This window comes from Helicobacter macacae MIT 99-5501, from assembly GCF_000507845.1.
Lineage (GTDB): Bacteria > Campylobacterota > Campylobacteria > Campylobacterales > Helicobacteraceae > Helicobacter_B > Helicobacter_B macacae.
In genome coordinates, this window is sequence record NZ_KI669454.1 from 1 (window position 1) to 115,343 (window position 115,343).

The following is a 115,343-nucleotide window of genomic DNA, read 5'->3' on the forward strand; positions in this document are numbered from 1 at the left end:
AGATAAAATATCAAATGTCATAAAGTAAGTGTGAAAAAGTGTGAAAGATTTGTGGGGGGAGGTTGGAAAAATTTCGGTGGAAATGTAAATTTTTTATGTCTCTACAAAGTTTATGACTTAATCTTTAACTTGGATTATTTATATTAGTTATTTAGAAAACATAAAAATATTCACGCTAAGTTTGGCTATGAAAACAAAAATAATCTCAACACAAAAAGTGCAAAATCTCATATAAATAATGTCATAAATTCTACCCACTTAATCCTATTGCAAATGCTACTACACCTTTGCAACAAAATTTTTGCAATAAATTTACGAAGATTTTTGGCTAGAAGTTTGTAGGCGTTGATGGCTTTATTTGTGGCTATGTGGATTTTGGTGCAAAATCTGCTATAATACCCGCAACATTCACACAAATGCGCAAATCAAATGTGTAGCGCAAAATAAATCGGGGCAAAGTCGGGGGAATCAAAATCACGGAAAATTTGCAAAAAATGGGGAAAAATGATGATTTTTGGCAATATGATAAAAATGACTAAAACTTGGGTAAATTTGGCAAAAATGTGGATTACAAAGCCTAAAGTAGTTTTTGGTGTAGGGGTTTTTGGCACGACTGATTTTATAAAAAATATTGATTTTACAAAAAAATTAGATTCTAAGATAGATTCCACGCAATCAATACAATCAAAAAAACCAAGCACAAAGCCTCACATACACTTATCTATGCTATCTTGCACTATTTTCTTGCTTGCTTTTTGGGGCTGTGCCAAGTATGAGGTGGATTCTACTCAAACTTCTCCAAGCGATTCACAAAGCAAAGACACGCAAACCACACTTGTAGCCAAAGCAACCCACAGCCAAAGCAAAAAAACCTCACAAAATCCCGCTTCATCTGCAAAAACCTCGCCTAGTAAAGAGCCTAGTAAAGACTTCACAAAAGTAGAATCTACAAAAAAGACAAAATCCCCCCCCCAAGAATCCAAAAAGTCCCCCCAAGAGCCCCAAAAGCTAGATTCTAGCAAAAATGTGCAAAAAAATTCCAAAGAGCAAATGTCTACTCAAGCAAAAAACCAAGAATCTAGCCAAGCACCCAAAGCCACCACCCAATCAAGCACAAATCCGCCAAAATCGATTCCAAGCCCCAAAACTCCCTCTACGCTTCCTCCACCACTGCCATTGCAGCTATCCTACAATGAGCTAGCAAAATCCTCTCCTAGAAGCGATGGCAATGCTATTTTGCACCTAAAAAAAGAAAATGAAAAAAGGCATCAGCTTATCCATATTTATGATGAAAATGGTGCGATTTTGGCTAGCCTAAGCTTCAAAAATAGGCAACTTGATGGCATAAGTAGGATTTATAAAAATGGCGAGGTTGTCAAAGAAGTGCCTTATAGGGAGGGGGTTTTGGAAGGAGAAGTGGTTAGTATTTTGCGTAGCACGCGCACAACACAGACTTATAAAAATTCTAAAAAAGAGGGGGCAAGTACCACTTACAGAAATGGCTCGATTATCGCTAAAAAGCACTATAAAAACGACATTTTAAATGGCGAGAATCTATTTTTTGATGCGCAAAATATCGCTATTAAGACAACCTATGTGAATGGCAGAAAAAACGGCAGCTCTAGTGGATATGCGCGTGATAATCTCGTGTTTTTACAAAACTATGTAAATGATTTTCTAAGCGGGGAGGCAAAGACTTATGGGCAAAATGCGATTTTGAAAATTTCTAGATTTTACAAAGACGGCGTGCTAGATGGCGAAGAAATCGTTTATGATTATCCTAGCCAAAAGCCCCTGCACAAGTCTTTGCACAAAAATGGCGTGCTTAGCTCTCCTTATCAAAACTACGACAAAGAGCAAGTGTATGAGTCCATAAAGCCACTAGATTTTGCAAACGCGCTTAGCAAAGACGCACCTCAAGGAGCTAGGGAAACTTGGCGGTATCCTAGCGGGCAAATCGCATTTGTCAAAAACGCAAACAAAATCAGCACCTACCACCCAAATGGCACTCTTGCAAGTGAGTTTGAGATAAGCGCAAGTGGTGCAAGTGGTAGCACTTATAATCAAAATGGCGTGCTAGAATCAAAAGTAGCTTATAGCAGGGATTCTCATATCCAATGGCTATACAACGCCGATGGCAAGACACTAAGAACGAAAAACGAAAAACAACGAGGGAAAAATATCCTACAAACCTACAAAAACGGCTCTTTGCACAAAGAGATTATCACTATTGAGGGAGAGGATTTGACGATTTATCGGGTATTTTTTGGCGGAGGTGGTTCGCCTAAAATCCAATCCGAGCTATACGAAAAAGACAAAAAAGTCGTAGGCGGCAAGCGATATGAACCAAATGGTAAGGTAGCATTTAGTTATACTTTTAGGAGTGAGGACATACTTTTTGATGAGATTTTTATCTATGGTGCACAAGAGAGGCGAGCCAAAATCCTGCGTTAGATGAGAGACTACTGTAGGTTAGCTAAAATATTTGATTTAGCGTGATTAGTGGCGTTTTTGGACAAAATTCTAAAAACTGCTTTTTGTCCTTGACTTTTGGCTAATTTGCAGGGTGCTGCCAAGACAACACTGACAACACTTTGCAAGACACTACCTCGTAAGATGGGCGCAAAGATAAATGCAAGACAAATTAGGCAACCTTATTTTATTTGTTTTTTATTTTAGATTATAATGTGCCGTTTTGTTTTTTCTTATGTATTTGGCTAATGTTTTGCAAGCAAATCAAGTAAAATCAAAACAAAATCAACAAAAAGGACTTCAAATGAATCTTTCTAAACTCACATTTTGCGCTTTTTGCGCACTCATTATGAGCTTTTTTCCTCTCTTACAAGCGCACGATTCGCAAGCGCACGAACACTCTCACGCCACACAAGAATCCGCACAAGCTAGCGCGGATTCTAGCCCAAGCACTCCATCACAAAAAATCATATCGGCTATGCACAGCCCAATGCACGCGAATAAACACTCACAAACAAAAAGCGTAGAGATTGACTTCCTTAGCGATATGATACCTCATCATCAAGGTGCGATTGATTCTGCTAAGCTACTTTTGGAGAGTGCCAAAACCCCTGAAGTTATCGCTTTGGCTGAAAACATCATCAAAGCCCAAGAAGCTGAAATAGCGCAATTTAAGGAGCTAATCGACAAAAAAGGCGTAAAAACTACCAAGATTTCATCAAAGGACTACAAGGCGTTTGGCGAGAAAAATGCTAAAGCTATGGAATCTATGATGGAAGCTATGAAAATCCAAGAAAGCAGCAATGCCGAGCGGGATTTCCTCTCATCTATGATAGGACACCACAAAGGTGCGATTGAGACTTCAAAAATCGCACTTGAATACTCAAAAGACGAAGTGTTACGCAAAATCGCTCAAAAAATTATCGCAGACCAAGAAGCTGAAATCACAACTATGGGCAACCTCATAGAAGCCATAGACACCGCTGCAAAAGCTCAAGCAGAGCAATCAAGCAAAAACACAAAAAAGAAAAAGTAGTTTTAGATTTTGGGGGCTTTTGTAGCAACCGCTAGCAATCGCCCCAAAATCTGCCAAAACTTTGGAATGAAGTAAGCGCGAAATAGCGATTTTAGGCACAAAAAGGTAAAACCACTTGGATTCTTACCAATACAGCGAACTGCTAAAAACTCTTACAAGCAAATACGCCACCATTGGCGAAATCATCAAGCCCGATGACTTGCACGCACAGCTTGCCACACTCCAAGCTATTGAGAGCTCCCCAAACTTCTGGGAAGACGCCAAAAAGGCTAGCGAGGTGGGCAAGCAAAAAGCAAAAATCACCAAAACCCTGCAATCCTACACCGCGCTAGGCAAAAACCTTAGCGATAGCGCAGAGCTCTTTGAAATCGCTAGCACACAGGGCGATAGCGACACGCTAGAGTTGCTTTTTGCCGAGTCTGGTGCGCTAGAGTCCTCCCTGCTCCAAGCCGAGCTAGAGATTTTGCTAAACTCCCCAAATGACGCGCTTAATGCGATTATCACTATTCAGCCGGGAGCTGGCGGGACGGAGAGCCAAGATTGGGCGAGTATGCTCTATCGTATGTATCTGCGCTGGGCGGAGCGCAGGGGGTATAAAGTCGAGATTCTGGATTATCAAGACGGCGAGGAAGCGGGCATAAAAGGCGCGGCGTTTTTACTAAAGGGTGAAAATGCCTTTGGCTACGCAAAGGCAGAATCAGGCGTGCATAGGCTGGTGAGAATCTCACCTTTTGATTCCAATGCTAAGCGACACACGAGCTTTGCAAGCGTGCAAGTAAGCCCCGAAATCGATGATGACATAGTAATCGAGCTAGAGGAAAAGGACTACCGCATAGACACCTACCGCGCGAGTGGTGCGGGCGGACAGCATATCAACAAGACAGATTCTGCGATTCGTATCACGCACTTTCCAAGCGGGATAGTCGTGCAGTGCCAAAACGACAGAAGTCAGCACAAAAACAAAGCCACCGCGCTAAAAATGCTAAAATCCAAACTCTATGAAATCGAGCAAGCAAAGCAACGCGAAAGCGCGAGTGCTGGGGAAAAAAGCGAAATCGGCTGGGGACATCAAATCCGCTCCTATGTCCTCGCTCCCTATCAGCAGGTCAAAGACTTGCGCTCAAACTACGCTACGAGCGATACAAACGGCGTGCTAGATGGCGACATAGACGCGCTTATACAATCCGTGCTTGTGATGAAGTGATGAAGTGAGGGGGGTGAGATTTTAGAGTATTTGGATTTTGGTGTTTTTGGCTTTTTTTGATTTGTGTGGCTTTACTCAAGCAAAAATTCATATTCATAAATCTTGGGGGTGATTTTGTCAGCTAGATTTTGCAGAGCGATTCGTAGCTGGGCTATTAAGTCGTTATAGTGTGTGTGTCCTCGCTCCGTGCGTTCATCTTGCCTTTTTTGCCGTTGATAGTTTCGCCTCGCCCTTGAAAATACTCTTTTATATCATACAAACTTGCGTCATTTAGGTATTTATCACTACTTTTGGCTTGCGCGTGGTAGTATTGCCAAAGTGTTAGTCCTGCGCTAAATACTTCTTGTGCCTCTTTACTAAATTCTAGTGGCTTTGTGGGGATAAAGTTTTGCGTATTTGCTTGGATTTCTTTTTTATCAAAGGGTAGAGTTTCGTCATTGCGAGATTTTGCTGGAGCAAAATCGTGGCAATCTATATTGTTTTTATGGATTGCCACGCTTGCTTTGCTCGCTTGCAATGAGGAGGCGGGGGAGTCTTTGCCTAACTTGCCGTTGATAAATCGCACCATAAAGTCGCTTTTGAATGCCTCTTTTGCACCTGCTTGGGATTCGCTAAAGGGGATAAAGTGGTTTATATACTCGCTATACCCACCCCCTTTATCCCCCTCCGCAGAGGATGGGGAAATACTTGTGCTTATGCGATTTTGTCCGTGAAATAGCGTAAATGCTAGGCAATCGCTGTGAAACTCGCTATCATCGTGCCATTTTTTGTTTGGATATAAAAATTGGTCTCTATCATTATCCACGATGCTTTAATCGCGTGGCGCACTGCTAGATAAATGCAAGAAACGATTAGATTCTTTTTTGTGATTATATTAGTGTGGTTAAAATTATTGTCGCTTGTTATTCTAATGTAGTTTTTATTTTGGAAATCGTTGCCCCTTGTATTCATAACGCCAATTTCACTGCCTGAATTATCATAAAATGAACTATACCAAGCGTTTATTAACTTAGTTTGTTTGAAATTGACATAAAAATTCTTTTTAGCAATTCGTTTATTGTTTTCATTAAACACATTTACTTTGCATTTTTTAATATCCCTTTTATCGCCCAAATTCCACACTAAAAAGCCGATAGGAAAATCGCCTCTTACATTATCAAAAGTCCAAGCAGGGATAATGAATCCCTTTAAAAACTTTGCTAAAAAAGTTTGGCAGAATTTTATAAAATTTGCTGAATTTATATATTTCAATGTAGAAAAACTACCCAAAATAGAACTTGGAATCTCTTTATAGATTCGCATAAAAAACTGCGCAAAAAGTTCGTTATTTGCTTTACCTAAAGGCTCTTTATATTTTTCACAAACCATATTTTCTCGTGCAACCAAAGCCTTATTTGCGCCCGTGTTTGTTACTTGCCTAGCACTTGCTGCTTCCGCATACGGCGGATTGATAAAAATCACTAATCTTTGTGGCTCGTTTTTGATGATATTTTGCAAAGATTCGGGTAGCTTTGACTTTGTCAAAATCTTGCCACTTTTTTCATCGACTTTGTCAAAAAAACAATCATTTAAAAAATCAAATTGAAAGATATGGCTTTCTAGCAAATTTAGCCCATTTTTCGGCGGTGGAATCGCGCAAATCAGCATTAGAAACACCACGCGAATCATTTTTATTTAGCTCTTTCATTATCAGCACATCACTTAAGTCAATCGTGGAGGCATAGATATTTCGCGCATTTTTTAGCCCCACTAGCAGGTTGCCCGTGCCTGCGGCACAGTCCCAAATGTAGTATTCCTCTTGCCAATTCTCGCCCAAAGACTCGGCTAGATATTCTTGCGCTTTTTGCACCCACATTTTTGGAGTGAAAAACGCCCCTTTGCGCTCCCTAATGTCATCTGGCACGAGCAAATCACGGCGAGAAATGATAAAATCCCAAAATTCCTCTTTTGGCGGTCGCTCATAGATTTGCCAAAACGCATCATAAGCCTTGCGCTCATCTCTAAATTCTGCCCTCTGTGAGGTAAAAAGCCCTAGCTCATTTTTGCCCCGCAAAAGCTCATAATGCCTATCTTGCAAGATGACAAAAAGTTTGTCAATAAGGGTTTTGTGGCTTTGGCTAAGCAAGTCAGCAAGGTAAAAATCCCCGTCCAAAATGCCCTGCCTTTTGGCACTTTCCCAATCAAGCGCGATACTTGGCATAACGGCGGCGCGCCATTTTTTGTAAATGTTTATAAAGTTGTTTTTGGTAATTTGGATTTTATCAATATTTGCGTGTGCGTGCGTGAAATTTGCTTTGATAAAGTCTTTTAGCTCGGCATTGTCATCTTTGAAGTGAAAAAGTAGTTTTTGGCTGGCTAGAATATCGCCGATGAGGGAATGTAGCTGGTTAAACTCTTTTGAATCGTGATTGCTTGGCGTAACACCCCAATTAAAATCATTTTGGCTAAAAATGTGGGCTACCTTGCCAAACTCCAAAAAGGCGATTTTTTCACAATCAAACGCACCTAAAAAGAGCGGTGGGATTTCACACTCTTGCAAGCGTGCCTTGCCGATAGTGAGGATAAGCTGGATAAAAGATTTGATAATGTCGGATTTGTTGCCCTTTTTTGCTTCTGCCCACAAAAAATAAATCTTTTCTTTTGTGCTTTGCTTTTTGGGAGCGATGACAAAGTCGATATTTTTAAATCGCTGTGTGGTGTCAAATTTGGCGAAAAAGTCTTGTGCGACTTTGTTTTTAACCTCTTCTTCATCTATGTCTAGTGGATACATTTATTTCCTTGTCAAATATTTCATTTATCTTTTAGTCTCTCAAATACTGCGTAGTTTTGGGGGGTTTTCAAGTCCTCTAGCATTTCCTTGCGCAATGCCTCAAAACTAGAATCTATATCTTTATCGCTTTTTTGACTATCTTGCTGGATAATTCTAGCATTGGCGTTTTTTGCCACTTCTATAAACGCGCTTAAAAACTCTTCTTTGACATTTTCCACAATTAAAGTCATCTCGCACTCCTTATTAGACTTTTAAATTTTAAAAGTCTAGCATATTTGTCGCATTTTCATAAGCAAAATCTACTCAAACTCCCTAAATACCGCGCCTATGTCAAGTCCGTTTATGACTTCATCGCCCCTTTTATCAAGTATGCCTTGTGCGCCCTCGATTAAGTCCTTGCTAGAGATTCCGTGTGCGATAGAGATTTTTGCCTCTAGATACGCGCTTAGGTGGTCGCACACTTTTAGGAATTCCCCACAGATAGGCTCATACTCATCGCTATTAAACTGCGCGAAAAGCTCCTCATAAGATTTGGCATAGTGAGGGAAGCACTCGATTTTGTAGCGGTTGGCAAACTCATTTTGCGTGAAATACACAATGTCTTCTTTTATGTTGTCTGGGACTTTTGAGAGGATTTTCTCCTCGACTGCTTCGCTCTCTATTTGCTTGATAAACTCATCTAGCCCTAGCACATTGTGCTTGATAGGCGAGATAATATCGCGGGTAAGGACTTCGGGCAAATCGTGGAATAGCCCACAAAGGAAATGGTTTATGCGCATCTGCTTGCACGCGCCCAAATCAAGGCTTAGCAAATACGCGCTTATGGCGACAACGAGTGTGTGTCCTAGCACGGAGGTTTCGGGGATTCTAGGGGTCTGACTCCACCGCTTCTGGAATCGTAGCTGCCCTAGCATAGTGATAAGCTCGCGCACATCTTCATATAGCGCGATTTGCTGCATTCCTGCGAGATGATAGTGGTCTTCTACCTGCTTGTCGATGATTTTTTTTATGTTTTGCACATCATACATTTTGGTGTTGAAATGATAGATAATGTCAAACTCCCACTTAGAAGCGTAGTAGTGCGCGGCTTTTAGTATCTCGCACTCTAGGCTAGGGCTGTGTGAGGCGAGGTGCTCGCTAGAAGTGAGATACTCGCCCATTTGCGAGAAAAACTCATACTCGCCCAAGTCGCCTTGCAAATTTGCAAGGGTGAATTTCACTAGCTCTTTGTTGTGCCTAGTGGTTAGCTTGTGGAAAACGGGGGGCTTTATGTCTGTGAGGATTACGCGCTCAAAAAACTCATAGCAAAACTGCAAGATAAGCCGCTCCCAATCGATACTCGCGCCATTTATATGCTCCTCATAGCGTGCAAGCAAATAAGCGATAACCATTTTGTGTGCTTGCTTGTCAAGCTCGACAAACTCCACAGGGCAGGCTTGGTCATTCCACCGCCTTATGGACGCGGCGGTAAAGATTTTGCGCAGGAGAGAGGGCTTTAGTCGCGGGGATTTTGTGGGTTTCATTGTTTTGCTCACTATCTAGCTTTGCGCTAAAATCTTATGCTTTTTCACAAATATATTTATCGTGCGGGGATTGCGTGATATGTGCTTAGTCTTTTTTGAGTGCTTCATTTACGCGCTCTATGCTTTCATCTAGTGCTTTATCAAGTGCGTTTTTTATCGCCAAAATCTGCTCATCGCTACTTTTTGTAGAATTTTGGGCTACTTCTACTTTGGTGTGGATATTGGAATTTAGCTCGCCTTTTTTGCGCTCTTTGGATTTTGTCTGCGTGCTTGAGGGGGCGTTTGAAGCCGTGCTTGCTTGGGCTTGAGATAGTCGCAGGCTCATATTGACACTTGCGGAGAGATTTTCTTTGTCTTGTTCTTTTTCTTGATTTTGGGCTATCCCAAAGCTAAACACCCTCACTTGCAAAAGCGGAATTTTGCTATCGATATTGGTGCTACTTAGGGCAATACATTGGGATTGTGCTTTTGCCTCAAGCGAAGTTTTGATAAGGTTTGATGGCAAGTCTAGCCATTGGGCATCTTTGAGTGGCTCTATGCGTCCGTTTTTGCCCTCGATAAAAATATTTGTCGTGTTAAATTCGCTAGCGACTTCGACTTCTAAGCGCATAGGCAAAAACGATGGGCAATCTTTGGGTGCTACCACACTTGGCAGTGAATAATACCCCACACTTGGGGTTTGGGTTTTGATTTTTATATCAAAGCAACCTTGCAGGTTTGGCCCCGCAAAAATCGCGCAAAGTGGGACAAAAACGCGCTTAAGCACTTTTGTGAGGTTTCTTAAAAGTGCTTTTGCTTCTTTTGTAAGCACGCTTGCAAAATCTAGCAAAAAAGATTTTGTGGTATTTGTGTAGTGCGCATCAATGCTTACTCTATTTGTATTGTTTGCGTTGCTCATTTGGTTGTTCTCCCATTTGTGTTTTTCTTTTGCTCGCCAAATAGTGTGGAGTATGGATTTGCGTTGAATTTATCAATCAAGTTGCTTGCTTTTTGAATCGTAGAATCTAGATTTTGCAATGTCTTTTGGCTTTGGCGAAGCGTGGGGCTTAAAATGTCTTTTATGTCGTATTGCCCGTTTTGGACGCGCTCATTTAGATTTTTGCTTAGCTCGGCGATTTGCGCGCTAGCTTTGTTTAGCGAAAAAAGCGTGCGGTTAATGTTATAAATGTTTTCCTCATTTAGCAGAGAATCCACGCTTTTTAGCATACTTGCCACCTCCTTTAGCGTCTCATCTGCCTTATCACTTAGCTTGCCAAAAAACCCTTGCTCAAGCTCAAGTCTTGGCTCATCATTTGGGGTGATGATTTCCCCTGCTGGATTTTGCTTTAGGGCGAGGTAGTTTAGCCCTGCTAGCCCTTGAGAGTCGATAACTAGGCTTGAGCCTTTGGCTATGGGGATAGATTTTTCTATGAGTAGATTTAGTCGCACCACACCTACCTTGCTAGAATCAAAAGCGATAGATTCTACTATGCCGATAGAGATGCCTTTGTATTTTATCGGTGTCTTGGCACTTATGCCTGAAATGTCATAAGTGGTTTGGATAAAGTATTTTCCAAATCTCTCATCGCTACTCATTCCTAGCCGTCCAAACCACATTATAAACGCTATTAGTGCCACAATCACGGCGAAAAATATGCCACCGATAAGCAAGTAATTTATGCGTCTTTCCATAGTCGCTCTCCTCTGTTGCTGAAAAATAGATTATCGCTTGAAAGGGTGCTTATGCTTTCTTTTAGCTCGTGCAAAGTTCCCAAAAACTCTATTTTACCATTTTTTAGCATTAAAAATCGATTTGCTGTATCACGCACAGAATCCAAATCGTGCGAAACCATAACAATCGTCATTTGCAATTCATCTTGGAGCTTGCAGATAAGCTCATCTAGCTTTTGTGCGCTTGCAGGGTCTAGCCCGCTTGTAGGCTCATCTAGGAACAAAATCTGCGGGTTTAGTGCTAGGGCGCGAGCTAGTCCCACGCGCTTTTTCATTCCCCCGCTTAGCTCATAGGGGTAGAGGTGATAGGCGTTTGGCTCTAAGCCGACTTTGGCGATTAGGGATTTTGCGATTTCTTTTATGGTGGATTTGGGGTAGTCGCTGTATTCTTCAAGGAGGATTCCTACATTTTCTATCACTGTTAGTGAGCTATATAGCGCACCAAACTGAAACAGCACACCGCAGTGGTTTAGAAAATGCGTGGGGTTTTTTAGCTTCCAAATGTCTTTGTCAAAGATTTTTATCTCGCCGCTTTGTGGTGGCTGAAGCAAAACCATAGTTTTTAGCAAGGTGGATTTTCCGCTTCCGCTTCCGCCCAAAATCCCAAAAATCTCGTTTTGGTAAATGCTAAAGCTGATATTGTCGTGGATTAGGCGATTTCCATAGGAAGTGTAGAGGTTTTTTACCTCAATTATTGGCTTGCCTTTGGGTGCATTTGTAGATTTAGTAAAGTCTCTTGGGGTAGATTCTAGGGTAGATTTTTTTGCAAAATCTTGTGTGGTTTTTTTGCTCATATCTCAAGCCTTGCGGTGATAAATGAAAAAATAGCATCAATAGTGATACACCAAAACAGCGCGTTTACCACGCTAATAGTCGTAGCCTGTCCTAGCTCTTGAGTGTTTTCTCGTATGCAAAATCCCCTAAAGCACCCCACTAGCGCGATAGCCGCGCCAAAAAATGGTGCTTTTATCACTCCTATCCAAAAATGCACCCAATCCACCGTCTCATAAAATCGCTCAACCCACGCATTAAACCCAATCCCCACTTGTGCAAACACGGCTAGCATACCGCCAAGTAGGGACATCGCATCGGCTAAAAAGACTAAAAAGGGCATAATAATCACCAATGCCAAAAATCGCGGAATCACTAGAAAAACCACAGGATTAAAGCCCATAGTTTTCATCGCATCAATTTCCTCTGTAAGCCTCATAACGCCGATTTCTGCAGTGAAACTAGAAGCACTGCGCCCCGCGATAACAAGCGCAAGGATAAAAGGCCCCATCTCACGCAAAGATAGCTTTGCCACAGTCTCTACACTCATAAGCGGTGCACCTAAGTTTTCTAGCTGGACAGCTCCTTGCAGTCCGATAGCAAAGCCTGCGATAAATGCTGTAAGCAAGCTCACAGGAAGTGCTTTGAACCCTGACTCGTTTATGTGATAAAAAAGTGGAGCGATACGAATCTCACGCGTAAAAATAGAGCGACCAAGAAAGTAAAAAGTCATACCCACGAAATTTACAAAATCAACAAAACTCTGTGTAAACTCGCAAATATAACGACCTAAATTGCTAAATGCTTTGCGCCAAAATCGCTTCGCTCCGCGCACATACACGCGAAACATACTAGCAAAAGTGCGTGGCTTTTTTATGCGCATATTTTCGCAGGTTTGGAGGATTTGGCGTATATGGTTTGGGGCGATGATTTTGGGGGGTTTGGGTGGATTTGGCGTATGTGAGGTGGAGTCTAAAGGGTTTTGGGTGCTAAAATCTGCTGTGCAGGCATAAATTTGCTGCAAAAAATATGTCCCAAAAACAAAATCGATTTGGCAGCTCTCATCAAATTCAATAGATTCTATGTGTGTTTGCAGGGCTTTTTTTAGGGATTTTAGAGTTTGCTTAGATGTGCGAAAATCCCAAACCCCCTCCAAAATAATGCTTTTTTGATTTTGTGATTGATTGCTTAGGAAGTGCATTTTTGGTGTCATTTATAAACCTTATTTGGTTAGAATTTTGCTTTTGCATAGAATCTCATAGAATCTTTGTGATAACGAATCTTTATAGGGCTTAAAGCAAATATTATACACTTTTAAAGGGTAGAACTTGACAAATCAAAACAAAATACCTTGTATAAATGCCACAAAAAATGATAGCAAAAATGCGGTAAGTATCACGGGTAGATTGGCTTTTATTTTGGCTTTGCTTTTTTTTGTCTTTTTTGTCCCTCCTCTAAGTGCCAAAAAACCTCCCAAAAAATCCACACAGACTACCCAAACTACACAAGATAGCCAAACTCCAAAAATTACCCAAGAATCCGCAGAAAATGATGCGAAATCCGCCACACAAGATGCAGAATCTAGCGAGCAAAAAAGTAGCGAAAAAAAGGCAGATGAGAAGTCTATACAATCCCAGCCTTGCAACGAGCTTTGCGAGTATATCAGGCAAAAAACCTCCACCACCAAGCACAAAAACGGCTACTTCATCGGTGTAAATGGTGGTGCAAATGTCCTATATATGTATAACAAACTTGTTTGGCTTCCTACCTTTGGGCTATCATTTGGGGTAAATAGCTTTTTTACTCCCTATATCGGCGTGCGCGGATATGTGAGTGCTGATGTGGGGTTTGGGGATTATGAAGGGGTGCTAGGTATGCTCTCACTTGGAATCGAAGCCCTAGCAGAGTTTAGCCTAAATAAACGCAAAAGTGTGTTTTTGGGAGGGTTTTTGGGGTTTGGTGTCGATGGATATGTGTATTATGATAAGCGGGATTTTTCTAGCTTTAGCACTATGCAAAAAAATGGCGGATTTTATATGCAGGGAGGGATTTCTTTTGCGTTTTTGCGACACAATCGCCTAAATATCGCTACTAGATTTATCCCTGCTAGAAGTGTGCAAAATTTTAGCTCCGCAGTGCTTGCCTATGGGCAGTATAGCTATACTTTTTAGTTTTGTGCTCTTTGTGTTTGCGTGAGGTTGTAGCGTTGTGGCTTTTTGTGGTGTTTTTTTTATTTTCGATAATCTAGCATAGGTTCTAGCAAGCCCAAACCTACTAAACTTCTTAAAATCCCAAAATTTAGTGTAAAATACCACCTTGCAAATCCTTAAAGGGCAAAATATTTTCAAGGGGTATGAAATGCAAACAGAGAGCCAAGCAAATCAAACACCAATCCAAACACCAAATCAGCTAAATACCACCCACACTACCAAATCAACCTCTACTAATCAAACCGCCCAAGCAACAAAAACTATCAAAAGCCCTAGCAAGCACAAAAAATCATCACTAAAAACCAAGCTCCTGCTATCTGTGATGAGTGTGCTAACACTCATCATCTGCGCTATGCTAGCCTTTGGCTACTTCCACACACAGCGCACAAGTGCTAGCATAGAGGCAAAAATAGGGCAGGCAAATCTGCATAGTGCATATCTCTCTTTGCGTGCGCTTCAAGAAATGATAGAAGCGGATTTGTCCTCTATGGCGAAAAGTATCTCTATGCTTGATAAAAACGATGTGCTAGCACAAAGACAAGTCCTCTCCCAAACCATAACACTTCACAACCAAAAATCAATGAAACTGCCCTACCTAAGTGCTTTTGTAACCTACGAAGAAGATGGCAACACCCTTATCCAATCGCAAAATTCGCTAGCCAATCAATCCTCGCCTAGCTGGGATAGTGCGCAAGGATTTCGCACGCGCTCGTGGTATGTGCAAACAAAGCAAAGCTTTGCTATGAATATATCCTCTAGGGAATATAGCCTTGAAAATGCAGAATATCAAAATAGCGAACTAAATCAAGGGGATAAAAAAGCCACAAAGTCTATCGCTACTTTGCCACTTATCATCAATGGCAAGTTTAGCGGTGTCATCGGTGTGGATTTCGCACTTAGTGATTTAAGTAGTGTCATCGATGAGCTAGATAGTGTAGTGGGGAGGGGAGAGGTGTTGCTACTTGATTCCGCGCTTGAAATCATCGCTACAAAATCTAGTGCAGACACTCGCGTGCCAAAAAATCTGCAAAAAGAGCTAGAAAAACTACAAAAAGACAATTTACAAAAAGGCACTTTTAGCTACAAAGAGGGTAGCAAAAAACGAAGTGCTAGCGTGGCGGTGCTACCTTTTGGGTGGTATTTGCTTATCATAGATGATGACAAATCCTCATTTGGCGTGGTTAAAAGTGATTTTGGTGCTTCATCTATGAGTGGGGATTCTAGCGCGGATTTGGCTAGCGGCAAATCTATGGGCGATTTTGTGCCTGTGCTAATTGTGGCTGGGGGATTGCTTTTGCTTGGGTTTGTGGTGGTAAGTGTGTGTATAAACTCGGTTATGAAGCCTATGGAAGATGTAAAACAAGGGCTTGATGACTTTTTTGCATTTCTCCAAGAGGAACTAAAGGGGGATAAAGATGACAACAAAGATAGTGCAAATAGTGATTTTGCTCCGCTAAGGACGGGGGGCATTGATGAGTTTGGTAGCATATCTCAAGCCATAGCACAGCATATTTTCCTTATGAGAAAGCGACTAGATAATGACGCTAAAGCTGTCGAAGAAATAGAGATTTTGGCACAGAGGGTAGAAAGTGGCGAGCTAAATGCCAGAATCACAAAATCCTATCCAAACCCACACCTAAGCAAAATCACAAACACGATAAATGCAATGCTAGAAAATATACAATCAAAAGTCGGCACAGACCTAAACGAAATCAATCGTGTATTTGATAGCTATACAAAGCTAGATTTTACTACTGAAGTAGCAAATCCAAAAGGACGCGTAGAAGTCGTTACAAATACACTAGGTGCAGAAGTAAGAAAAATGCTAAAGACTTCACTAAACTTTGCAAACTCTCTTAATGAACAAAGTGATAAACTTGAAGAGGCAGTAGCTTCTCTTACTCAAAGCTCAAACTCTCAAGCCTCAAGCCTAGAGCAAACAGCAACAGCAGTAGAGGAAATCACTTCATCTATGCAAAATGTATCCTCAAGGAGTAATGAAGTGATTAACCAAACAGAAGACATTAGAAATGTCATAGGAATCATAAGAGATATAGCAGACCAAACAAACTTACTTGCACTAAATGCAGCTATCGAAGCAGCTAGGGCTGGTGAGCACGGCAGAGGTTTTGCCGTTGTCGCTGATGAAGTGAGAAAGCTAGCAGAGCGCACAGGTAAATCACTAGGAGAGATTGAAGCAAATACAAACTTACTTGTGCAATCAATCAATGATATGGCAGAATCTATAAAAGAGCAAACTGCTGGAATCGCTCAAATCAATGAAACCATAACCAACCTAGAATCTGTAACCCAAGAAAATGTAAGCATAGCAAATGCTAGCTCACAAATCTCTACAAGTGTATCTAATATCGCTAAAGCAATATTAGATGATGCTAATAAGAAAAAGTGCTAGGGAGAGAGTATAAAAAGAGAATGTGAGGGATTGAATTTTAGTGTGGTAGTATAGGGATTGGTGTTTTTGTTTGGATATTTTGTTGTGCGAGAGAGAATGTAGAGTGAGGGTTAGAAAGTGAGTGAGGGAGTGAGAGTGAGGGTGTGTAATATAGTGGGAGTGGGATTTGTGCTAGAGAGTGAGTGAATGTGAGGGGGTTAAATAGTTGGGTAGTGAGAGGATTGGAGTTAAATGGAGGATTAGAGGATTAGTGTGGGTGAGGCAATTAGAGTTGGAGGGATTAGAGTGTGTTGATGTTGTTGTGTGAGAATGAGAGGGTGTTAGGAGTTTTAGGGAACTTGAGGGAGATTTTGAATATTTCGGTTTCTTATAGAAACCTCAATATGACAATGTAAATGCAGCTCAATATGATAAAGCAGGTGGGCATAATGACAACACAATCGTCATTGCGAGAATCTGTGTTAGCAGATTCGTGGCAATCCACAACACCGACATTATAAGACGAAGTTTCGCCATTGTGAGACTTGAGGAAATCAAGTCGTGGCAATCCATAATTGAATTTAAAGAGGGTAAAACCATAAATCCTCCCTCCCTTAGCACGAGTGGGCATAATGTTAGTTCCCCCTCCCTTGCGGAGGGGGCTAGGGGGTGGGTAGATTCCACTTCCGCTTCTTAAGCAAAGTCAGCGACTGCTAGCGACAAAAACGCAACTGCTAACGAATACGCCACTTCGTCATTGCGAGCGAGCGAAGCGAGCGTGGCAATCCATAAAAGTAAAGGCAAAGACATAGATTGCCACGCAAAATGCTAGCGCATTTGCTCGCAATGACGAATCTTTCCACGCTTTTGCTAACGCAAAAGATACCCACCACCAAACCCCCTCCGCAGAGGGAGGGGGCTTTAGGAAGTTTCCCCACAAGTCAAAGCATTTGTCATACTACAATCCATTGCCATACTTAAGCGAAGCGAATTATCCAAAAATGCAAAAAATCCACCAAAATCATAAGCCAACATTTTTCACGCGCTTTGGTGGATTTTGTGTTATCATTTCGCCTATGAGTAAAAAAGACGCTACAAAATCATCTATCAATGTCTTACTTGCGCTTATGGTGGTGTTTTTGAGCGCATTGCTTGGCGTTATTGGCTGGGTATTTGTGCGCTATGAGGAGCTATCGCTATTTAAGCTTATAGGCGCAATAAGTGGTGGGTGCTTTTTGCTAGGGATTTTTTGCGCCTTTGCTTTTTCTATATATAGACAGCTCAAAAAATTGGAGAAAATGAAATGATAGGCGGAATCTTAGCACTTACTTTGCTTTTTTGCACAGGCGTAGCTGTTTTATTTTTTGCTTACCTTATCACTGCAAAATCTTAAAAATATCAAATCGTTCATCATTGCGAGAATCTCTGCATTGCGTGGATTTACCCACCCCCAAACCCCCTCCGCAGAGGGAGGGGGCTTAAAGAAGCCAAACACCATCACTTTGAAAAAAATGGATTCAAGGGAGGTGGCTTTTGTCCTCCCCACGCACGAAGTGGCAAAAAGCACGGTTACTCTAAGGGAGAGGACTTTTAAATCCCAAACTTACCCAAATAATCATAAATACACCCAAATCCACCCCAAAAACACAAACCCAAAAATACTCAAAAACCTTACAAAAGAATCAAAAAAAATAGATTGCCACGAATCGCTACGCGATTCTCACAATGACGCAAATACCCACACGAAATCAAAAATACCAAATTCCGCAAAATCAAATCCACCATTACGCAAATTCCTTACATTTGGTTGCTAGTAATGGGCTAGAAAGTGTGGGGTTAGTAGGCTTTAGTGTGGTGTTGTGGAGTATAGAGAAAATATAATAATGTTTTTGTGCAAAAATGGTGTGGTTTTTGCTTAAGTGATATATGATTCTAGTTTGGTGTTAGCTCTCTCCTGGCGCGAAACTAGAAATCACCTTTTTTACAAGATAGAACTTCATTTACTTTTGATGATTTTGTATTCGCTCTACACGAAATCCACAACTAAAACCCATAAAAATCACAAAATAAACCACAAAGCCACACACAAAAACCACATAAAATCTCTTTGTGTGAAAAGCATAAAAAGCTGATTTTACTATTTCGCATTATTTGTAAGTAGAAGTTTTTGGCAAAAAAGATTTTGCGTAAGAATCAAAGTGTAAAACCAAAGTGTGCAAGAATAAAAAAAATGTGTAAAAAAAATGTATAAGAATCAAAGCAGATAGGAAAGAGCTCCTAGAATCCACAAAAACGCTAAAATCGTTGCAGATTCTAGGAGGTAAAGACTTAGAAAAACTTGGCTTAGTCTTTTCTGCCGACAAACTCATCGACTTGCTTGATAGCTTCCTCTTTGAGCCGTTTGGCGTAGTCTTCGCGCGCTTCGCTTACCAAGTCCAAAGCCACTTCTTGAAGTATCTCATCAGAAACCCTTGAGTAGATATTATCTAGCACAAATCGCCTAACAACCTCTGTCCTATAAGGCTTTAGCTGCTCCATAACGACTTGCACGATTTCATCGACATACTCATCATCGAAGTGTCCATCGACTTTTCGGCGGATTTTGAAAAGTGCTTTAGCATACATATCCTCTATGTATTTGTCACCAAGTTTTTTGGCTAGCTCGCGCTTTTTCTTTTGGTCTAGTTCTCTGTTGAAATCCTCCATAATCTCATCTTCCATACTCACAAACGCTTTGGAGTTATCTAGCTTGACTATGGTGTCATAGAGCTGGTCTTCTAGCTGCTCAAAGACTTCTTCTATGATTTCTTGCTGAATCTGTGAGAACTGCTTGGGCTCTTCTTGTGAAGCGTCTTGCTCGGTATTAAGTGCGCTCATAGGTGTTTCACTTCTTGTGTTGGTAAATTTGTCTAGAACATACACACCACTTATGACAATCCCCACAAACAGCACAAGACTTGCGATAATACCAAAAAACGCCGTTTTCGTTTTCATCTCAAACCTCCTTATTCTTTCTTGCCCTTCTTGGCTTAGATTACACCCCAAAATCAAGCGAGATTCTAGGGTGTGGATTGCTGCCATAATGCTAGATTTATATCACTTAAGTAGGATACAAAGATTTGGCAACAACCAAAAATGCTGCTCTTTTTGCTTAAGCAGTTTTTAGTCGTGCTTAGGACTTTTGTGCTTTTTCAAGCAATCTAGCTAGCAAGCTAGTAAAGCCTAGCCAAAACCTTAAGACAAACCCCTAAAACTAATCCCCAAAAAACCGACTCCATTCATCTTTGCAAGTGTTTGAAAGACTTGTCAAAAGAGCCTCCTTTTTGTTTTGGGGGGTTAGTTTGTGTCCTGCCTTAGCTTAGATTTGGCTTGGCTACTTTTTGGCTAGCTTGTTTACATTTTTGCTTGTTTTGTCATTGCTAGCACTTGTAGTAAAAGGACAGGAGCAACTACTTTGATGTCCTTTCTCATCTAGTGCTGCGTGCAATGACTCGCCCTTGCGTAGGTTGTAAAGATACAATTTGTTTTTGTAGCATACAAGCGTCTCGCCTGAAGTGTTAGAGTCTTTAAACGATGCGCTTGTCTGGCAAAACAACTTGTCAGAGGAGATTTCGCCTGCGATTTCAAACACAGGAAATGCACCTGCGACACTTACGCCCGCGAAACTTACGCCTACCAACCATACAGCAATCGCTGTTACACTTGACTTCCTTAGCCTCATAGCTCTCTCCTTAGAGACATTCCGTCTATCTCTTGTATCTGTGAGACAAACACAAGACAAAGCTCCTCAAATGAACGCGGCTTATTGCAACAAAATCTGCGAGGGGCGATAAATTGCTACTCTGGCTAATCTCTATACTTACCCAAAGCACAATCACCTTGTGGCTCTTTATGCAGTTTAGCCTCTTGCTTAGGAGGAGAGGTTATTTTGCTTGAGCTAGCTTAGTGGATTCTAGGCTTTTTGCTTGCTTTTGTGCAGCTTTTTGTGCGGTGCGTGTGTCTTTGTGCGTGTTGTGTGTGCTTTTGCTAGCTAGCTTTTGTGGCTTTTTGGCTATTTTTTGCTTTTTGGCTTTTGGCTTAGAGTTTGTCTTGCCAAAAAGGCTTATAGCTTTGACTTTGGCTAGCATATTTCCGCCATTGCACCCACAAGAAATACTCCCAATCTCTGGAATCACAGGGACTAGCTCTTGGCTTTTGCGGGTGTTGTAGGTGTAGAGATTGCCTTTGTAGCAAGCCACTCTATTGGCGTTGCTTCCTCGCGGTGGATTTCCCTTTTTGCCAACGGCAAATGAGCAAAAATCTGGTCGCTTGCTTCGCTCTTTTTTTATGTTTAGATTTTGGGATACTTCTAGCAAATCTAATGCGCTAGATTGACTAACGATAAATGACAAAATGATGAATAAAAATAGAGGGAATTTTTGTAGTTTCATAGCTCTCTCCTTAGAGGCAAGTTTTTTATTCTCATTATGTATGCTATAATGAGATATTGCTCTTTTGGCTAGGCTCTCAAAGTAGTCGTCAAAAGAAGTAAATCATCGCTTCACAGGGCTTTTGCTAGCCTTGCTAAGAGATAATCAAGCGGATTATTCTTAAGCAGTTTAGCCTCTTACTTAAGGAGGTAATTTCTTTATTAGTATTATACGACAAAAAAAAAAAAAAGAATCTTAAAGGGGTAAAAAATGTTAAAAAATTTTTGCCATTTTTTGCAAAATTTTATGCAAATTCCCACCTCATCGACATTGCAGAAAATGACAAAATTTATATAGAAAATTCACATATTTTTGATTAGATTTTGGCTTGTTTTTGTGGTGGTAAAAACTATAAAATATCACAAAAAATTGCCCTAAAAAATGAAAATTTCTACAAAGATATTTTTGTGAAATCAAAGATTTTCTAAATATTTTTTACAAAAAATCGTATATGTAAATTTTTTAGGCACTTTTTTGATTGTCTGAGTGATTTGCTGAAGTGCAGTTTGGGTGTGGTTTGACTTGCTATCGCAAGTGTTTTCTTAAAAAATCGTGCGGAAATCTTGGGGATTTTATAGAAAAAATTTGCGGGGAAAATCTCGGGGACAAAATCTTAATTGAAAAATCAACAAATCTCACTTGCAAGGACAATCACTTGCGTGGGCAAAATCGGCAAAAAGCGTGGATTTTGCACAAATCTTGATTGTGTGGCAGGAGTGCGCCTGCTTGGTGGATTGTAGCGCAATGGTGTGGTGTAGCAGTGGTGTAGCAGTGGTGTAGCAAAGTGCGCCCTCTGCGTGGCACAATAGCGCGGTATGCTTTGGGGTGGCATTGTGGCAAAGACGTGTTAGATTGCGTGCTTTTGGATAAATTTCTAGCTTATAACTTTCTTGTGCTACAATCACTGCTATGAGAACGATAGGCACGCTACTTTTTTTGTTGTTTGGCTTAAGCACGAAGCTAGGGGCGATTCCCTACTGCTATACTCAAGCAGAAGAGCGCAAGCAGTGGGGCGGGACGATAATGCAGGTGCTAGCACTTCACGCACTTGTGGGAGGCGACTTTGAGGCACAAAATCCACCAAACAAAGCTAGCCCAAATGACACGACAAGCACCGCGAAAGACTCCACGAAAGAATCTAGGCTAAATTGGGGGGTTGGCACTTCGCTAGGGCTAAACTATATGAATCCAGACAATGAGAGGGAGTTTGACTATGGGTGGCGTATCCGCTATGCCTATATGCGCACGCCTAGCTTGGAGAGGGACTCTCACCTTATCGGTGCTTTTGTCTATCTCCACCCCGCGCCAAACCCATATCATCGCTTGCTAGGTGCAGTGCAAACACACAAAGATTGTCAGGGACTGCCCGATGGCTATCCTACGCCATTTTCTTTTTTGCTAGGCACGGGGGCGATACTTAGCTCCAATGCTTATGGGGATACGCAAGGTGGATATATCGAAGTGGGAGTGGCGTTTATGAAGTGGCTTGCTATAAATGCTGAAGTAGTCTATCGTGTGAGCTTTTATCCACCAAGTGCTAGGGATAGGTATTTTGAGCAAATCACTCATAGTCTAAATCTTGTGTTTAATATTTTTTAGAGATTTTGGGGGGTTTGGAAAGTTTTTTGTGGATTTTGAGGGAATTTGTGGGGGTGGATTTTGTAGTGGCTTTTGGGGGTTGTGAGGTTTAGCAAAATGATTTTTGGGATTGTTTTGGAGTAAAATTTGGTAGAGGTTTATGAGGTTTGTTTGGGTAGTTTTTAGATTTTGTAAATGTCGCTTGAAGTGGTTTTTGGGATTGCGTTGGGGCTAGATTTGAGGTTACTTGAATCAAGCAATGTCAAAGATTCTATAAATCCTGCGATAAAAACGCGCAAAATAGGCTTGATAAATTTTGCTAAATCTGCTTATTGTGTCTTTATTTTGTCATAGGAAGTCTTAGCAGCAGCGATTTACGCCACCATTATACCTTGCTTCTAGTGCTTCTTTGAAAAACTCGGCTTGGCTTTTGATTTCGCGCTCGGGGTGCTTTGTGCGCATGTGCTCGACATATTTGTCATAGCTTGGCATTCCTACTAGCAGGTGGAAAAACCTATCGCTTTTTTTATACCACGCTCGAAGTGTTTCTAGGATTTTGGAGGCTTTGGTTTGGTATTTGTGTAGTGGGACAGGTGGGTAGAATTTATCTTGCATTTTGTGTCCTTAGTGAAAGTTTGTGATTTTTGCTAGCTAGAATCCGCTTAGAGCAGATTCTAGCTTTTAAGCGCAAAGGGGCTTTTACTCCCTTTTGTGTCGCTTCACAGATTAGTTGGGTGTCGCGTCATATCGCTTCGCGTCAAAAAACGGCTCTTCGCGCAATGGGAATTTTTCTCCCTTGCCTGTGGCTGTGAGGTAGCAGATTTTAATCGCTTGAAATATCACCACAAAGGTTACGCAGATAAATAGTGCGCAAAGCACGGCATCGAGTGTGTGATTTCGCGCTATGGTAGTGGCTTTCTCAAGCACTGCTTGCCATTGCTCCAAAGTCTTGCCATCGACTTGTGCTAGTGCGTCTGCGCCCATTTGCTGAAGATTTGCAATCGCCTCTTTTGCTTTGTCTTGGATAGCGAACTGCTTTTGTGCAGTGGCGATATGGCTAACCGCATCGTGCACCCTCTCTCCATTGCTTGGCAGTAGCTTTTGAAATGCGGCATAAAGTGTGGTTAGAAGCACCCAAAATGCAGGGATAATCGTAACCCAGCTGTATTTTGCCTTGCCCATTTTAAATAGCACCACCGTGCCAAGAAGTAGCGCGATTCCTGCTAGCATTTGGTTGCTTGCACCAAATAGTGGCCAAAGTGTGTGAATCCCACCCATAGGGTCTATCGCGCCTTGATAGAGTAGGTAGCCCCAGCCTGCCACGCAGATAAGTGAAGCAAGCGTGCCATAGAAAATCGACTTGGTGTCTTGCATAGGTTTGTAGATATTGCCCAAAATATCTTGGATAAGGAATCTACCTGTGCGAGTGCCCGCATCCACAGCAGTAAGGATAAACAACGCTTCAAACAAAATCGCAAAGTGATACCAAAACTCCAAATGTCCTCCGCTAAGTTTTTGCATAATGAGTGTAAGCCCTAGCGCGAAAGTAGGCGCACCACCTGTGCGAGATACCAAAGTCTCCTCGCCTATGCTCCTAGCTGTATCTGCGATAAACGCACCTGCAGCACCGCTATCTAGGAGTGAGGGCGTGAGAGTGAAGCCGCCATTTTGCAAGATAGTCTTTAGGCTAGATTCTATGGTAGCGATGTCTGCGCCTAGTGCGGATTTTGCCATAGGGTCTAGGATAGCTAGGGGAGAGTTTACTGCGAAGTATAGCTCGGGCTCTAGGATACACGCTGCGATTAGTGCCATTATCCCTACTAGAGATTCCATAAGCATAGAGCCATAGCCGATAGGGCGAGAATGTGTCTCTTTCTCTAGCATCTTAGGAGTAGTCCCGCTAGAAATGAGCGCGTGAAATCCACTAATCGCACCGCAAGCAATGGTAATGAAAAGGAATGGAAAAATCGGTCCTGCAAACACAGGTCCTGTCCCATCGATAAATGTGCTAACTTTTGGGATATGTAGCATAGGATTTACTAGCAAAATCCCCGCTGCCATAGCCACGATAACACCGATTTTTAGGAATGTGCTTAGATAGTCGCGCGGAGCAAGCAACAGCCACACAGGAAGCACACTAGCGATAAATCCATATCCAATGGTAAGGAGTGCTAAAGTCGTCTTGCTAAGTTTGAAAAGCTCGTGCCAAGGGTGAGTAGGCACAGAGACAGCCTGTCCATAATATAGTGCCAAAAGCAATAGCACAAAGCCTATGATACTCACTTCGCCTACGCGCCCAGGGCGGATATAGCGCATATAGATTCCCATAAAAATCGCGATAGGAATCGTCATAGCAATCGTAAATAGCCCCCAAGGAGAATCAGCAAGGGCATTTACCACCACCATAGCCAAAATCGCTACGATGATTAGCATAATGAAAAATATCCCAATCATCGCGATAGAACCTGTAACTTTGCCCATCTCTTCTTTGATGATTTCCCCTAGTGAGCGTCCGTTTCTACGCATAGAGATAAACAGCACTGTAAAATCGTGCACCGCTCCACCTAGCACCACGCCCACAAGTAGCCATATCATAGAGGGGAGATAGCCCATTTGTGCAGCAAGGATAGGTCCTACAAGCGGTCCAGCCCCTGCGATAGCAGCAAAATGATGCCCAAAAAGCACGACTTTGTTTGTAGGCACAAAGTCTTTGCCGTCATTGTTTATCACCGCAGGTGTGGCGCGAGAATCATTTAGCCCAAACACCTTTTGTGCAATAAACTTGCTATAAAAGCGATAGCCTATCGCGTAAATACAAATAGAGGCGACTACGATTTTTGTCGCGCTCACTTCCTCGCCAGCATTGAGTGCTAGCACGCCAAAATACCAGCCACCCACAAGGGCTGCAAGTAGCCATACAGCGTATTCTGCCAACTTTGTAGCTTTCATACTGCTCCTTTTTGTTAAGATTTAAGTGCATTTTAAGTGTAAGATTTTTTGGTAATAATCGTAGAATTTTCTTGTGGATTTGTCGCGCTAAAATGGGCAAATGAAACGATTTGAAACATTTTATAAGTATTTTTATGTAAATTATAGATTTTTGTGCTTGTTTGATGAAGTTTTGGTGGATTTTGGGGTTGCTGTGATTTTGAAATATTTTGGGGTATTTTTGGGGTTTTTAGAATAGATTTGGAGGGGGAGATTGTTTTGATGGCGTGCCTATCTTTAAGCTGTGTGTGAAATATCTAAAAATCTGCCAAATAGAGATATTTCACTACAAGTGTGGCAAGTGGGGGCGAACAAATAATAAAAATGCTTGGTTTTAAGTCTTGGCTTTTGTCGCAAAAAATCTTGCTAGATTTGCTAAAACTTCATTATCTGTTCTTTTTTTTGCTTTACGCCTCGCTGTTTTTTGTTGGGGAGCTCTTCTCGGTATTTGCGCAGGATTATGGTGATTTCATATTTTGGTTTATCGCCACATTTGCCTTTGAGTGCTGCGCTTACTTCGTTTGCGGCGTTTATGGTTTTGTTTTTATACATTGTGCCACCTACTTTGTCTCGTATGCTATTGCGCGTGCAGATGAATCCTACATATTTGGCAAACTCCTCTATCGCCTCGCTTGTATGCTGTGTGTAGATGACTTGCAGTATCTTTGTCCTAGTGGGTGTGTGCTTTAGGATATGAAACACTCGAATGCTTTTCATTTGATTCTCCTTGTTTAGATTTAATTTTAGTTTGATTTAGTGATTTGTTCTTAATTTTTTAGATTTTGGCAAAGTGCGACAAAACGGCACGATAAAACGCTACTATAAACCGAAATATCTGCTAGATTTTGCTGTGAGATTGTAGCATTTTTTTGTAGTATTTTGTGATATTTTTGGTTTGTGTTAGTTTATCTATGAAAATCTGCTTACTAGGTTTTGTGCCAAATATTTTGCTTGGGCTTTGGATTTGTTTGCTTTGTGGCTAGTTTGACTTGCGCACAAAAAAACTTTTTTGCTTGGCATAGACTACATTTGCGCCCTCGCCTACTTTGACAAATCGCCGCCTAGTGTAGTCTATGAAAAAATCCCTCTCGCCTTTGGCACACATTCCTACTAGGATTTCGCCTGCTTTTTGCAAGATAGTCTCTGGCAATGCTTGCTTGCCACAGTGGATAAACAAATGTGAAGAGGGAACATCTCTTATGTGTAGCCACATATCATCAGCGCGGGCGTTTTCTAGCAGGGTTTTGTTTTCGCTTTTGTTGCGTCCTATGGAGAGCTTGAAGCCCTCGATAAAAAGCGTGCGCCCTACTTGAGCGTCTTTTGTCTTGGTTTTTTTTGGTTTTAGGATTTTTAGCGTGTCTAGGTTTTGGGTGGATTTGACAAAGTCGATTTCTTGGGATACAAAGGCGATTTTGGATTCTAGGTTGCTAGATTCTAGGTGGATATTTTTTGCGCGTTTGGCTAGCTTTTTGGATTCTCTAAACATTTGGTTTATCGCCTCTTGTGGGGTGGGTGCTTTTGGCAGGGATATGGTGCGCTCATCTGCTGTGTCTAGTGCTAGGGAGGGCAAAATCACTTCTTTTGTGTATGGTTTTATGCGTGCTATATGCGCTAGGGCGAGGGTGGCATCGGCATTTAGATTTTTCGCGCTCTCTTCTAGCTCATCTGGGCTTTGCAAGCTATCTAGCTTAGCTTGCAGGGTGTGCTTTTGTTTTGTTAGCTTAGCTAGTAGGGCGGATTTGGCTAGTTGCAGGGATTTTTGAGACTTCTTAGCGTAGTTTGACAAAAGCATTTCTTTGATAGTTTGGGCAACTTGGGTAGCTTGCGCGCTAAAGTCATCGCCAAAATCTTGGCAATTTGGTTTGGGAGGGTTTGGGTTGTGCGGCATCGGTGGAAGTGGGGAGTGGATTTTGATAGGGCGAGTGGATTTTAGCGGGGAAATATGGCGCAGTGCCTCAAGCACCACAAAGCGCGAATCCAAAATAATCGCGTTTGTGTGCTTGCCGCAAAACTCTAGCTGCAAATACGCCTCCTCACGCTTATAAGCAGAGCGAATGTCTAAATGCAGGCGCAAAATCCTATCCTCTCCCACCACCTCGCAGGATAAAATCTCCGCGCCATTTAGCCTTGAGAGGACTATATCAAAGGGGGCGGAGTATTTTTTGGCAGCGATGAGTGGGGAGGGAGCGATATACGCGCTAGATTCTCCACGAGATAAGTCAATATAGAACACTTCTTTGTAAAAAGGATTTTTGGATTTTGGCAGAGATTCTAGGGGGTTTAGTGGCTCTTGGGATTCTTGGGTGGATTTTGCTAGCGAGAGTTGGTGGGAATATTGGGCTTGTGGGGCTTGTGTGAGGTTTTTGGTTGCAAGATTTTGTGATACTCCCAAGTCCCCTACGCACTCTAGCTTTATAGTGCTATCTTGGATACGCTTTGCGTGATATAGCCTAGAAAAGCTAGACATATACGCGCTCAAAGCCTTTAGCTGGGCTAGATTCATACTTGCTCCGTTTGGGTTTTTGGGATTTTATGATTTTGGGCTAGGCTAGAAGTCTTGGTTTTGGCTAGATTGTGTAAGGGTTTAACTAGGTAGATTTTCCCCGCCTTTGACATACTCGCTTAAGCGGGTTTTGGCAAACTCGATTGCCTCATTTGTGATATTTGCCCCGCTTACCATTCTAGCTAGCTCACGCACGCGCCCCTCGTAGTTGAGAAGTGTTATGCTGGATTTTTCTTTGCCTTTCTCTACTAGGAAGTGCGCATCGGCAAGGCTTGGCATATTTGTCTGATGAGAAATGGCAAAGACTTGGTAGGATTTGGAAAGCTCTTTTAGCACCTTTGCTACGCCCTCGCTCTCCTCCCCGCTCAAATTTGCATCAATCTCATCTAGGATAAGCACGCCTTGTGCTTTGTTTAGCCTAGCGCGTAGGCACATTATGGCTAATCGCAGTCGGTTAAACTCACCTGCTGAAAGTGTATCTATACTGCTATTTGCTAGTCGTATCTCCACTCCCAAATCGCCACTAGAATCTAGCTCTTTTGGGCTTAGGCTCACACTTGAGCTTGGTAGCTTTAGCTCGGAGCAGAGCTGCTCTAGGTGGGATTGCAGGGTGGGGAGGGATTTGGCTCGATTTTGGTTTAGGCTCTCGCAGAGGGATTGTAGCGAGGATTGCAAAGTGGCGATTTGGCTGTGGAGCTGCTTTTTGTGGGATTCAAAGTTTTGGAGGGTTTCTAGCTCGGCTTTTTTGGATTCTAGTGCGCTAAGGGCATTGCTTATGCTACCATAGCGGTGGATAAGCTCACTCAAAGCAGAGATGCGATGAAGCATAGCCTCGCTGTCAATCTCATCTAGCTCATCTAGCCTGCTTTGCTCGCGCTCTAGGAGGCTCTGGGCGTCATTTAGGGATTGACTTAGATGAGTGCGCACCTCATCTATCTCATTTGCTTCATCTGCCGTCATATCTGCTTTTTTTGCCTCATCTTGCAAATCTTGCTTGATATTTAGGGTATTTAGGGCGGAGAGAATCTCATTTGTGTGGCTAAAGGCTTCTTGGGCTTTTGCTATGGCTTCTTTGATTTTTTCTTTGTGGGAGAGGGTTTTTTTTAGTGCTAGTAGATTTTCGTATTCGCCCTCTTTTGGGCTTAGGGTGGAGATTTTGTTGATTTCAAATTCTGCGATTTCTTTTAGCTGGGCGGTGTGGGCTTCTTTTGATTCTAAATCTTTTAGGGCGGATTTTGCTTCCTTTAGTGTGTCAAACTCTGTGCTCAATCGTTGTAGCGTCTCTCTATGAGTGGGGTGGGACTTCTCACAATAGCTATCGAGCAGGGACACAAGGCTGCATAAGTCTAGCTCATCGCCACCGCGTGAGTGGATATGCTTGATATGCTGCCCTAGCAAATCGCTAAGCGTTTTTTTTGCTATGGGGGCGAAATTTACAAAATATCGTGTTTTGTCTTTTTTTACGATTTTTATGTTTAGTAGCTCGCCCTCTAGCCCAAGCTGCTCCAAAAACGCAGGTGATAGAAGCAAGTCTGTTTCGATATTTGGTGCGTTTGGCTCGCGCAAGCCAAAGCAAGAGAGTAGCGACTCCATAAGCACGGATTTGCCACTGCCACTAGCCCCGCTAAATACGCAAAATCCCTCTCTAAATCTCAACTCAAGATTGCCAAAAATGGGGGAGGACTCTATGCTAAGTTTGGTAATCATCACTTGCCTTTTGGGGTAAAAATTGGTAGTTTATGTTTTGTGATTTTGTGTGTTTGGTGCGTTTATCGCAAAAATTTCGGCAAAAATCTTAGGTTATAAATTTTGTAGATTAAAGTGCATATTATATCCAAACTCTAGGACTAATGCGAGTTTTTGTGGGGTTTTGTATTTTTATTTTAAAAAACACTGCAAAAGTTATCCAACTAACACATTTGCGTTGTTGTTTGTGTTGTAGATTTTTAGCAAAATTGCTTACTAAAAATTCTTGCAATGGTTAAGATGATTTCTTGGGATAAAAAACTGCTTTGTGCGCCATCTTTGCTCGCACTTACCCAATTACTTGAGTGTCCATTGCAAGATTTAGATTCTGCTTCCTAAGCCAAATTTTTCGCGCAGTATCGCAAAATAGCTACGGTTTGGGTGCTGGATAAGATTTACTTGAGTGCTTGCTCTCACTTCTAGCACCTCGCCTTTTTTGAAGCTAGCGCATTGTTGCCCATCTATCATTATCATTCCCTCTATGTCTTCTATGTCTTGATTTTGCAGGGTTTTTATGCCTGTTTTTATGAGCTTTGCGCTGTCTTTGCTAGGGCTTATATGCGTGCTGTGTATGCGAAATGCTAGCTCCCACTCATCGCTTATCACCATAGGGCGTTGGGTAAGTGAGTGGGCACACACAGGGGTGAGCAAAAGCACTTGGCATCGCGGATGCACCACAGAGCCACCTGCAGAGATATTATACGCACTAGAGCCTGTGGGAGTAGCGATGATAAGCCCATCTGCGCGGTAGCTATTGCAAAACTCGCCCTCTATCATCGCATCGATATGAATCATACCTGATATGTCTTTTTTTGTGATTAGGATTTCATTTAGCGCGTAAAATGGTTGGGAGATTTCGCCATTTGGGCGCACTATCCTGCCCTCTAGGAGCTTGTGGGAGTCAAGCACATAGTTGCCCTGTGCCAAATCTTTGGCGAAAGATTCTAGTTCGCTTGGATTTATCGCGGTTAGAAATCCTAAATGCCCCATATTTATCCCAAAGATAGGCAAGCGACTTCCTACGCTTTTGTGCACCGCAGATATGAGCGTGCCATCGCCACCTATGCTGATGAGGGCATCGACTTTTGGCAAAAATGTGCTTAAAGAGCTATGGGAAGGAAAATCAGCGCAAAAATCGGATTTTGGCTTTTTTGCGGGCTTGTGGGGGGATTTCTCGGTGGATTCTCTAGAGGATTTTTGGGTAGATTTTTGGGCTTGTTGTGAGGGCTTTGCAAAGTCTTGCACGCCCAAAATCTCGCTTATACTTGCTAGCTCATACTTGCTAGATAGTCCCAAAACCTCGCCGTTTTCTCTCTCTATGAGTGCTTGTATGCCACTAGCGGATAGGGTATCTAGTATGTCCTCTACTTTTTGCTTTAGCTGTGGGGAGCGGGGGCGCACAAGCAGAGCTACGCGCTTTATGGGGGGGTTTGCTTTTTGGGAGGAGTTTTTCATTGTTGCAGATTTGTGGGGGTGTAGGGTTTGTGCGATTTTATGCTGTTGTCTTGTCTGCGTGAGGGGCGTGAGATGCTTTTATGGTGTTGTAGGCATCTAGTATGCGCTTAAATCGCTCTTCAAACACCTCAACCGTGTTTTTGTCTTTGCCTTGAGCATTATCGGGGTGAAATTTTTTGGCTAGCTTTAGATACTGCTTTTTTACTTTGGCAAAGTCATCTCTAAAATCCACATTTAGCTCGCTATAACATTTCCGCAAAAGGTATTCCTCGCGTGTCAAAAAAGTCTCAAAGCCCTCGCCACTCTCGCCAAACCCTGCATAATGGCTAGAATCGCTTTTTTTGCTATTAAACTCAAAATCTAGCGCGATATTGTGGATAATGCGTGAGCTGATAAGCTCCATAACTCCCTCCCACATAGACTCGGTATAGCCCACCGCGCTTATGCAAAACTCATTATCCACTTCATAGAGTATGTTGCTTCCAAAAAGAGCGTGGATATATCGGCGAGCTACGCGGTTGTTTTCGGGGAGGCGCACTAGGATTTGCCCGAGATTTGAGAGGTGGATTTGCACTTTTATGCGCTTTAGGAGAGTGTTGGGATTGGTGATTTTTATGCGTATGGGCAGGTGGCTGTATGATAAAATCTGTGCTAGCTCTGTATCATCGGTGTGACGAGGATTTGTGGAGTTTGTAGAATTATGTGGGATAGAATCTGCTGGGGACTTTTCTGCTGCGCTTATTTGTGTCGTTTGTGCTTTTTGGGCTACTTCTACCTCTTGTGTGGATTTTTTTGCTTTTTTGCTAGATTTTGCTTTTGTGTCTTTTGCTTGCTTGGTTTTGGTGCTTTTTTTGCCGTTTTGGGGGGTTTCAGTGATTTCGTTAGATTTGGGTGTAGAGATTTCTTGTGAGGTTTTTGTCGTTTGAGTGGTGTCGTGTGTCAAAGCCACGCTTTGCATAGTGGCGTGATAAGTCCAATTTATCAAATAGTCTTTTTTGAATCGCTCGCCATCATCAAGGATAAGTAGTGAGCTAGAAAGCTGATAACGCTTAGAGAAGTGCTTGTTGGCGTATTCTAGGACTTTTTGGAGTAGTCTAGAGCCTTGTGCTAACTCGATTTGGACAAATTTATCACAATAAGTAATATACATTTTAAGTCCTTGTCAAATCTTTGAGAGAGTTTTGGTGCTTGCTTTGTGGTGCTTATAACCCTGATGTCCGAATCTTTGATAAAATCTTTTGGTAGATTGCCATTTGTCGCGCTACTATATGACACCAAAAGATTTTTGTTAAGTTTTTTTGGCATAAACTTAAAGTGGCTTTTTGGGATAGATTCTAGCACAAGTTATTTAAAACTTTTAAAACCCGCGTTAAGTCTAGTTAAGTCTAAAGGCTAGATTCGGCTTTTTTGTGAGATTTTGTAATCCTACCCAACCAAAAGCCCACCCAAAAAGCTCTCCAAAATCTCCTAAAACCTAGCATCAAAAGTCCCTAAAGTGCAAAATCTCTAAGCATATCTAGGCTAAATCAGCCAAATCTATCCTCCAAATCTAGCATATATGCACAAGCCATTATTGTGCCTTATTTGTGATTTTGGCTTGATGATTTTGCTCCATTTTGATAAAGCATTTTATTTTGCGCGCAAAATGCCGATATTTAAGGCAAATCCTTGCATAAAAGCGAAATCCTAAAATAAACCTTAAGCACAAATGCAGGGGCAAGGAGTTAGCTATGACAAAAATCCAAAAAATCGTGCTTGGTTGCTTGGCTGCTTTGGCTGTTATCGGGCTAGTGTTTTTGACTGTGGAGTATCAAGATGAGGGGGGTAGGAGAGATAGAAAAATGAGTCAAAACATTGATAATTTGCGCAAAATACGAAAACACAGGGAAAAAAATCCTGATAGGGATTATTTCCAACGAAAAGAGGAGCTAATGTGGGGTGGCGGAAAAAGCGGTGGTAGGGAGCGTGATGTGCCTAAAACTCCATTTGATGACTTAATCAACCATCCGGGCTACTAGTCTAAAATTTATATTTAAGGATACAAAATGCTTGTTTTGATTACGGGTGCTTCGGTGGGGTTTGGCCGTGCGTGTGCGATAGAGTTTGCCACTAGGGGAGATAGTGTCATCGCATTGGCGCGTAGAGAATCCCACCTCATCTCTTTGCAGCAAGAAATCGCCACGGTTACAAATACTGCGATAGGGCAGAGGTGTGAAATCATCGCGTGTGATGTATGCGACATAGACACGATAAAATCTAGGCTAGATGAGATTTTATCTAGGCGCAAAGATGATAGTGAATTTTCGGGAGGAATCTCTGTGCTTGTGAATAACGCTGGGCTAGCACTTGGGCTTAGCCCTGCAGATGAGAGTGATATAAAGGATTGGGAGAGAATGATAGAGGTGAATATCCTATCCCTTGTGCGACTAACAAGGCTTATCCTGCCTCAAATGGTGGCAAAGAGGGCTGGACATATCATAAACATAGGCTCTATCGCTGGGAGCTATGCCTATCCGGGAAGCACGGTGTATGGCGCAAGCAAGGCGTTTGTGAAGCAATTTAGCTTAAATCTACGCGCTGATTTGTCAAGCAAAAATATTCGCATAACGGATATAGAGCCCGGTCTTGCGGGGGGAAGTGAGTTTTCGCTTGTGAGATTTAAGGGTGATGAAAAAAGAGCAAATAGCGTGTATGAGGGGACAGAGCCACTAAATCCAAAAGATATAGCAGAAGCTGTGTGCTGGGTAGCCCACTTGCCTAGTCGCGTAAATATCAATCGGCTAGAGATGATGCCTACCTGCCAAGCCCCCGCCGCACTTGCGGTGCATAAATGCAAGTGAGCGGATTTTTGCAATTTGGCAAAAAATAAAAAGCGTGGCGAGTAAGAATCAAAAATTTTTTTGGCACTTTTTGCACATAATGGGCATCGTAAAATCCTAGAGCGTCTTAAATGCGTGTGTTAGGGCTATGGCTATGGCATCGGTAATGTCAAGGGGCTTTATCTCACTTTTGATTCCCAAAATCTGGCGCACCATAAAAGACACTTGGATTTTATCTGCCTTTGCTTTGCCTGTGATTGTTTTTTTGATTTGTAAGGGGGTGTATTGGGTAAAGCTACCCATTTCTTGGAGGATTTTTAGTGCGATTGCGCCACGCATTTGGGCGAGCTTTAGGACGGATTGGGGGTTGTGAGCGTAGAAAATATCTTCTATGGCGACAGATTCTATGGGTGTGGTGGCTTTGTGGGACTCAAATATAGAATCTAGCGCGTTTATGCACTCTAGGATTTGGGATTGGAAGTCGTCTTTGGCGATTTTTATAAATCCTGCTTCAATTAGCTTGGTTGATTTGCCGCTCTTAGTGGTGGTGTGCTCAATGATTGCATAGCCGCAGTTTCTGCTCCCGGGGTCGATACCTAAAATTTTCATTTTTTGCCTTAAATTTTGTTTTTGTGGGGGTTTTTATGCTGGGGAGTTGTTTTTCAAAATTATAGAACGATTTTTGCTTTTGGGTGCTTATAATTTGGGTGGGGACACTACTTTAGATGACTATGAAGCGAAAGCATAAAAAGTGTGAATATTGTAGTGTGAAAATGTGAAAAGAAGTGAAAAAGTCTTGTGAAAATGTGAAAAACTTTTTGATAAGGCTTGTTTTTGTCTGTGTTTAGAGGGGTTTAAGGATTTTGCAAAATGTGGCTAAAGCTGCAAGATATTTGGCTAGAGAATTTATGACTTAAGTGTGATAAATGATTTTAGGTAATACAAAGGAAAAAAAATGATTTGGGAAAAGGTGCTAAGCACGCTAAAAGAGGAAGTCTCGCCATTTGATTTTGAGACATACATTTCGCTTATCAAATACGATGAGAATGCTTCAAAAAGCAATGTTGCCGTGCTTGTCGTGCCAAATCCATACATAGAGAGCTGGATAAAATCCAACTACGCGCTAAAAATCGCGCATATTTTTGAGATGCAAACCAAAATAAAGCCTGAAATCCGCTTTAGCCTATCAAAAGAAAAACCAAGAAAAACACACACAAAAGCAAAATCTGGGAATATGCAGGTTTCTTATCAGTCCCAATACACATTTGAAAACTTCGTAGTGGGCGATTCTAATCGACACGCCTATACCGTAGCGCAAATGGTGGCAAACACCCAAGCCAAAGCGTATAACCCCGTGCTTTTTTATGGAAATACAGGGCTTGGAAAGACGCATTTGCTTTGCTCAATAGGGAATTTTGCGCGAGGAAGCGGAAAAACCGTGATTTATCTCACAACCGAAGAATTTATGAATGATTTTCAGCGACACCTAAACACCGTGGGAATGGATGCGTTTAGAGATATTTATAGGAATTGCGATTATTTGCTGATTGATGATATTCAGTTTTTGGGGGGCAAGGTAAGTTTGCAAGAAGAGTTTTTCAACACTTTTGAAGCTCTGTATAAGACAAATAAGCAGATTGTGATGACAAGCGATAAACTTCCTAAACAGATTCAAGGACTAGAGGAGCGGCTACGGTCGCGATTTGAAAGTGGCATAAAGATAGACATACAGCCCCCGGGAGTGGAGACAAGAATCCAAATCATCGCTCAAAAATGCGTGGATAACAAAATCTCAATGGAAAAAGAAGTCATAAACTATCTCGCAGAAAATATCAGCGAAAATGTGCGACAAATCGAGGGAGTCATAGCAAAAATGCGATTTCACAATGCTATGACAAATCAGCCTATAAGTGTAGAAATGGCAAAAAGCGTGCTAGATGAAATCCTGCTAGAAAATCAAGAAGAAATCACGGTAGAAAAAATCGTGCGCGTAATCGCAAGGGAACTAAATGTCAAAATCAGTGAAATCACAAGCGGCTCACGCGTGCCAAAAATCGTGCAAGCAAGGCACATCGTGCTATATCTCATAAAAGATTCTGCTAGCAATATGGAATCTATGAGCAGTGTAGCTAGCCGACTAGGGCTAAAAAACCACGCCACAGTAAGCAAGGCTCTCACAAAAATAACCAAACAAATCCAAGAAGATGAGAATTTGAAGCATTTGATTGTGAATTTGAAAAATAAAATACAAAATGAGAAAAATCTCTAATGAGAATCTAACAAAAATTTTGGTAGAATTGCAGATATTGTTATAAAGCAGTGGTGTGTAATTGATAATGTGAATATTGTGGATACTAAGTGGATAAGCAGTGCAAAACCATAAATCCACAAAAATCCAAAAGCTAGAGCAAAATCAAGGGTAGAAATAAAGCAAAGCTCTTAAAAAAATCCCAAAAGAGAGTGTAGAGCAAAGTCTAAAATCTAATAAAATCTTAGAAAAAGTAGATTTTAGGACTTTTTAGGATTGCGCTTAAGATGGGGATTTTGGATAGATTTTCACATATTCACACTACCTACTAATACTGCTAAACATTTAACTTAAAAAAGGAGCAAAGCGATGAAAATCACGCTAAACAAATCTAACTTTGAGATAGTTCTCAATAACTTCCAATCGTTTCTAGATAAGAGGGATTCTTCACAAATCACTTCTCATATTTACCTTGAAACTACTGATGATAAACTATTGCTAAAAGCAACTGACTATGAGATTTCTATCCAATCAAAAATAGACATTCTCCAAAAGCACGAAGACGGCATAGCAACGATTGAGGGCAAAAAGATTGTAACGATTATCAAGCAACTAAAAGACGGAGAGGTAACGCTAGAATCTAAAGACGCACAAATCTTTGTAAAGCAAGGAAAGACGACATACAAACTTGCGACTTTTAATGCAAGCGAATATCACAACGCGACAAAATTCCCAGAGATTGATTCTAATGATAAGCAAATCAATCTTGATTCTGCAAACTTTATCGACTCGCTACGAAAAGTCGCTGTGGCAGCGGAGGGTGCAAACAAAGACAATCATAGAGTAGAGCTCACAGGGACACTTCTAGATGTCAAAGACTATCAATGCAACTTTGTCGCCACAGATACGCGCAGGCTAGCTATCATACGCCACTCCACACAATCAATCAGCGACACGCTATCGCTTATTATCCCAAAACGCGCAATAATGGAAATCACAAAGCTATTTTATGATGAGTTTGAGATATTTTTCTCTGAAACTATGCTCTTTATCCGCTCGGAAAATTATGTATTTTCTACCAAGCTCATTAACGGCAAATATCCAGACTATGAGAAAATTATCCCAAAAGATTTTGCCGTGCAGCTAAAGCTACCAAAAAATGAAATCATTGAAGCGATAAAGCTCATAAATTCTCTTGCTACAAAGATAAAAATTACCATAGATTCTAATGGACTTTTCTTTGAATCTATGAGCACAGAGGATTTGGAATCGGCTAACACGCAACTTGAGATTAGCCTAGATGTCAAAGAGGAACTTACCATAGGTATGGATTCTAGGTATGTGCTTGATTTCCTTACTTACATTCAAGGAAATGAGTTTGAGATTTTGCTAAATGATGCAAATATGCCATTCCTACTAAAAGATGAAAACTACTCCACAATCGTAATGCCTGTGATTATCTAACCAAAATCTCACAACTATCTAGCTTAAAAGAGAATCTCTAAAAAGATTCTCTAGCTTAGTTTTTCTATTTTTAGACTTCATATCTGCAAACACCACAATACAAAGGACTTAAAGACAATGAAAAATGTATCTTACACAGGCGAAAATATCAAGGTTTTGAAAGGACTAGAAGCGGTTCGCAAGCGTCCGGGAATGTATATAGGAAGCACTAATATCAACGGACTTCATCATATGGTGTATGAAGTAGTGGATAATTCTGTCGATGAGTCAATGGCTGGGCATTGTGATAGAATCAAAATCACACTTACGCTAGAGGGAAGTGCGATTATCGAGGATAATGGACGCGGGATTCCTGTGGATATTCACCCCACAGAGAAAATCCCAACTGCAACGGTGGTGCTAACTGTGCTTCACGCGGGAGGGAAATTTGATAGTGAAGTGTATAAGGCTTCTGGTGGGCTTCACGGGGTGGGCGTATCTGTGGTAAATGCGCTATCTTCAAAGCTCATAATGACAATCAAAAAAAATGGAAATATTTATAGACAAGAATTTGCAGAGGGCAAGCCTACAAGCGAGCTAGAAATCATCGGACAAACAAAAGAAAACGGCACGACTATTGAGTTTTTCCCCGATGGCAAAATAATGGAGGTGCTAGAATTTGACAAAGATGTGCTTTTGAAGAGATTTAAAGAAATGGCATATCTAAATAAAAATCTAACCATTGATTTTAAAGATGAGAGAGATGGCACGGAGGTAAGCTATCATTTTGAAAATGGCTTGATAGAATTTATCGATGATGTCAATAAGCGCAATGCAATCATTGGCTCGACTATTTACTTCAAAGGTGTAGAGCAAGAGACAGAAGTCGAAATCGCCCTAACCTACAATGAAGGTTTTGATGAGAATGTGCTAAGTTTTGTCAATAATATCCGCACACCTGATGGCGGGACACACGAGGCTGGTTTTCGCGCTGCTTTGTCTAGGGTAATCACAAACTACATAGAAGCAAATGCTAACGCGCGCGAAAAAGATGTCAAAGTAACGGGCGAAGATGTGCGTGAGGGACTTGTAGCGATAATCTCTACTCGCGTGATAGACCCGCAGTTTGAGGGACAAGTCAAGGGCAAACTTGGGAGTTCATTTGTAAAACCAATCGTGCAAAAGCTCACTTTTGATAAGCTAAGCAAGTTTTTTGAAGAAAATCCAAATGATGCCAAAAACATAATGCAAAAAGCACTTTTAGCTGCACGAGGTAGAGAAGCAGCAAAAAAAGCACGCGAAACTATGCGCAAAAAAGAGAGCTTCTCGGTAGGCACACTTCCGGGCAAGCTCGCAGACTGCCAGAGCAAAGACCCACAAGAGTCCGAAATCTATCTTGTAGAGGGGGATTCTGCGGGTGGTAGTGCAAAGCAAGGGCGAGATAGACGCTATCAAGCGATTTTGCCTCTGCGTGGAAAGATTTTGAATGTAGAAAAATCTAGGCTTGATAAAATCCTAAAAAGCGAAGAAATCAAAAATATGATAATCGCCTTTGGCTGTGGCATAGGCGATGAGTTTAGCTTGGAGAGATTGCGATACCACAAAATCATCATTATGACTGATGCTGATGTCGATGGTAGCCATATACAAACGCTTTTGATGACATTTTTTTATCGCTATCTTAAGCCACTTATCGAAAATGGACATATTTATATCGCACAGCCACCTTTGTATCGCTTCAAAAAGGGCAAAAAAGAGATTTACCTAAAAGATGATAGGGCACTAAGCGAATATTTGAGCGAAAATGGAATAGAAAACTTTAGCTTCAAGGGAATCGGCAATAAAGAGCTTTTGGAGATTTTGCGATATATCGCGCACTATCGCTCCACGCTAAAAAGCCTAGAGAAGCGATATGCGATGATAGAGGTGGTGCGCTATCTTATCGAAAATGTAAGTGAGAGTGCAAGCAAGGATTTTGCTAAGCTGTATGAAAAAATAGAGAAATTTTTATCTAGCATAGAGTGTAATATCCTATCTAAAGACTTGAGAGAGGATTCTATCACGCTATATGTCCAAACAAGTTTGGGGCTACTTGATATTACTATTGATGAAAATCTATTTAGCGACCCGCTTTTTAGCGAAGCAAGGCATACTTATCATAAAATCAATGAGCGGGATTTGGCGTTTTTGAAAGATGAAAATGGTGTGAAAAAAGATGTCATCACTTTGCTTGAGGAAGTGGAAAACTCTGCTAAGAAAGGCGCAGATATACAGCGATACAAAGGGCTAGGCGAGATGAATCCAGACCAGCTATGGGAAACTACGATGACACCTACGGATAGGACGCTACTTCGCGTGCAACTACCAAGTGAGGAAGAAGCTGATAGAATCTTTACGCTCTTTATGGGCGATGAGGTAGAGCCAAGAAGAGAATATATCCAACTTCACGCAAAAGATGTCAAGCATTTAGATGTGTGATGTTTGCTTAAAAATGGTTGCCTAAAAGGAGCGAGCCTTGTTTTTGGAATATTTTTATAAAAATTCTACCGAAATCATCGATGGCGTGGAAATCGTAGGCGTGCCTACTTTTGATATATTGCTATTTGTGGCGTATATATTGGCGATTATTTGTAGTTTGGGCTTGTATTTTTTACCAAGTGTGATTGCGTTTGTGCGCTCTCATAAGGATAAATGGCTAATTTTTATCATAAATTTCTTTTTTGGATTGACAGGGATATTGTGGTTTGTGGCATTTATTTGGGCGATTTTTAGCAAAAAAGAGTAAGCAAATTTTAGTTTTTTGTATTTTTTGGCTTTTTGTGGTGTTTAATATATTTGGGATATATCCAAGTGTGGTGTAAGTGTTTTTTGTAGATTTTTGAGGGGTTTTTGTGAGATTTTGGATATGTTTTGTTTTTGGATTTTGTGAGGAAATCCTCTTGCCCTAAAAATATTAAAAATAATCTAAGGCAAGGGGGTGAGTTTTAGCTTTTGTGATTTAGTAAAAATCTTAGCTTAAGTGAAAAATCACACTTGTTTATACTAAAGTGGATTTATCTGCCGCGCACTACGACTTTGTCGCTTGCATAAATCCAAAAGCTAAATCGCTTAATATCCGCGCTTTGAACTTGAGTGATATTGCCTTTGGCGATAGCGTCATTAAGCGTGCATTTTCCAAAGCGGAAAATACCAAAGAAACTTCGGCAGGTAGCTACGCCTATCTTTGCTTGCTCTGGTGGGACTTCAGCCGCTGTAATGTTTAGAGGGGTGTTTAGAGCGCAGCCTGTCATCATAACCGCTCCAAGCCCTGCAGCAAATGCTAGTGCAAGAATCTTACTCATTCTCTACTCCTTGTGAGGGTGATATTTGCTTTGCTTCGTGGCAAGAATCTTAAGATAAATATTTTTATCACAAATTTTCTCGCAAAAAACAAAAGCAGTTTATTTTATCCCCCCCCCCATTAAAAATAGCTTAATTTTTGAAAAATTTTTAAAAGTCGTGTGGGAAGTGAGGGAAAACTCAAAAATATGTGAAAGTATGCGTGGAAAAAGCGCGTGATAATCGTGCGGAGGAGTGAAAAAAATCGTAGAAAAATAGTGAAAATAAATTAGATTTTGCAAAATCTAAATCAGCAGTAGCAATGTGTGCTTAAAATCTGCGCTAGCTAGAAACTAGATAGAGAATCTCTATATCGGTGTTTATTTGGCTTTTTGGTATTTAGAGATATTACAAAAGCCAAACAAAAGTTGCATTACTTAGCTAGATTCTCATCTCTTTTTGGCAAAAGCTAGAGCTTGGGCGATTTTGGCTACATTATCATTTTTTATCCCACGCCATACCAAAAATAAATCTATAAACCACCATATACCCAAAGTAAGCCAGCAAGTCAAAAGCTTAACCACACCTAGCCCTATGTCGCCTTTATAAAATCTATCCACGCCAAGCGCACCAAACAAAAACCCAAGCACAAAGCCGATTATTGGACTTTTTAGATTAAGAGAAACAAGCGAATATAACGAAGCCTCATCAACTTCTTCAAGTTGCTTTTGTAACATAAATGCTTCTGCACTTGGGATTTTGTCTTGCCATTGGTTCATTAGCATTAGAGTATTATTCATTCTAGTCCTTATTTGTCATTGTGCTTAGAAAAAAAGAGGTATTCCTGCAGTCGCAAGAGATTATCGCTTTGTATGCCACGATATACAAAATAGCTATCCACATACACAGCTATCGTATAAATCACAACTAGCACACAAAAAACAATCAGTATTACTTCATCTTCGCTAAAAAGACCGTAACCAAGCATAGCACAAACCATACAAGCCCCGATGATAAAAGCTATGCCAAGTGCTATATCTACCCCTTTACCCTTATAAAATCTACCCACACCAAAAACACCCAAAAAAATTTGAAGTAGTAATCCTATAAGGGGGTTTTTAAAAGCAATGCTTGATATACCCAAGAGAGTTTTTTCATCTGCCTCTTCGCATTGCTTTAGGGCATAGATTCTACCTTGCTCGTTTAGTTTATTTTCTAGCGTCATAGATAGCAGTGCTATTTGTTGCGGATTTGCACTCATAGTTTACCCTATTACTTGGAATATTTTATTTAGATTGTTGTTTCGTAGTTTTTTACCTGTGAGGAACAAGTCTACTATCCACCAAATAGCAACAACAAGATTTAGCACAAGCGATATAATATAAAGTGTGCTTACCTCTCCATAAGGTGCTTTACCAACCATATCAACAGTTCCCACAGAAATTAAAACATACATAATAATAGTCAATACCAAACGAATCCCTCCTAGTAACATATCTCCTATCATAAACCTTCCCACACCAAAACTACCAAACAAAAAACTACCCACCCAAAAAACGAGCGCAGGGCTTTTTAGTTTTAGAAATGGTAGTTTTTGTACTAGCTCATTTCTTTGAGAATCGCTTAGCTTATCAAGTCTATCTTGCAGCATCTGCCTTGATTGTATATCTTTGGGTAGTTTGTCTTGCACCGCTAGTAGTATTGAATTTGTATCCATTTTTCACCTCTTTGAAATTATTTTAGAATCCATAAAGATTCTCTAATGTATTTGCAATGAATTGCCTAAACTTAAGCTTATTTGTCCTGTTATTTTTTATCTTGCTATATATAGAATTTTGTGTAGCTTTTATTCATAGCCTAAAACCTCCACATACACCTGACCATCTTGTGTAGCTTGTGCTGTGTATTTTATGAAGTATTCTTCTGCAACAAAAAGGCTTGTTGCTTTGCCTAAGTCACCATTTGTAGCTCTTGCTCCCATAAATCCAGCAAAAACCGCCACACGAAAAAGCTCTTCATTAAGAATGGGTAATAAGGTTTGAATGTGTGGTTGTTTTGTGGATACTTGCGCTTTGCAACTAATCTTTTTAGTTTCTTTGTCTGCAGAATTTATCATAAAAGCACTATAATCATATTTTCGCGCCTCACAATATGCTCTGCGATTTTCATAGCCAAGCTTGTGAAGTTCTTCGTTGTATGATGATTCTTTGCTATCAAATAAATCGTGATTTCCTTCTGCTGTTCCGCATAGAAACGGAAATTGTAGCCAATGCTTTTGTATAAGCTGTGTAACCAAATCAAGCACCTCTTTATCATCACATTTAGGCATACTGTTGCCACACCCACTAAATGCGATACTTGCTACTAAAGCAAATCCTATCAACCACTTATTACATTTTGTTGTTTTGTTTTTCATTTTATTCTCCTTAAAGTTACGATACATTTGCCAATAGCAAATGCAAACATTAGTGTTTATCACACGCCTTATTGCCTAAGTTTGTTTTTCTTAAGTTGTCTGTTGATTGAGTATTTGCAAGGCTTTGTCAATCCCAGATATGTCAATGACAGGATTATTTTTAATACACTGCAAAAGACAAAGTGCCAAATCATTTGGCAGTATAAACCAGCAGGGTGTAGAATGTGCGTTTGGATAGCCTAGCGGTGGTATCCTACCTTGTTGATTATCTTTCCTGCTTACTACCCAACGAATGCCGATAGAAAGGACTTTTGGAGCATTTTCGTTTTGTGGGTCTTCTTTGTCATAGCCTGAAGCTATTTGAAACGCTTTATCTGCGCTTTCATAGAGGATTGTTTCGGGAAAATTATTGAATGGAAAAGTTGCCATTATCGCCACTCCTTTGTTTTTAAAATTCGGGGGAATTATATTACCCCCCTTAAATTCTCCTTAAAAAACTCTCTTAGATACCGTAACGACTCTAAAGAATCTAAAAATATTCACTAAAAAATAAAGGAAGAGGCAAAGGAGGATTTGGCTAAAAGGTTAAGTTAAGAGGGCAGAGGCTTGAGGGTGTAAAAATGTCGCAAAAATAGCGCAAAAAAGCGTTATAGGGCTTAAAACCCTATCTCTAATCCCACAGGGCAGTGGTCGCTCCCTAAAATCTGTGGGTAGATTTTGGCGTCTTTGAGGTTTGGCACTAGGGCTTTGGAGCAAAGGAAGTAGTCGATTCTCCAGCCGATGTTTTTTTCTCGTGCTGTGCCAAAGTAGCTCCACCAGCTGTATGCTTCCTCTTTGTCGGGGTAGAAATGTCGAAATGTATCGACAAATCCAGAATCTAGAAGCACGCTAAACTTCTCTCTCTCCCAATCGCTAAAGCCTGCATTGCCAAGAAATGTAACTTCCCCGCTAGAATCTTTGCGCGTGCAGTTTGTCTTTGGGTTTTTCAAATCAATTTCTTTGTGCGCGACATTTAAGTCCCCGCAGACTATCACGGGCTTTTTTTGCTCCAAGTTTTTGAGAAACGCGCGGAAGTCATCTTCCCACTGCATACGATACTCCAGCCGCTCTAGCTCGCGCTTGGAGTTTGGCGTATAGACATTTACGAGGTAGAAGCCATCAAACTCTGCGGTGATGATTCTGCCCTCTTTGTCGTGGTGGGCTATCCCCATATCGTATTGCACACTTAGGGGCTGTGTCTTGCTAAGGGTAACCACGCCAGAGTAGCCCTTTTTTTGCGCGCTATTCCAAAAGTCATTGTAGCCTAGAGTGCTAAAGTCAAAGTCAGCTTGCTCGCGCTGCATTTTGGACTCTTGGATACAGAAAATATCGGCATCTACGGAGCGGAAAAACTCCATAAAGCCTTTATTCATACACGCACGCAGTCCATTGACATTCCAAGAGATGAGGTTTAGTGGTTTTTTTTGCATTTTCAAATATTTATTTATCTAAATCAATCACTGTTTTGAAGCCTATCAGTGCAATGCAAAGAATTGATACAAAAGCTATACTAAAAGCAAATATTTCCATAAAAAGCCTTTTATTTGAGTTTGCCTATTTTTTTGCATTTTTTAGACATTGTCCTGCTGATAAAAATAGCAAGAACAACAAAAATACAAGATAAGATTACACCACCTATCAGCATAAGTTTGGTAATATTTGAGTAGTTGGTAATACACCAACCAACGATAGCCAACAAAACGGCTATGTCAATACCCAACCAAAAACGCAGGATTTTTAAATGTTCTTTGAGTTCATCTATTTTTGCCATAGCGAGATTATAACAAATTTTTAGAAAAACTACTTTTTTATATTTGTATTTTATTTGTGTTATTTTTTATAAAAGATGATGATTATAGCAAAATCTAGGGATAGTTTTTGGCACTATAAGACATTATGTATTCATTTAAGATGAAATTTACACAATTTTGGATACAATACCCGCTTACTTTGATTTATAATATTTGGGTTTGAATCTTTGGCTTAAGTCTTTTTATGTGGCTCGATAGCTCAGTCGGTAGAGCAGGAGACTGAAAATCTCCGTGTCGGTGGTTCGATTCCGCCTCGAGCCACCATTTTACTTCCTTAATATTCTTTTATTTTGACACTTTCTTTTTTGCTCTATTTATTACTTTTTGATTTTGCAAAAGTCTAAAACACAAGCATTTCGCGCTTTAGTTTGTTTAGCAAATCTATTTGGGCTTTTAGTTTGTCTACTTCCTCGTTTAGGTGCTCCCACACTGACATTTGCATACCCTCTGGCATATCCATAGAGCCACGCTTTATCATAATATAATCCACAAAGCTAATCTTTGCCATTCCTAGCAAAATAGTGATTTCATCGCGGATTTCCTCGATATTGGCAATGATTTCGTTGATTTTTTCAAACATTTTTACTCCTTTTGTTTGATTTAGTATTTTTGATTTTAGGCTAGTTAATTTTAGTCTATTGTTATGCCCGCATCTAGTAGTGTGTGGATATGTAGCACGCCTTTTAGAGAGTTGTTTTTGTCTGTGATGATTAGTAGCTGGATTTTGCTTTTTTCGATGATTTCTAGGGCTTGGCTTGCTAGTAGATTTTCATCATTGCAGGTTTTTGGGGTTTTGCTAGCATATCGTAGTGCAGGGGAATCAAGGCAAAAATCCTTATTCATCATCGCACGGCGCAAATCCCCATCGCTTAGAATCGCTATGGGTTTTAGCTCTTTTAGATTTTCTACGATGATAGCATTGCCTAGCCGTTTTTGACTCATTTCTATTATGGCTTCTTTTAGCGAAGTTTCTTGTGTGATTATGGGGAGGTTGTCTTTTTGCATTATGTCAGCGATTTTTACAAATAGTTTGCGCCCTAGCGCACCACCGGGGTGGAGAGAGCCAAAATCTTGTTTGCCAAATCCTCGTGCGTGCATTAGACACGCAGCTAGAGCATCTCCCATAGCAAGAGTAAGCGTGGTGCTACTCATCGGTGCGCTATTTATCGGGCAGGCTTCCCTCTCTACAAAGATAGGCAAAAAATGCTCGCTATACTCACTAAGCGCGGAATCTTTTGCTTTACTCATCGTTATGATAGCTTTTGCTTTCATTTTTAGATGGGGGATAATAGCTAACACCTCGCTAGAAGTTCCGCTATAACTGATAGCCAAAACAATGTCATTTTGGCTTACCATTCCCAAATCCCCGTGCAAAGCTTCTGTGGGGTGGAGGAAAAAGCTAGGCGTGCCTGTGGATGCAAGTGTAGCTGCGATTTTGCTACCGATATGCCCGCTTTTGCCCACACCTGTGATGATTAGCTTGCCACCTTGTGAGGTGGAATCTAGTATGAGTGATATGATGTTTTTTAGTGCGGTGTTTGGGAGGATTTGAGGGAGAGAAGTGGCACTATCAAGTAGCGATTTTGCTTCGTCTTTTAGGACATTTGTAGCGATTTGGGTGAAATCTAGCGAAGTATCAAAACTTTTCAAGGCTTTATCCTTTTTGCGCTTTTATTAGCTTTTTGCTTAAAGTAGAGATTACAAAGACTGCAATCCCTGCTTTAGAACTTAGCAAAACGCTAGCAAGATTTATGCCGTAAAGATATGCATCATAATCGCAGGATATTTTTTGAGCTTTTTAAATAGCAGTTTGCGGATAATGTTTCGTAGCTCTGCTTCTAGATGTCCTTTGGAATTCATCGTTTCTTTTTTTATCGTGCGGATTGCCATTTCTATCGTGCCTTGCACTTCTTTTTCTAGCTCTTTTTGCTCGTTTTGGTTTGCTACGCCCACCATTTGGATTTCAAGCGAGCGGAGCTTTTGCTCTTGCTTAGCGATAAATGCCACCACGCTTACTATCCCGCTATCTGCCAAATCTTTTCTGTCTTGTAGTGTGGGTGCGTCTATTTCTTTGCAAGCTTGATTGTCGATGAAAACTTTGCCTGATTTTACATTGCCGACTTTTTTGATATATGTGGGGTTTACTTCGATTTGGTCGCCATCTTCCATTAGCAGTATGTTTTTCTCTGGCACGCCACATTTTATGGCGGTGTCTTTGTGCTTGGAGACGTGGTTATACTCGCCGTGCACGGGTAAGAAAAATTTGGGCTTTATAAGGCGAAGCATAAGTTTTTGCTCTTCTTGGGCGGCGTGTCCGCTTACGTGGATTTCGCTAAAGTCTTGGTAAGCCACGCTAGCACCCGCTTTCATAAGGAAATTTAGCACAGCAGATACGCTACCCTCATTGCCCGGGATAGCTTTTGCTGATAGGATTATCAAGTCGCTAGATTTGATTTTGATATGTCGGTGCTCATCGGTAGCCATACGATATAGCGCACTCATCGTTTCGCCTTGAGAGCCTGTGGTAACGATTAGAATCTCGCTATCGGGATATTTTTCTACCTCGTGGGCTTCGATGAAAATGTTGTTTGGCAAGTCTATGTAGCCTAGTTCGCGTGCGATTTCTATGTTTTTTTCCATAGAGCGACCGATGACACAGACTTTGCGCCCGTATTTTAGCCCATAAGTGATTGCTTGATAGACGCGGTGGATATTGGAGCTAAATGTGCTCATTATCACGCGTCCATCGGCGTTTTTAAACAATGCGTCAAATGTAGGTCCAACAGTGGCTTCGCTTTGTGTGCAGCCACTTTTGTGGGAGTTAGTAGAGTCGCTAAGCAAAAGCATAACCCCCTCTTCGCCATAATGTGCTAGGCGGTGCAAATCTGTGGGGAGATTATCTATGGGCGTGTGGTCAATTTTGAAATCTCCTGTATGGAGGATAATTCCCGCTGCGGTGCGAATCCCTAGAGCACTAGAATCAATGATAGAGTGAGTGATATGAATCCACTCGATTTCAAAATCCCCGATTTGCACGGGCTGGCGTTTTTGGACGACTTTTAGCATTGGGCGGTATTGCTTTAGCCCGTGTTCATCAAATTTCGCACCTATCATTCCTAGTGCTAGAGGTGTGCCATAAAGCGGGAATTGCAATTCTTTGAATAGATATGGGACTGCGCCTATGTGGTCTTCGTGGGCGTGGGTTATGACTATGCCTGCAATTTTGCTTTTGATAGAATGTAGGTAGCTAAAATCTGGGATAAGAATATCCACGCCGTGCATATTTTCCTCTGGGAAGCTCATACCCACATCGATGATAATCGCGCTATTTTCGCTCTCCATTACCATCATATTTCCACCGATTTCCCCTAGCCCACCAAGAGGCGTGATTTTGATTTTTTCTTTGGTAGAGAGGTCTAGCTTGTTGTGTGGGTTTAGGCTGTTTTTTTGTATTCTAGTGTTTGTCTCTACGCCTTTTTTTAGGTCTTTGTGAAATTCTAGATTGCCTTTTTCTTTTGCTCCTTGCACTTCTCTAGCTCCCCTACTAGCAGAATCTTGTAGTGCTTGCATTCGCTGGTTTGGGAATTGTCGTTTTTGAGGAGCGGCAGAATTTGGCTGATTTTGGTGTTTGGCGTTGTTTTGGGAGTTTTGTCCGTTTTGTGAGCTATCCCTTTGCGAGCTATTCGCCTCATTTGTTGTGCTATTTTGTCCGCCGTTTTGCCTATGCTTGTTTTTGTGGTTGCGGTGGTCTTTGTTATGAGAGTTGTGATTGTTTTGCGGAGATTGTCCGTCTTTTTTGCCAAATCGAGAGAAAAACCCTCGTTTTTGTTGTTCGTTGTTGTCATTCATCGTGTGTCCTTTCAAGTTTTGTGAAAATGTGGTGATATTTTTGTGTGCTTACTTGGTGTGCTCTGCTGTGAGAAGGCATATCAAGTGTAGCAAAAATCTCCTCTAGTTGCTTTTTGTCATAATGTCTTGCTAGATTTGATAATAGCTTTTTTCTAGGCGATACAAATGCGTGTTTTAGCATTTTTTCAAAGCTAAGCCACCTTTGGCTAGATTTTGTAAAATCACCTAAGAAACTTTCTTGCCCTTTGCGCAGGCTAAAAACTGATGAAGTTACCTTTGGCATAGGCTCAAACGCTTCTTTTGGCACGCTAAAAAGTAGTCGTATATCTCCTACACTTTGCGCTAGCACAGATAGAGCGCAAAACTCACTATCTCCACTGCTAGCACAGAATTTATCTGCTACCTCCTTTTGTGTCATCACCACAAATCCCTTGCAAAGCGGGTCTTTTAGCGCGATAAGGATAATGCGCGTGGCGATATAGTAGGGGAGATTTGAGATGAGGATATATGGAGAGGTGGCAAGCCAAGAGCTTTTTGGGCTTATTTGGCTAGCACTCTTTTCATCTAACTGCTCGCGTATTTTTTCGCTTGTATCCTCATATTTTGCCGTGCTAGTAATGTCGGTTTTTGTCGTATCATCTGCTTTGCCCTCTTTGCTTTTTTCTTTGCTCTCGCATTTTTGGAGTGCTAGGGCAAAGGGCAGAGATAGCACATCTGCGTGTATCAAATCAAAATGATTCGCAAGGCTTTGCTTTGCGAATCGCTGCAATACAAAAGAACATAGAGCTTCGTCAATCTCATAAGAAAGGAGAGGAGCGATGCCCAAAAGCCTAATGGATAAATCACCCAAGCCAACACCGATTTCCACAAGCTTTAGACTTTGAAGCTGGAGGTTTTGTGAAGTGTGGAGGCTACTAGATTTTGACATTTCTAGCGGATACTCATCACTATGTTTCGCACCATTTTGCGTCATCTCTCGCGCTTTGCTAGAATCTGGCGAGGATTTTGGTGCATTCTCTAGCTTGGCTAAACAGCTTTGGTATAGCTCGGAGCTTGCTTGGAGGATTTTGTCTAAAATGATAGAATCTTTTAGAAAATTCTGTCCAAAATGTTTTTTTGGTATTATGCTTCTCTGCAGGAAAATCCTTTTTATAAATCTATTTTATGAGAATCTATTTATAAAAAGCATTTGTTTGCAAAGAATGGTTTGATTTGCTTGGGTGCTATTGTAGCGAATCTTTTGTTGATTGTGGTAAAAATTTGTAAAAATATGCGCAAAAATCACACCAAATCTCGCACAATGTAGGCGAAATATGCGCGGTAGTTTCTATGATTGCTTTGCAATGTGGATAAAAAATAAGAAAAAGAAAAGGAAAAAATGTTATGATTGCGCACAAAATTGGTAATGCGATTTGGGAATATATGGTTTGATTGGACAATTAAATAAAAGGAATCTAAATGCTAGCAAAACGGATTATCCCCTGCCTTGACATAAAGGATGGGCAGGTGGTAAAGGGGGTGAATTTCGTGGGACTGCAAAATGTGGGCGACCCTGTGGAGCTAGCAAAAATCTACAATGACGCGGGGGCTGATGAGCTGGTGCTACTAGATATAACCGCGTCTTTTGAGCATCGCAAAACGATAGTGTCTCTGTGTGAAAAGATTGCCAAAGAAGTCTATATCCCGCTTACTATCGGTGGGGGAATCTCTAGCCTAGAAGATATGTATGCGCTACTAAATGCTGGGGCAGACAAAATAAGCCTAAATAGTGCAGCGATAAAAAATCCTAGTTTGGTAGCCCAAGCAGCAAAAAGATTTGGCTCACAATGTGTGGTGGTGGCTATTGATACTCGCTCGGTAGAAAATAATCCACAAAGAAAAGAAGTCTATATCAAGGGTGGTAGAGAGAGAGTAGAGCTGGAGCTGTGCGAATGGGCGAAAATCTGCGAGGATAATGGAGCGGGGGAAATCCTGCATACAAGTATGGATACTGATGGGACAAAGGGGGGATATGATTTGGAGGGGCTAGGGGCATTGCGAGAAGCAGTGGGATTGCCCATCATCGCTTCTGGTGGAGCGGGCAAGATGAGCGATATAGCGGAAGTTTTTGAGCGAGGAGTGGCTGATGCGGCATTGGCTGCTAGCATATTTCACAACGATGAAATCTCTATTTCCGAGCTAAAAAACTATCTGCACAATCGTGGTATAGCGGTGCGGATATGAGATTTTGTGGTTTGTGTGGCTTAGTCGTGTTTTTGGAGGATTGTGTGAGGGGTGTGCAAGGTGGTGTAGATGCTAGTGTGTGCTGGGCGAAATGAAACCCTGTGCTGTGCTGTGCCGATAGGCATAGGGCTAGTAGAGGCGAGCTTGGGACTGACTAGGCTGCTACTAGGCGGAGCAAGGGAGATAGAAAATATCATATTTGTGGGGAGTGCTGGGGCGTATAGTAAAGAGATTTTGATAGGGGATATGTTTTTTTCGGTAGAGGCGACACAGATAGAATCTAGCTTTTTGAGTGGTGGGAGCTATACACCGATAGACAATGTAGTAAAAATGGAATCGGTGGATTTGAGTGGATTTGGGGATTTTGCTAGATTTTTTGTGAGCGATGAGAATTTGGGAGATAAAGAATCTGGGCAAAAAAATGTTTCATATGAAACATCGGAGCAAACTCTAAAATCAATCCAAAATCAAAAAACAGAAAAACAACAAAAACCTATGCAAAATAGTGTCGTAGCAAAGCAGATAGGGCAAACAAAACAAGTGATTGTAAATTCATCAAACTACATTACCACAGATGAGAATAGTGCAAATCAAATGGCTAGGGCTGGCATACTACTAGAAAATATGGAATTTTATGCTGTGATGAAAGTTGCTCAAAGTTTTGGTGTGCCTGCTATGGGCGTGTTTTGTGTAACGAACTATTGCGATGAAAATGCTCATAAAGATTTTCTAGCAAACCATAGTGAAGCAAAGCGCAAGCTAGAGGACTTCATAATGCAAAGTCAAAAGCGATGATATAAACGCTTGGCTAGAATAAAGAGTGGATAAATGGAATCTAACAAAATCAATATTTATGGAATGCGTTTGAGTGAGCTAGAGCAGATTTTTACCTCTGGTGTTATCTCTTCTGGTGGCAATGCACACAAGGGCTTGGAAAGCAAAAAAGATAATGATTTTGCAAGGGATATGTGCGAAAAACTTAAAAAGTTTCCACCATATCGAGCTAAGCAGATTTATAATTGGCTATATGTTCACTATGAAGATGAGTTTGGTAAAATGCTAAATCTACCAAAAGATTTGCGATTTTGCCTTGATGAATATTTCAGCACGCAAAATCTAAAACTTCTCGCTAAAGAGATAAGCAAAGATGGCACACAAAAATATCTTTTTGAAGCGAGAGATGGACACTGCTTTGAATCAGTTTGCATCAAAATGCGTGATAAAAAAAGAGATGAGAACGGCAGGATTGTGGCAAGCGAGAAGTGGACTTTTTGTCTCTCTAGTCAAATCGGCTGCAAAGTCGGCTGCTCTTTTTGCTCTACGGCTAGGGGAGGATTTGTGCGCAATCTCACTGCAGGAGAGATAGTCCAACAAGTGGTGTTTCTCAAACGAGACAATGCCCTAGAATCTCATAAACGGGTGAATATCGTGTATATGGGTATGGGTGAGCCACTGCACAATATTGATGAGGTGGTGCAAGCGATAGGGATACTTAGCGAGCTAGATGGGCTAGCGATTTCTCCAAAGCGACAGACGATTTCTACAAGTGGAATCGCTCCACAAATAGAAAATCTAGGCAAGCTAGACTTAGGCGTGCAACTAGCGATTTCTCTACACGCGGTAGATGATGAGCTGCGAAGCAAACTTATGCCGATAAATAAGACTTACAATATCCAAGCTGTGATTGATGCTGTGAGGAGATTTCCTATCGACACTCGAAAGAGGGTAATGTTTGAATACCTTGTGATACGAGATATAAACGATGATTTGGCGAGTGCAAAAAAACTACTAAAACTACTTAATGGAATCAAAGCAAAGGTAAATTTGATATTGTTTAATCCACACAGTGAATCAAAATATCAACGCCCTGAAATGAAAAAAGTAGAGGAGTTTGCCGATTTTCTTGTGTCAAAAGGGCTGCTAGCCACGATACGAGAATCTAAGGGCGTAGATATTTCAGCGGCTTGTGGGCAACTGCGAGAGAAAAAGATTCACATAAAAATGAGCAATACAGGGGAATATAGAGAAAAACTATGAAAAATGTTTCATATGAAACATTTGATGATTGATTTTGGGTAGTGCTAAATACAAATGAAGCACAAATAAAAATAGATTTTGCCAAACCTCATCAAGCACACAAACTAAAATCTACATAAGAAGGAGAATCCAAAATGGATAGTTTAGAAGTATTTTTGCTGGTATTTTTGCTACTTGTATTGGTGGGTGGCATAGGTGGGTATCTTTATTTTATGAGGGAAAGGGATTGAACCAAAAGGAGTTTTTGGCTAATGGTTTTTGGCAAAAAGATACACACAACAATGCAAATGAAAAAGGCGAGTGTTAGCAAAACGCTATAAGCACTACAAAATCAAAACAATAAAAAAGGACAAAAATGTTGGTGCATATTTGTTGCTCTGTGGATAGTCATTATTTTTTGAGCGAATTGCAAAAAGCGTATCCTAGCGAGAATCTTATCGGGTTTTTTTACAATCCAAACATTCACCCCAAGTCCGAGCACGATTTGCGCCTACAAGATGTGCGCAGAAGCTGTGAAATGCTCGGGGTAAGGCTCATAGAGGGGAGATATGACACAGATGAGTGGCTAAATGGGGTGCGTGGGCTGGAGGAAGCACCTGAAAAGGGCGAGCGATGTGTGAAGTGCTTTGACATTCGCCTTGAGAGAAGCGCAGAGGTGGCAAGCGAGATTGGGGAAGTGAGGTTTACTAGCACACTGCTTGCAAGCCCTATGAAAGAGCAAGAAGTCCTTTATGAGCAGGGCGACATCATCGCCAAAGCACATAAACTAGATTTTGTCAAAATCAATGTCCGTGCAAATGGTGGCGTGAATAAGCAAAATGCTCTAGCAAAAAAAGACAATCTCTATCGGCAGAACTATTGCGGCTGCAAATACGCGCTAGAAAAGCAACGAGATAAGCAAGGACGATATAGCCTAGAGATGATGAGTGATATAGGTAGTCGTGCCTTGCCTGCGAGCATAGAGGAGAGAAGTGAGGTATTTGCCAAACGAGACGCACTAGAAAAGGCGGGCAAAAAATATATCCTCACACAGCGAAAAAAGCGAATCTATCGCGTGCTAAGCCATATACTATCGCTAAATGAAATGGCGATGCCCAACTATGTGCTAGCCCACTCTGAATCCAAGCGAATAAAAATGGAGCTACCAACTTGGGTAGAAATATCTGTAAATGCTTGTAGTTCCCCTTTTTTGCGAGAATCTTTGGGGGTGGATTCTAAAGCGGATTTTACCCATAGCAAAGATAACCCTAGCTTATATTCTGCCAAAATCACCATTGGGATTAGTCAAAGAGATGATACTGTTTTTTTGCCACTAAAGAGCCTCAATGAGATTCTTTGCGACAAACAAACGAGCAAAAACAATCACAGCAATGAGTATAAAGCAAGCTACAAATGTGGCGTGAGGTATGATAGCGTAAGGGAGCTTATTTACGCGCCTATTTGCTATGAGGAGGAGCTTTATTTACGCACACTGCTTTGCGGGTATGAGTCGATAAATCCTATCATCATAATTGATGATGAGGTGGCTAAGGATTTGGCAGAATCACAAAATCTAAGCAATAACACCAAGTCAATCTCAAATCCCCTAGCAGTAAACATAGAGTCTTTTTTTCAAGATGAAAGGGTGTTTGAAGTGATAGAAATTGTGTAGCTTTGTGTAGGCTTATAAAGATATTTTTGCAAAAATTACGCATAGCAAAAAAACTGATAGGAAAAGATGAAGCTAAGTTTTGTGCGAAAAATATAAAAAACTCTAAAAAATGAGCAAAGAATCGCAAAATACAAACCCTAAACACAGCAAAAAACCAAAGATGAAAATGTAAAAAATGTCATAAAAACTTTCAAAATTTAATCAAGCACAAAAAACAAATTGATACAAGGAAAATCCGTAATTTTTGCCTTTATTTTCAATTTTTGCAAATAAATAATAAAAATTTATGTAAAAAATGTAAAAAATGTTTTAAATCGCTTAAAAATTCGTGCAAAACATTATCAAAAGTTTTGTATAATTTTGCGTTTTAGCCTAAGTGTCAAAGCCGGCCAAATGCAAATAAAAGCAAGCAAAGTTTTTTGCTTTTGTGCTGTGAAAAAACTAAAGATTTCTTGCAAAAATCTGCATAAAGTCCTGCTACTTACGCGCGATTCTCACAAGCGATGAAGCAATACTTTTTAGGACTTTTTTGTAGAGGTTGTGCTAGTTTTGCGTGGTTTTGGGCTTTTGTTGTGAATTTTCTAACAAGGTGTAAAATGAGCATAATGGATATAAACGCAATTAAGAGAATCTTGCCACATAGATACCCACTTTTGCTTGTCGATAGGATTACTAGACTTGAAAAAAATAGTCTTATCGAGGGGTATAAAAATATTACTGCAAATGAGCAGGTGTTTTTGGGGCATTTTCCTAGCAAGCCTATTTATCCGGGAGTGATGATTATTGAGGGAATGGCACAGGCTGGAGGAGTGCTGGCGTTTGTGAGTATGTGGGGCAATGATGTGAGTGCGGCGGAAAACAAAATCGTGTATTTTATGACGATTGACGGTGTGAAATTCCGCTCTCCTGTTGTCCCCGGGGACAAGCTAGAGTATCGCCTTAGTGTCCTAAAGCACAAAGGTGCTGTATGGTCGCTTGAGGGCAAGGCGTTTGTAGAGGATAAGCTCGTGTGCGAAGCGCAACTAAAAGCTATGGTAGCTGATAATGACGCTGCAAGTGGCGCAAGTGCGACATAAGCACTAGCACGGTAGGAGTAAGCTACTATGAAAGCACAAATCGCACGAACTGCCATTATCGCAAAGGGCGCACAGATAGCCGATGGTGTTGACATTGGCGATTTTTGCGTGATTGGCGAGGGGGTTAGAATCGGCGAGGGGTGCAAGCTGTATAATGGCGTAACGATTTTGGGCGATACCACTTTGGGTAAAAATAATGTGGTGTTTCCTTATGCTGTGCTTGGCACGATTCCGCAGGATTTGAAATACTCGGGCGAAAAAGTCGAGCTAATCATTGGGGATAATAATATTATCCGTGAGCATTGTATGTTTAATCCGGGCACAGAGGGCGGGATTGGCAAGACAATCATTGGCAATGAAAATTTGTTTATGGCATTTGTCCACATTGCGCACGATTGTGTGGTGGGCAATCACTGCATTTTGGCAAATAATGCCACGCTAGGTGGGCATATTGAGATTGGGGATTATGTCAATATCGGTGGAATGACGCCTGTGCATCAGTTTGTCAAAATCGGCGATGGAGCAATGATAGCGGGGGCAAGTGCGCTAAGTCAAGACGTCCCTCCATTTTGTATGGCGGAGGGCAATCGCGCCGTGATTCGCGGGCTGAACAAACACAGAATGCGAAAGCTATTTGACAGCAAAGAGATTGATGAGATTAGCCATTTTTATAAGGAGCTTTTTTCTGCGACTTCTATGCGTGGCTTTGCACAAGATATGCTTGATAAATATGAGTCAAAAAGCGAGGATTACGCTCCCAAAAGAGAATCTATCAAAAAAATCTGTGAGTTTGTCCTAGCCTCACAAAGAGGTATCCCCCTGCGCAAAAGCGAGGCAGAAAAATGAAACAGACACAAGCAAAAATAGTGGCTAAAGCGGTAAATACGCTTATGGCAAGTGGTTTAATCACAAACTGCACAATACTTAAAAGTGAGGCATTTTAGTATGAATCAACCTATTTGTAATTTTTGTGGGAATTCTATTACGCCACATAGGCAGGGATTGCGAGCGAAATATCCCAATCCAAACGACCCAAATAGCTCATTTGCGTTTATTTGCCTGCCTTGTATCAGCTCGGTTTATAAGGAGTTTTTAGACCCTATTTATGGGGTAAAAAAATCCACCCTTAGCACGCAAAAACAATCGCTAAATCTTGATTTGCCAAGCTCGCGCGTGCCAAGCCCCAAGGAGCTAAAGGCAAAACTTGATGAGTATGTCATAGGGCAAGAAGAAGCAAAAAAGGTTTTTTGCGTAGCGATTTATAATCACTATAAGCGTATCGCAAACAATCTTGCTCAAGCAAAACAAGATAGCGAGCAAAATCAAGCTAGCTCTTTTGATTCTAGCGATAAAGGTAGCAGTAGCGATGATGTCGAAATAGCAAAATCCAATATCTTGCTTATCGGTCCCACAGGTAGTGGTAAGACGCTTATGGCACAGACTTTGGCTAGGTTTTTAGATGTGCCTATCGCCATTAGCGATGCGACTAGCTTGACAGAGGCGGGCTATGTGGGCGAAGATGTAGAAAATATCCTAACAAGGCTTTATCAAGCCGCTGATGGCGACATAGAAAAAACACAAAGAGGTATAGTTTTTATCGATGAGATTGACAAAATCTCGCGACTTAGTGAGAATCGCTCCATAACGCGTGATGTAAGTGGCGAGGGCGTGCAGCAAGCATTGCTAAAAATCATAGAAGGAAGCGTGGTAAATATCTCCGAAAAAGGTGGCAGGAAGCACCCAAATGAGCGATTTGTCCAAATCGATACAACAAATATTTTATTTATTTGCGGTGGGGCTTTTGATGGTTTGAGTGAGATTATCCAGCGCAGGATGGGCGATAATGTGCTTGGGTTTGGGCAAGTGCAAAAAACAAAGTCCCAACAAAAAGATGTGCTAAATCTTGTCGAGCCAGATGATTTGGTAAGCTATGGGCTTATCCCCGAGCTTATCGGACGACTTCATATTACTGCGACTTTGCAGCCTATCACAAAAGAAGCGATGATAGATATTCTTACCAAGCCCAAAAACGCCCTCATCAAGCAGTATCAAAAACTTTTTGAAGTCGATGATAATGTCAAGCTAAGTTTTGAAAAAGAAGCGATAGAATCCATAGCCGAGCTTGCCATAGCTCGCAAGACAGGTGCTCGCGGGCTTAGAGCGATTATTGAGGAGTTTATGACAGACATTATGTTTGACTTACCCTCAATGAGAGAACACGAAGTGGTAATCACAAAAGATTGTGTCGAGCAAAAATCTAAGCCATTGCTCATAAAACACAAAAAAATCTCTAATAAAGTCAAAGGAGCGTAGAAGTGTTGTTCAACAAGATTGTAGGAATGTTTTCGCACGATGTTGCGATAGATTTAGGCACGGCAAACACACTTGTGCTAGTCAAAGGACAAGGAATCGTTGTTAATGAGCCAAGCATTGTGGCGGTGCGCGTGGATAGGTTTGATAGAGACGGCGAGATAGTCGCTGTGGGATATGAGGCAAAAGAAATGGTGGGGAAAACCCCCAATGGAATCGAAGTAATCCGTCCGATGAAAGACGGAGTTATCGCGGATTTTGATGTAACTGAAAAAATGATTCGCCACTTTATCCAAAAAGCGCATAATCGCAAGGCATTGGTGCGCCCACGCATAATGGTGTGCGTGCCTTATGGACTTACAGGCGTGGAGCGCAAAGCTGTGAAAGAATCAGCAATGAGTGCGGGTGCTAGAGAGGTGTTTCTCATCGAAGAGCCTATGGCAGCAGCGATTGGCGCGGGACTACCTATCAAAGAGCCTCAAGGAAGTTTGATAGTGGATATTGGTGGGGGGACGACTGAAATCGGCGTCATCTCTCTAGGTGGGCTTGTCATATCCAAGTCTGTGCGTATAGCGGGGGATAAAATCGATTTGGCTATTGTAAATTATGTCCGCAAACATCATAATCTGCTTATAGGCGAGAGACTAGGCGAGGAGATAAAAATCGAAATCGGCGCAGCAGCCCCGCTAGATAATATGCTATCTATGGAAGTCAAAGGGCGCGACCAAGTAAGCGGACTGCTAGATACTATAACGCTCACAAGTGAAGATATACGAGAAGCGATGAAAGACCAGCTACGAGAAATCAGCTCCGCAGTAAAAAGCGTGATAGAATCCGTCCCTGCGGATTTGGCGGGGGATTTGGTAGAAAATGGCTTGACACTCACAGGTGGTGGCGCACTTATCCGCGGTCTAGATAGGTATCTAAGCGACACGATTAAGCTCCCTGTGTTTATCGGTGATGAGCCACTTCTAGCAGTGGCAAAAGGCACAGGCAAAGCACTAGAAGAGATAGATGCTGTGTATAATACTGCAAACTATCAATAAGCTAGAAAATCAAAACTTCCCAAAATCAAAACCTGCAAAACAATTAAGAGATAGCAATGAGGTATCAATCCCTAAGCGTTCTTGTCATCATCATAGCAGTGCTTTTTATCGCCATAGATTCTAGTAGATTTTTGCAAAACGGCATTATGGCGATAAGCGATGGGATAAAAACTTTTGTGCTTGATACCAAGGATAGCATATCACTTTCTTACCAAAAATACCTAAATCAAGCCGCAAGTATCGAGGAATACAAACAAAAACTAAAAGATTATGAAAAACTAAAACTTCAGCTTTTGCATACCCAATCAGAGCTTGATGGACTCTCTGTGTTTGACACGCAGCAGGCTTTTTACAATGATGCGAGATTTTTGCCTGCTAGGGTGTATTCGTATGTGGGTATGGGCGACTACAATCGTGTGTGGATAAACTTTGACGCAAAAGGCTACCCAAAGGATAGAATCTTTGGTGTTGTGCGTGATAGCAAGGTGCTTGGGATTGCGCTTATCGATGGGCAAAAGGTTATGGGGTTTTTTAATGGCGATAAAAAAAGTGCGTATAGCGTGCATATAGGTGATGGCAAAATCCCCGCTGTCGTGCATAATTCCGCGATTAGTGCCAATCGTATCACGGCGGATTTTATCCCGCTGTGGCACGATGTAAATGTCGGCGACCAAGTGCGCACAAGCGGGCTAGATGGGATTTTTGTCGAGGGGATTTTGGTGGGGGAAGTCGCTAGCGTGAATAAGGATTTTGGCTATATCAGCGCGGAGATAAAGCCCTATGCGCAAAGTTCATCATTAGGCTATGTTTGGCTAGTAGATACGCAAGTTGAGCAACAGATAGCAGAGGAAAAAAGCCCTTTTTAGTTTTTGTATGATTTTGCGTTGCTTTTGTCCTCAAGGCAGGTTTGCTAGATTTTAAGCCTTTATGCTTGTGCGTTGGCTTGATAAAGGTAGCCACAAAGGGTGGTAATGATAGATTCTCATCAAATACCTAAAACACTTATAGATGAGGCATTTTTATCTAGCGTGCTAGAGCGTGTAAGCCCTGATAAGCGCGTGGATACAAACGAGCTAAAAGCGATTTTACTCGCGCTTATAAGCGTGATTGGCAAAGATAGCACCTCTAAAAACTTGAAAAACACTTCTAACACCACTAAAGCGAACTCCAAAAAATCATCGCACAAAGATTTTGAGAGGATATTTGCTCTTTTTGGTGAGATTTTTTGCGCGTTTAGAGAGAGAATCTATGCGATTTATGAGCGCGGGGATATACTTGATTACACATTTTTGTATTTAGCGTTTATCACACCAGATTTTCTTATGTCTCGTTTTTCTGTGGCAGATTTTGATAGTGGCTTTGAGAAAGATTTTGTGAAACATATTTATGAGTATTTCCCTGATGATGAGCGATTTTTGCATTTCATAGAGATTGCAGATGAAATGCTAGCCACAAAGTCAGATGCTATAAATACCACAAACACTTTGAGTGCTACAAATATCAGCCAAGAAGAGTGGTTTATGCTTGTTGAGCTTGGGAGTATTAGTAGAGTTTTGGCTTATCCTAGTGCGCAATATAGGTGTATAAATCACAAAAACCACTCAAAAACTTCAAAAATAGATGATGTGGCTACCCAAGTATCACTTAGGAATGGATTGGTGTTTTTTAGTGCGTTTATATCGCTCGGAGATATGCAGTGTGCCAAAGCGCAGAAAATCCAGCCATTTATTTATGAGGCTTATTCGCTTTTTAGGCTTGATTTTACGCTACTTTGTGAAGCTATGAAGCTAGCGTTTGGGCGTGCGCATAGTGCGCTAGAGCGACGCAATGTGTGCAATTGGCAGCTACATATTTTTTGGAATGTGGAGCATTGGTTTAATTCAAGGGAATGGCTTAGGCTATATCCGCTGTGGAAAAAGGTGTTTTATGGGCGGATTTCACAAGCCCAAAAGATTATGGCAGAAGCTATGGTGGAGGCTATGACAGAATCTATGACAAGTGCTGTGGCACAAAATCCACACGAAGTAAATCTACACCAAAATCCAAAAACCACACAAAACCCTACAAATTCTCAAAATCTGCAAAATTTGCAACCGCTTTACCAAGCCATAGATGAGGTGCTGTATTTGCAGCTTTTTTTATACCATTTTTGTGGTAATAGCTTTATCTCTCAAGAGCAGTGGAGAGAGTTCAATATCGAAGTTTTAGAAAAATCTAGTGCGCTTTATAGGGAGTTTGGGGCAAAATTTTTGACAAAAAGTAGCAAAATAGAAAAACGAAATACAGCCAAAGATTCTAAGCACCAAAATCTACAATCTATGAAATCTCCCCAAACTCCTCAAAACTCACAAGAATCCAAATCCCCACAGCCAACCCAACAAGCAAAAAAAATTATCGGTTTTTTGCGTGATAGATTTGTGGAAAATTCGCCATTCAAAGTCGAATACAGCCTTATCAAAAATCTTATAAATTCCTCGTCTTTTAGCCAAAAATATAGCATAAAAATCTATTGTATGAGCCTCATAGAAAAAAGCGAAAATGACCCGCGAATAATGCAGCTTTTTGCTAGTCTTGGTGTGGAGATAATCGACATTGGGCTAGCTTTTAACAAAGCAAATTTTTATAACTCACATTTGCAAAAAGCCCTTGCTTTGCGTGAGATAATCCAAAACGATGAGGTGGAGATTTTGATTAGCCCAAATAATGGCTATGGGATTAGTGATTTTTTGCTTAGCGTGCGTGTCGCGCCTACGCAGGTGTTTTGGACGCACGGCAACTATGTCTATGACATTGAGGGAATCGATGCTAGGCTTACGCACATTTGCAATGATTTAAGAGAAATCACTCACGAGGGCGTGGTATTTGGCGGAATCCCCGTAAAAATGGATACCGCATTTTATAATCCCCCTGTGTCAGAGCAAGAAATCAAGGAGGCTAGAGAAAATATCGCGTATTTGCTAGCACAAAACAAAAACCTTGAAGCAAAAGATTTTAGTAATTTTGCTGATGAATGGCTGCGAGATAGAGTGATTTTGGGCGTTATGGGGAGGCTTGCCAAAATCGATTCTATGGATTATTTGGAAGTGATTTGTGAGATATTACAGAGGCGAGAAGAGTGTGTGTTTGTCGCGTGTGGTGCAGGAAATGAGGAAGTCATCAAGTCCAAAATCTCACAAATAAATCCTAGTGTCTTGTCGCGGTTTTGCTTCACGGGGCAGATAGATAGTGCGGTGTATGGGCATATCATTGATGTGTGGCTAGATAGTTTTCCTATGGAGCAGGGGGAGAGCAGAATCGAGTATATCGCCAAAGGTAAGGGGCTTGCGCTAAGGTATTATGCGTGCGATGAGGAGGAGTTTTTGAGCGAGGTGGGGGGGCAGGTAGATGGTGTGGAGTGGGTGGTGAGGGAGGTTTTGAGTGATTTGTCTTTTGGTGGTTGGGGCAATTTATCTTTGGGGAGCGGGGGCAATTTGCCTGCGGGTATCCATTTGAGTGGTTGCAATTTGCCTTCGGGTGATTCATTTGAGAAATCTCACTGTCCCGCTTCGCTCGATGAACGCGAAATGTTCTATCTACGCTCGCAGGGCAATGAGATTTCCCAAAGCAATACCGCAAATACTTCGATTGTGGTGGGGAATGGTGGGCAGAATTTGCAAAAAAACACAATCTCTTGTCATACTGAGGCTTTAGCCGAAGTATCTCAAAAAAGCAAGCCTAGTGAAGCCTCTTTGGAAAGCGAAGATTCTTTAGAAAGCAAACACGACACGGATTCTTTGGAATCCAAGAACAAGGGATATTTCGCTAACACTCAATATGACGAAACTACTTGCAATGGTCAAAACAAAGAGAGCGAAACTACTAATGGAAATAAAGGGGACGGAAGCAACACATATTCCCCCTCCATTGCGGAGGGGGTTAGGGGGTGGGTAGGCTCTTACGCCAAAGATTTTACAAGCTATAAATCCCTTGTTTTGGGTTTTAGCCAAACAAGAGCTTTTAGCAAAGAGCAATACCTCCAAAAAGCCCTAAATATCATAGATTCTACAAAAACAAAGAATAAAAACTTCCAAAATATGCTGCGCACACAAAGCCTTATTTTTGCTATGGGGGATTGCATAAAAGAGCGATTGGGCGTGAAATACTTTATGGACTTTGTAGATTATGTTTAATTTTGTGCTAAAAACGATAGATATTTTGGTGTGAAAATCCTAAATAATATTGAGGATTTTTAATGTTGATATGAATTTAAGGCATTTAAGAGTTAATAGCAGCATATACATAAATATTTTTTGGTTACAATACAAGAATTTTATTTAAGGTTGCCAAAATGCCAAAAGTTTCAGCACTAATGCCCGTGTATAACACAAATTTAGCTTATCTTAAAGAGACGATAGAAAGCGTTTTAAACCAAACTTTCGCAGATTTTGAATTTTTAATTCTTAATGATTCGCCACAAAATTTAGAACTTGAAAATTTTATTTTAGAGTGTGCTAAGCAAGATAAGCGCATAAAGTATTTTAAAAATCCACGAAATTTAGGCATTAGCCCATCTCGCAATAAACTCATTGACTTGGCACAAGGCGAGTTTTTAGCCGTCATCGACCACGATGATATAAGCGTGAAAGAACGATTTGAAAAAGAAGTAGCGTTTTTAGAGGCAAATGAGGAGGTGGGCGTTGTGAGTGGCAATGCCTATAAACTCAAAAATTCTAAAGAGTGGTCTCCATTTAGGACAAGATTAGACATTAAAATCTGTTTAATGGTGCAAATGTGCTTGATTCACCCTGCATCTATGATTCGCAAAAGTGTTTTGGGCAATATTCGTTATAATGCACTTTATAGTCCGTGTGAGGACTATAAGCTATGGTGCGATTTGATTGACAAAACTGAATTTGCTAATTTAGATGAAGTGATGATTCAATATAGGGACTATGAAAATACAAGTGCGCAAAATTCAATTCTAATGGATAGAATATCTGGCATTATAGTTAGTGAAAATCAAAAAAGCCACCCTGAACTTTTTAATATAGCCTCGCATTTATCTAGCGAAATCACACGCATTCGTTTTTTGGGAGTGCCATTTTTAAAAATTGTAAAAACTTATAATGAAAAACAATATTTTCTTTTTCATAAAATTTCTATATTAAAAATAAGAACGCAGACTTATTTTAAGCGATTTTAAAAAGGACACAAATGAAAGGCATAATCTTGGCAGGTGGCTCTGGGACAAGGCTTTACCCCATCACAAAGGGTATCAGCAAGCAGCTTTTGCCCCTTTATGACAAGCCGATGATTTACTATCCGCTTTCCGTGCTTATGCTGGCAGGTATCCGTGAGATTCTCATCATCACTACGCCACAAGATAGTGCGAATTTTAAGGCACTTTTGGGGAGTGGGGCAGATTTTGGCGTGGAGTTTAGCTATGTTACGCAGCCAAGCCCTGATGGACTAGCACAGGCTTTTATTTTGGGCGAGGAGTTTTTGGGTGATTCGCCATCTTGCCTCGTGCTGGGGGATAATATCTTTTATGGTAGTGGGCTTACACCGCTACTTGAAAATGGCGTGAAAAGCGCGGAGCAAGGCTTTGCTACGATTTTTGGCTACAAGGTGCGCGACCCACAGAGGTATGGCATAGCCGAGTTTAACGATAAATGCGAAGTCATCGGCTTGGAGGAAAAGCCAAGCGTGCCAAAGAGTGATTATGCGGTTACGGGGCTTTATTTTTATCCAAGCGGTGTGAGTGCCCTAGCTAAGCAAATCCGCCCAAGTGCGCGTGGCGAGCTAGAAATCACCACGCTTAATCAAATGTATTTGGAGCAAAAAAAGCTCAAATGCGAGCTTATGGGGCGGGGATTTGCGTGGCTTGACACAGGCACGCACGATTCGCTACTTGAGGCAAGTAGCTTTATCCAAACACTGCAAAAAAGGCAAAATCTCAAAATCGCGTGTTTGGAGGAAATTGCCTTTTTACACGGGTGGATAGATGAAAAGAAACTGCGAGAGTTAGGCGAAAAAATGAATAAAAATGACTATGGAAAATACTTGTTGAATTTGGCTACAAATGAAGCAAATTCAAATTTGACAAGATAAAAGGATTGAATCGTGAAATTTATAAAGACAGAATTAGAGGGTGTTATCATCTGCGAACCACAAATTTTCGCCGATGAGCGCGGGTATTTTTGCGAAACTTTTCGGCTTGATTTGTTGGAGGATTTTTGTCGGCAAAAGTTTGATTTCGTGCAAGATAATGAGAGCCTCTCAAATGCTGGGGTTTTGCGAGGGCTACACTTTCAGCTACCGCCTCACGCGCAAACAAAGCTCGTGCGCGTGGTGCGTGGACGTGTGCTTGATGTGGCGGTAGATATTCGCAAAAATTCAGCGACTTTTGGGAAATTTGTAGCAGTAGAACTAAGCGGGGAAAACAAACGCCAAATGCTTTTACCTAAGGGATTTGCGCACGGTTTTTTGGTGCTTGAAAATGACACCATTTTTAGCTATAAAGTCGATAGCTATTACAATAAAGAATGCGATAGAGGGATTTTGTGGAATGACGCGCAAATTGGCATAAATTGGGGTGATTTTTATGATTTAGATAAACTCATTTTGAGCCAAAAAGATTTGATTGCGCCAAAATTAAGCGAAATAAAAGAGCTATTTTAGGTTTTGCGAACAATTAAAAAGAGGTAAAATTGAAAGTTTTAGTAACAGGTGCGGGTGGGCAGTTAGGTAGTGAGATTCGCTTTATTAGTGGCGAATTTAAGGATTTAGAGTTTAGCTTTGTGGATAAAAATGCGGTGGATATTTGTGATTTTGAGGCGGTGCAAAAAGCGTTGCAAGGCTATGACGCACTTATAAATTGCGCTGCTTATACGGCTGTGGATAAGGCGCAAAGCGAGGAGGACAAAGCCTTTGAGATAAATGAAAAAGGTGCGCTCAACCTTGCCAAAGCTTGTGAAAAATTTGGCGTAAAGCTAGTGCATATCTCTACGGATTATGTTTTTGATGGCAGGGCATATCAGCCTATGCTAGAAAATACGCCCACTGCGCCACTTGGCGTGTATGGGCAAAGCAAACTCGCGGGTGAGAAGGCGATTTTAAGCCAAAATTTGGCACATTCTTGCATTATCCGCACGAGTTGGCTTTGGAGTGAATTTGGCGCGAATTTCGTCAAAACCATAGCGCGTTTGACAAAAGAGCGCAACGAAATTTCTGTGGTGAGCGACCAAATCGGCTCACCCACAAACGCAAGGGATTTGGCGCGGACGATTTGCACGATTTTGTCAAAACTTAGCGATATAAAAGGAGTGGAAATTTTTCACTATGCCAATGTGGGTGTGGCGAGTTGGTATGACTTTGCTTATGAAATCGTGCGACTTTTGGAGCACACTTATCCCACTATCTCTTGCAAAGTCCGCGCGATAAAAAGTAGCGAATATAAAACCGCTGCTATGCGCCCATTTTACTCCGTGCTTGATACAGATAAAATCAAAGCGTATTTTGGCATAGAAATTCCGCATTGGAGGGACAGCCTAGCAAAGGCGAATCTAAAAAATTTAATAGATTTTGATAAAATAAACGCATAAAAATTTTGGCATAAAAGGAGCGCGTAAAAATGAAAAAAAGCATTCTCATTACGGGTGGAGCGGGATTTATTGGTAGCAATTTTGTAGAGCATTTTTTAGGGCAAAATGAGGATTGTTTTGTCGTGAATCTAGACTTGCTGACTTATGCGGGGAATTTGGCGAATCTAAAAGGCATAGAAAAGTATAAAAACTATCATTTTATACAAGGCGATATTTGCGACTCTGCGCTGGTGGCTGAGATTTTTGCAAAGTATAATATTGATTGTGTCATTCACTTTGCCGCCGAATCGCATGTGGATAACTCCATATCTAGCCCCGAAATCTTTATCAAAACCAATGTCTATGGCACTTGGAATCTACTAAATTGTGCGTATAAACATTGGCTAGATTCGCCATTTTGCTACAAAAAAGGCTTTGAGGGCGCACTTTTTCATCATATATCCACAGATGAAGTCTATGGCACTTTGGGTGCGGTAGGCAAATTTAGCGAATCCACGCCTTATGCGCCAAACTCGCCCTACTCTGCTTCAAAGGCGTCTAGCGATATGATTGTGCGAAGCTACGCGCATACTTATGGGCTACACGCGGTTATCACAAACTGCTCAAATAACTATGGTCCCAACCAGCACGATGAGAAGCTAATCCCCACTATTATCCGCAATGCTTTGGCTGGGAAGGAAATAGGAATCTATGGCGATGGCAAAAATGTGCGTGATTGGCTCTTTGTAAAAGACCATTGCGATGCGATTTGCGCGGTGTTTGAGTATGCGAGAGGCAAGATTGCAAGTGGCGATTCGATAGGGGGGGGGGAATTTCTAAATGAAGATGCGCACCCGCAAAATCCGCAAGTTTTCAATGAAAACAAAGTCTTTTTTGAGTGCTTTAATATCGGTGGTAACGAGGAAAAAGAAAATATTGATATTGCAAAGAAAATCTGCGCCTACTTAGATGAGCGAATGCCCAAAGAAAAATCTTACGCAGAGCAGATTCGCTTCATCAAAGATAGGGCGGGACACGATAGGCGATATGCCATAGATTCAAGCAAACTTCAAAGCACACTAGGCTGGAAGCCAAAGCATAGCTTTGAGAGCGGCATAGAGAAGACGATTGAGTGGTATTTGGGGAAATATCAGTAGGAGATGGATAAATGAAAAATAACAAGCAAAGGCAGATGATGAAAAACATAGCAAAGTGGATTTTTTCCATAGGCAATGACAATAGGAACTTCCAAAAAAATAAATTTATCATAATTTTTGGATTTAAAATTTATCTCACACTTCGGGTGGTGCAATCAAAACTATTTAGAAAACACTATTTAAACTACCTTGAAAATCATATCAATCAAGATAAGAGTGGCTTTGTAGATTTTGTTAATGGGGGGGGGGGGGAATCAAGATAGCGATATAAAGATTATCGCCTTTTATCTCCCACAATTTCACGCCATAGAGCTAAATGACAAAAATTTCGGCAAAGGCTTTACAGAATGGAGCAATGTAGCCAAAGCTATGCCACTTTTTAGCGGACACTATCAGCCACATTTGCCTTACGACATAGGATTTTATGATTTGAGTAGTGATAGCGTGATGTATAGGCAAGTAGAACTTGCTAAGGCATATAAAATCTATGGATTTTGCTTTCACTATTATTGGTTTTCGGGCAAAAGATTGCTAGAAAAGCCTATTTTCAACTACCTCAACAATAAAGATTTGGATTTGCCGTTTTGTTTATGCTGGGCAAATGAAAATTGGTCTAGGCTATGGGACGGAGGCGACAAAGAAGTCATAGTCGAGCAAAAATTGCAAGAAAATGATGATGAAAAATTTTTCTATGATATTTTGCCATTTTTTAAAGATGAGCGATACATAAAGGTGGATAATAAGCCTATTTTGCTGATATATAATATGAAATTATTTGAAAAAGAAAGGATTTTGCGCTTTATAAAGATGCTAAAAAATTTAGCGAAAAAAGAGGGCTTAGCTGGGGTGTTTATACTTGGGGTGAAGTCATTTGACTTTGAGGAGCAATTAGAATTTGGTGCAGATGCAAAGGTAGAATTCCCACCGCTTAATATGTCAAATAAATTTGATTTTAGAATCTATCCAAAATATGCAAATCAAAATGCTAATGGGCGCGTATTTGACATAAATGAGTATGTGAAAAAGGGTGAGTATGTCAAAGATAGCGATTCAAGCGTATTTAAAGGCGCGTTTCCTAGCTGGGATAATACCGCTAGAAAGGCAAAATCTGGCGCGGATATTTATCTATGCTCTCCTAGCTCGTATAAAGCGTGGCTAAAAAATCTCATCACTTGGACAAGGGCAAATCATAAGCAAGATAGGCGGTTTATCTTTATCAATGCGTGGAATGAATGGGGCGAGGGAGCGCACTTAGAGCCTGATACGCGCTATGGCTATGCGTATTTGCAAGCGACAAGGGAAGCGTTAGGTGAAGCGAGGGAATAAAATCTTTTTGTAATTTTTAAGCGAATCTTAAGCGCGTTGCCATTTTGTTTCGCTATTGATTGCACCTGCTGCTGGTGCAGGTGCTAGCTATCATTTTTCGCGAACGGAATTTGCGCGAAATCTCTTGCGCCTAAGTGCGAAAGTGCGTTTTATACGGCGTGCTTATCTCAAACCATTTTAAAAATGGACTTAACCATTTTTTGCGCTAAAGTGCATAGAGTGGCTTACAAAAACACGAGACGCAGGCTTGCTCACCTCGCTTGTTTTTGTAGTAGCACGCTAGCGCACGCTTAGGGCTTATAAAAAAGAAAATGAATAAGTGAGTGAAAAAGCAGGAAAAAAAGAAAAGCTAACCTTTAAAAATCTAATGAAGTTTATTTTGTTCTTTATATTTTTTAATTTCTTTTTCAAGTTTTTCAGCCACCCTCGGATCTTCACCGCTTTCTTTAAAACGTTTTAAAAGCGCCTCCGCCCAACGAATGTCACGCCACACAAGCTCCTCTATTGTAAAACTATCTTTACGCTCAATACCTACTAAATCTTGTATTTGTCTTATACTTCCCCATAAATATTCAGTTTCTCTTTCTAAATCTTCCCTTAGCCATTCAATATCTTTCCTTAAATCTTCAATATCTTTCCTTAGATACTTAACTTCAAAGTCTAAATCTTCCCTTAGATACTTAACTTCAAGGTCTAAGTATTTACCAGCCATATTTAATCCTTTAATAAAACGAGTAAGTTGTAATTCTACCCCCCCCCCTTATTAAAAAATGCTTAAATCCATAAATATTTTAAAAAAAAACACAAAAATTTTAAAAACCGTGTTTTAAAAATGATTTTTGGGGTGATTGAGGTGGAGATAAATTTAGCTGATTTTATGTGGATTTATTCCAAGCAAATCGCTATCTCAAAAATTTTTACGCGAAAATTTACAAAGATTTTTGTTTGTGAATTTTGCTGGGAGTGATTTTAGAGTGATTTTTAGCAAGATTTGCCTATGATTTGCTAGGCTACTTAGATGACTCTAGATTTTATAATTTATTGATTGCACCTACCACTAGCGCATTGATTTAGTGTGCTTGCACTTGGGATTCTAGCATTGCCGCGTCTGCTATCGCCCTCACCCGTGCAATCGCTAAAAGATAGCGCACTTGCAAAAGGTATCGTATAGCTTCCATTTACTTGCGAAACGCCCACCATTATTAGCTGTGAGTTTGGCACGCCTACTTGGGTAAGCGATTCTTGCAAACTTTGTATAGTTGCATTTTCTCTAGCGATATGTCGCAGGTAATAATCTGGCGCACCTGTAACATTTGTTTGTATCACGCGCACACCACCACTTGTGCGCACAAGCAAGACGCTATGATGAGTATTTACCCCCGCACTGCTACGATGAGTCATTGAGGTAATATACAAGCTCCCCACATTTCCTTGCATTATTTGTCCCAAAATCTGCCTTATTTCACCTTGCGTTGTCCCATAGCCCAAAAATCGCCAATTATACTGCGGAAGTAGAGAGATGGCACTTGCATAAGCTACTCTTGCGGAGTTTGCAAACCGCTCTTGTGGATTGCTAGCAGGGATAACATAATATTCCACAATATCAACTAGCGTGGCGTATAAAATCGAATGTCTTTGGCGAAAATCTGTAAATGGATTTGTGCGTGGTGCGGGATTAAAAAAATAGCCATCTTGCGTGGGCGGAGTATTGCCGTAATGCAGGATTTCCGCAGCCATTTCATAAGCCTGTAAAAGACAAGTCCCACACACTCCTACTGAAAAAAATGAACCATCTGTGCTATTTACAATCTGCACCAATCTAGGCAACCACGCCTCTAAGTCAAAGTTAAAATTATTCATCGTTAAAAGTGGGGTTTGTGGTGTTTTTGATTTGTTTTGTTTGTTGGTGGTAGTATCGTTTTTGCGCTCCATATTTCCCAAACTAGCAGAATCCAAAGCATTAAAATCAACAAAGCGCATAGAGGTATTTCGGCTATTATCTTGGCTTTTTGCTGCGATGTTTTGGCACATAGGGATTGCTACGATGCTAATGACTAGCAGGATTTTAGTTATTGCAATTTTCTTAGTTGTGTTTCTCATAAAAGTCCATATATTTTGGTTTTGCCACATTTTTGCCTTATTATGATATTTGCCATATTTTGCAAATTTCATCATTGTGGTTTGTGTGATTTTATCATACAAAATCTTATTCTAATGAAATTTGATGAAAATTGTAGCAGTCTATGTCTTCTAGCGCGACTTTTATGCTGTGTGTGCGGTAGGTGGCGTAGATATTAGCGACTTCAGGGGTGAAGTCATCTTGGATTGCGCTAGGTTTGCACTTCTTTTTGTTGTGTTTTTTATTGCACTTTGTGGTGGGGCTTTGCAGGCAAGGGCTTTGTGTGTTGGTTTTGTGTGTGAATAGTGGTGGAGCGATTTTTAGCGTGGAGCGAGAGTTTAGGCGAGCATAGATAAGTGCTAGGCTAGCTTCTCTCTCACGCAGTGGATAGACAAGTCGCAAAACTTCTGGGGTAAAGCCACTTTGCTTTAGCGTGGTAAATACCCGTGCTAGCTCGCTAGGGTGGTAGCAAAAGATAAGCCCGCCGCGTGGGGCTAGCACTCGCTTTGCTTGTGGTATCCAAAGCTCTAGTGGCATAGAGGTGGCGTAGCGGGCTTGGAGTAGGGCTGGGTTGCTTGAGCGCAGTGCGCCATCTGGGTAAAAAGGGGGATTGCTTATGCAGAAGTCGGCTTTGGGGTTGCTTGTATTTTGTGGCTTTGTGGATTGCGCTATTTTGGTTTTTGTAGTTTGGGTTTTTGTGTGGTGGGTTTGTTGGTGCTGGGAAAGCATTTGTGGCAGTATCTTTGGTAAGACAGAATCTAAAAAATCAATATTATACACTCGAGCTAATGGGACATTATTAGCATTTTTTGACAAAAAAGTTTGATTTTGTAAATCAGGGTGGATATGGGGGGTTGCAGTGATTTTGGCACTTTGTTGGATTTTGGCTGGCTTTGTTTGGGTGGGTTTGGTTTGTGGAGGCTTGGATTTAGTGTTGAGGAGGCATTCGCCATTTGTCGTGGCATTTATGTAGGCAAGGGTAGCCATAGATTTGTCTATCTCCATAAGATAGGAGTGCACGCCAAAGTGCTTGGCACACAGTAGCCCCACAATCCCACAGCCCGCACCGATGTCGATGATATTTAGTGGTTTTGATTTGTGTGGTTTGTAGTGGGGGTGTGAGGTGGGCAGCGTGTGAGGTGCTAGAAATGCTCTAGCAAAATCCACAAGCAGCAGACTATCGCTATTATATAGGTATCCATTGCGTGGCTGATATAGTCTTAGGAAATTTTTCATCTACCGCCTTAGTTTGCTCTGATATGTGCTTAGCTAGGACTTATTGGCTTTAGCCATACTAGCAAATCTTGGGATTTTGCTTGGCTTTTTTGCGTTTCTTGTGTTTCTTGTGTGGATTTTTGCTGAAAATTCTGTGTGCAAGGTTTGGAATCTATTTTTGAAGTTTTTTTATTTTGTGTATTGTATTTTTGGGAATCTAAGGCAAAATCTTGCACAAAAAGTTCATTATTTGAATCATTTTGTGCTGTGTTTTTTGCGTCCCCTAACTCATCATCTAAAATCGTGGTGTGCAAAATCCTAAAATGTCGTAAAATCTGCTCTAACCTATTTTGCTCATTTGCTTTTTTATCTCCATATTTACTACCTTTCCACTTTGATATTTGCCCTTTTTTCTCCAAAGTGGCGGATAAAAGGCTAGGCGATATGTGCAAAAGCAGCATATCGACTTTGTCTATCAATACTTCCAAAAGAGGGAATCCACCCTCGATGATAGTAAAGCCACTATTCAAACTTAGCGTGTCTATCGAGGTTTTTATGGATACTCGCTTTTGGGATAGGAGATTTGCTAGTTTAGAATCCTGCTTGGCTTTTGTGATTAAAGCCTCTTTATCACGCGTAAAAATCTCTATATTTGGTAGATTTTGCGCTAGGTTTTGTTGCTTTTGTGAGGGGCTTTGTGTGAGATTTCGCGTGAGGTTTTGGGCTAGACTTGCTAGAGGATTTTGCTGCGCAGCATTTGTGTCATCAAAATCTAAACCAAAATCATCTAAGCTAGATTGGCTTAAACTTTTTGGGCTAGATTTTTGCGCGTAGAGGTTATCAGCATAGCGCGTGTCAAGTCGTGGGGTATCATTTATTGCGGTGTTTCCAGAGATGATTATGGTTTGGGCGATACATCGTTGATTGTGTGTGAATGTGCGCGAGGCTACGCCTGATATGCTCCCGCTTTTGTAGTCGCCATTTGCCCTCATCGCTAGTTTAAATAGATTGAATCGTCCGTTTTCTTTTAAGCACAAAAACGGATAAAGTAAGTCTAGGATTTTTTCGTTGGTGGATTTTGGTAGCAAATTGTAAGTGTTTTTGGACGGATTTTGTGCTAGGTTTTGCTGCTTTTGAGTATCGGGGTTTTGATTTTTGCGTGAGTTTTGCAAATCTCTGCTTTGAAAATCGCTATCTTTTGAGTAATTTTGCAAATAAGCACTTTGAAAATCTTGCAAAAATTCCACTTTCACACCCGCGCTTTGAAGCCTTTGTGCGCCATTGCTAGATTCTCCCCATTTGTCTTTGAAAGCGATGATGACTTTGGTAGGTTTTAGCTCGCACAAAAGTTTGGCACAAGGTGGGGTTTTTCCATAGTGGTTGCAAGGCTCAAGGGTGATTAGCAGGATTTTATCCCTAAAAAGTCCTTTATGATTCTTGCACAAAAACTCGTGGATTTTGCTAGGCTCGCTATTTTTGTCTAGAGCGCTTTTTTCCCCACTCATCGCCTCATATCCGCTAAGTAGTGCTAGCACTTCAGCGTGTGCTGTGCCTGCTTTTAGGTGGATTGCACTTGATATGATTTCGTAGTCTTTGTCTAGCAGTAGTGCGCCCACAGGTGGGTTTGGCAAGGTAAGCGTTTGGGCAAGCCACGCCAAGTCTATGCAGTGATTCATAAAGAGTGTATCTCTAGTGAGAAACATATTTTGCCTTTGCTTGTGAAAATTTATGATAATTGTAAAAACTAAAAAATTATCTTACTATAAGTTTTTGCTATAAGTCCTTGTTGCAATCTTTGCTACAAAAACGATAAAAGCCACACAAAAAAAGCCTAGAAAATTTTGGTATAAATCCCGCATTATAGCGCATTTGAAGTTTGGGGTTTGACAAATATGCTATAATCGCGCTTAAAATTTGACAAAAGCACTAGGGGAAGCGATGAATAGCATAGGTGATATAGATAGTATGTGGCTTTTGGAGCGACTAAAGAGGCTAGATTTACTGCGTGGTTTTGGAGAATGGTGGTGGGAGGGTGCGCCTAGTTTTTTGGTGGTTTGTGGGGCAGTGCTAGTGCAAAATAGCAGGTGGGAAGCCGTGCAAGCCTCTCTAAGCAATCTAAAAACCGCACGCATACTAAGCGATGATGATGAGGAAAGCCTAGATAATCTCTCAAAATGCGCTAGCATAGAATCTTTTATCACTCCAAGCGGGCTTTATCGGCAAAAATCTGCTAGGCTTATCGCCATAGCACGAGCGATAGTGGCGGATTTTGGTAGTTTTGCTGCATTTAGGAGTGAAGTAAGTCGTGAGTGGCTACTAGCTCAAAAGGGCATAGGCAAAGAGAGTGCTGATAGTATCCTAAACTACGCGTGTGAGAGGGAAATAATGGTGGTGGATAGATATAGCTACAAGCTACTATGCGGGCTTGGCATAGAGATAGAGGAGTATGAGGAGCTACAAGCGTGGTTTATGGATTTGGGCAATACACAAAGACTATATGGAGAAATCAAGCTAGCAAAAATCTATGCTCGCTATCACGGCAAAATCGTAGAGTTTTCTAAAAGAAAAATGGGCTTAGATACGCTAATTGCGCACTAGATTTTACAAAAAGTGTTGCATAAAGAGTATTATAAAAAGTGCCGCGTAAAAAGTATTAAAAAGGCGAGCAAATCTAGCAAATCATCATAAAAGAAGCAAAATGACAAATAAAACAGCGCATACTTCACAAAAATCCCCCACACTTCCCAAAGCATTGCTAGCTAAGAGGGCAAAATCAGCTACTTTGACTACATCGCTTACGCCATTGCAGATTTTTGAGCGACTTTGTGAGATTCCACATAAATCATATCATACGCAAGAAATGTTTGACTATCTTTGTGGTTTTTGTGAGAGCTTGGGGCTAGAAGTGCGCACAGATAGGGCTAGAAATATTTATATCTGCAAAAAACCTCTAAAATGTGAAGTTTCGCCCAAAATCTGCCTGCAAGCGCACTATGATATGGTGGGTGTGGGTAGGGCACAGCTTGGCGAAGCGATAACGCCTTATGTGGATTCTTGTGGATTTTTGCGTGCTAGGGAATCCTCTCTTGGTGCGGATAATGGCGTGGGTGTGGCAAGTATTTTGTGGCTATTTATGCAGGAGCGATACGCGCCATATATTGAAGCGATTTTGACAAATGATGAGGAGGTGGGATTGTGCGGGGCAAACGAGCTAGAATTGCCGATAAAATCAAACTTTTTACTAAATCTTGATAGTGAATTTTTTGGCGAAATCATTATAGGCTGTGCTGGAGGGTTTGATGTGGAGTTTGATTTTTGTGCGCTAGATTTTGCTTGCGCGGATAGTGGGGTGGGTTTGGCAAAGGAGGATTTGGCGATAAAAAATGCGGTAGAGAAAGAAGCGAAAAAATCTAAAAAACTATATGAAATAAAAGCATTTGGCTTTGAGGGTGGGCATAGTGGTGTGGATATTCATCGAAATATCCGCTCTAGTATCGTGGAGTTTGCGCGTTTGCTAGAAGTGATTTGTGAGTGCTGTGGGGAGGAGCTATGTGAGCTTTATGATTTGCGCTCTGGAGAGAAGCCAAACTCTATCCCTGTGGGACTAGAAGCGATAATGGGATTTTCTCTGCAAGGAGAGGACTTGCAGCGCGAACTACAAAAAGTCGGGCTTTTGGTAGAGTCTGGGCTAGAGAGAGGTAGTATTCATATATATGTGGCTAAAAATTCTAACGACACAAAAAATGAGGAGAAAAATAATGGCATAAAAACGGGGTTTTTGCTAAAGCCTTATAGCAATACAAGGGATTATAAGCAGATTTTAGAGCAAAAACCTTATGATAAAAGACTGCTATCAAAAGTGATTTTGGCACTAAATCACGGGGTGTGGGAGAGGGGAGAGAATGGTGAGGTGCTAAGCTCACTAAACATAGCGATGATAGAGCCCACACAAAAACCACTTCAAGCACAAAAATCAAAAGACAAAAGCAATAGCGACTTGTCCTCAAAAACGCCTTGCTTAAGCAAAGCAGACAAAGCCTGTGATAGTGGCGACAATAGTGCGCTACACTTCATACTAAAAGCTAGGGCAAATACAAATGCTTTGCTAAAATCTACAAAATCTCAAATTGTGCTTGTGCTACAAGGCTTGCTAGAAAACCACACACAAGACTTACACAAAGAATCAAGCAGAAATTTACACGAAGATTTACGCAAGGATTTGCAAACAGCATCAAATAATCTGCGCACCACTGAAACCTTATGCACTTCCAAAGGCTCACATATTTCCAAAAACGATTCTTGCGCAAATATTGCTATTTCTAATGAATATGGCGCGTGGGAAAAGGAGCTAGATACACGCGCGAAATCCCCAATCTTGCAGATGATTATCCAAGCGTATAAATGGCGACATTGTGAGGTGGGGAGTATCCACGCGGGGCTAGAGTGTGGGATTTTGCAAGAGAGGTTTGCCAAAATGGGGCTAGGACAAATCGCTATGGCGTCCATAGGTCCTACGATTTTGTCCCCACACTCTTTGCAAGAAAGGCTTGATTTGGGGAGTTTTGATGAGTTTGTAGCGGTGCTAGTGGATTTGCTTGATAGGATTTGTGCTAGTAAGCTAGAATCCTAGAAAATACTTAAATTTCGCCACAAGAATACATAAAAATACAAGAATCTAAAAAATAATGGCATAGCAAAATCAGCCAAAAATGACAAAACAAGCCAAACTTCATATTTAAAAATACATACTAAGAAAATACACAAAAATCACAAGCGGATTTCACGCAAGTGATATGTGGTGATTTGCAAACAACGATTTGCAAGCTAATTTGACAAAAAGTAATAAAATTGAAAATTTTTGTGCGATTTTGATTTTATTTGGGATTTGCATACATTATCATAGATTTTAGGGTAGAATATACGATTTAGGTTTGGCACAAAATCTCTAAATGATTTTGCTTACTTTTGTGGAAACATTTGGGGATATATCTGTCGGGGAGCATTTGGCGCGATAAATACTAGCAAGCGCAAAATCAAAACATAAGGAGTAGAGAATGGAAATAGTCGATACCAAATACTTCAATAGAGAACTATCTTGGCTACGATTTAACTCACGAGTGCTAAATGAAGCGCGTAGAGAGGGCTTGCCACTGCTTGATAGACTAAAGTTTTTGGCTATTTATGGGACAAATCTTGATGAGTTTTATATGATTCGCGTGGCGGGGCTAAAGAAGCTCTATGCAAGCGGGATAACTAAAATAGGAGCAGATAAGCTAACTGCCGCACAGCAGCTAAAATCCATAAGAGAGTATTTGCACGCAGAGAAAGGCGAAGTGGCAAAACTTTTTAATGAGATTCGCACTTCGCTAGATAAGCAAGGGCTAAAAATCAAAAACTTTGATGAGCTAAACAAAACCCAAAAAATCGCTTTGCACGACTATTTCATACACTATCTTTATCCTGTGATTGTGCCTATCGTGGTGGATGCTACCCACCCATTTCCTCATCTAAACAATCTTAGCTTTGGTATCGTAATCGAGCTAAAAAACAACGAAACAAAAGAAATCAAATACGGAATCATACGCATTCCGCGCGTGCTAAAGCGGTTTGTAGAAATCGATAAAGGCGTGTTTGTCCCTGTGGAAAGCATAGTCGGGGAGTTTGCTTCAGAGCTGTTTTTGGGACATAGCGTGGAGCATTATATTCCTTTCCGCGTTACGCGCAATGCTGACTTTGAGATAGAGGAGGACGAAGCAGATGACTTTATGCAGCTGATGAGTGAGTCATTGCGAGCGCGCAAAAGGGGCGAAATCACAAGGCTTGAAGTGGGAGAGGGCAAAAAAGAGCTAAAAGATTTTGTCCAAAAGCAAGTGGATATTCCCATAGAGGACACTTATGCGTATAATATCTTGCTAAATCTTGGCACACTTTGGGAGCTAGTGGGGGCAAAGGATTTTGCCCATCTTGGTTCTGCGCTATTTGTGCCAAAGTCTTTACCACCTATTGATGCAGAATCCAATATTTTAGACACGATAGAATCTCAAGACATTGTGATGTTTCACCCTTATGAGAGCTTCGACCCTGTGGTGGAGTTTATCAAAACCGCAGCAAAAGACCCAAATGTGTTGTCTATACGAATGACACTCTATCGCGTGGGCAAAAACTCCCCCATAGTAAAAGCACTAATCCAAGCAGCAGAGGATAAGCAAGTAACAGTGCTTGTGGAGCTAAAGGCACGATTTGATGAGGAGAATAACTTGCATTGGGCGCGTGCGCTAGAATCTGCAGGTGCGCATGTCATCTATGGCGTGCCCGGGCTAAAGGTTCACGCCAAAATCGCCCTTGTCATCAAAAAAGTAGGCGATAAGCTAACTGAATATGTGCATCTAAGCACAGGGAATTACAACACCGCTTCGGCAAAAATCTACACAGATATTAGCCTGCTTACTGTGAATAAAGACATTGGTAATGATGCGATTAAGTTTTTCCACTCGCTATCCACAGGTAGCTCGCACAAAAGCAAACTTCAAACGCTATTTACCGCGCCTACACAGATAAAGCCAAAGATTTTGGAGCTTATCAAAGCAGAATCTACATTTGGCAAAGAGGGTAGAATCATACTAAAGGCAAACGCGCTTGTGGATACTGATGTCATAGACGCGCTGTATGCAGCCTCTAAAGCAGGTGTGCAGATTGATTTAATCATTCGCGGGGTGTGCTGTCTGCGTCCAAATGTCAAAGGACTAAGCGATAATATCCGCGTGTTTTCTATCATCGGCAAGTATTTGGAGCACGCTAGAATCTACTATTTTGCCCACTCAAAAGAAAAAGTGTTTTTTGCAAGTGCGGATTTGATGCCGCGCAATCTAGAGCGCAGAGTAGAGCTACTTACTCCTGCGACAAACAAGACAATAGCTGACAAACTCATCGAAATCGTAAATATCCAGCTAAGCGATAATGTCCAAATCCACCAGCTTCAAAGCGATGGCGAGTATAAAAAAATCCCAACGCCAAAAGAGAATCCCATCTCTTCGCAAGTGGTGTATGAGAGGTTTGTAAATGAAGCGAGCAAAAGCGTAAAAAAGGAATCCACTCAAAACACCAAAGCAAAAAAACTATTGCAACGAATGGTGGGAGAATCCTAAAGACAAATTCTGCTAAAGACAAAAACACAAAAGCAAAATCTCATAGTGTAGATTTGGCGTAAATCCGCAGGATAAGCCCAATAATTGGCTTGCAAGTCGTTTGCAAAATCTACTAATCCCAATACAAAGGACAAACAAATGAGCCTCTACCAAAAAATCCGCCCTGTGCTTTTTAAGCTAGACCCAGAGCGAGCGCATAGCCTCGTAAAAGCAGTGCTTCACAAGCTGCCAGATATTCCTTTTGCTGATGATTTGCTACTAAAAATCAGCGGTGGCTACAAAAGCGACAAGCTAAAAACAAAAGTGTGCGGGCTAGATTTTTATAATCCCGTAGGACTTGCTGCAGGGTTTGATAAAGACGGTGAAATGGTAAAAGCACTTGGTGCGCTAGGGTTTGGGTTTTTGGAGCTTGGCACGATAACCAAAATCCCTCAAGTGGGCAATCCAAAGCCGCGATTGTTTCGACATATCGATGAGCAAAGCCTCCAAAATGAAATGGGGTTTAACAACTGCGGGAGTAAGGAGTTTTCTCTAAATATCCAAAAACACTATCCATTTAGCATACCCATCGGAGTGAATATAGGCAAAAATAAAGATGTCCAAATCAAAGATTCTCTATACAACTATGAGGACGCCCTAAAAGATGTGCTAAAAGTGGGGGATTATTATGTGTTTAATCTCTCTTCGCCAAACACTCCAAAACTACGCGATTTGCAAAATGAAAAATTTGTCAAAGAGCTTTTTGAAATGGCAAAAACACACACCAAAAAGCCTGTGTTTTTAAAAATCGCGCCAGATATAGAGATAGACAAAATGCTAAAAGTATGTGATAGTGCGCTATCAAGCGGTGCTAGCGGAATCGTAGCGACAAATACTACGGTGGATTCTACCCTTGTGGCTAGCCCTAGAAATGGCGGAATCAGTGGTGAGGTGCTAAAGCAAAAGAGTTTGGAGATTTTGAGCGAGCTTACAAAGGCGTTTTTTGGCAGGGGTGTGATAATGTCAGTAGGTGGCATATCTAGTGCTAGAGATGTCTATGAGCGAATGCAGATGGGAGCTAGCCTCGTGCAGGTTTATACGGCGTTTATTTATGAGGGACCTACTCTTTGCTCGACTATCAACAAAGAGCTAGAGATATTTTTGAAAGCCGATGGATTTAGCAACATAGGCGAGGCTGTGGGCGTGGCACTTGGCAAGATGAAAGGCAAGAAAAAATACGAGAAATTCCAAGAAAAAGATAAAAAAGAGGATAAGGAAGACAAAAAGAAAAAGGGCAAAAAAGACAAAAAAGAAGACAAAGAGGAAAGCAAAGCACAAAAAGAATCTGCCAAAGCTCCTACGACTCGCGCTAGAGCTACTACAAGGACGCGAGCTACTCGCACAACCACCACAAGAAGCACAAGGAGTAGAGCAAGCACAAAAAGTGCTAAGCCCGCTAAATAAATGCGCAAGCTAGTCTTTGTGCTTAACATAGTGTAGCTAGCTTGCATAGGGAATCTGGCTCTAGGCGAAATCACTCTACCAAAAATGCGAGGTTTTTATTTGCATTGTGATAAATGAGCTATTTGGCTTATGGTGCTTATTTGCTTTTGCGTGGCTATTAGTGTGGCAGTTTAGGGGGTTTGTGCTTGTGGCGATTGTGGATAGAGGGGCTACTATGCTTGTTAGCAGTTGGTATAAGTATTTGGAGGGTTGCTTAAGGGAGGATTTGGCAGAGCTAGCCAAAAATGCCTGCTAGGCAATGCTAGCGGTTTTATCATATTTGTTTTGTGCGATTACATTTGCGCTTTGTTTTAGATTTTGATTTACAAGATTTTGACTTTTTTTGCGTAAAGACATAGTTTTTAAGAATCTAGCATATCCACTTCCCAAAAAAAGTCTATCCATTCTTTATTTTCTCGCACATAAAAATCCGCCACCACACTTGCGCCTGATTTTTGAAATATCACTGCACTTGCAAATTCTTTGCCAAATTTATCGCGCGGATATGCTTTGTTTAGAGAGCGCATAACCGCGCTTAAGCTCCGTCCGCTATCTACTATCTCATCAACTATTAGCACGCGATTTTGCTCTATGTGGGGGATTTCCCCAAGTGTTAGGGAGTGCTTTGCTTCTCTATCTGCGTAAGAAGTGGCGTTTATGGTGTAGATAGATTCTGCGCGTAGATTCCACTTCAGTGCTAGAAAATGGCTCATACACATTCCACCTCGTGCGATGCACACGATAGCTTGAGGAATGCCAAACTCCGCTTCTATGCGTGCACTCAAAGCTTTCATATCATCTAAAAAATCTGCATAAGCATAATAGATTGTCTTTTTCATCGCTTCTTTTAAATACTACCAAATCTACTTATAGCCACTCACTGCCACCACAACAATGGCATACAACTAGCCAAAATCACCACAAAATCATCAATAAATCGCTCAAAAATCACAGCAAAATATCTTCTCAAGGCTTATTTTGATTTCCCACGCAAAATCTGTAAAAATCTAGCCAAATCTAGTCCGCATAAAATTCCTGCATAAATGCCCTATTTCCCGCGCCATCAAATTTGCGTAGCCCTAACCTATCTAGGGCGATTTCTAGCGCGTTTATCACCCACGCAGCTTCATACACTTCTATAAGCCCCATATGATTTATGCGGAAAATCTGCTCTTTTATGTGGTCTTGTCCAGCGGCGACATTCACTCCTAGTGCTTTTAGCTCGGAGCGGATTTTCACAGCATTTTCTTTGTCATATACCGCGCTCATCGCTAGCGCGGGGGATTTGGGGTAGAGGGGAAGTCCTAGTGCTTTTAGCGCGGCTTTGGTGGATAGGCTTAGCTTTTTGCTGTGCTCATAGACTGCTTGTATGCCTGCTTGCAAGGCTTGCGTGTCAAACTCGCTAGGATTTTGGATAAATGAGTCTTTGCCAAGTTTTTTTGCTCCCATAGATTCTACTATCTCAAAGTATTTGAGAAGTCCTTGTGTGATTGTCGTGGGTGCAGTCCAAGCAGTCGTGTTTTTGCGCTGATTTTTTAGCTCAATAGCAAGGTTGAAATAAAGCCCAAGATTGCGCTCCTCTATGCGCTCTATGGCTTTGCTAGATAGCCCTATGATACTCATTGCAGGTGGTAGCATAAACGCCTTTTGGCTTCCGCCAATGAGTGCGTCTATGTGCGTGGTGTCGATTTTTTCTACTCCCATAGCGGTGATTCCATCTGCGATTATCATTATGCTAGGGTTGTGCTGCTTGATAGATTTTGCGATAGATTCTATATCTATCCTAAGCCCGCCTGCAGACTCGCACACCTGCAAAGCAATCGCATCAATGCTAGAATCAGCTTTTATTGCATCTAGCACTTCATTTGGGCTTGGTGGCGTGTCCCACTCGTGCTTTATCTCTTGGTAAGGGAGATTGTGTGCTTTGGCGATTTTTCCCCATCGCTCGCCAAATTTACCGCAATTTATCGTTAGAATCTTTGAAGTAGTAAGGCTTAGCAAGCACGCCTCCATAGCTCCCGTGCCACTGCTAGCAAGTAGTAGCACTTCAGGCATATCTAGCATTAGCTTTAGCCCTGCTTTTGTTTTGGCAAAAATGGCTTCAAACTCTTTGGTGCGGTGATGAAGTGTGGGTGTAGCCATAGCTTGACGAATGGACTCGGGGATAGGGGTGGGACCGGGAGTGAAAAGTAGCATTTGATTCTCCTTTGGGTAGGTGTGCTTATGTAGTGGGGTTAGAAACCGAAAAATCTAAGCGTGAAAATCTAACGAAGTTATACAAAAAGCGGATTATACAATTTTTCGTATTATTTGGTGTAAATCAACATTGCTTTATATGTGATTTATAAAATTTTTGCTACAATTACACCCGCCTCCTTTCTTGGAGATAAGATTTTGATTTGTGCGCGGGGCGTTTGGCTTCGCGCATAGATTTTGATTTTGTCTTTGATTTTGTGATTTTTGTGGAGGTGTAGCTCAGTTGGTAGAGCAACTGACTCTTAATCAGTGGGTCCAGAGTTCGAGCCTCTGCACCTCCACCACTCCTATTACCCTCCGCTTTTACTACCTTTTATTTTTATTACTTTGTAACTTTGTGGTTTTCCCCTCTTTCCCCCACCTTGATTTCATTATTTCTTTTGATTCTCTAGCTTTGGATTTTGGGCTTAAGCTAAATTGCAACTCCTCCCCTTAAGTCAAAAATAGTGAAAATCTAGCCCAAAATCTAGTGCAAAAAGTGCCTAACTCCCGTGAAATATAGCGCGATATTGTGCTGATTTGCCGCTTCTATCACTTCGCTATCTCGCATACTTCCCCCCGGACAGATTACTGCGCTTACTCCTGCGCTTGCTGCTAAGTCAATACTATCTCTAAAAGGGAAAAATGCCTCGCTAGCTAGCACGCACCCGCGCACATCTAGCCCCATATCATTTGCCTTTGCCAATGCTGCCCTAGAGGCATCCACGCGACTTGTCATACCCATACCTATGGCGACTAACGCGCTGTCTTTGACATAAGCGACACAATTTGACTTAGTAAGTGCGGCTATGGTGTAGGCGATTTCTAAGTCGATTTGCTCTTCTTTTGTGGCTTTTTTGTGGCTTTTTTGCTGCGCGTTTGCTACCTCATCTGTTTTCACACTATCGCTTTGCTGATAGACAAACCCACCCTCGATTCGCTTAAAATCATAGCTAGATTTTGGCAAGGATAGTTTATCTTGCTTGGTGATAAAAATCTTTTGGCGTTTTTTGGTGGATAAAATCTCTAGCGCACCTTGCGTGATGTCGCACGCTACAAGCACTTCTATGTATGTTTTAGACATTTCTTGCGCTAGCTCTTCATTGATTGTGCCATTTATTGCTACTACGCCTCCATAAGCACTTACGCTATCGCATTTTAGTGCCGAAGTGTAGGCTTCAAGCGGTGTAGGCTTTAGGGCGAATCCACAGGGATTGCCGTGCTTGATGATAGAGATAGCGTGTAGATTTTGCTTGGTGTTAAAAGCACTTGCTAGCTTGATTGCTGCATTCATATCTGTTAGGTTATTGAAGCTTGCTTCGCCTTTTAGCGTGTAAAAATGCTTCGTGTAAAAATCGCTTATATGTGGCATTTCATAGAGTGCGCCTTTTTGGTGTGGATTTTCGCCATAGCGCGTTTGGCATACTTTGCGCCCATAGATAAACTCCCACTCCCCAAATCCCTCATTAAATCGCTCATTCATATAGTTTGCTATCATCGCGTCATAGTGCGCTGTGTGGCAAAAAGCCTTTATCATCATTTCTTTGCGAAACTCTATGGTGTTTTGATTGGATTTTAGCTTTTCTAGGGCTAGGGGATAATCGCTAGGACTTGTAAGCACTAGCACGCTAGCATATCCTTTGGCACTAGAGCGCACAAGCGTTGGCCCGCCTATGTCGATATTTTCGATGATTTCGCTAAAGTCATCGGTGCGCTGTGTCGTGGCAAAAAACGGATATAGATTCACACACACTAGGCTAATGTCTTCTATGCCGTTTTGTAGTGCGGCTTTGCAGTCGCTTTCATTATCACGCCGATAGAGTATGCCCCCGTGAATCTTTGGGTGGAGGGTTTTTACCCGCCCATCAAAAAGCTCGGGGCTTTTTGTGTATTCACTCACTTCAGTAGCTTGCAAGCCTGCTTGCTTGAGTGTGGATAGCGTGCCTCCTGTGGATAGTATCTCATAGCCTAGTTTTATTAGCTCGCTAGCAAAATCTACTATTCCTGATTTATCGCTTACACTTAGGAGTGCTTTTGGTTTTGTAGTATTTTTCGCGTTTTTGTTAGAATCCATTTTTTGCCTTTATTTCTTTTTTGTAATCTCATCACGGCTTAGGTGTGGATTTAGCATATTTTGTGGGGTTAGGATATTATCTAGCTCCTCTTTGCTTAGCAGTCCTCGCTCCAAAGCCAAGTCATATACGCGTTTGCCCGTATTTAGTGCTTCTTTGGCGATAGAGGCGGAATTCTCATAGCCTATGTAGGGGTTTAGCGCGGTTACGATTCCTATGGAATTATAAACAAAATCACTGCAGATTTGCTCATTTGCGGTGATTCCGTCAATGCACTTATCCGCGAGTGTTTTCATTGCCTTTTCAAGCATAACGATGCTGTTAAAGAGGCTATATGCGATGACAGGCTCAAAGACATTTAGCTGGAGCTGTCCGCCCTCGCTCGCAAAGGTAACGGTAACATCAGAGCCGATGACAAAAAAGCACACTTGATTTACCACTTCGGGAATCACAGGATTTACCTTGCCCGGCATTATGGAGCTTCCGGGCTGCATTTTTGGCAAATTGATTTCATTTAGCCCGCATTTAGGACCGCTACTTAGCAAGCGCAAGTCGTTGCAGACTTTGGATAGCTTAGCACTTACGCGCTTTAGCACGCCACTGATTTGGACATACGCGCCTGTATCTTGGGTAGCTTCTATCAAGTCGCCCGCCACGATATAGTCGTGCCCGCTTACTTCACGGAGCTTTTTTTCTACCACTTTTGGGTAGTCGGGGTGAGAGTTTATGCCCGTGCCGATAGCTGTGCCTCCCATATTGATTTCAAGGACGAGCTTTCTAGCCTCTAGCACGCGCTGTATGTCCTCGCCCATCATCACTGCAAATGTCTGAAATTCTCGACCTAAAGTCATAGGCACGGCGTCTTGGAGCTGGGTGCGCCCCATTTTTAGCACATTTTCAAACTCTTTTGCCTTGCGCTCGTAAGCCTTTTTTAAATGCTCCATAGCCTTTGCCAAATCGCTTAGATAATCGTGCAATGCCATTCTTAGCGCGGTAGGATAGGCGTCATTGGTGCTTTGGCTTAAGTTCACATGGTCATTTGGGTGGAGGTATTGATACTCGCCCTTTTTGTGTCCCAAAATCTCTAGCCCAATGTTTGCGATGACTTCATTTGCATTCATATTGGTGCTTGTGCCCGCACCGCCTTGAAACATATCCACCACAAATTGGTCATAATATCCTCCCTGTATGATTTTATCACACGCACTCACAATGGCGTCTTTGATAGATTTATCAAGTAGCCCTAGCTCGAAGTTTGCAAGCGCAGCTGCCTTTTTCACGCGGGCGAGATTTCGCACAAAGCGCGGGAAATTCCCGAGTCTGTCGTGAGAAATGTTGAAATTCTCAACCGCTCTAAAAGTCTGCACCCCATAATACACACTATCATCAATCTCTAGCTCGCCGATAAAATCGTGCTCTTTTCGTGTCGCCATTTTTACTCCTTAAAATTTGCTTTTTGAAAGCCTAAAAACCACATAGTATAGTAAAGATTCTATTATAGCGCGTAAATCTGTGTAGAAATCCTATCTCAAAAGTTTTCTATTTTTGCCTTTTGATTTTGTTGCTTTGGATTTTATCGCTTGTGCTTTAGAATTGATAAAAATCACAAAAACCACAAAGAATCGCCAAAACCACCAAAACAAAAGGTTAAAAAATTTTTTACACAAAGGTTACAAAATCTCTCAAAGCTAGAAAAAATCCTCATTTTTCATTGAATATGTCCAAAAACAATGAAATAAAAGCGCGTTTTTTTTTTTTTTGTAGATATAATTTGCCTGCGTTTTTGTAAGCACCGCACCTTAGTAGCCACTAGCACAAAAACATAAAAGTTTTTGATTGTTTTAAGCGAGCTATAAGCTGTGGTTTTACAAATCGCAAAATCTTTGGATAGAGAAAGGAGACTCCCTTATGGAAAAGGACAAAGTGGCGTTTTTTGCTAAGCTCTTTGCACCTGTGGTGTTTGGGCTTATCATATTTATTTTGCCAAAATTTTGGGGCGTAGATGCGCCTGAAGGCTGCTCTTATAACGCGTGGATTTATTTCTCCGTGTTTATGGGGCTTATTTTGGGGCTGATTTTAGAGCCCATTCCGCCTGCGTTTATCGGCGTGATAGCTATTGTCATAGCAGTGGTGCTTCGACTTGGACCAAAAGATTCTGGACTTGTCGATGCCAAAATCACTGCGGCAGCTGCGCTAAATTGGGGCATTAGTGGATTTTCTAACGCGGTTGTGTGGCTTATCTTTGCTGCATTTACCATTGGCTTAGGATTTTCTAAAACAGGGCTTGGCGAGCGACTAGCACTATATCTTGTAAGCAAGCTAGGACGAAGCACACTAGGGCTAGGCTATGCCATTGCGCTAGTGGATTTAATCCTCGCTCCATTTATCCCAAGCAATGCGGCTAGAAGCGGTGGCTCTGTGTATCCTGTCGTAACGAGTATCGCGCCTATGTTTGACTCTCACCCTGATAAAAATCCGCGCAAAATCGGTGCATATCTCATCTGGGTAGGACTAGCAAGTGCGTGCGTATCTAGCTCCATCTTCCTTACAGGGCAAGCTCCAAACCCACTCGCACTTACTCAAATCGAAAAGGGTGGTGCGCAAGTGGTGGATTGGGTAAGCTGGTTTTTAGCGTTTTTGCCTGTGGGGATTATTTTGTTCCTCATTACGCCGATTTTGGCTTATGTCATCTATCCGCCTGAAGTAAAGGGAAGTAAAGAAGTCGTTACTTGGGCGAAAGAAAAATATGACGCGCTTGGCAAAATCACTCGTCCGCAGATTTTTATGATTATCATCGCACTTATCGGGCTTGTGCTATGGGTAGGCGGGAGCTTTTTCCCAAAGAGTGCGCTTTATAACCTAAACGCGACAACTACCGCACTGCTAATGATAGTGCTAATGGTGGCGGCTAAGTGTATCACTTGGCAGGATTTCTTAGGGAATAAGCCTGCGTGGAATACGCTAGTGTGGTTTGCTACGCTTGTGGCTATGGCTGGTGGGCTAAACAATGTGGGCTTTATCTCTTGGCTAGCAAATCTTTTTGATGGCAAGTTTGATGGCGTAGAGCCTATTGTGGCGATTATCGCACTTGTGTTGGTGTTTTCTTGGCTACGATATTTCTTTGCCTCTGGGACAGCGTATGTAACAGCGGTAATGCTTATCTTTGTAACGCTCGTGCAATCAATCCCCGGACTAGATGTCAATAAAACACTCTTGCTTCTTATCTTGCCTATGGGCTTTATGGGGATTATCACTCCGTATGGCACAGGGTGCAGCCCGCTATGGTTTGGTAGCCACTATATCAAAGGACCGACATTTTTCTTGCTTGGCGGTATCTTTGCAGCGATTTATATGGTAATCTATCTGCTTGTAGGAATTCCTTGGATAGATTTCATTATGCCAAATCTTAGCTTGCACGGCGGCGGCGGTGCTTAAAGGCTTTTAAGACAACGCATTTAGCTAGAATTTGATTCTAGCTTTTTCTAGTTTTGGTAGGCACTAGGCGCAAAAGATTTGTGTCTAGTGCCTTTTTTTTGCCCATTTTTTGGCTGGGCTTAGAGTAGTGGGATTTGACTCAAGAGGTTTTGTGAGGGGTTTTGTATGATTGGTTTTTGTGGGATTGGATTTTGTGCAAGAGATTTTATGTGGGGGGGCTTTGGTGTTTGGGCGTTTAGATTGTGTGGCTTTTAGTGCGCTTGGAGGGGTGCGCTTTTAGATTTGGTTTAGGCGAAATCTCTCTCATAGATTCTAAGCAATGCGATAAAAAACACGCTAATAGCAGGACCAAAGATAATCCCCCAAAATCCAAACGCTCCAAGCCCCGCAAAAATGGCAAAAAATATCACAAATTCACTCACTTCTAGTGGCTTATCAAGCAGTTTTTTATTTACTATGCGAATCAAAAATGGCTTGACTACGCTATCGATGATAAATGCTATAAACACCACGCTATACACTGCCAAAAACACCGCAGCAAAAAGATTTCCCTGCGCAAAAAGCACAGCACAAGTAGGAAGCCACACTAGCACACCACCGATGATAGGGATAAGGGAGCAAATCCCATAAAGCAGTCCCAAAAGCACTCCATCAAGCCCAAATGCCCACGCACACACTCCAAAAGCAACACCTTGTAAGCAGACATTTAGAATCGTAGAGAAAAACACCACTCTAAGCACGCCATTTATCTCGCCTGCGACAAGGGCGATTTGCTCGCTTTTGAATGGCAAAATCCGCTCCATATACTTATAAATCCGCCCTCCATAATAAAAAAACACAAACAAAAACACCGCGATAAAACAAATATCTATGACAAAGCTTACACTGCTCATAAGCACATAAGAGGCGATTTTGGTGGCATTTGCCACGATAGAGGATAGAGAAAACTTTGATAAGAGATTTTCTTCTAATGGTAGATTTACTTTAATCGGTATGAGGGATAAAATCTGGGTGATTTTGTCATTTGCTTGGCTATATAGCGATTGGGCTTGTAGCCAATCAACGCTAAGAAGCGATAACGCCCCAAGATGAATGATAAAAAACAGCGGCACGATGATTAGCAAAAGTAGCACACATACGCTAAGGAGCGAAGACAAAGCATTGCTTTTGATAAAGGTAGAAAACCACTGCTTGATAAAATAGCTAGCGATACATAGTAGTGCTGCTATACAAAGGGCGTTTAAAAACGCATAATAAAGCCACGCCATAAGGGCTAGCGAGACACAAAAAGCAAGCCCAAAAAACACTTGCGCGCGAAAAGAGTGATGAGGGTTTTTTGCTAGATTTTGCGCACTTTTTGTGGGCTGTGAAGTTTGTGGTGGTTGGTTTGGTGTGTTGTCTTTTGGTGTGCTTTGCGTCAAATCTTGCGTGTTTTGCTCTTCTTGCGATTTTTGTGTGCTTGGTAGATTTTGGGATTTTGGCTGGGGGTTGTTGTAAATTTTGCTTGAGATTTTGTCCAAAATTTTGTTTAGGATTTTCATAAGATTCCTTTTTATGTTCTTTTGGTTATTTTGGCTGTTGTTTTAGCATTGCTTTATTTGTAGCTTGCTTGCTGTTTAGCTTTAGCCTTGCTTTTGTAAGTCGTTTTTGTGGTGGTTTTTTGGATTTTTACAAAGACTTTTAGGGCTTAGATTTTGGTTTTATACTTTGCTTTAGATTTTGTGCACTTTGCTTTGGATTTGGCGAGTTCATTATCGCGCTTATCACTGCTACTCCTGCTATGTTTGTGTTTGCTAGAGAGTGGATATTTGCCTCATTTATCCCACCGATAGCTACTATGGGCAAGTCTTTTGAGATTTTTTGGGCGACTTGCTCTATGATACTAGCTAGCCCATCTATACCTATGGTAAGTGCGTCTGCTTTGCTTTGCGTAGGGTATATCGCGCCCACTCCTAGATAGTCTGCATAAAGCAAATCTTTTGCTAGCTCATCTACTTCATTTAGCTGATTTACACTCACACCCAAAATCTTATCCTCACCCAAAATCCTCCTAGCCACTTGGGCTGGCAAATCGTTTTTGACACCGATATGCACTCCGCTTGCACCACACGCTAGGGCTATGTCTATCCTGTCATTGATGATAAGCGGGGTGGAGTGTCTATCACAAAGTGCCTTTAGCTTGCAAGCAAGAGCGTAAAATTCTCTTGAGCTAAGGTGCTTTTGCCGTAGTTGCACTACACTTACCCCACCTTGCAGTGCATCACCAACTATGCCCAAAAACTCCTCATCGCTCCTCTCCCCCCTGCTAGCGACAAGATATAGGCTAAGATTTTGCGTGATATTTTTTCGTGCCAAAGGATTCCCTAGATTTTGGATTGCGTGATTTTGGGGCTTTTAGGAGTAGATTTTTTGATTTTCTACTTTTGTGGCGTATTTGTCTTGTTTTTTGGATTTGGTTTGCCAAAGATTTTGGCTTAGATTCCAAGTGCGCCGTTAAAGTCGTTTTGCACGCCTAGTGTGTCAAGCACGGAGGCTATCATACCTCTATGGTGCGTGCCGTGATTGAGTATCCCAAAGATGAATTGATACACAGGCTTTTTCATCGCTCCCCACGGGAAAGCTAGCTCTTTTATCGCGCTAAAATCGCCTATCCCCTCAATCACTTGCAAAATGTAGCTATCGATTTCCTCCCTTGCGGCAAAAAGATTTGTCGCGTCATTTGCTATCTCGCTTTTGAGGGCAAAGGGAGATTCTAGCATTGCCTCGATTTTGCTTGCACTTGGTGGATTCTCACAAAAGGACGCAAAATAGTCTTTGAAAAAACTCGCATCGCCTGCGGTGTAATGCACCATAGTGCCGATAATGGACTTGTAATAAAGCCCCCTATCTTTGTGCAATGCCACCTCATCTAAATCCTCAAGCACCTCTATCATCGCGCTATTTGCGCTTTGGTTATACCTGCCCATAAGTAGCAGTATGTCTTTTTGCATTGTTTCTCCTTAATTTTCTACACTTGGTATTTCTATGAAAGGCGCACAAAACACACCAAAAACACTCAAATACGCTACAATTCTAACACCTAAAACTTAAATATTGGACGAATTTTGTAAATTTATATGCCAAGAATGATAAAAAAGCGCGAAAAGTAACAACAAAAACTTAAAACAAGGAGCGATACGATGAGCAAAACCCTCCAAATGCAAACAATCACTCTGCATAAATACTGCGCAAATGGCAATGATTTCCTTATCTTTCACACGATTGTAGAAGCGGATTTTAGCTCGCTTGCTGTGAGGCTTTGTGATAGATTTCGCGGTATAGGAGCAGATGGGCTAGTGGTGGTGCTTCCAAATGACACAAGCACACAAAATACCGCGTATAAGTGGGATTTTTATAACTCTGATGGGAGCAGGGCAAATATGTGTGGCAGTGCGAGCAGATGCGTGGGGCATTATGCCTTTGGAGCGGGGCTAGCAAAGCAAAGGCACAGCTTCCTAAGTGGCGCAGGTGTCATAGACATAGAAGTAAATGGCGAAATCGTGCAGGCAAATCTAGGGAAATTTCACAGCCTAAAAAAACTTGGCACGCTAAAAGAGATTGTGCTTTTGCGGGATATTACCGAGTATATGACAAAGATTCAGACTTCGCAGACTTCACTAAAGGCGATAAAAGAATCCAAAGATTCTAGTATGGATATGGCACTGCGATGGGCGATAGGGGATTTTGGCGGGGAGGAGCTAGATGGAGAGTTTGGGAGGGATTTTGTAGAGGAGAGTGAAAAGCTAGCTAGAGATTGCCTTGATACGCTTGAGACACTCAAAAATAGCCAATGGTTTTCTCTAAACACAGGCGTGCCTCATCTTGTGTGCTTTTTGCCAGCGCACTTGCTGCCAAAGGCTAGAGATACCGCGCAAGCAAAGCCGATTTTAGCCATACTTAGAGATAAATTTGATGCAAATATCACTATCGCACACAAAATCGATGATAAGCGCGTGGAGTTTGCTACTTATGAGCGGGGCGTAGAGGGAGTAACGCTATCTTGTGGTAGTGGTATGGCAGCCGCGCTTGTGGTGGGGTATCGGTTTTATGGAGTGGATAGCAGTGCTAGGCTTATCCCACCTAGTGGAGAGCCAGCGCAAGCTAGCGAGGATAGCAATGGCTGCGTATCTCTAAGGGGTGCGGTATCTCATATCGCTACCTGCATAGTAGATGAAGCATTGCTAAAGTGAATTTAGAATATTTGATAGTTTAGAAATTTGAGAGTGAATATTTAGCGCGTTTTTGCAAAAAATATCGTGCAAATCCAAACCAAAATCGCCACAAAAAACCAAAAATATCGCGAAATACTACAAAAACAGCACCAAAAACACCACTAAGTAATGTGATATTTGTGATTTTTTGTAAAAAAAGTGTTAGAATCTGGTTTTTGGCTAGAAAGCTAAATACAACAACCAAAGGAGTAAGTAATGAAAAAGTCAGGCAGAATCTCTATGTTTGCAGGAGTGGCGTTTGGAGTGGCACTTGCAGGAAGTCTAGCTAGCTTGCAAGCCCTCACTACCGAGCAATCAGCCCAAATCCAAAAACACAAGCAAGACCAAACGCAAAAATATATCCAAGATATACAAAACGCGTTTAAATCAAGGATAAGCTCCCTAGAATCTATCCTAAAGGTTATCCTAAAAGCCGAGCAGAAAAATCGCTCAAAAACTGACAACCTTATCGGCAGTGGTTATGAGCATTTTTATAGCAAGTTTAAAGACAAAAATGAAAATATGAAAGAGATAGAGAAATGGCACAACGAAACTATGCAGCAAACAAAAACAAAGGCTAGAGAATCAGCGCAAAAATATGGAATTATAAGCGATTTTGGTGCGTTTGAAGCTGCTCTAGCAAAAATCTCTAGCCCGTTTTTGGCTAAACTAGAGGAGGCAAAAAAAGAGCTACAATCTAGCCAAGAGCAAGAATCCATATATAGAGAAAAAATGGGGTGGATTTTGCAAGAGTTTGAAAACGAGCATACAGAGATTATGGCTGGTGCTTATGACGCATTTAGCGAGAAAATCGAAGCGATTCATAAATAGGCTTTTGTTTTTTGTGGCTTGTTTTTGCGTGGGCTTGGCTTGTTTGTCAAGTCCGCTTAGATTTGGGACTTTGTCATATTGAGCGTAGCGAAATATCTCAAAAAATAACCCCAAAAAATATGCGAATAGAGATATTTCGCTACGCTTAAGTATGACAAAAAGCAAAGTATGACAAAAACACCTCTTAAACACGACAGATTCCCCTACCAAATACGACAAAGCACCTTTTGATATGATAAACCCCGCTTCTCCCAACTTCAAGCGATAAAATCGCTCAAACACTAGAAGGCTTCTTAAAGCCTAATTAGACATTGCAAAACCTCAATTTGCCACTATTTTGTCGCGCTATCTAGCGTGGTTTTTAAGTCTTTTATGCCATCTACTATGGTGGGGCTTACGCGCAGTAGCCTATGTGCCTTTGGGTATGTAAAAATCGCGTTGTTTTTGTAGGCTTTTAGGTTTTTTAGTGCTGGATTTTGGGCGATGAGGGTGGATATATCATTTGCTTGCACGCCAAGTATGAGTATGTCTGGGTCGGCTTTTAGCAGAAATTCATTTGAGAGTATGGGGCGGGCGACATTGGTAGTGATAGTTTTGTTTTGTAGCCCTAGCAAGCGCAAAATATCTGCGATTACGGAGTTGTCATTAAACGCCATTAGGGGATTGCTACTATATAGAAATATCACGCTTTTTTGTGGCTTTTGGTTTTGCTGTGTGGCTTGGAGGGATTTTATCTCGCGCTTTGTTTTGTCTATGAGCTGCGCTCCTTTTGCTTCCTCGCCTAGCAGGGTAGCGATTTTGGCGATATTTTCATACATATCTTCTAGCCTATCTGCTTGTAGATATGCCGTTTGAATCCCTAGATTTTCTAGCCTCTCTTTTAGCCCGAGAGAGTATAGGCTCAAAATCACAAGAGTGGGCTTAAATGATAAAATCTTTTCTACCGATGGGTTAGAAAAGCTCCCTACACTTGGTAGCTTTGAAGTGTGCTCTTGGGGGTAGATATGGGATTGCTGCATTGTAGCGATTGCTTTTATGCTATCTTGCTTGCCAAGCAGGTAGATGATTTCGATACTTGCGGGGTCTAGCACGACTAGCCTCATCTCTTTTGCTTGCTCTAGGCTAAAATCTTTGGCTTTAGTATTTGTAGCGAGATTTTGAAGTGCTAATGCGTGCGTGCCAAATGCCCAAAGCAGTGCCACTACCAAAATCTGCCATAGCTTTTTGTGCGATTTATTGCGCGATTTTTTGCAAAAGTCCGTGTGCAAGTGTTTGTGCAGGTTTTGCAAGCCTTTAGGCAAAATCTGCACAAATATATTGCCTATATTGTTTTTTGTGTCGTTTGTGTTTTTATCACTCATTGTTGATTCTCCTTATTTGGTTTTAGAGGTAGGACAAATGGAATTTCTTTGCCGTAAGCTACTTCATAAATCACTTTGCAATCTAGCCCATACACTTCCTGTAAAATCTTAGGGGTAAAAAGCTCTTTTGGGCTACCTTGCGCGTAGATTTGCCCATCTTTTAGCAAGATGATATTTTTGCAAAAAAGCGAGGCGAGATTTAAATCGTGCAGGACTGCTATGATAGCGATACTGCGTGATAAAAGTCCCTCACAAAGCCCTAGCAATTCTAGCGCATAGCTCATATCTAGTGCGCTTGTTGGCTCATCTAGTAGCAAAATCTTTGGATTTTTTAGCAGTGCCCTGCCAAGTAGGACACGCTGAAACTCCCCACCGCTAAGGCTTAAAATATCACGCTCTAAAAACCGCTCTATATCCAAATCCCTAGCTACTGATTCTACTTGTGATTTGTCGTGGCTATCATAGTCGCCAAACGCCTTCTTAAGCGCACTATATCGCCCCATAAGCAAAAAGTCCATTACAAGCAGTGGAGAGTTTATGGCGGATTTTTGAGGGACAAAGCCGATAAGGGAAGCTAGGGATTTTATGTCATACTCTTTTATGTTTTTGCCCAAAATCTCTATCTCGCCTTTGGCAGGGGCTAAAAATCCTAGTATGTTTTTTATAAGCGTGCTTTTGCCCGAGCCATTTGCACCCAAAATCCCTACAAAATCCCCACTTCGCACGGCAAAGCTAATGTCTTGCAAAATCGGGCTTTTGCCATAAGAAAAACTTAGATTTTTTACAGATATGGATTCCATAAGATTTGCTATTTCCTTGCCATTTCTTTAATCACTGCCTTATCACTTGCGCAAATCATTTGCAAAATCTTAAATGCGACTTCTAAAGCCTAGCTGACTTTAGCGCGAGATACAAAAATATAGGCGCACCAAAAAACGCTGTGATGATTCCTATGGGAATCTCAAATGATTGCACACTTCGCGCGATAGTGTCGCAAAAAAGCAAAAATAGCCCACCAAGTGCGCTGCATAGTGGCAGGACAAGAGCATTGCTATAATCGCGCAGGGCAAGCCGAACAATGTGAGGGATAATAAGCCCCACAAAGCCGATAAGCCCGCTAAAAGCCACGCCAAAGCTCACACTTAAGCTAGAGATGATGAGTAGATTTCGCTTTAGCTTTTTTGCATCTAATCCTAGATTTTTTGCCTCCTCATCGCCACTTAGGATTATGTTTAGTCCATTTCTATGGGCGTAGAAATACCCTAGACACACCACAAGCACCGCGCTTAAAATCCACACTTTATACCACGCACTCAATCCCAGATAGCCCATAAGCCACGCGATGATTTTGAAGCTTGACTCACCGATGATATACATAAATAGCGAGCTAATCGCACCCAAAAACGAGCTAATGGCGATGCCAATGATTAGCAGCGTAGTGATATTTGTCCTCTCTTGCAGGGCAAAGATAAGTAGTGAGAATGTAGCACAGCATACAAACCCAACCACACCGTAATACACATCATCAAGCCCGATAAAATGCGCTAGCACCGCCCCAAAAGTCGCAGCAGAAGCGATACCGATGATATATGGGTCTGCGATTGGGTTTGCAAAGATGCTCTGCGTAACCGCGCCAGATGAAGCTAGAAGCGCACCGATAAGCACTGCTAGGAGGATTCTAGGCATTCTCACTTCCCACAAAATCCTAGAATCCAAATTCTCATTTACAGGCGGGCTAAAATCAAATGCTTTGCTAAAATATCCAAAATCTATGCCAAAAATCGCCCTGCAAAGCCTAGCCACTCCCCACACCTCATCACTATCGCCAAACACAAGTGCCACCAAGCCACATAGACAAAATCCTAGCGCAATACAAACGCTCAAAATCCAAACGCGCTTGTGGCTGTGGCGGGTGGGTGTTTTTGTGGTGGCTTGCTTGGTTTGTGGTGGCTGCATATTTTTCCTTATGTTTTTGTTTGGCTTTGATGAGGTTTTGGTAGATTTTGGCTTGGTTTCTCTTTTTTGGTTATTCGCATTTTTGGTGTGATTATGAGAAAAACAAAAAATGATACAAAATATTATTTATAACTCTCTTATAATTTGCTTAAATTTTGATTTAAATTTTGCAAAATGTTGGATTTGTGATTGGATTTTGTGAAGTGATTTGGGTGAGTTTTACCAAAAAAGCAAAGCCAAAAACAAAGCAAGCGCAAAAAGCACAAATAAAATCAAGTGGGATAAAAAAGAGTATCAAATAAAGTGTGGAGAAGTATAAAAAGCGCAAGAAAAAGCTAAAATCTGTAAGAATCAAAAGAGGTAGTTTTGTGGATTTTGCTTGTGGATTTTGGTGGCCTTAGTAATTTGTCCTAAATAAAGGCTTTTACTAGGGTTTTCACTAGATTTTGTCTAAAGGCTAGCAAAAACGACTTAAATAGCCACGACAAATACAACAACAAATCCGCCAAATATTTCAAAAGGCTAACAAAAAGATTTTGGCAAAATCTTGCCAAATCACTCAAATCCTATTTAAGCCTACTTAAATGTCGTGCCACCATCAATTACGATTGTTTGTCCTGTGAGCCACGCACTTTGGGCATTATCACAGAGGAAATACGCCGCACCTGCCAAATCTTGTGGCGTCCCCATTCGATTTAGCGGGGATTGTTCCTCGACTTTGGCTCGCACTTCGGCATAGTCTGGGAATGCCCTAAGCGCGTCTGTATCGATAGGACCACCACTTACGGCATTTACGCGGATTCCCCATTCGCCTAGCTCGGCTGCTGCGTATTTCACCATTGTTTCTACGGCGTTTTTAGAGTTGCCGTGCCCTGCGTAGTTTGGCATATACACGAGATTGCCCGTAGAGCTTAGCGACACGATTGCCCCGCCTCCTACTTCTTTCATTCGCTTTGCCGCTTCTTGCGCACCTACGACAAACGCTAGCACGGTAGCAGTGTAGATATTATTGAGTCCTCTTGGACGCAATCGCATAAAAGGACCAAACCCGCCTGCCACGCTTTTGCCATAAATGATTGCATTGGAGACAAAAAAATCCACGCGTGAAAAATCCGCATCAATCTTGCTAAAAAGCTCAACATACTGCTCTGGCTCAAGCACATTTAGCGGGTAAAATCGCGCTTTTATGCCGTATTTGGATTCTACATCGCTAGCGATTTTGCTTGCTTCTTCTTCGTTTTTGTTGTAAGTGAAAGCCACATTCACGCCGTTTTGGGCGAATTTATACAAAATCGCCTTGCCTATGCCTCTTGTCGCTCCACTTATGACAAGCGTCTTGCCTTTCATCTCGCTTGCGCCACAGCAGGCATTTTTATTAGAATCTACACTCATTTGCACACCTCATATTGTTGTAAAATCTGCTCAATCAAACGCATATTTTCCACGCTAGGAGCGACCAAAGGTAGCCGATACTCTAGTGTGGGTATAAGCCCGCTCAAAAACATCGCAGCTTTGATAGGTATAGGATTGCTTTCGCAAAATAATACCGAATTTATATCATAAAGTTCATTATTTATCGCTTTAGATTCCAATATTTTGCCCTCAAGCGCGTAGTGTGTGAGCTGGGCGATTTTGTCTGGCAAAAGATTGCCCGTTACACTGATTACACCTTTTCCGCCGTTTGCTAGGATTGGGTAGTTTATAGCGTCTTCTCCGCTAAAGATTGCTAGCCCCTGCGCGTGGGTGTTTAGCTCGATGATTCTCTCCATAGAGCCGCTGGCTTCTTTTATCGCAGTGATATTTGGCACTTCTTCAAATAGCCTTATAGCTGTGCTTGTTTCGATATTTACTCCTGTGCGGGAGGGGACATTGTATAGCACAAGTGGGATTTCTACGGACTTCGCTACGGCTTTGTAGTGCTGATATAGCCCCTCTTGGCTTGGCTTATTGTAGTAGGGCGATACGCATAGTATGCCATCAGCCCCACACTCTTGGGCAAATTTGGCTAGCTCGATAGCCTCGCTTGTGGCATTACTCCCCGCTCCTGCTAGGACTTTTGTCTTGCTTCCTTTGCAGACGCTTACTGCCATTTCTATGCACTGCTTATGCTCGCTGTGGCTTAGTGTGGCGGATTCTCCCGTAGTCCCCACAGGCACACACGCGTCCATTCCACAGCGGATTTGTCTGCGCAACAGGCTCATAAATGTCGCTTCATCTACCTTGCCGTCTTTAAATGGCGTGATAAGCGCACTCATCGCTCCTTGCATCATCGCTCCTTTTGGCTTATATTTGCTATTTTAGATTTTGTTTTTAGGGCTTTTTAAAGCATTGTTTTTGGATTTTGAGTGGTGTATTTTAGCATATTTTGTTGATTTTTCTTATTTTGATTATTTTTTGGCTTTTGACTTGCAAAATCTATTTTGGTAGCAAAAAATTGGGTGGCAAAAATGAAGTGGCAAGAGGTGGCAGAAAGTTTTACAAAATTTACACAAAAAATGACAAAGGTTAAAAATCCGTTTTTTTTTTTTTTGTAGTATTGAGTTGCTTTGCTGATTTTTGATTGATTTTTGTGATTTGTGAAATATGTCGGGTGTGGAGCAAATCTATCAAGCAATCTCTAATGCAAAATCTAAAAATCTTTTTATTAGATTTTGCTTGCAAAAGCGGTGGAGCGATTTTTTACAAGGAGTTTGAGATGTTAGCAAATGCTTACAAGAGGGGAGCTACGCGCTCTCTTTCACGCTTGGTGCGGGCTATCAGCTAAGCTATGGTGGAAATGGAGCGACTACAAATCGTGTGGCTATCACTCAAGCGGTGGCAAATGAGTTTGTCCACAGCCACAAAATCTCTTTCCAAGTCCCCTACAAAGTCTCCAAAAATTTTACCATAGTCCCACATATATGCTGGTATAACTCCTACTTGCGCAAAGCCGATAGACAGCAGGGCGGTATCACAGGCGTTGTGCGCTTCCGCTATGATATATAGTGGTGTTGTCATAGCTAGGCTTATAGTCGGCTAGCGCATTTTCTAACTTGCGTGGTGGTTTAGTGTGGATTTGCTAGATTTTAGCAATCTAGTCGCCACGCAAATATTTGTGTCTACTTTGTTTTGGAATCTATCTTTTGCTTACTTAACTTTTTTTGCTTGCTTTTTACTTTACTTGTTTTTTGACTTGCTCTTTACTTGTCCCCTGCTTTTTAATTGCGTGCTTGGCTTTTGATTCTTGTTTAAGCCAAAGATTCTAAATATGCTATAATCGCGTTTGCTAAATTTGCCAAAAATCAAAAAAGGAACTACGATGTTTGATATGCTTGATATATCTTCTTGGCTACTTGTGCTTGTAGCTTTCATCTGCGCTCTAGCACTACTGAAAGTAAAATCCCTAAAATCACTCCTAGCAAATACCCAAAACCTACTCTACTCCGCACAGCTAGAAGCCAAAGAAAAATCCCAATCCCTAGCACAGCTAGAAGCCAAACTAGAATCCTCCAACCACTTCTATGCCCAAGCCCTAAAGGATAAATCAACCCAACTAGATGAGCTAAAGCAAAACCAAAAAGGCGAGCTAGAAAAGCTAGAAAAACGATATGAAAATAGCCTAAAAACACTCAAAGAGGAGCTAGAAAAAAACCTAGAAATCCAAAAAACTGCCTTGCTAAATCAAAACAAAGTAATGCTAAATAAAGATTCTAGGGAATTGCTAGAAGAGATTTTCACCCCGCTAAAAAAGGAAATGGAAGGCTATTCTAAAAACTTGATTGCAAATGAAGCAAGCCTAAAAGAGAATATCTCGCATATCTTTACCTACTCGCGTAAGTTGGGCGAGGACGCAAACAAGCTAGCCCAAGTCCTGCAAGGCGAAAAAAAGGTGCGGGGGAATTTTGGCGAGCTACAACTAAAAGCCGTGCTAGAATCAAGCGGTTTGCAAGAGGGGGTAAACTATGAACTTCAAAGTAGCTTTAGCGATGATGATAGTGGGGTAAGCAAGCGGTTTGTTCCCGATGCAGTGGTGTATTTTGATACCAAAAGCGGGATTGTGATAGATTCTAAATTTTCACTGCCAAATCTGCCAAGTGCGGACTCTACACATTCTTTAGATTCAAATATGGGGCTTGAGAGTGATTCTCTGCCAAAAGGCGAAACCCCAAGTGATATACAAAATCTACCAAACAATTCTACAAATGCCACAAATATCACAAACACTACAAATCCCGCACCAAACGCGCTCTCAAACTCGCTTCTACAAGCCCAAATCGCCAAAAATCTAAAATCTCGCATAGATGAGCTAGCAAAAAAGAACTATCAGAGATTTCGCTCTAGCAATCCTAGATTTAAAAATGCCAAAATGCACGAGTTTGTATTGCTTTTTGTGCCATATCAAAACATACTAGATATGGCATTGGAAGCGGACGCGTATATCTATCAATATGCTTATCAAAAGGGAATCTACCTCACCACGCCACACACGCTTTTTATGGCTCTAAAAACTATAAGCATAGGCTGGGTGCATATACAGAGTGATGAGAAAGTGCAGAGGGCGTTTGAAGAGATTGGCAGATTTTATGATAAGTTTGCTTCGTTTTATGAGGACTTTGAGCGGCTAAAAAAGACACTCAAGCAAGCCCAAAACACAAGCGATGAAATGGAGACAAAGATAAATGGCAAAGGTGGGCTTAGCTCGCGAGCAGAGACACTAAAAGAGCTAGGTGCAAAAACCAAAAAATCCCTACCAAAAATCAGAGAAGCTCAAGATGAAGACCAAGACTTAGATAAGCTGGACAAAACAAAAATCATTGATAATGATGAGAAATGGGAGCTAGTGGTAGACTCTAAAGAGATAGATGAGCTTAGCCAATCTAGGGATATGCCTGAAGTGTAGCAAGCGCAAAGTAAGTGCAGAGGTGTAGCGCAGAGGGAAGCGCATAAGGTTGGGTGCAATGCAAGAATAATCAAGGCAAGTAAGAGATAATGTGTGATAAAAGTCTATTAACGCTTTTTTTGTCTTTGTGGATTACAATGCGATTTTAATAAATCTTAAGAAAATCAGCGATTGGAGCAAAATCTAAAATCTAGCCCAAAAAAATCTCAAAAAAAAGGAGAATCCAAAATGATACAAAAATGTCTTTTTCCAGCAGCAGGCTATGGCACGCGCTTCCTCCCTGCTACAAAGGCTATGCCAAAAGAAATGCTCCCCGTGCTTGCAAAGCCACTTATCCAATACGGCGTAGAGGAAGCTCTAAGTGCTGGCTGTCATACGATGGCGATTGTTACGGGGCGGGGTAAGCGCAGTATCGAAGACCACTTTGACATAAGCTATGAGCTAGAGCACCAAATCAAAGGAACGGATAAGGAGTTTTTGCTAAATGAGGTGCGCTCTCTCATCACGCAATGCACTTTTTCCTACACTCGCCAAAACGAAATGAAAGGGCTTGGGCACGCGATTTTGACAGGGGAAACGCTCATAGGTAATGAGCCTTTTGCAGTGATTTTGGCTGATGACTTGTGCTACAACGATGGCGATGGCGTGCTAGCCCAAATGACAAAACTCTATGCCAAGCATAAATGCTCTATTGTCGCTATCGAGGAAGTGCCACTAAGCGAGGTGGACAAATACGGTGTAATCGCAGGGGAGGAAATCTCTCCAAATGTCTATCGCGTAAGCAAGATGATAGAAAAGCCAAGCCAAAAAGAAGCCCCATCAAATCTCGCAGTCATCGGCAGATATATACTCACACCTGATATTTTTGACATTTTGCGAGTAACGCCACCCGGCAAAAAGGGCGAAATCCAAATCACAGACGCGCTAATGGAGCAGGCAAAAAACGGACGCGTGCTTGCGTATAAATTTCAAGGGAAGCGATATGATTGCGGGAGCTTAGATGGGTTTGTCGAAGCGATAAATGCGTTTTATCAGCACCAAAAGGCAAACAAGCAAAAAGACAAATAGCGGTGGGATAAAGGTGGTGCGAAATAATAGCCACGCGTGCAAAAGGCAAAAAAGCACAAAATGCTAAAACTCAAGCAAAACCAAAGGATAAACCAAAAGATAAAGCAAAAAGCCGTTTGTGCTAAAATATTTATACTAAAAAAGGGCATTTACATTCTAAGGAGTAGCAATGTTTAATCACGGGTTTTTCGCGCTATTTTTGATTTTGGCATTTGGGCTTGGCTCGGTGCTACTTGTGTTTGGGCTTGTGGCGCGTTCGGCGTTTGGCGTGCGTCCTCCTAAGCCAAAGCAATTTACCATAAAGGATTTTCGCGCACTTATCCCTGATGCCAAAACTCAAGCCAAAGCCTTAGAGCTAGTGGATATGTTTATCAAAAAGTTTAATATCATCGCACCGCAATCCCCTCAAAGACAAGAATGGCTTGATGCGGTAAAAGAGCTAGTATCGCTAGATAGTATAGACACGGACAAAGCCGCTGAAATACGCGAGCGGCTCATATCTAAAAATCCTAATTTGCAAAATGATATAACGCAACTTGTCGGCAATGCTTTGAAAAATAAGAAAAGCTAGGGGTTTTGTATTTCACTTTTTGTCATACTTAATCGAAGCGAAATATCTCTATCTGCATATTTTTGGGGGTTATTTTTTGAGATATTTCGCTTTACTCAAATATGACAAGAAGTCGCTACGATTTTACTTGCGAAGTTTTTTACTTACAGCTTGTAGCCGATTTGGAGGTAGAAGCTAGCCCCTGCTACTTTATAATAGTCCCAATATCTATTGTTTGTCATATTTAGAAATTGCGCGGATATGTCAATCCCATTTGCAAAGGCATAGCCCGCTTTGGCGTTTAGGGTAAATTGCTCATCATAGCTATAAAGAGAACCCCAAAGCCTTGTGTTTGCATCATCGTAGAAAAACGCGCTTGTATAGTGTGCCCACAAAGAGCCATAAAATCCGTATTTTGGTGCGTAAGATAGAGTGAAGTTTGCGCTATGTTTGGGGATAGCTGGGAGGGCGTTGCCTTTGGTGTTTTGGTTTGGGTTAGCACTTGTGTTGGTTAGGAATTGTGTATTTGTAAGCGTGTAGTTTGCGCTAAAGGCTAGGGCGCGATAGATGGGAATCTCTAGGGCGTATTCTATGCCATTGATTCTAGCTCTGCCTGCGTTTTTTCGCATTATAGGCGTGTTTTGAGTGCCATCGCCTGTTTGGTATATCATATCAAACATTTCTATGTTGTAGAAATAAAGGCTTGTGTTTATCCATTTGCTTTGGTATTGCGCACCGATTTCAAAGCTTAGTGCTTGCTCGTGCTTTAGGTTTGGATTGTGCGCTCTTTGCTCAGTGCTTCCACTGCCGAAGTTGAAAAAGTATTTCTCTCTCATCGTTGGCATACGAAATCCATATCCTACGCTAGTTTTTAGGGTAAGGTTTTGCTGCGTGGTGGAGCTAAGTAGTGGAGTGTAGTGCAAGGCTAGATTGGGACTAAAGATAGGCAAGTAGGTGGTGGCAAAGTTTCTATTTAGCTCTGCGTTGCTAGCATTTTCTTTGTCTTCTATGTAGTTGTCGAAATTTACCCAATTATCAAACCTGCCTGCTAGAGTAGAGCCAAATTTGCCATACTTGCTAGAATCTACCCAAAGAGAATTAAGAGAGCCATATATTGAGCCTATGAATGTTTCTCCTCCGTATTTGTTGTAGTAGCCACTTCTTGTGCTAGAATCACGCCAATTTGTAAGAATGGGCGTTGTCTGCACTATATGGTGGTAGCGAAACTGCGCTCCTAGCGTGAATTTTTGCCTATCATAGTGCAAATCCTCATAGATGAAGTCTAGATAGTTGTTGCTTGTGTCGATGTCTTGCCCTCTACCTTTCCCGCTAGAGAAGTTTCTATTTGTATCGCTATTTTCTGCGTCCTGCCACTTGCTAAGGAGATTTAGACTAGAGGCTTGGATACGAAATATGCCATCATCAAAGCTATGGAGGTAGTTTAGGCTAGCTAGTATGTGTGAGTAAGTGCCTAGCCCTGTTTGTCCGCTACCGATGAAGTAGTTTTGGTTGTTTATGGTGTAGGTGGGATTTCCGCTGGTATCTCTTAGGTAGGTTTTGTAGTTTTTGGTGTCGTAGTTGTGGTTTGAGAAGCGAAATGTCGCGCTTAGCTCATCTCTCTCTCCTAGCTCATAGCTAGCTTTTATGCCTATGTCGTAGGTGTTTACCTCTCTTTCGCCATTTGTGCCTATGATATATCTACCTTTGTTGTCTATATAGTAGCCACTTAAGCTATTTGTTTGTCCATTCATCGTTGTGGCATTTACATAAGCGGGCGAGTTGGCATATACTTCACTTCGCTTAAACCCTCCGTGAATCTTCACTTTTAGCTTTTTCTCCAAAAAGGCATTGCCCACGCTTAAGTAAGCACTCGCGACATTTCTATCTGCCTCGCCGTCTATGAAAGCACTTCCATAGCCTGCGTTAGCCTTTATCTCTAGCTTTTTTGGCATAGCGGTGATGAAATTTATCGCACCACCTATCGCGCCTGTGCCATACACCGCAGAGGACGCTCCTCTAGCGATTTCTACTCGCTCTACTTCGTTTAGGAATATTTGGTTTAGGATTCTAGCTTCGCCCTCCAAATCGCTAAGTATAACGCCATCTAGCAAGACTAGCGTGCCGTAGTTTATCCCGCGTATTTTTACCTTTGGGCGGGGGTTGAAGCTGGTGTTGTTGTCGATATGGACACCTGCTTGCTTGGAGATAATGTCTGTGATTTTGGTATTTGCTTGCGTAGAAATCGCTTTAGAATCGATGATTGAGACATTGCCCGGAATGCTAGCTATATCGCTTGCAAGCGCAGAACCTGTGGTAACCACTCTATCAAGCTCTTTTGTCTCTATGGGGTTTTGGGTGGATTTGGGTGGCTTTGGCTGTGCTGGTGTCGGCGGTGTGTGTGGCGTGTCGGTGGATTGTTGGGTGTGTTGCGTAGAATCTAGTGAGGGGCTTTGTGTAGCTTGTGTGGGCTTTTGTGTGGAATCTAGTGGGGGTTCTTGTGTGTCTTGCGTCTTATCTTCTGTTTGCATTCCTTGCCCCGCTTGCTCTGTGTGGCTTGCTTGGGCTTCTTGTCTTGCTTGTGCGCTTTGGGATTGTGGAAAATCTTGTGTGCTTGTTATGGATTGTGTAGTTTGCGTGGTTTGTGCTTGCGTGGGTTGCGCAGGTTGGGTAGAATGTGCTTGATTTTGCTCAAGTTGATTTTGCGAGGGTTGATTTTGTGTGGCTTGTGGATTGGCATTTAGCGAGCACAGATAGCTAGAAGCGATTATGCTTAGGGCTATGCGGGGTAGATTTGTGGCTTTGTATTTTTGGGTGGTGTTTGGAGGGTTTTTGTGGTAAGAGTGGCGATTGGAGCGGTGGCTTGGGTTTGAGTTCATTTGCGTTTCCTTTTTATGTGTTGCGCCTTTATGTATTGCGTTTTTATACATTTTGCTTTTTGCGCGGTTTTTTTTTGGCATCGCTTGTGTGGCGATGAAAAAGCAGTGTAGCCAAAGTTTTTCCATTTTGATACAAATTTGTAAAATCAAAACGATAAATTCTTAGAAAATTTACAAAACTACACAATTTTTGTTCATTTTTGACATTCTAGCCATTTTTTGATTAACAAAATATTACCAAATAGATTTTGTTAATATTTTTGGATACAATTTAGCAGAATCGCAAAAAAAAGACATATTTTTTGTGAAATTTTGGGAATTTTGCAAATATTTTAAGGGACGCAGTGGGACAGAAAATGTGGCAAAAAGTGGAAAAAATGAAATCTTTTCTCAAGTCTATAATCACGTTTACTAGGGCTAGTGTGGATAGGTTTGAGGGCGCACTTGGGAGCGTGATTGGAAGTGGGGTGAAAGTCCTAGCTATGTTTGGGCTAGCACTTGGTGTTTTTTCTTTGTGCGTGTTTTTTAGCGTGTCGCTTTTGAGAGAAAATCTAAGCCAAAACATCGCTTCAAAATCCGCCCAAAATCTTACAGCAAGTCCCAAAGTCCTAAAAATTGCATATAGCCAAAATGTCGGTGCGCTAAATCCGCAGGGATATAACAAAAACGCTATGTTTGCCCAAAATCTGCTTTATGAGGGACTGCTAAAGGCGGATAAAAACGGTGCGATTATCCCAAGCCTAGCGACTTCTTTTGCCCTTGATACAAGTGGCAAAGTCTATATTTTTTCCCTGCGCAAGGGCGTGAGATTCTCTAATGGCGAGGAGTTCAACGCCGATGCGGTGGTGCTAAATTTTGCCTCGATTCTCAAAAATCGCGCTAGGCATTCGTGGAGCGGGCTAGCTAGGGCTTTGGAGCGGGCAGAAAAGGTAGATGACTACCGCGTAAAAATCGTGCTAAAAGAGCCCTACGCACCCACGCTAAATGAGCTTGCATTGCCTCGTCCTTTTAGATTTCTAGCCCCTAGCGCGTTCCCGCCTGATTTAGACTTAGTCGCGCAAAACCCACAGCCCATAGGCACGGGCTCATATATGCTCGTAGAATCCAAGCTCGGCTCTTATGATAAATTCGCCAAAAATCCGCACTATTGGGACGCTAAGCGACTAGAGGAGCAGGGCGGGCTATACTATGATGAGGTGGTAGTCAAAGTCATATTTGAGCCAAACTCCAAGCTAAGTGCGCTACGGGCGGGGCAGGTGGATATGATATATGGCGCAGATGAGATTCCTACAAGGATTTTCCAAGAGATAAGAAATGAGGAGCTAAAAAGTGCGGTGGCACAGGGCTTGAGCGTGCAAAATGGAGTGTCGGAAAATGCAGGTGGAAATGGGGGGGCGAGAAATGATAGCGCGCAAAATAAAGTAGTGGAAAGTGCGGGCAAAATCAATGCCGTGCGTGGCGATAGTGGCAAAAGCCCAAAGTTTCGGGCGTATCTTGGGCAGGCTTCTTTCGCCACAAGCCTTATGCTAAATTCCACGCGCATAAAGCAAGCCCAAATCCGCAGGGCAATAGCCCTAAGCATAGACAAAGATACACTGATAAACGCGGTGTATGGCACAAGTGGTGGTGTAAGCGGTGGCGATAGTGGCGAAATCGGTGCGAGTGGCAAGAGTGGTAATGGCGGTGGTGGGGATTGTAGTGTGGATTGTGGTGCAAATCGTAGCGATGAAAGCGGTGCAAGCCCTACAAACACCACAACAAACACCGTATCAAGCCCCATAGCAAGTGTCGCGGAGAGCATTTTTGTGCATACGCGCGTTGTTCCCCCCTTGCTTGCAGATAATATGCACATTGCCCCCTCCTCGCCAAACATAAATGGAGCTAGTGCGGAGGATAAGCACACTATTTCCCCCTCGCTAGCGACAAATGCGCCAAATCACGCTACAAATACCCCTCCCCAAGCCCTTTCTCAAATATCTTCTGCAAGGGGAGGGGCTTCCTCTATTTCCCCCTCCTTTGCGGAGGGAGCTAGGGGGTGGGTGGATTCTAGTCCAAAAGATATTGCCACACAGCCACAAACTCGCCAAAATCCCCACCACAATCCAGAATTTAAACCCCAAAATCCTAAAAACCAAGCCCCACAAAACCAAATTTCGCCAACTAAAGCCAACTCAAGCCAACCCGCGCAAAGCAAGCAAAATCTAATCACTCAAAACAATGCTTCACAAAAAGAGCAAAATCTCTATCAGCAAAATCTCACAAAAGCCCGTGAGATTCTCGCCTCATTTGGCTACACGGCGGAAAATCCACTAAAGCTAGAGCTGTTTTTTTTCGGTGATAAGCCAAGCCAAAAAATGCTTTCCCAAATCCTCCAATCCCAGCTAAAAGAGGCAAATATCGCTCTCTCCGTGCGCGGGCTTGAGCCAAGTATGTATGCTAATGCGCTAAGGAAGGGCGAGTTTGATATGGCGTTTGTTGATTCGTGGGGTGCGCCTTATGAGCCGCTATCCCAGCTCTATTCCTACACCAAGCCGCTTGGGCACGGGGACTATATCGCCCAAAGTGGTTTGAAAGAGAAGTCGCGCATTGACGCGCTTATCTTACAGGCTATCAAAGAGTCCGCTTCTGTGGCAAACTCCGTGCAAAATCCACAAAATCTAGGGAAAAAATCGCGAGCACAAGCCCTAAGCGATGAGGCGATAGAGCTGCTTATCCAAAGTGGCGTGTATATCCCGCTGCTGATTGAGCGAAGCAAAGCAGTCGCACACTCGCGCATAAGGGGCGTGGAGAGCGTGAGTAGCCTAAGCTATGAGATTCCTATATGGGATTTTTATGAGTGAGTGGGTTTGGGGATTTTGGGGGATTTTGTCGCAATGTTTTAGAATTTGTGACAAATCTTTGGCTAGAATTGCCCTTTTGCGTTAGAAGCAAAGCACGACAAAAAGCGTGGCACGAATAGGTGCGGATAAGTCCAAAGAGGTGTGAAAACCACAAAAATATAAGGATAAAAATGTTAGATTTTAGTGCGCTTAGCCTGCAAGAAACACAAAGACTTTTTTCAAAAGAGCGCGTTGCAAGCTATGAGAGCCCAAAGCAGCACTTTGATAATCTCGCGCTTATCGGCGCGATAAGTCAAAATCTAGGTATCTCTGAAATCTTGCTACGCAACAAAATCGATAGTATAATGAGTGGCAATATGCCTAATTTGCTATGGCTAGAGAGATTGCCAAGCGAGCTACAATCCCACATAGACAAATCCCTCTCAAAGCACAAAATCATCTCCACGCAAAGTCTAGGATTTTGGCTAAAAGTCATCGATGCGCATAAAATCCACAGCAAGTTATTTAGCTATGATTTTTTGGAGAATTTAAATTTTAAAAAGTATTATGAGAGGAATGCAAATCGTTTCAAAAACGGCGTGAGGCTAAGGCGGTATCACAAAGCAAGCCTGCTACTGCACCTCCTGCGCAATCTACGAAACCGTGCATTTCACTTTGAAAATCTCTACAAACTTAATGAGGACAATAAGCCAAGACTAATGGCTTCGATAAAAAGTGAGAAAAATTCGCTAGCTGTGATAAATCTACAAACCGATAAGATTGAAGTGCTTTTAGAGGATTTGATAGGGGAGTTTTACAAAGAAGCGGAAAACACATAAAAGTTTGAGAAAAGTGGCGGAAAAGGATCCGCCAAAAACGAGTGGATTATACCACAAAATCGCACAAAAACTCCAAACACACACCAAAATCGCTAAACACTTACACATTTTGAGGGATTTTGAGTAAAAAGTAAGTAAAAATTCGCGTGGTTTTTTGGGGGGTTAGGTTTTAAAGTTTTGGGGCTAAGTTTGGGATTTGGGGGATTTTGCTTGAAAGGGATTTTGGGTAATGTTTTTAGATTTTACGCTTTAGTTAGAATTATCCAACTTAAAGAGAGAACTTTAGCGCAAAACATATTATAATTATCCCCTTAAATCTAAATCTAAAAAGGCAATGCAAATGAGCGCGACAAAGCAAGACTTTTATTTCCTAAAAAACAATCTTTTTAGTCAATACAGCTTGCAAGTGGATTTTAGAGCGGAATTTAATGAGAAGTTTAGAGATGAAGCAAGGCAAACCTTTGAAAAAATCACCGCGATTTGTCCCAAGCACCCCAACAAGTCTCCCTTGCAATCGTTTGCAAATCTAAATGAGCATCAGTTTGAAGATGACTTCATAGCCAAAGTCGCCCACGCACTAGGCTATCACTTTGTGCGACAAGAGGAGAAAATCATTCAAGGTAAGCTAGAAAAGCCAGATTTTTTGCTTTTTGCTTCGGCACAAGATAAGGCGGACTATGAGTCTATCCCCAAAGATTCACGCAAGGGGAGCAATGCGCATATCGCTGTGATTTTAGAATCAAAAGCCTATAATGTAGAAATTGACAACAACAAAATCAAAGACAATCCCCACCACCAAATCCTGCGCTATTTAAGCAATCTCAAACTTGATTTTGGATTCCTTAGCAATGGCAGATTGTGGCGATTTTATGACAACTCCACACTTCATAGCAACAAAGTCTTTTATGAAATCAATTTAGAAGCTATAATAGCGCAAAACGACTTAGAAGCGTTTTATTATTTTTTCTATATTTTCCGCTCCGAGCGATATGCCCCAAGCGTAAGGGCAAACTCTGCTCTAAACCCTGCGTTTGCGATAAAGACTACTTCTTTCATTTCGCCCCCCCCCCCCCATTTATACAATCTTACAGAAAAATAACCAAGCAAAAATCACCCTTGAAGATGATTTGCAAAATATCATCTATGGCATAAATGGGCAAGATTCACTCTTTGAGTTTATCGGCGCAAAGATTTTTGAGAAAAATCCAAATGCCACGCTTAAAGAAGTCTATGAAAACGCGCTTTATTTTATCTTTCGCTTACTTTTTATTGCGTATTTTGAGGATAAGTTTGGCGATATTTTGCAAAGCCACGAGTATTTCACAGATGAGATTAGCCTAAGCAATCTAATTGGGAATCTAGAGGACAAAGAGGAAAGTTTCAGGGGCTTTGTGAAGTTAAGCAGAATCTTTGCTATGTATGATAAAGGCGAGCCAAACTACAATATGCCCGTGTTTAATGGAGGGCTTTTTGATAGCACAAAAGCCCCGCTTTTATCCACCCAAAAGCTTTTTAGTGATAAAAGTCTAAAAGAGATTTTGGGGAAGTTTTTTTATTTTGATGATGGGCAGGTGCTTTTTAGGCGTGATTATAAATCTTTGAGCGTGGCGCATTTGGGCACGATTTATGAGGGATTGCTAGGGTATTTTTTTGTCATCGCAGATGAGGACTTGTGGTATGTGAAATACTCTGCCAAAGGCAAAAAAGGCGAGGTGCAAAAAGAAATCGAAAGCTATGTGGATAGCTATGATTTTGCAGAGTTGCAAAAGAAAGAGAAACTAAACAAAGCTAAAATCATCGGTGCGCCAAAGCACTATGCAAAAGGGCAGATTTATCTCAAAAACACGAGCAATTCACGCAAATCAAGCGCGAGCTTTTATACGCCTCAAAGCATTACGAGCTTTTTAGTCGCACAAAGCCTAAAAGATGAGAACGGTAAGCATAAGCTAGACAATGATAATATTTTGCACTTTAAGATTTTGGATAATGCCTGTGGGAGCGGACACTTTCTCATCGAAGCCCTAAATCAAATCACGCAAATCGTATTAAAGGATTTTGACTCCTTTTCTAACTTAAAGCAAATCTATGAAGCCGAAAAGCAAGAAATCCAAGCCAACACCACGCACTATATCAAAGGCTATGAAGTCGATGAAAGCGATATTTTGAAGCGACTTTTGCTAAAGCGCGTAATCTTTGGCGTGGATATAAATCCCTTTTCAGTAGAGCTTACCAAACTTTCCCTTTGGATAGATAGCTTTATCTTTGGCACGCCACTTAGCTTCATAGAACATCATATCAAGTGTGGCAACGCGCTTGTGGGTAGCACTATCGCTGAGTTTAGGGCGCATTATGATACTATCAAAAACAAAGGCTCGCTTTTTATGAATGAGTTTTTGAAAGATTTTGGGGCTTTAAGCGAAGTGTTTGACAAGCTAGACTGCCTAAAGGACACTTCAGAGGCGCAAATCACCCAATCTAAGCGCATTTATACAGATGAGATTCTCCCCACGCTAGATAAGCTCAATCTCTATCTAAACTTTTTCACCGCATTTCGCTTTGCTACTCCTAGTGAGTGCAAAAAGTTTGCAAGCCTAATAGAGCTAGAAAATCTCCTAAGTGAGCAAAAGGGCGACTACAAAGACGCTGCAGACTTCACGCGTGAAAAGGCAAAAGATTTTAGCTTTTTTAATTATGAAATCGAGTTCCCAGAGATTGTGCTAAATGGCGAATTGCAGGGATTCCAAGCCATAGTTGGCAATCCCCCGTGGGATAAAACCAAATTTAGCGATAATGACTTTTTCCCACAATACAAAAGCGACTACCGCACACTAGGCAACAAACAAAAAGCCGAGTTTGAGGCAAATATGCTTGTCAAACCCACGATAAGAGAGGACTATGAAGCACAAAAGCAAAGCATAGAGAGGATAAATGCCTACTACAAAACGCGCTTTGGCTTAAGTAGGGGCAAGGGCGATGGCAATCTTTTCCGCTTCTTTGTCGAGCGCAATTTAGGGCTTTTAGCTCACGATGCCACGCTTAATTATGTCTTGCCAAGTGCGTTAATGCTAGAAGAGGGAAGCTATACTTTACGCAAAGAGATTTTACAAGAGCGCACACTTACGCACTTCTATGCTTTTGAAAATAGAGAGGGGATTTTTAATAGCGTTCATCGTAGCTACAAATTCGCGCTAATGCAGGTAAAAAATGCCAAGCCACCCCAAAACCACCGCATAAAGACAATGTTTTATAAAACAAAGATTGATGAAATCTATGAGCGCGATAATGTCATAGAGCTTAGCCTTGCGGATATAGAGGGCTTAAGCCCTGCTCATCTTGCCCTCCAAGAAGTGCGAGATAAAAGGGATTTGGAGATTTTGGGGAAATGCTATGGGCGATTTGCCCCGCTAGAATCTTCGTGGCTTGATTTTCGCAATGAATTGCATATGACAAAGGATGAGAATTTGTTTATCGATGAGGCGGATATTGATGATTTGTATATATCTCATTTTGAGGTTGCAAAGCAACCGAAAAATCTAAATGATAGCGCGGACTCTGTGGATTCTTCGCTCCACGCTATGCGCTACGCTCAGAATGACAAAAACTTAGCAAAGCATTATCTCCCACTCTATGAGGGCAAAAGGATTCATCAATACAACGCCGAGTTTGAAAACCCTACTAAAAAATCCAGCGATAAGCGGTATTTTTTGGAAATCACTTCCTTTGATGAGCGACTAAAAAGCAAGGAAATCTCGCGTCTAAAAGATGATTTGGGTATAAAAGGCGAGGAGTATAAAGCCCTTTTGAAATCGCTTTTTGCAAAGCATTGTGAGGATAGCAAAGCTCACAAAACAGCCCATTGTCATTCTGAGGGAGCAAAGGAGGCGAAGAATCCAAACAGCGCAAATTCTACCCACCCCCAAACCCCCTCCGCCACAATTTCATCATCTAGGGAGGAGGATTTTGATTCGTTAGATGCGTTTGAATCTAGCCTTATCTCTTATGATAGAGAGTATATTCGGCTTGGATCTCGCGCTATTGCGAGTGATACAAATGAGCGGACACTGATTTTTAGCCTTTTGCCAAGAAATATTGGGGTTGGAAATAGCGCGTGGAGCAGTATCACAAAATCTTATGTTCTAGATTCAGGACGGATTTGCACTAAGCCTATAAGCCACATAAGGCTTTGCTTTGCGCTAGGGATTTTAAACGCTTTGGTTGTGGATTTTATCGCTAGGATGATGATACAAATGAATGTGAATAAGACTTACTTGGAGCGACTGCCACTCCCACAGCCTAGCGATGATGAGATTTTGGCTAATGAGTGCTATGTCTTTATCGCTAGAAGTGCGCTTATCTTGCAGCTCTATAATGACAAGGCGGGCTACTTTGATGAGCTAAAGTGTGAGTTTGGGATAAAAAATGATGAGATACCAAGCACCAATAAGCTCTACCTCACGCTAAAAGCGCGACTAGACATCGCGGTGGCAAAGCTCTATGGGCTAGACTTTGAGGACTTTTGCTACCTTTTAGAATCTTTCCAAGTCCTAAAGACAAACCAACCCGAATACATCGCTTTGCTAAAAGGGGAGTGGAAGTAGCGAATATTATTTAAAAAAGCTAGTAATTTTTGAATAAATCTTGATGTCTGCCTATCCTATAAAGTGTCAATGTTTGTTTATCTCGTTTATACACTATGACTAAATCGCCAAATATATGACACTCTCTAAAATCTTTGTATTCGCCCAGAAGTGCGTGGTCTTTTAGCTTTGGCTCTAAAATATCACAGGTTTGTAGCGTGATGACTACTTCTTTGATTTTCTCTAAATCCCAGCCTTGCTTTTTTACAAGTTTGAAATCTTTTAGATAGGTATTTTGGAAATGTATTTCACGCACTATTGTTCATTTTCTAGCATTTTTTCAAAGTCTTTGTAATCGCTTGTTTTTAGCACGGTGTGAGAGTTTTCTAATGCTTGTATGGTTTCTTTTGTCGGCATATCCAAAGACTCGCCACTTTGCGTGCTTAGCCTTGCGTTTATCACTTCTGCAAGCCCCT

The 115,343-nt window shown here is 41.5% G+C and carries 102 protein-coding genes, 2 tRNA genes and 2 pseudogenes (1 of these 106 running past the window's edge); 53 read left to right on the forward strand and 53 right to left on the reverse strand.

What is annotated here, in order from left to right; translation table 11 throughout:
* The first annotated feature begins 504 nt into the window (after window positions 1-504).
* From HMPREF2086_RS00005 to prfB, 3 genes are all read left to right on the forward strand, one after another.
* On the forward strand, window positions 505-2,454 hold the full coding sequence (locus tag HMPREF2086_RS00005) for a toxin-antitoxin system YwqK family antitoxin (RefSeq protein ID WP_148374442.1): 1,950 nt from the start codon (window positions 505-507) through the stop codon (window positions 2,452-2,454).
* A gap of 322 nt (window positions 2,455-2,776) precedes the next feature.
* Window positions 2,777-3,508 carry a DUF305 domain-containing protein gene (locus HMPREF2086_RS00010; RefSeq protein ID WP_023926672.1) on the forward strand — a complete coding sequence of 244 codons (732 nt, stop codon included), beginning with the start codon at window positions 2,777-2,779 and terminating at the stop codon, window positions 3,506-3,508.
* A gap of 115 nt (window positions 3,509-3,623) precedes the next feature.
* Window positions 3,624-4,712: a peptide chain release factor 2 gene (gene prfB / locus HMPREF2086_RS00015; protein ID WP_023926673.1), complete on the forward strand. Its 1,089-nt coding sequence runs from the start codon at window positions 3,624-3,626 to the stop codon at window positions 4,710-4,712.
* 154 nt (window positions 4,713-4,866) lie between these two features.
* On the opposite strand, the gene HMPREF2086_RS11980 is transcribed toward prfB, so the two are convergent.
* From HMPREF2086_RS11980 to HMPREF2086_RS00050, 9 genes are all read right to left on the reverse strand, one after another.
* Window positions 4,867-5,517, reverse strand: a complete 651-nt coding sequence (locus tag HMPREF2086_RS11980) for a hypothetical protein (protein WP_023926674.1) — start codon at window positions 5,515-5,517, stop codon at window positions 4,867-4,869.
* Complete coding sequence (locus tag HMPREF2086_RS11985; protein ID WP_232219079.1) at window positions 5,439-6,380, reverse strand: hypothetical protein; 942 nt, start codon at window positions 6,378-6,380, stop codon at window positions 5,439-5,441. Before HMPREF2086_RS11985 ends, HMPREF2086_RS11980 begins: the two co-directional genes overlap by 79 nt.
* Window positions 6,289-7,482 (reverse strand): hypothetical protein, encoded by a 1,194-nt coding sequence (locus HMPREF2086_RS11990; RefSeq protein WP_023926676.1) that lies wholly within the window; start codon window positions 7,480-7,482, stop codon window positions 6,289-6,291. The genes HMPREF2086_RS11985 and HMPREF2086_RS11990 overlap by 92 nt, the downstream gene beginning before the upstream one ends.
* A 20-nt stretch (window positions 7,483-7,502) precedes the next feature.
* A complete protein-coding gene (locus HMPREF2086_RS00025; RefSeq protein WP_023926677.1) occupies window positions 7,503-7,712 on the reverse strand; it encodes a hypothetical protein in 210 nt (69 codons plus the stop codon).
* 69 nt (window positions 7,713-7,781) lie between these two features.
* Window positions 7,782-9,005, reverse strand: a complete 1,224-nt coding sequence (locus HMPREF2086_RS00030) for an HD domain-containing protein (RefSeq protein WP_023926678.1) — start codon at window positions 9,003-9,005, stop codon at window positions 7,782-7,784.
* Window positions 9,006-9,090: 85 nt separating this feature from the next.
* Window positions 9,091-9,903 (reverse strand): hypothetical protein, encoded by an 813-nt coding sequence (locus tag HMPREF2086_RS00035; protein ID WP_023926679.1) that lies wholly within the window; start codon window positions 9,901-9,903, stop codon window positions 9,091-9,093.
* Window positions 9,900-10,676: an MlaD family protein gene (locus HMPREF2086_RS00040; RefSeq protein ID WP_023926680.1), complete on the reverse strand. Its 777-nt coding sequence runs from the start codon at window positions 10,674-10,676 to the stop codon at window positions 9,900-9,902. Before HMPREF2086_RS00040 ends, HMPREF2086_RS00035 begins: the two co-directional genes overlap by 4 nt.
* A complete protein-coding gene (locus HMPREF2086_RS00045) occupies window positions 10,661-11,509 on the reverse strand; it encodes an ABC transporter ATP-binding protein (RefSeq protein ID WP_023926681.1) in 849 nt (282 codons plus the stop codon). The genes HMPREF2086_RS00040 and HMPREF2086_RS00045 overlap by 16 nt, the downstream gene beginning before the upstream one ends.
* A complete protein-coding gene (locus HMPREF2086_RS00050) occupies window positions 11,506-12,699 on the reverse strand; it encodes an MlaE family ABC transporter permease (protein ID WP_023926682.1) in 1,194 nt (397 codons plus the stop codon). The genes HMPREF2086_RS00045 and HMPREF2086_RS00050 overlap by 4 nt, the downstream gene beginning before the upstream one ends.
* A 115-nt stretch (window positions 12,700-12,814) precedes the next feature.
* Between HMPREF2086_RS00050 and HMPREF2086_RS10465 the strand changes: the two genes are divergently transcribed.
* The 6 genes from HMPREF2086_RS10465 (at window position 12,815) to HMPREF2086_RS00075 (ending at window position 17,902) form a co-directional block, all read left to right on the forward strand.
* The gene (locus HMPREF2086_RS10465) at window positions 12,815-13,657 is read left to right on the forward strand and encodes a hypothetical protein (RefSeq protein ID WP_023926683.1); all 843 of its coding nucleotides are present in this window, start codon (window positions 12,815-12,817) and stop codon (window positions 13,655-13,657) included.
* Between the two features lie 187 nt (window positions 13,658-13,844).
* Entirely contained in the window at window positions 13,845-16,109 is a 2,265-nt protein-coding gene (locus tag HMPREF2086_RS00060) for a methyl-accepting chemotaxis protein (protein WP_023926684.1), read from the forward strand.
* A gap of 472 nt (window positions 16,110-16,581) precedes the next feature.
* A complete protein-coding gene (locus HMPREF2086_RS11260; protein ID WP_148374443.1) occupies window positions 16,582-16,785 on the forward strand; it encodes a hypothetical protein in 204 nt (67 codons plus the stop codon).
* A 116-nt stretch (window positions 16,786-16,901) separates the two neighbouring features.
* Window positions 16,902-17,069 carry a hypothetical protein gene (locus tag HMPREF2086_RS11265; RefSeq protein WP_156921295.1) on the forward strand — a complete coding sequence of 56 codons (168 nt, stop codon included), beginning with the start codon at window positions 16,902-16,904 and terminating at the stop codon, window positions 17,067-17,069.
* A gap of 20 nt (window positions 17,070-17,089) precedes the next feature.
* Entirely contained in the window at window positions 17,090-17,395 is a 306-nt protein-coding gene (locus tag HMPREF2086_RS00070) for a hypothetical protein (protein ID WP_023926685.1), read from the forward strand.
* A gap of 57 nt (window positions 17,396-17,452) precedes the next feature.
* The gene (locus HMPREF2086_RS00075) at window positions 17,453-17,902 is read left to right on the forward strand and encodes a hypothetical protein (protein WP_034560174.1); all 450 of its coding nucleotides are present in this window, start codon (window positions 17,453-17,455) and stop codon (window positions 17,900-17,902) included.
* A 529-nt stretch (window positions 17,903-18,431) separates the two neighbouring features.
* Here the strand turns inward: HMPREF2086_RS00075 and HMPREF2086_RS00085 are convergent.
* The 4 genes from HMPREF2086_RS00085 to HMPREF2086_RS00100 form a co-directional block, all read right to left on the reverse strand.
* Complete coding sequence (locus HMPREF2086_RS00085; RefSeq protein WP_023926688.1) at window positions 18,432-19,082, reverse strand: hypothetical protein; 651 nt, start codon at window positions 19,080-19,082, stop codon at window positions 18,432-18,434.
* A 379-nt stretch (window positions 19,083-19,461) separates the two neighbouring features.
* Entirely contained in the window at window positions 19,462-19,809 is a 348-nt protein-coding gene (locus HMPREF2086_RS00090; RefSeq protein ID WP_023926689.1) for a hypothetical protein, read from the reverse strand.
* A gap of 202 nt (window positions 19,810-20,011) precedes the next feature.
* Entirely contained in the window at window positions 20,012-20,518 is a 507-nt protein-coding gene (locus HMPREF2086_RS00095; protein WP_023926690.1) for a hypothetical protein, read from the reverse strand.
* A 664-nt stretch (window positions 20,519-21,182) separates the two neighbouring features.
* Entirely contained in the window at window positions 21,183-21,389 is a 207-nt protein-coding gene (locus tag HMPREF2086_RS00100) for a hypothetical protein (RefSeq protein ID WP_148374444.1), read from the reverse strand.
* A 77-nt stretch (window positions 21,390-21,466) separates the two neighbouring features.
* Between HMPREF2086_RS00100 and HMPREF2086_RS00105 the strand changes: the two genes are divergently transcribed.
* Window positions 21,467-22,156, forward strand: coding sequence for a hypothetical protein (locus HMPREF2086_RS00105; protein WP_023926691.1), 690 nt, complete (start codon window positions 21,467-21,469; stop codon window positions 22,154-22,156).
* Between the two features lie 174 nt (window positions 22,157-22,330).
* Window positions 22,331-22,489: a hypothetical protein gene (locus HMPREF2086_RS11270; protein ID WP_156921296.1), complete on the forward strand. Its 159-nt coding sequence runs from the start codon at window positions 22,331-22,333 to the stop codon at window positions 22,487-22,489.
* A gap of 6 nt (window positions 22,490-22,495) precedes the next feature.
* On the opposite strand, the gene kcuS is transcribed toward HMPREF2086_RS11270, so the two are convergent.
* Together kcuS and HMPREF2086_RS00115 are read right to left on the reverse strand one after the other, a co-directional pair.
* Window positions 22,496-22,750 carry a KCU-star family selenoprotein gene (gene kcuS / locus HMPREF2086_RS00110; protein WP_023926692.1) on the reverse strand — a complete coding sequence of 85 codons (255 nt, stop codon included), beginning with the start codon at window positions 22,748-22,750 and terminating at the stop codon, window positions 22,496-22,498.
* Window positions 22,751-22,861: 111 nt separating this feature from the next.
* On the reverse strand, window positions 22,862-25,084 hold the full coding sequence (locus tag HMPREF2086_RS00115; RefSeq protein ID WP_023926693.1) for a carbon starvation CstA family protein: 2,223 nt from the start codon (window positions 25,082-25,084) through the stop codon (window positions 22,862-22,864).
* 100 nt (window positions 25,085-25,184) lie between these two features.
* Between HMPREF2086_RS00115 and HMPREF2086_RS11275 the strand changes: the two genes are divergently transcribed.
* Window positions 25,185-25,322: a hypothetical protein gene (locus HMPREF2086_RS11275; protein WP_156921297.1), complete on the forward strand. Its 138-nt coding sequence runs from the start codon at window positions 25,185-25,187 to the stop codon at window positions 25,320-25,322.
* Between the two features lie 176 nt (window positions 25,323-25,498).
* On the opposite strand, the gene HMPREF2086_RS00120 is transcribed toward HMPREF2086_RS11275, so the two are convergent.
* The 7 genes and pseudogenes from HMPREF2086_RS00120 to HMPREF2086_RS11870 form a co-directional block, all read right to left on the reverse strand.
* Window positions 25,499-25,840, reverse strand: coding sequence for a hypothetical protein (locus tag HMPREF2086_RS00120; protein WP_023926694.1), 342 nt, complete (start codon window positions 25,838-25,840; stop codon window positions 25,499-25,501).
* Between the two features lie 262 nt (window positions 25,841-26,102).
* Window positions 26,103-27,626 carry an NFACT family protein gene (locus HMPREF2086_RS00125; RefSeq protein ID WP_023926695.1) on the reverse strand — a complete coding sequence of 508 codons (1,524 nt, stop codon included), beginning with the start codon at window positions 27,624-27,626 and terminating at the stop codon, window positions 26,103-26,105.
* Window positions 27,627-27,707: 81 nt separating this feature from the next.
* A complete protein-coding gene (locus tag HMPREF2086_RS00130; protein WP_023926696.1) occupies window positions 27,708-29,333 on the reverse strand; it encodes a DNA repair protein RecN in 1,626 nt (541 codons plus the stop codon).
* Between the two features lie 360 nt (window positions 29,334-29,693).
* The gene (locus tag HMPREF2086_RS00135) at window positions 29,694-30,827 is read right to left on the reverse strand and encodes an NAD(+)/NADH kinase (RefSeq protein WP_023926697.1); all 1,134 of its coding nucleotides are present in this window, start codon (window positions 30,825-30,827) and stop codon (window positions 29,694-29,696) included.
* 37 nt (window positions 30,828-30,864) lie between these two features.
* Complete coding sequence (locus HMPREF2086_RS12430) at window positions 30,865-31,785, reverse strand: J domain-containing protein (protein ID WP_325063600.1); 921 nt, start codon at window positions 31,783-31,785, stop codon at window positions 30,865-30,867.
* A pseudogene (locus HMPREF2086_RS12000) lies at window positions 31,780-31,977 on the reverse strand (J domain-containing protein); the annotation flags it as partial. The pseudogene HMPREF2086_RS12000 and the gene HMPREF2086_RS12430, both read right to left, overlap by 6 nt.
* The gene (locus HMPREF2086_RS11870) at window positions 31,935-32,132 is read right to left on the reverse strand and encodes a hypothetical protein (RefSeq protein WP_187367090.1); all 198 of its coding nucleotides are present in this window, start codon (window positions 32,130-32,132) and stop codon (window positions 31,935-31,937) included. The gene HMPREF2086_RS11870 and the pseudogene HMPREF2086_RS12000, both read right to left, overlap by 43 nt.
* Before the next feature lie 425 nt (window positions 32,133-32,557).
* Between HMPREF2086_RS11870 and HMPREF2086_RS00150 the strand changes: the two genes are divergently transcribed.
* Window positions 32,558-32,845, forward strand: a complete 288-nt coding sequence (locus tag HMPREF2086_RS00150) for a hypothetical protein (protein ID WP_023926699.1) — start codon at window positions 32,558-32,560, stop codon at window positions 32,843-32,845.
* A 27-nt stretch (window positions 32,846-32,872) separates the two neighbouring features.
* On the forward strand, window positions 32,873-33,667 hold the full coding sequence (locus HMPREF2086_RS00155) for an SDR family NAD(P)-dependent oxidoreductase (RefSeq protein ID WP_023926700.1): 795 nt from the start codon (window positions 32,873-32,875) through the stop codon (window positions 33,665-33,667).
* A 96-nt stretch (window positions 33,668-33,763) separates the two neighbouring features.
* Here the strand turns inward: HMPREF2086_RS00155 and ruvC are convergent, their stop codons facing one another.
* Window positions 33,764-34,255: a crossover junction endodeoxyribonuclease RuvC gene (gene ruvC / locus HMPREF2086_RS00160; RefSeq protein ID WP_023926701.1), complete on the reverse strand. Its 492-nt coding sequence runs from the start codon at window positions 34,253-34,255 to the stop codon at window positions 33,764-33,766.
* Between the two features lie 346 nt (window positions 34,256-34,601).
* Here ruvC and dnaA point away from each other — a divergent pair, with 346 nt between their 5' ends.
* From dnaA to HMPREF2086_RS00180, 4 genes are all read left to right on the forward strand, one after another.
* A complete protein-coding gene (dnaA, locus tag HMPREF2086_RS00165) occupies window positions 34,602-35,915 on the forward strand; it encodes a chromosomal replication initiator protein DnaA (protein ID WP_023926702.1) in 1,314 nt (437 codons plus the stop codon).
* 348 nt (window positions 35,916-36,263) lie between these two features.
* Entirely contained in the window at window positions 36,264-37,358 is a 1,095-nt protein-coding gene (dnaN, locus tag HMPREF2086_RS00170; protein WP_023926703.1) for a DNA polymerase III subunit beta, read from the forward strand.
* Between the two features lie 117 nt (window positions 37,359-37,475).
* On the forward strand, window positions 37,476-39,815 hold the full coding sequence (gene gyrB, locus HMPREF2086_RS00175; protein WP_023926704.1) for a DNA topoisomerase (ATP-hydrolyzing) subunit B: 2,340 nt from the start codon (window positions 37,476-37,478) through the stop codon (window positions 39,813-39,815).
* Between the two features lie 43 nt (window positions 39,816-39,858).
* A complete protein-coding gene (locus tag HMPREF2086_RS00180; protein ID WP_187367091.1) occupies window positions 39,859-40,122 on the forward strand; it encodes a superinfection immunity protein in 264 nt (87 codons plus the stop codon).
* A 268-nt stretch (window positions 40,123-40,390) separates the two neighbouring features.
* On the opposite strand, the gene HMPREF2086_RS00185 is transcribed toward HMPREF2086_RS00180, so the two are convergent.
* From HMPREF2086_RS00185 to HMPREF2086_RS00220, 7 genes are all read right to left on the reverse strand, one after another.
* Entirely contained in the window at window positions 40,391-40,678 is a 288-nt protein-coding gene (locus tag HMPREF2086_RS00185) for a TRL domain-containing protein (protein WP_023926706.1), read from the reverse strand.
* 426 nt (window positions 40,679-41,104) lie between these two features.
* Window positions 41,105-41,455: a TM2 domain-containing protein gene (locus tag HMPREF2086_RS00195; RefSeq protein WP_023926707.1), complete on the reverse strand. Its 351-nt coding sequence runs from the start codon at window positions 41,453-41,455 to the stop codon at window positions 41,105-41,107.
* Between the two features lie 8 nt (window positions 41,456-41,463).
* Window positions 41,464-41,916 carry a TM2 domain-containing protein gene (locus tag HMPREF2086_RS10470; RefSeq protein ID WP_023926708.1) on the reverse strand — a complete coding sequence of 151 codons (453 nt, stop codon included), beginning with the start codon at window positions 41,914-41,916 and terminating at the stop codon, window positions 41,464-41,466.
* A 3-nt stretch (window positions 41,917-41,919) separates the two neighbouring features.
* Window positions 41,920-42,372, reverse strand: coding sequence for a hypothetical protein (locus HMPREF2086_RS00205; RefSeq protein WP_023926709.1), 453 nt, complete (start codon window positions 42,370-42,372; stop codon window positions 41,920-41,922).
* 129 nt (window positions 42,373-42,501) lie between these two features.
* Window positions 42,502-43,071, reverse strand: a complete 570-nt coding sequence (locus HMPREF2086_RS00210) for a hypothetical protein (protein ID WP_023926710.1) — start codon at window positions 43,069-43,071, stop codon at window positions 42,502-42,504.
* Between the two features lie 90 nt (window positions 43,072-43,161).
* A complete protein-coding gene (locus tag HMPREF2086_RS00215) occupies window positions 43,162-43,500 on the reverse strand; it encodes a hypothetical protein (RefSeq protein WP_023926711.1) in 339 nt (112 codons plus the stop codon).
* Between the two features lie 227 nt (window positions 43,501-43,727).
* Entirely contained in the window at window positions 43,728-44,540 is an 813-nt protein-coding gene (locus HMPREF2086_RS00220) for an exodeoxyribonuclease III (protein WP_023926712.1), read from the reverse strand.
* 569 nt (window positions 44,541-45,109) lie between these two features.
* Between HMPREF2086_RS00220 and HMPREF2086_RS00225 the strand changes: the two genes are divergently transcribed.
* Window positions 45,110-45,185: transfer RNA gene (locus HMPREF2086_RS00225), tRNA-Phe, on the forward strand.
* 76 nt (window positions 45,186-45,261) lie between these two features.
* Here the strand turns inward: HMPREF2086_RS00225 and HMPREF2086_RS00230 are convergent.
* From HMPREF2086_RS00230 to HMPREF2086_RS00245, 4 genes are all read right to left on the reverse strand, one after another.
* Window positions 45,262-45,501 carry a DUF2443 family protein gene (locus HMPREF2086_RS00230; RefSeq protein WP_023926713.1) on the reverse strand — a complete coding sequence of 80 codons (240 nt, stop codon included), beginning with the start codon at window positions 45,499-45,501 and terminating at the stop codon, window positions 45,262-45,264.
* 50 nt (window positions 45,502-45,551) lie between these two features.
* On the reverse strand, window positions 45,552-46,571 hold the full coding sequence (locus HMPREF2086_RS00235; protein ID WP_023926714.1) for a KpsF/GutQ family sugar-phosphate isomerase: 1,020 nt from the start codon (window positions 46,569-46,571) through the stop codon (window positions 45,552-45,554).
* A gap of 99 nt (window positions 46,572-46,670) precedes the next feature.
* Window positions 46,671-48,770 (reverse strand): ribonuclease J, encoded by a 2,100-nt coding sequence (locus HMPREF2086_RS00240; protein ID WP_023926715.1) that lies wholly within the window; start codon window positions 48,768-48,770, stop codon window positions 46,671-46,673.
* Window positions 48,763-49,743, reverse strand: coding sequence for a ribosomal RNA small subunit methyltransferase A (locus HMPREF2086_RS00245; protein ID WP_023926716.1), 981 nt, complete (start codon window positions 49,741-49,743; stop codon window positions 48,763-48,765). The genes HMPREF2086_RS00240 and HMPREF2086_RS00245 overlap by 8 nt, the downstream gene beginning before the upstream one ends.
* A gap of 485 nt (window positions 49,744-50,228) precedes the next feature.
* Between HMPREF2086_RS00245 and hisF the strand changes: the two genes are divergently transcribed.
* From hisF to HMPREF2086_RS00330, 17 genes are all read left to right on the forward strand, one after another.
* Entirely contained in the window at window positions 50,229-50,993 is a 765-nt protein-coding gene (hisF, locus tag HMPREF2086_RS00250; protein WP_023926717.1) for an imidazole glycerol phosphate synthase subunit HisF, read from the forward strand.
* 69 nt (window positions 50,994-51,062) lie between these two features.
* The gene (locus tag HMPREF2086_RS00255; protein WP_023926718.1) at window positions 51,063-51,788 is read left to right on the forward strand and encodes a phosphorylase family protein; all 726 of its coding nucleotides are present in this window, start codon (window positions 51,063-51,065) and stop codon (window positions 51,786-51,788) included.
* Window positions 51,789-51,959: 171 nt separating this feature from the next.
* The gene (rlmN, locus tag HMPREF2086_RS00260) at window positions 51,960-53,030 is read left to right on the forward strand and encodes a dual-specificity RNA methyltransferase RlmN (RefSeq protein WP_051397621.1); all 1,071 of its coding nucleotides are present in this window, start codon (window positions 51,960-51,962) and stop codon (window positions 53,028-53,030) included.
* Window positions 53,031-53,385: 355 nt separating this feature from the next.
* On the forward strand, window positions 53,386-54,681 hold the full coding sequence (locus HMPREF2086_RS00265; RefSeq protein ID WP_023926721.1) for an epoxyqueuosine reductase QueH: 1,296 nt from the start codon (window positions 53,386-53,388) through the stop codon (window positions 54,679-54,681).
* 596 nt (window positions 54,682-55,277) lie between these two features.
* The gene (gene fabZ / locus HMPREF2086_RS00270) at window positions 55,278-55,757 is read left to right on the forward strand and encodes a 3-hydroxyacyl-ACP dehydratase FabZ (RefSeq protein WP_023926722.1); all 480 of its coding nucleotides are present in this window, start codon (window positions 55,278-55,280) and stop codon (window positions 55,755-55,757) included.
* A 27-nt stretch (window positions 55,758-55,784) separates the two neighbouring features.
* Window positions 55,785-56,603 carry an acyl-ACP--UDP-N-acetylglucosamine O-acyltransferase gene (lpxA, locus tag HMPREF2086_RS00275; RefSeq protein ID WP_023926723.1) on the forward strand — a complete coding sequence of 273 codons (819 nt, stop codon included), beginning with the start codon at window positions 55,785-55,787 and terminating at the stop codon, window positions 56,601-56,603.
* Between the two features lie 99 nt (window positions 56,604-56,702).
* A complete protein-coding gene (gene clpX / locus HMPREF2086_RS00280) occupies window positions 56,703-58,070 on the forward strand; it encodes an ATP-dependent protease ATP-binding subunit ClpX (RefSeq protein ID WP_023926725.1) in 1,368 nt (455 codons plus the stop codon).
* Between the two features lie 26 nt (window positions 58,071-58,096).
* Window positions 58,097-59,113, forward strand: a complete 1,017-nt coding sequence (locus HMPREF2086_RS00285; protein WP_181882827.1) for a rod shape-determining protein — start codon at window positions 58,097-58,099, stop codon at window positions 59,111-59,113.
* A 56-nt stretch (window positions 59,114-59,169) separates the two neighbouring features.
* Window positions 59,170-59,979, forward strand: a complete 810-nt coding sequence (gene mreC / locus HMPREF2086_RS00290) for a rod shape-determining protein MreC (RefSeq protein ID WP_023926727.1) — start codon at window positions 59,170-59,172, stop codon at window positions 59,977-59,979.
* A gap of 105 nt (window positions 59,980-60,084) precedes the next feature.
* Window positions 60,085-63,282, forward strand: a complete 3,198-nt coding sequence (locus tag HMPREF2086_RS00295) for a hypothetical protein (protein ID WP_023926728.1) — start codon at window positions 60,085-60,087, stop codon at window positions 63,280-63,282.
* A 158-nt stretch (window positions 63,283-63,440) separates the two neighbouring features.
* On the forward strand, window positions 63,441-64,295 hold the full coding sequence (locus HMPREF2086_RS00300; protein ID WP_023926729.1) for a glycosyltransferase family 2 protein: 855 nt from the start codon (window positions 63,441-63,443) through the stop codon (window positions 64,293-64,295).
* An 11-nt stretch (window positions 64,296-64,306) separates the two neighbouring features.
* Window positions 64,307-65,203: a glucose-1-phosphate thymidylyltransferase RfbA gene (rfbA, locus tag HMPREF2086_RS00305; RefSeq protein WP_023926730.1), complete on the forward strand. Its 897-nt coding sequence runs from the start codon at window positions 64,307-64,309 to the stop codon at window positions 65,201-65,203.
* Between the two features lie 12 nt (window positions 65,204-65,215).
* Window positions 65,216-65,773 carry a dTDP-4-dehydrorhamnose 3,5-epimerase gene (gene rfbC / locus HMPREF2086_RS00310; RefSeq protein ID WP_023926731.1) on the forward strand — a complete coding sequence of 186 codons (558 nt, stop codon included), beginning with the start codon at window positions 65,216-65,218 and terminating at the stop codon, window positions 65,771-65,773.
* 29 nt (window positions 65,774-65,802) lie between these two features.
* On the forward strand, window positions 65,803-66,696 hold the full coding sequence (rfbD, locus tag HMPREF2086_RS00315) for a dTDP-4-dehydrorhamnose reductase (protein WP_023926732.1): 894 nt from the start codon (window positions 65,803-65,805) through the stop codon (window positions 66,694-66,696).
* Window positions 66,697-66,725: 29 nt separating this feature from the next.
* Complete coding sequence (locus HMPREF2086_RS00320) at window positions 66,726-67,832, forward strand: dTDP-glucose 4,6-dehydratase (RefSeq protein WP_023926733.1); 1,107 nt, start codon at window positions 66,726-66,728, stop codon at window positions 67,830-67,832.
* 11 nt (window positions 67,833-67,843) lie between these two features.
* A complete protein-coding gene (locus tag HMPREF2086_RS00325; RefSeq protein ID WP_023926734.1) occupies window positions 67,844-68,095 on the forward strand; it encodes a hypothetical protein in 252 nt (83 codons plus the stop codon).
* Window positions 68,070-69,158, forward strand: a complete 1,089-nt coding sequence (locus tag HMPREF2086_RS00330) for a glycosyltransferase WbsX family protein (RefSeq protein WP_023926735.1) — start codon at window positions 68,070-68,072, stop codon at window positions 69,156-69,158. The genes HMPREF2086_RS00325 and HMPREF2086_RS00330 overlap by 26 nt, the downstream gene beginning before the upstream one ends.
* 364 nt (window positions 69,159-69,522) lie before the next feature.
* On the opposite strand, the gene HMPREF2086_RS00335 is transcribed toward HMPREF2086_RS00330, so the two are convergent.
* The 4 genes from HMPREF2086_RS00335 to HMPREF2086_RS00350 form a co-directional block, all read right to left on the reverse strand.
* Window positions 69,523-69,870 (reverse strand): hypothetical protein, encoded by a 348-nt coding sequence (locus HMPREF2086_RS00335; protein WP_023926736.1) that lies wholly within the window; start codon window positions 69,868-69,870, stop codon window positions 69,523-69,525.
* Between the two features lie 326 nt (window positions 69,871-70,196).
* Complete coding sequence (locus tag HMPREF2086_RS00340; protein ID WP_023926737.1) at window positions 70,197-71,258, reverse strand: DUF1561 family protein; 1,062 nt, start codon at window positions 71,256-71,258, stop codon at window positions 70,197-70,199.
* Window positions 71,259-71,364: 106 nt separating this feature from the next.
* Window positions 71,365-72,513 (reverse strand): tRNA1(Val) (adenine(37)-N6)-methyltransferase, encoded by a 1,149-nt coding sequence (locus tag HMPREF2086_RS00345; protein ID WP_023926738.1) that lies wholly within the window; start codon window positions 72,511-72,513, stop codon window positions 71,365-71,367.
* 29 nt (window positions 72,514-72,542) lie between these two features.
* Window positions 72,543-74,195, reverse strand: coding sequence for a dihydrofolate reductase family protein (locus HMPREF2086_RS00350; RefSeq protein ID WP_023926739.1), 1,653 nt, complete (start codon window positions 74,193-74,195; stop codon window positions 72,543-72,545).
* A gap of 235 nt (window positions 74,196-74,430) precedes the next feature.
* Here HMPREF2086_RS00350 and HMPREF2086_RS00355 point away from each other — a divergent pair, with 235 nt between their 5' ends.
* From HMPREF2086_RS00355 to pyrD, 4 genes and pseudogenes are all read left to right on the forward strand, one after another.
* On the forward strand, window positions 74,431-75,090 hold the full coding sequence (locus HMPREF2086_RS00355; RefSeq protein WP_023926740.1) for a 3-methyladenine DNA glycosylase: 660 nt from the start codon (window positions 74,431-74,433) through the stop codon (window positions 75,088-75,090).
* Between the two features lie 100 nt (window positions 75,091-75,190).
* Window positions 75,191-77,122 (forward strand): zinc-binding metallopeptidase family protein, encoded by a 1,932-nt coding sequence (locus HMPREF2086_RS10475; RefSeq protein WP_023926741.1) that lies wholly within the window; start codon window positions 75,191-75,193, stop codon window positions 77,120-77,122.
* A 424-nt stretch (window positions 77,123-77,546) separates the two neighbouring features.
* Complete coding sequence (locus HMPREF2086_RS00365; protein WP_023926742.1) at window positions 77,547-79,637, forward strand: RNA degradosome polyphosphate kinase; 2,091 nt, start codon at window positions 77,547-77,549, stop codon at window positions 79,635-79,637.
* A gap of 138 nt (window positions 79,638-79,775) precedes the next feature.
* Window positions 79,776-80,828, forward strand: a pseudogene (gene pyrD, locus HMPREF2086_RS00370) (dihydroorotate dehydrogenase (quinone)); the annotation flags it as partial.
* A 653-nt stretch (window positions 80,829-81,481) separates the two neighbouring features.
* Here the strand turns inward: pyrD and HMPREF2086_RS00380 are convergent.
* Both HMPREF2086_RS00380 and HMPREF2086_RS00385 read right to left on the reverse strand, forming a co-directional pair.
* Window positions 81,482-81,958, reverse strand: a complete 477-nt coding sequence (locus HMPREF2086_RS00380) for a phosphoribosyltransferase (protein WP_023926744.1) — start codon at window positions 81,956-81,958, stop codon at window positions 81,482-81,484.
* Between the two features lie 178 nt (window positions 81,959-82,136).
* Window positions 82,137-83,315, reverse strand: coding sequence for a pyridoxal-phosphate-dependent aminotransferase family protein (locus HMPREF2086_RS00385; protein ID WP_023926745.1), 1,179 nt, complete (start codon window positions 83,313-83,315; stop codon window positions 82,137-82,139).
* 268 nt (window positions 83,316-83,583) lie between these two features.
* Here HMPREF2086_RS00385 and HMPREF2086_RS00390 point away from each other — a divergent pair.
* Window positions 83,584-83,659: transfer RNA gene (locus HMPREF2086_RS00390), tRNA-Lys, on the forward strand.
* A 182-nt stretch (window positions 83,660-83,841) separates the two neighbouring features.
* Here HMPREF2086_RS00390 and purH read toward each other — a convergent pair.
* Window positions 83,842-85,428 (reverse strand): bifunctional phosphoribosylaminoimidazolecarboxamide formyltransferase/IMP cyclohydrolase, encoded by a 1,587-nt coding sequence (purH, locus tag HMPREF2086_RS00395; protein WP_023926746.1) that lies wholly within the window; start codon window positions 85,426-85,428, stop codon window positions 83,842-83,844.
* Window positions 85,429-85,437: 9 nt separating this feature from the next.
* Window positions 85,438-86,859, reverse strand: a complete 1,422-nt coding sequence (aspA, locus tag HMPREF2086_RS00400; RefSeq protein ID WP_023926747.1) for an aspartate ammonia-lyase — start codon at window positions 86,857-86,859, stop codon at window positions 85,438-85,440.
* A 475-nt stretch (window positions 86,860-87,334) separates the two neighbouring features.
* Between aspA and HMPREF2086_RS00405 the strand changes: the two genes are divergently transcribed.
* Window positions 87,335-88,861, forward strand: a complete 1,527-nt coding sequence (locus HMPREF2086_RS00405; RefSeq protein WP_023926748.1) for a DASS family sodium-coupled anion symporter — start codon at window positions 87,335-87,337, stop codon at window positions 88,859-88,861.
* A 287-nt stretch (window positions 88,862-89,148) separates the two neighbouring features.
* Here the strand turns inward: HMPREF2086_RS00405 and HMPREF2086_RS00410 are convergent, their stop codons facing one another.
* From HMPREF2086_RS00410 to HMPREF2086_RS00420, 3 genes are all read right to left on the reverse strand, one after another.
* Window positions 89,149-90,402 carry an AI-2E family transporter gene (locus tag HMPREF2086_RS00410; RefSeq protein WP_023926749.1) on the reverse strand — a complete coding sequence of 418 codons (1,254 nt, stop codon included), beginning with the start codon at window positions 90,400-90,402 and terminating at the stop codon, window positions 89,149-89,151.
* A gap of 139 nt (window positions 90,403-90,541) precedes the next feature.
* On the reverse strand, window positions 90,542-91,216 hold the full coding sequence (gene thiE, locus HMPREF2086_RS00415; RefSeq protein ID WP_023926750.1) for a thiamine phosphate synthase: 675 nt from the start codon (window positions 91,214-91,216) through the stop codon (window positions 90,542-90,544).
* A gap of 119 nt (window positions 91,217-91,335) precedes the next feature.
* Window positions 91,336-91,851, reverse strand: coding sequence for a DinB family protein (locus tag HMPREF2086_RS00420; protein WP_023926751.1), 516 nt, complete (start codon window positions 91,849-91,851; stop codon window positions 91,336-91,338).
* Between the two features lie 189 nt (window positions 91,852-92,040).
* Between HMPREF2086_RS00420 and HMPREF2086_RS10480 the strand changes: the two genes are divergently transcribed.
* Window positions 92,041-93,090 (forward strand): diaminopimelate epimerase, encoded by a 1,050-nt coding sequence (locus HMPREF2086_RS10480; protein WP_023926752.1) that lies wholly within the window; start codon window positions 92,041-92,043, stop codon window positions 93,088-93,090.
* A gap of 237 nt (window positions 93,091-93,327) precedes the next feature.
* On the forward strand, window positions 93,328-93,942 hold the full coding sequence (locus HMPREF2086_RS00440) for a hypothetical protein (protein WP_023926753.1): 615 nt from the start codon (window positions 93,328-93,330) through the stop codon (window positions 93,940-93,942).
* A 332-nt stretch (window positions 93,943-94,274) separates the two neighbouring features.
* On the opposite strand, the gene HMPREF2086_RS00445 is transcribed toward HMPREF2086_RS00440, so the two are convergent.
* The 5 genes from HMPREF2086_RS00445 to dapA all read right to left on the reverse strand — a co-directional run bounded on the left by HMPREF2086_RS00445 (window position 94,275) and on the right by dapA (window position 99,529).
* The gene (locus tag HMPREF2086_RS00445) at window positions 94,275-95,045 is read right to left on the reverse strand and encodes an ABC transporter substrate-binding protein (protein WP_051397623.1); all 771 of its coding nucleotides are present in this window, start codon (window positions 95,043-95,045) and stop codon (window positions 94,275-94,277) included.
* Window positions 95,046-95,299: 254 nt separating this feature from the next.
* Window positions 95,300-96,103, reverse strand: a complete 804-nt coding sequence (locus HMPREF2086_RS00450) for an ABC transporter ATP-binding protein (protein ID WP_023926755.1) — start codon at window positions 96,101-96,103, stop codon at window positions 95,300-95,302.
* Between the two features lie 82 nt (window positions 96,104-96,185).
* The gene (locus HMPREF2086_RS00455; RefSeq protein WP_023926756.1) at window positions 96,186-97,259 is read right to left on the reverse strand and encodes a FecCD family ABC transporter permease; all 1,074 of its coding nucleotides are present in this window, start codon (window positions 97,257-97,259) and stop codon (window positions 96,186-96,188) included.
* Window positions 97,260-97,835: 576 nt separating this feature from the next.
* Window positions 97,836-98,606, reverse strand: a complete 771-nt coding sequence (locus HMPREF2086_RS00465) for an enoyl-ACP reductase (RefSeq protein ID WP_034560523.1) — start codon at window positions 98,604-98,606, stop codon at window positions 97,836-97,838.
* Window positions 98,607-98,647: 41 nt separating this feature from the next.
* Complete coding sequence (gene dapA / locus HMPREF2086_RS00470) at window positions 98,648-99,529, reverse strand: 4-hydroxy-tetrahydrodipicolinate synthase (protein WP_034560191.1); 882 nt, start codon at window positions 99,527-99,529, stop codon at window positions 98,648-98,650.
* A 350-nt stretch (window positions 99,530-99,879) separates the two neighbouring features.
* Here dapA and HMPREF2086_RS11280 point away from each other — a divergent pair, with 350 nt between their 5' ends.
* The 5 genes from HMPREF2086_RS11280 (at window position 99,880) to HMPREF2086_RS00500 (ending at window position 103,777) form a co-directional block, all read left to right on the forward strand.
* Entirely contained in the window at window positions 99,880-100,023 is a 144-nt protein-coding gene (locus HMPREF2086_RS11280) for a hypothetical protein (protein ID WP_156921298.1), read from the forward strand.
* Between the two features lie 32 nt (window positions 100,024-100,055).
* Window positions 100,056-100,244: a hypothetical protein gene (locus HMPREF2086_RS11285; RefSeq protein ID WP_148374446.1), complete on the forward strand. Its 189-nt coding sequence runs from the start codon at window positions 100,056-100,058 to the stop codon at window positions 100,242-100,244.
* Between the two features lie 313 nt (window positions 100,245-100,557).
* Window positions 100,558-102,138 carry a DNA recombination protein RmuC gene (gene rmuC / locus HMPREF2086_RS00490; protein WP_023926759.1) on the forward strand — a complete coding sequence of 527 codons (1,581 nt, stop codon included), beginning with the start codon at window positions 100,558-100,560 and terminating at the stop codon, window positions 102,136-102,138.
* Window positions 102,139-102,366: 228 nt separating this feature from the next.
* The gene (gene galU / locus HMPREF2086_RS00495) at window positions 102,367-103,206 is read left to right on the forward strand and encodes a UTP--glucose-1-phosphate uridylyltransferase GalU (protein ID WP_023926760.1); all 840 of its coding nucleotides are present in this window, start codon (window positions 102,367-102,369) and stop codon (window positions 103,204-103,206) included.
* A 169-nt stretch (window positions 103,207-103,375) separates the two neighbouring features.
* The gene (locus HMPREF2086_RS00500) at window positions 103,376-103,777 is read left to right on the forward strand and encodes a hypothetical protein (protein ID WP_023926761.1); all 402 of its coding nucleotides are present in this window, start codon (window positions 103,376-103,378) and stop codon (window positions 103,775-103,777) included.
* 143 nt (window positions 103,778-103,920) lie between these two features.
* Here HMPREF2086_RS00500 and HMPREF2086_RS00505 read toward each other — a convergent pair whose 3' ends face one another.
* Complete coding sequence (locus tag HMPREF2086_RS00505) at window positions 103,921-106,632, reverse strand: TonB-dependent receptor (protein ID WP_023926762.1); 2,712 nt, start codon at window positions 106,630-106,632, stop codon at window positions 103,921-103,923.
* Between the two features lie 377 nt (window positions 106,633-107,009).
* Between HMPREF2086_RS00505 and HMPREF2086_RS11875 the strand changes: the two genes are divergently transcribed.
* From HMPREF2086_RS11875 to HMPREF2086_RS00525, 4 genes are all read left to right on the forward strand, one after another.
* Entirely contained in the window at window positions 107,010-109,472 is a 2,463-nt protein-coding gene (locus HMPREF2086_RS11875) for an ABC transporter substrate-binding protein (RefSeq protein ID WP_187367092.1), read from the forward strand.
* A gap of 170 nt (window positions 109,473-109,642) precedes the next feature.
* Entirely contained in the window at window positions 109,643-110,290 is a 648-nt protein-coding gene (locus tag HMPREF2086_RS00515; RefSeq protein WP_023926764.1) for a hypothetical protein, read from the forward strand.
* A 340-nt stretch (window positions 110,291-110,630) separates the two neighbouring features.
* Window positions 110,631-111,389, forward strand: a complete 759-nt coding sequence (locus HMPREF2086_RS00520; RefSeq protein ID WP_023926765.1) for a hypothetical protein — start codon at window positions 110,631-110,633, stop codon at window positions 111,387-111,389.
* Window positions 111,390-111,417: 28 nt separating this feature from the next.
* A complete protein-coding gene (locus HMPREF2086_RS00525; RefSeq protein WP_023926766.1) occupies window positions 111,418-114,888 on the forward strand; it encodes an Eco57I restriction-modification methylase domain-containing protein in 3,471 nt (1,156 codons plus the stop codon).
* Window positions 114,889-114,907: 19 nt separating this feature from the next.
* Here HMPREF2086_RS00525 and HMPREF2086_RS00530 read toward each other — a convergent pair whose 3' ends face one another.
* Both HMPREF2086_RS00530 and HMPREF2086_RS00535 read right to left on the reverse strand, forming a co-directional pair.
* Window positions 114,908-115,183 (reverse strand): type II toxin-antitoxin system RelE/ParE family toxin, encoded by a 276-nt coding sequence (locus HMPREF2086_RS00530; RefSeq protein ID WP_023926767.1) that lies wholly within the window; start codon window positions 115,181-115,183, stop codon window positions 114,908-114,910.
* A protein-coding gene (locus HMPREF2086_RS00535; RefSeq protein ID WP_148374448.1) for a hypothetical protein crosses the window boundary here: on the reverse strand, window positions 115,183-115,343 show its end. Its footprint extends 271 nt past the window's final position; 161 of the gene's 432 nt are visible here — the last part of the coding sequence; the start codon falls outside the window, past its right edge — the gene reads right to left on this strand; the stop codon is at window positions 115,183-115,185. The genes HMPREF2086_RS00530 and HMPREF2086_RS00535 overlap by 1 nt, the downstream gene beginning before the upstream one ends.

What these genes read in the sequence shown, in the direction of transcription:
- HMPREF2086_RS00325 (WP_023926734.1), top strand. Translation starts at nt 67,844, where the DNA reads ATGAAAAATAACAAGCAAAGGCAGATGATGAAAAACATAGCAAAGTGG.
- HMPREF2086_RS00335 (WP_023926736.1), bottom strand. Translation starts at nt 69,870, where the DNA reads ATGGCTGGTAAATACTTAGACCTTGAAGTTAAGTATCTAAGGGAAGAT.
- clpX (WP_023926725.1), top strand. Translation starts at nt 56,703, where the DNA reads ATGAATCAACCTATTTGTAATTTTTGTGGGAATTCTATTACGCCACAT.
- HMPREF2086_RS00445 (WP_051397623.1), bottom strand. Translation starts at nt 95,045, where the DNA reads ATGAGGCTAGTCGTGCTAGACCCCGCAAGTATCGAAATCATCTACCTG.
- fabZ (WP_023926722.1), top strand. Translation starts at nt 55,278, where the DNA reads ATGAGCATAATGGATATAAACGCAATTAAGAGAATCTTGCCACATAGA.
- HMPREF2086_RS00210 (WP_023926710.1), bottom strand. Translation starts at nt 43,071, where the DNA reads ATGAAAAACAAAACAACAAAATGTAATAAGTGGTTGATAGGATTTGCT.
- HMPREF2086_RS11270 (WP_156921296.1), top strand. Translation starts at nt 22,331, where the DNA reads ATGTCGCTTGAAGTGGTTTTTGGGATTGCGTTGGGGCTAGATTTGAGG.
- HMPREF2086_RS00455 (WP_023926756.1), bottom strand. Translation starts at nt 97,259, where the DNA reads ATGCAGCCACCACAAACCAAGCAAGCCACCACAAAAACACCCACCCGC.
- HMPREF2086_RS00350 (WP_023926739.1), bottom strand. Translation starts at nt 74,195, where the DNA reads ATGTTTCTCACTAGAGATACACTCTTTATGAATCACTGCATAGACTTG.
- HMPREF2086_RS00340 (WP_023926737.1), bottom strand. Translation starts at nt 71,258, where the DNA reads ATGAGAAACACAACTAAGAAAATTGCAATAACTAAAATCCTGCTAGTC.
- HMPREF2086_RS00500 (WP_023926761.1), top strand. Translation starts at nt 103,376, where the DNA reads ATGTTTAATCACGGGTTTTTCGCGCTATTTTTGATTTTGGCATTTGGG.
- HMPREF2086_RS00060 (WP_023926684.1), top strand. Translation starts at nt 13,845, where the DNA reads ATGCAAACAGAGAGCCAAGCAAATCAAACACCAATCCAAACACCAAAT.
- HMPREF2086_RS00125 (WP_023926695.1), bottom strand. Translation starts at nt 27,626, where the DNA reads ATGAATCTAGCCCAGCTAAAGGCTTTGAGCGCGTATATGTCTAGCTTT.
- HMPREF2086_RS00245 (WP_023926716.1), bottom strand. Translation starts at nt 49,743, where the DNA reads ATGACGCAAAATGGTGCGAAACATAGTGATGAGTATCCGCTAGAAATG.
- HMPREF2086_RS00195 (WP_023926707.1), bottom strand. Translation starts at nt 41,455, where the DNA reads ATGAATAATACTCTAATGCTAATGAACCAATGGCAAGACAAAATCCCA.
- HMPREF2086_RS00380 (WP_023926744.1), bottom strand. Translation starts at nt 81,958, where the DNA reads ATGAAAAAGACAATCTATTATGCTTATGCAGATTTTTTAGATGATATG.
- HMPREF2086_RS00205 (WP_023926709.1), bottom strand. Translation starts at nt 42,372, where the DNA reads ATGGATACAAATTCAATACTACTAGCGGTGCAAGACAAACTACCCAAA.
- HMPREF2086_RS00035 (WP_023926679.1), bottom strand. Translation starts at nt 9,903, where the DNA reads ATGAGCAACGCAAACAATACAAATAGAGTAAGCATTGATGCGCACTAC.
- HMPREF2086_RS00085 (WP_023926688.1), bottom strand. Translation starts at nt 19,082, where the DNA reads ATGAAAACGAAAACGGCGTTTTTTGGTATTATCGCAAGTCTTGTGCTG.
- HMPREF2086_RS00365 (WP_023926742.1), top strand. Translation starts at nt 77,547, where the DNA reads ATGGAAATAGTCGATACCAAATACTTCAATAGAGAACTATCTTGGCTA.
- HMPREF2086_RS10480 (WP_023926752.1), top strand. Translation starts at nt 92,041, where the DNA reads ATGAGCAAAACCCTCCAAATGCAAACAATCACTCTGCATAAATACTGC.
- HMPREF2086_RS00385 (WP_023926745.1), bottom strand. Translation starts at nt 83,315, where the DNA reads ATGCTACTTTTCACTCCCGGTCCCACCCCTATCCCCGAGTCCATTCGT.
- HMPREF2086_RS00185 (WP_023926706.1), bottom strand. Translation starts at nt 40,678, where the DNA reads ATGAGTAAGATTCTTGCACTAGCATTTGCTGCAGGGCTTGGAGCGGTT.
- HMPREF2086_RS00520 (WP_023926765.1), top strand. Translation starts at nt 110,631, where the DNA reads ATGAGCGCGACAAAGCAAGACTTTTATTTCCTAAAAAACAATCTTTTT.
- HMPREF2086_RS00230 (WP_023926713.1), bottom strand. Translation starts at nt 45,501, where the DNA reads ATGTTTGAAAAAATCAACGAAATCATTGCCAATATCGAGGAAATCCGC.
- HMPREF2086_RS11875 (WP_187367092.1), top strand. Translation starts at nt 107,010, where the DNA reads ATGAAATCTTTTCTCAAGTCTATAATCACGTTTACTAGGGCTAGTGTG.
- HMPREF2086_RS00100 (WP_148374444.1), bottom strand. Translation starts at nt 21,389, where the DNA reads ATGCCACCCCAAAGCATACCGCGCTATTGTGCCACGCAGAGGGCGCAC.
- HMPREF2086_RS00045 (WP_023926681.1), bottom strand. Translation starts at nt 11,509, where the DNA reads ATGAGCAAAAAAACCACACAAGATTTTGCAAAAAAATCTACCCTAGAA.
- HMPREF2086_RS00440 (WP_023926753.1), top strand. Translation starts at nt 93,328, where the DNA reads ATGAAAAAGTCAGGCAGAATCTCTATGTTTGCAGGAGTGGCGTTTGGA.
- HMPREF2086_RS10470 (WP_023926708.1), bottom strand. Translation starts at nt 41,916, where the DNA reads ATGAGTGCAAATCCGCAACAAATAGCACTGCTATCTATGACGCTAGAA.
- HMPREF2086_RS11990 (WP_023926676.1), bottom strand. Translation starts at nt 7,482, where the DNA reads ATGTATCCACTAGACATAGATGAAGAAGAGGTTAAAAACAAAGTCGCA.
- HMPREF2086_RS00120 (WP_023926694.1), bottom strand. Translation starts at nt 25,840, where the DNA reads ATGAAAAGCATTCGAGTGTTTCATATCCTAAAGCACACACCCACTAGG.
- HMPREF2086_RS11280 (WP_156921298.1), top strand. Translation starts at nt 99,880, where the DNA reads ATGCAAAATCTAAAAATCTTTTTATTAGATTTTGCTTGCAAAAGCGGT.
- hisF (WP_023926717.1), top strand. Translation starts at nt 50,229, where the DNA reads ATGCTAGCAAAACGGATTATCCCCTGCCTTGACATAAAGGATGGGCAG.
- dnaN (WP_023926703.1), top strand. Translation starts at nt 36,264, where the DNA reads ATGAAAATCACGCTAAACAAATCTAACTTTGAGATAGTTCTCAATAAC.
- HMPREF2086_RS11275 (WP_156921297.1), top strand. Translation starts at nt 25,185, where the DNA reads ATGAAACGATTTGAAACATTTTATAAGTATTTTTATGTAAATTATAGA.
- HMPREF2086_RS00130 (WP_023926696.1), bottom strand. Translation starts at nt 29,333, where the DNA reads ATGATTACCAAACTTAGCATAGAGTCCTCCCCCATTTTTGGCAATCTT.
- HMPREF2086_RS00025 (WP_023926677.1), bottom strand. Translation starts at nt 7,712, where the DNA reads ATGACTTTAATTGTGGAAAATGTCAAAGAAGAGTTTTTAAGCGCGTTT.
- HMPREF2086_RS00070 (WP_023926685.1), top strand. Translation starts at nt 17,090, where the DNA reads ATGCAAAAAATCCACCAAAATCATAAGCCAACATTTTTCACGCGCTTT.
- HMPREF2086_RS00040 (WP_023926680.1), bottom strand. Translation starts at nt 10,676, where the DNA reads ATGGAAAGACGCATAAATTACTTGCTTATCGGTGGCATATTTTTCGCC.
- aspA (WP_023926747.1), bottom strand. Translation starts at nt 86,859, where the DNA reads ATGGCGACACGAAAAGAGCACGATTTTATCGGCGAGCTAGAGATTGAT.
- HMPREF2086_RS00050 (WP_023926682.1), bottom strand. Translation starts at nt 12,699, where the DNA reads ATGACACCAAAAATGCACTTCCTAAGCAATCAATCACAAAATCAAAAA.
- HMPREF2086_RS00320 (WP_023926733.1), top strand. Translation starts at nt 66,726, where the DNA reads ATGAAAAAAAGCATTCTCATTACGGGTGGAGCGGGATTTATTGGTAGC.
- galU (WP_023926760.1), top strand. Translation starts at nt 102,367, where the DNA reads ATGATACAAAAATGTCTTTTTCCAGCAGCAGGCTATGGCACGCGCTTC.
- rmuC (WP_023926759.1), top strand. Translation starts at nt 100,558, where the DNA reads ATGTTTGATATGCTTGATATATCTTCTTGGCTACTTGTGCTTGTAGCT.
- HMPREF2086_RS00090 (WP_023926689.1), bottom strand. Translation starts at nt 19,809, where the DNA reads ATGAGGCTAAGGAAGTCAAGTGTAACAGCGATTGCTGTATGGTTGGTA.
- HMPREF2086_RS00410 (WP_023926749.1), bottom strand. Translation starts at nt 90,402, where the DNA reads ATGAAAATCCTAAACAAAATTTTGGACAAAATCTCAAGCAAAATTTAC.
- purH (WP_023926746.1), bottom strand. Translation starts at nt 85,428, where the DNA reads ATGGATTCTAACAAAAACGCGAAAAATACTACAAAACCAAAAGCACTC.
- kcuS (WP_023926692.1), bottom strand. Translation starts at nt 22,750, where the DNA reads ATGCAAGATAAATTCTACCCACCTGTCCCACTACACAAATACCAAACC.
- HMPREF2086_RS00220 (WP_023926712.1), bottom strand. Translation starts at nt 44,540, where the DNA reads ATGCAAAAAAAACCACTAAACCTCATCTCTTGGAATGTCAATGGACTG.
- HMPREF2086_RS00295 (WP_023926728.1), top strand. Translation starts at nt 60,085, where the DNA reads ATGATAGATTCTCATCAAATACCTAAAACACTTATAGATGAGGCATTT.
- HMPREF2086_RS00465 (WP_034560523.1), bottom strand. Translation starts at nt 98,606, where the DNA reads ATGAAAGGCAAGACGCTTGTCATAAGTGGAGCGACAAGAGGCATAGGC.
- HMPREF2086_RS00255 (WP_023926718.1), top strand. Translation starts at nt 51,063, where the DNA reads ATGCTAGTGTGTGCTGGGCGAAATGAAACCCTGTGCTGTGCTGTGCCG.
- HMPREF2086_RS00155 (WP_023926700.1), top strand. Translation starts at nt 32,873, where the DNA reads ATGCTTGTTTTGATTACGGGTGCTTCGGTGGGGTTTGGCCGTGCGTGT.
- dnaA (WP_023926702.1), top strand. Translation starts at nt 34,602, where the DNA reads ATGATTTGGGAAAAGGTGCTAAGCACGCTAAAAGAGGAAGTCTCGCCA.
- HMPREF2086_RS00345 (WP_023926738.1), bottom strand. Translation starts at nt 72,513, where the DNA reads ATGAAAAATTTCCTAAGACTATATCAGCCACGCAATGGATACCTATAT.
- HMPREF2086_RS11985 (WP_232219079.1), bottom strand. Translation starts at nt 6,380, where the DNA reads ATGATTCGCGTGGTGTTTCTAATGCTGATTTGCGCGATTCCACCGCCG.
- lpxA (WP_023926723.1), top strand. Translation starts at nt 55,785, where the DNA reads ATGAAAGCACAAATCGCACGAACTGCCATTATCGCAAAGGGCGCACAG.
- gyrB (WP_023926704.1), top strand. Translation starts at nt 37,476, where the DNA reads ATGAAAAATGTATCTTACACAGGCGAAAATATCAAGGTTTTGAAAGGA.
- HMPREF2086_RS00405 (WP_023926748.1), top strand. Translation starts at nt 87,335, where the DNA reads ATGGAAAAGGACAAAGTGGCGTTTTTTGCTAAGCTCTTTGCACCTGTG.
- HMPREF2086_RS11870 (WP_187367090.1), bottom strand. Translation starts at nt 32,132, where the DNA reads ATGCCAAAAAAACTTAACAAAAATCTTTTGGTGTCATATAGTAGCGCG.
- HMPREF2086_RS00515 (WP_023926764.1), top strand. Translation starts at nt 109,643, where the DNA reads ATGTTAGATTTTAGTGCGCTTAGCCTGCAAGAAACACAAAGACTTTTT.
- HMPREF2086_RS00215 (WP_023926711.1), bottom strand. Translation starts at nt 43,500, where the DNA reads ATGGCAACTTTTCCATTCAATAATTTTCCCGAAACAATCCTCTATGAA.
- HMPREF2086_RS00300 (WP_023926729.1), top strand. Translation starts at nt 63,441, where the DNA reads ATGCCAAAAGTTTCAGCACTAATGCCCGTGTATAACACAAATTTAGCT.
- HMPREF2086_RS00450 (WP_023926755.1), bottom strand. Translation starts at nt 96,103, where the DNA reads ATGGAATCCATATCTGTAAAAAATCTAAGTTTTTCTTATGGCAAAAGC.
- HMPREF2086_RS00265 (WP_023926721.1), top strand. Translation starts at nt 53,386, where the DNA reads ATGTTGGTGCATATTTGTTGCTCTGTGGATAGTCATTATTTTTTGAGC.
- HMPREF2086_RS00330 (WP_023926735.1), top strand. Translation starts at nt 68,070, where the DNA reads ATGGGGGGGGGGGGGAATCAAGATAGCGATATAAAGATTATCGCCTTT.
- HMPREF2086_RS00505 (WP_023926762.1), bottom strand. Translation starts at nt 106,632, where the DNA reads ATGAACTCAAACCCAAGCCACCGCTCCAATCGCCACTCTTACCACAAA.
- HMPREF2086_RS00005 (WP_148374442.1), top strand. Translation starts at nt 505, where the DNA reads ATGATGATTTTTGGCAATATGATAAAAATGACTAAAACTTGGGTAAAT.
- HMPREF2086_RS00240 (WP_023926715.1), bottom strand. Translation starts at nt 48,770, where the DNA reads ATGAATGACAACAACGAACAACAAAAACGAGGGTTTTTCTCTCGATTT.
- rfbA (WP_023926730.1), top strand. Translation starts at nt 64,307, where the DNA reads ATGAAAGGCATAATCTTGGCAGGTGGCTCTGGGACAAGGCTTTACCCC.
- HMPREF2086_RS10475 (WP_023926741.1), top strand. Translation starts at nt 75,191, where the DNA reads ATGACAAATAAAACAGCGCATACTTCACAAAAATCCCCCACACTTCCC.
- HMPREF2086_RS00420 (WP_023926751.1), bottom strand. Translation starts at nt 91,851, where the DNA reads ATGCAAAAAGACATACTGCTACTTATGGGCAGGTATAACCAAAGCGCA.
- HMPREF2086_RS00115 (WP_023926693.1), bottom strand. Translation starts at nt 25,084, where the DNA reads ATGAAAGCTACAAAGTTGGCAGAATACGCTGTATGGCTACTTGCAGCC.
- dapA (WP_034560191.1), bottom strand. Translation starts at nt 99,529, where the DNA reads ATGATGCAAGGAGCGATGAGTGCGCTTATCACGCCATTTAAAGACGGC.
- HMPREF2086_RS00150 (WP_023926699.1), top strand. Translation starts at nt 32,558, where the DNA reads ATGACAAAAATCCAAAAAATCGTGCTTGGTTGCTTGGCTGCTTTGGCT.
- HMPREF2086_RS00095 (WP_023926690.1), bottom strand. Translation starts at nt 20,518, where the DNA reads ATGAAACTACAAAAATTCCCTCTATTTTTATTCATCATTTTGTCATTT.
- HMPREF2086_RS00030 (WP_023926678.1), bottom strand. Translation starts at nt 9,005, where the DNA reads ATGAAACCCACAAAATCCCCGCGACTAAAGCCCTCTCTCCTGCGCAAA.
- HMPREF2086_RS12430 (WP_325063600.1), bottom strand. Translation starts at nt 31,785, where the DNA reads ATGCAAAGCGTGGCTTTGACACACGACACCACTCAAACGACAAAAACC.
- HMPREF2086_RS00105 (WP_023926691.1), top strand. Translation starts at nt 21,467, where the DNA reads ATGAGAACGATAGGCACGCTACTTTTTTTGTTGTTTGGCTTAAGCACG.
- ruvC (WP_023926701.1), bottom strand. Translation starts at nt 34,255, where the DNA reads ATGAAAATTTTAGGTATCGACCCCGGGAGCAGAAACTGCGGCTATGCA.
- rlmN (WP_051397621.1), top strand. Translation starts at nt 51,960, where the DNA reads ATGTGCGAAAAACTTAAAAAGTTTCCACCATATCGAGCTAAGCAGATT.
- HMPREF2086_RS00135 (WP_023926697.1), bottom strand. Translation starts at nt 30,827, where the DNA reads ATGAAAAACTCCTCCCAAAAAGCAAACCCCCCCATAAAGCGCGTAGCT.
- HMPREF2086_RS00010 (WP_023926672.1), top strand. Translation starts at nt 2,777, where the DNA reads ATGAATCTTTCTAAACTCACATTTTGCGCTTTTTGCGCACTCATTATG.
- mreC (WP_023926727.1), top strand. Translation starts at nt 59,170, where the DNA reads ATGAGGTATCAATCCCTAAGCGTTCTTGTCATCATCATAGCAGTGCTT.
- HMPREF2086_RS00285 (WP_181882827.1), top strand. Translation starts at nt 58,097, where the DNA reads ATGTTTTCGCACGATGTTGCGATAGATTTAGGCACGGCAAACACACTT.
- HMPREF2086_RS00355 (WP_023926740.1), top strand. Translation starts at nt 74,431, where the DNA reads ATGAATAGCATAGGTGATATAGATAGTATGTGGCTTTTGGAGCGACTA.